Genomic DNA, 109281 nt, shown 5'->3' with positions numbered 1-109281 from the left:
AATGCTGCTTTGGACGCCCCGACTGCTGTGTAATTTCAGATGCAAATTCTGCAGAGTAGTTCTGATTTGAATGCCCCGAACGCTGTGTAATTACAGGTGGAAATTCTGCAGAGTAATGCTGCTTTGAACGCCCCGACTGCTGTGTAATTTCAGATGCAAATTCTGCAGAGTAGTTCTGATTTGAATGCCCCGAACGCTGTGTAATTACAGGTGGAAATTCTGCAGAGTAATGCTGCTTTGAACGCCCCGACTGCTGTGTAATTTCAGATGCAAATTCTGCAGAGTAGTTCTGATTTACATTCGATGCTGTATTTTGTTTTTTCACATGGTTAATGTTCGTACCGGCTTTTGTTTTGTTACAGTTATTATTCATTATGTTTCCACCTTTACGGTTATTTTGTCATCATGTTTTTTTCTCCACATATTGACTATCTTGACCGTATTGGCTAAAAATTATTCTTGAAAATTTAAACAAGCAATGAGCGGCCTCCATCGACAATAATGGTCTGGCCCCGAATCATAAATGCCCCTGGTGAAATTAAAAACAATACCGTCTGCACAATATCATCCATTTCGACAATTCGACCCGCCGGTGTATTTTGTTTGGCATCTTCTAAAATATCGTCACGGTTCGGAAAATGCATCAGCGCTTCCGTATCAATGGCACCACCAGATACAGCATTGACTACAATATTTTGTTGCGAAAGTTCAACCGATAAATAACGTGTCAACGCTTCGACCGCTGCTTTTGACACCCCAACCGCTGTGTAATTTTTCAAATAACGGATCGCACCAAGTGAGCTGATGCTGACAATTGAACCACCACCGCTTTTTCCCATCATCTTTGCGGCTTCTTTTGCACAAAATAAAAGCGCTTTACTGTTAATATCCATCGTCCAGTCCCAATGTTTTTCTTCCAGTTCCATAATTGGACGTTGAACACCTGATGCTGCGTTATTAATAAATATGTCCAAACGGCCAAATTCCTGCTCGATCGTTTCAAACATTCCTTTGATTTTCTCGACATCGCCGACATTCGCTTTAATGACTAAGGCACGACGGCCCAGCGCTTCAATTTCTTTCGCTGTTTCTTCTGCCGCCGTTTTACTTCGCGCATAATTGACGACAATATCATAGCCTTGTTTTGCCAGTGCAATCGCAATTGCTTTGCCAATGCCACGGCTGGATCCCGTTACTAGTGCTGTTTTCATCATCCCTGTCCTTTCACATACTTCCATATTTTTTGATGTGATACTGAAAAAGCAAATGATTCCACTTCTTCTTCTTTAACGAACTTCGACCGTTTTTTTTCAACTTCGCCTTCAATAATCCCTGTATACACATCAATATTCCACGTTAAATGGGAAAACACATGTGTAATTTCCGTGGCTTTCTCCGTATTCACTTTCGCTTTCACACCATACTCCGTTTCTATAAATGATTCGAGTATACGTCGTGGGTTCGTTCCAGCTGGCAATTCCATGTTCGGAAATTGCCACAAATTAGCGAGAAGTCCTGACTCCGGTCGTTTTTCGATTAATATACGACCATCGTTTGTCGTCAAAACGACCGCTCCCATGTGAACTTTTTTATCTGATTTCTTTTTCGTTTTAACTGGCAGTTCTCGTTGCACACCTTCTTCAAATGCCTGGCAATGGTTTTGTACCGGGCATAAGAGACAGGACGGCGATGTCGGTGTACAAATAATCGCACCCAGTTCCATTAATGCTTGGTTGAATGAAGATGGATTTTCTTTGTACATTAACTCTTCAACAGCACGCTCAAAAATTTTACGTGTTGATGGTTTCGCAATATCATCCCAAATGGTGAGCAGTCTTGAGATGACACGCATAACATTGCCGTCCACTGCCGGCTCCGGAAGTCCGTAGGCAATGCTTAGAACAGCCCCTCCTGTATAAGGGCCAACACCTTTTAATGATAAAAAGTCTTCTTTCTTTTCCGGCACAATGCCACCATAGCTCTCAGCTACTTCTTTTACCGCAGACTGCAAATTGCGAACACGGGAATAATAACCGAGACCTTCCCATGCTTTCATGACATCTTCTTCATCTGCTCCGGCAAGTGCATCGATTGTCGGAAACTGTTCCATAAACCGGTTAAAATATGGAATGACTGTATCAACCCGAGTTTGCTGCAACATAATTTCAGATACCCATATCTTATATGGGTCGCGTTCATGCCGCCATGGAAGATCTCGTTTCTCTGCTTCATACCAATTGACGAGATCTTGTTGAAATTTGGTAATATTCATCTTTTGTATTGCACGGTTTTCTGACATATTGAATGTCCCTCGCTTTTCGACATGTTACAATAGACTAACAATTGGGAATAACATGTGTATACATTTTTTCAGAGTAAAGGAGGCTGCCTTTTTGGATACAGGTACTCATATCGTCATGGGTTTTGCGCTCTGTGGAATTGCCACGCTTGACCCGATCGTCACTGCTGATCCCGCCACAAAGTATGCAGTCATGACAGCAGCAGTTATTGGGTCACAGGCACCTGACATAGATACACTTTTAAAACTTCGTAATAATGCCGTTTACATTCGCAATCACCGCGGTGCGACACATTCTGTTCCCGCTGTGGTGCTCTGGCCGCTTTTAATTACTGGTGTATTGTTTTTCATTTTTCCAGACGTCAATGTACTTCACTTATGGCTCTGGTCACAAATTGCCGTCTTTTTACACGTGTTTGTGGATATTTTTAATGCGTACGGAACACAGGCACTTAGACCATTTTCACCACGTTGGGTCGCGCTCGGAGTCATTAACACATTTGACCCATTCATTTTTACGATGCATATAATCGGCTTGTTCTTATGGGCATTCGGTCTTCATCCCGGCTACACGTTTATGGTCATTTATGCGATCTTAATCGGTTATTATATTTTACGCTTTCAAATGCAAAGCGCCGTTCGGAATGCAGTGCGCCGTCTTATTCCAGATGCGGAGGAAATTATTATTGCACCGACGATCCGCTTTAACCAATGGCGTATTGCTGTTAAATCGCTTGAACACTTTTATGTTGCTCGAGGCTACCGCCGTTCCGTAACCATTCTCGACAAATATAAGCGGGTTCCAGTGCCCGAATCGGTTTTATTTGAAGCAGCAAAAAAGGATGCCAATCTCGACGCATTTCTTCACTTTTCACCTGTTTATCGGTGGGAAGTCGCCGAATATAACGACTGTTATGAGGTGAAGTTTATCGATCTACGCTATCGGAACAACGGCTATTATCCGTTCGTTGCCATCGTACAGCTCGACTTTGACTATAAAATTATCGGTTCTTATACCGGCTGGATTTTCAGTGAAGAAAAACTTCGTAAAAAGCTCACATTTCCACAATTCGATCAAAATTAATATGTCACGTCGCCTGAACCATCAAGCAGATGCTTATATTTTGGATTGCGCGCTACAAACTCATGTAGCTTAGGACCGTAATTGTCGATCCACTGCGTGACGACTTTTTCGGTCGCTTCTTTCCCTTTATAATCATAACCCGCCTTCGCATACGTCGTCTCAAAGTCTTCCCAAAGAAGTTCGACCCATGTGCGGGCACGGGCAGCAGACAAACGGCTGTTTGTATCAAGCAGCCGCTCTGTTAATTTTCGAAATATTTCTTCCATGTATAATTCACTCCTTTTATTTATTTAATAATGAAATCGGGATGCCTTCTTCTTTTCCATCGCCACTCATGCGGTAACCCCATGCAAAGACACCATTCATATATTCCACTTTAAAATACTGACCTGGATCCGTTTTTAATTCATACAGTTTGCCCGGCTTAAATTCATCAGGATTCAACAAATACGCCTGCGCCATTGTCGCACGCCGTTCATAAACGGCGAACTCATTCACAATGCCCAATTGCTCTGCCTTTCGTGCTTTTTCTCTTAAACGCGCAATTTCTTGTTTTAATTCAACTTCTACCATTTCGCTATATCGTTTTTCATTTTCCATCTAAATAACTTCCTTTCTAAATCCAGATAACATTATTCTTCTTGCAGCTTTTCAATCGCTTGATCAATCGCCGAAAAATCAAAGCCTTTTCGGTATAAAGCCATCTTCATTTTTTGTTTGTACTCTGATGGCTTATATGATTGATAGCGGCGGTGGGCTTTTTCCGCCTGATGCATAAGCGCTTCCATTTCTTGCTCCTCATCCGGCGAAGTCGCGAATGCCGCTTGTTTCATAATCGAAGTAGAATACCCTTTCGTCATCACTTGTTCTTCAGCCTTTTTCTTTTGCAAAAAAGCCGAGTCTCTTTTATATTTTTTTAGCTGTTTTTCATAAAGCTTCGTCGCTTTTTCAATTTGTTCTTCTTCTGTAAACTGTTCCATTGCATTTGATGCTATTTCTTCATTGATCCCTTTCTCTTTCAATTCACGCCGAATGAGATAAGGACCTTTATCAGTCGTTTGAATTTGCGTTTTAACAAAAGCGTCCGCAAACTGTTCATCATTCAGATAACTCATTAAGCGAAGACGCGATAAAATTTCTTCAGCCGCATCCTGCTCCACTTCTTTTCTCTTCAAATAATCGAGTACTTCTTTTTCGGAGCGCATGCGGATCGATAAATAGTTAATGGCGGCATTCAATCCTTTTCGAACACCATCACGAATTTGAATTTCTTCAACTTCTGCTTTCGTTATTTCGCTTCCTTTTCGAAGATTAAATTCCATTAACACTGCTTCGTCGATACTAAACGCATAATCTCCATCAACTTCTATATTATAGCGGTCTGTCCGTTTTTGCTGAACAGATATTTTCGTGATTTTAGGCATATATACTCCCCCCAGCACATTTGTTTTGTTTGTTTCCTTCTGAATCAGGTAATATAAGAATATAAGAAACGGAGGGTTCATAATGAAAGCAGCTATTGCAGGCGGCACGGGATTCATCGGCAAAAAATTGACTGCAGAACTCATTCAAAATGGATACGATGTTTATATTTTAACGCGAAACACGGACAATAAGAAAGAAAGAGACCACATTCATTACGTAAGATGGCTGTCAGATGGTGCTGAACCTGAAAATGAGCTGCATGGGATTGACATATTTATTAACCTCGCCGGTGAATCACTTAACAGCGGTCGCTGGACAGATGAACGAAAAAAACGCATTTTGGATAGCCGAATGATATCGACGAGAGAAATTATCCGTATTATGACGTCATTGCCAAAAAAACCAGCCGTCCTCATCAATGCAAGCGCAATCGGCATTTATCCGATTGCCGATACTGAAACATTTAAAGAAACATCACCTGCCTTAGGGCAAGGGTTTCTAGCGCATACCGTTAATATGTGGGAAGAAGAAGCGATTCAAGCAGACAAAGCTGGTATCCGTACCGTTTTAACAAGATTCGGCATCATTTTAGGGACAGAAGATGGTGCACTACCAAGAATGGCCATGCCTTATAAGCTCTTTGTAGGTGGAAAAATCGGGACTGGTCACCAATGGATGTCATGGATTCATGTAAATGACGTCGTCCGTGCTATTCGTTTTGCTGGAGAAAATGAGTCCTTGCAAGGACCACTTAATGTGACCGCTCCAAATCCAGTCCATATGAACGACCTCGGCAAAACACTCGCGAAAGTGCTTAGCCGGCCACACTGGTTATTCATTCCTGCTCTAGCACTAAAAGCAGGACTCGGCGAAATGAGTACCTTGATTTTAGACGGTCAAAAAGTACTGCCAGAAAAATTGTTGCAATCAGGCTTTCAATTTAAATTCCCACTCGTTAGGGGAGCGCTCGATGATCTTTACAAAGGAAGCGTACATAAATAGATCCTCATATTGCCTTCAATAGACGATAAAGAACTGTTTCAGCGACTTATGAAACAGTTCTTTTTAATTTGAAACTATAGTTAAACCTTCATTCTTCCTGTGCACAAATAACTTCCGAATTTTGTGGATAATGTGGACAGAAATCAGAATAGCTATTATATTAATGACAGTTTTCGTCAAAATTGTGGATATTCTTATGCATAACCTGTGGATAAGCCTGTTAGTTGTGGGGAAAACTCAGAAAATTCACACCATTGTTATCCACATTTTTCCTATTCACTGCTTTTCATAAATTAATATTAGACTGCTGGGCTGACGATCTTAATATCAATACCCGCAAGAATGAAAAAGGTTAATCACGTGAATCATTATTTCCTTTTTAACGTGACAACTGCTTCAACGTGAGCCGTCTGCGGGAACATGTCAACTGGTTGAATGCATTCAATTTTATATACGCTGCCGAGTTCCGCAAGATCTTTGGCGAGTGTAGACGGGTTACAAGAGACATAAATAAATGTTTTTGGCTTCACATCTTTAATCGTTTGAATAAGTTTACGATCAAGGCCTGTTCGCGGTGGATCCGTCACTAACACATCCGGCACCCAGCCTTGCTGCTTCCACTTTGGCAGCCACTTTTCGGCCGGACCGGTTTCGTACGTTGCTTTCACTCCATACTTTTTCGCATTCGCACGGGCATCTACAATCGACTCGGCTATCGTATCCATACCACGCACTTCCGATGCCTCCCGACCGATCCAGAGACCGATTGTCCCCGAACCACAATACGCATCCGCAATTTTATCCGTCTTAGAAACATTCGCTGCTTTTTTCACTTCGTCATACAGTTTGACAGTTTGTACTGGGTTGAGCTGGAAAAAGGCACGAGCTGATAAGTCGTATTCAAACTCACCTAATTTTTCAGCAATCGTATCGCTTCCGGCAATCGTTTTTGTGACGTCACCGAAGACAAGATGTGTATTACCCGGGTTCACGTTATGTACAACGGACTTCACTGCCGACGTACGCTTCATTAATTCTTCTGCAAAAAGAACAGCTTTCGGGAATGTTTTATCTCCTGTGACAATTGCTGCCTGTACGTCGCCTGTTTCAATTCCAGCCCGCACAACGATCGTTTTTACACCTTGTTTTTGTTTTACGCTGTAGACCGGAATCGATAAATCGTTCATAAGCTGTTTAGCCATTTGAATCGTTTCATCAATGACATTGTGTTGAACGATACATTTCGGAATATCAACGAGTTTGTTCGAATTCGGACTGTATAAACCCGCAATCACTTTTCCTTTATGAACACCTGTTTGAAACTGAGCTTTATTGCGGTAACGCCACGGATCATTCATCCCGATCGTATCGTTTATTTTCAAATCGGCAATATTCAATGATGTGTACCGCTCAAATGCCTGTACAAGAATCGCTTTCTTTTCATCAAGCTGTGCGCTGTAATCAAGATGCTGCAATTGACAGCCGCCGCACTGATCATAGACCGGACAAGGAGGCGTGACGCGATGTGCCGATTTTTTACGCAGCTTTTTAATACGTGCTTCTGTAAACTTTGGCATGACTTTTGTCGCTTCTGCAGTAATTTCTTCGCCTGGCAAAGCTCCCGGTACGAAAATGGCTTTTCGTTTAAAATAGCCGACGCCTTCTCCGTTAATGCCAAGACGTTTTATTGTAAGCGGGAACGTTTGCCCCGTTTTCATTTCTGTTTGATTATTCATGTTTTTCACCTCTTTGATACTTTATCACAGACGGGGTGCAATCAAAAGAATAGGAAAAAGCCGGTCATCGTGCACCGGCTAGTTCATCAAGTGATCGAAACTTGTATCCCTGTTTCTTTAAATCACGAATAACATCAGGCAATGCTTCCGCATTATCTTTAGACACGCTATGAAGCAATATAACCGCACCGGGATGAATTTGCTTCATGATTTCATCATATGCATACTTTTTTCCTTTTGGCTGATCTGCATACCAATCCACGTAAGCAACTGACCACATGACGTGCGTATACCCTTCTTTTTGCGCCGTTTTCAATACATTTTCAGAAAAAATTCCACGCGGTGGTCGAACGTATTTTGTCTTTTTTTGCTTTGTCATCCGTGCTACTTCTTTTTCGACCAGCTTCAACTCTTCAATCAATGTACTGTTGGGCACTGACGTTAAATCGTAATGATGCCAAGAATGGTTGCCGACGATATGACCTTCTTTTACCATTCGCTTGATTAAATCAGGTGCGCTTTCAACGTAATGGCCTGTTATAAAAAAAGCAGCAGGCACTTTTTCTTTTTTGAGTGTATCCAGAATCGTTTTCGTATGCCCATTTTCATATCCATTATCAAACGTTAAGTAGAGAACTTTTTCATCCGGGCTTCCTTTGTAAAAAGAATCGTATTTCGCCAATATGTCATCCAAGTTTTTTCCGGCCTCTGCCTGCTTCCCATCCATTCCTTTCTGAAATCCCCAGTGAATCGCTTCTGATGATACGACAATAACTGGCAACATAAACATAAATAGGAGAAAGAAAATCATTTGCCGCATTACATCACCACCTTTTTTCTATATGATGCACGGAATAGAGATAGTGAATGCGTGGAAAGTTATCACAGGAAAAGGTATTTGTTCACACCCGTATACAAAAAAGCCCCGGCGCGTAGCCGGGACTTCCATGTTAAGCGAATACGGGTTCTTTAAATTTCGCCAATTTTTCAAGTGAAGATTTATCGACTTCTTCATGAAGACTGTTGCCGTGTGAATCCATTGTGACAACAGCTGTAAATCCTTCAACGCGCAGGTGCCACATCGCTTCTGGAATACCGAAGTTCATTAAGTCGACACCTTCTACGCCTTTAATGCAGTCCGCATAATATTGCGCCGCGCCGCCGATTGCGTTCAAATAAACACCACCGTGCTCGCCAAGTGCTTTCAACGTTTTCGGACCCATGCCCCCTTTGCCAATAACTGCACGGATGCCGAATCGTTTCATAATGTCACCTTGATAAGGCTCTTCACGGATCGACGTTGTCGGGCCTGCTGCTTTCACATGCCACTGTCCTTCTGCGTCTTTCAGCATAACCGGTCCACAATGATAAATCACTTGCCCATTCAAATCAACAGGTGAATCATTTGTGCTTAAATATTTATGTATTGCGTCGCGTCCTGTGTACATCATGCCGTTAATTTTCACGACATCGCCAACTTTAAGATCGCGAATCTGTTCTTCTGTAATCGGTGCCTGTAATGTGACAACACGGCTTTCCGATTTTACTTCCTGCTCTTCTTTTTGTGCTGTATCAAATGATACGTCTTCCCCGTCCTGATAATACCATTCGTTAATTTCACCTGTTTCCGCATTAACGGATACACCGAGACGGCGATACGCCCAGCAGTTATATGCAACAGATACAAAAAAGCTCGCAGGCAGACGGTTCATAACACCCACTTTACAGCCAAGCAAAGTCGTTTCGCCGCCAAATCCCATTGTACCGATGCCAAGCTCATTCGCATGCGTCATCACGTATTCTTCTAGTTTGCGCAAGTCTTCATTTTCATTCACATCATCCACACCGCGGAACAGCTGTGTTTTCGCTAGATCATAGCCTGAGGAACGATCGCCACCGATGCCAACACCTATGAATCCAGCTGAACAGCCTTGCCCCTGTGCCTGATAAACGGAGTGCATAATGCATTTTCGGATACCGTCAAGGTCACGTCCTGCTTTGCCGATTCCTTCAAGTTCGCATGGCAAGCTGTATTGAATGTTTTTGTTTTCACAGCCGCCGCCTTTTAAAATAAGACGTGCATCGATATAATCTTCTTCCCATTGTTCAAACTTAATAACTGGAGTCCCTAGGCCAAGGTTATTCCCACTGTTTGAACCATTTAATGAATCAACCGAGTTTGGACGAAGTTTTCCGTCTTTCGTTGCCTGCTCCATTGCCGCATAAATCGCTTTTTGAATTTGAATCTGGTTTACACCCACCGGTGTTTTAATTTTGAACGTCGGCATGCCCGTATCCTGACAGATTGGTGAAATATTATCATCTGCCATTTTAATATTCGTTGTAATCGTATCCAGACTCATTGCCGCACGCGTGCCTGCATTTTCACGTTCTTTTGCCGCTTTCACCGCACGTCGGACATCTTTTGGAAGATTTGTTGATGTTTCCACAATCAACGTATACATACTTTGCTGTAACTGTTCGTGATTCACTTTAGTTCCTCCTCAAGAATTCTTATGTTTTAAAATGTTAACAATATTTCTATTATATCGCTCCTCCGACACGTTTAAAAGAAAATTCAGCCACCTCTTTTTTCACAAAATCGAAGGCTACGTACGCATTATTCTGTCGCAATGCCTTTATTAGCAAGACTTGTAAGTCATGTAAAAACCTTCATTGCAACTGGATATCATAGTAATAGTGAAGGTGCTATTAAGTGATTGATTTCTGATTACTCAATCACATTTTTAACCACTCATCTTGTTTTCTGACCACTCAATTACATTTTTGACCATTCATACAAAAACGCCTCAAAACCGGACCAGTTTTGAGGCGTTCCTTATTTACCCGCGTATACGGAATTGTTCACATTTCAATTCAATGTCATTGATCATCCCAATTAAGCGGTCAATATCTTCCACTTCCGTTTCTTCTGGATCAATCGAATCCAGCACTTCCATGAAAATATTCAATCGTTTTTTTAAATACACAACTTGTGTTTCTTTATCATTGATAGGCTCCAAATGAGTATCTTCCCTTCTTTTACAACAAGTAAAAACCGATTCCCATGATGAAGTATGCAGCGAGGAGTGTCAACCCCTCAAACCAATTTGTTTCCCCATCATTTGAAATACTGACCGCGAGAAAAACGGCTGTAATCATTGAAACAAGCTCTGGAATCGTAAATAAAAGCGGCATAGGTGTCGGGAATAAAAGTGAAATTAAGACAAGAACTGGTGCTACAAACATTGCGACTTGTAGCGTAGATCCGACCGCAATTTCAACTGCCACATCCATTTTATTTTTCATTGCCATTAAAATCGCCGATGCATGCTCAGCTGCATTTCCGACAATCGCGACGATAATGACCCCAATGAAAAGCTCTGACCAGCCGAACTGTTCCCCGACTGCTGCAAACGTATGGACAAGACTTTCCGCTACGTATGCAACGGCAGCAGTCGCCAAAAGCAAAATACCAATTGCTTTTTTTTTGCCCCACTCTGGCACTTCTTCGTGCGCTGTGCCCGTGTCTCCTTCAAGCGCCGCATACACACCACGATGCGTAACAAGTTTAAAAAATAACCCTGCGAGATATAAAACGATCAGGACTACTGAAATCCCAATACTTAAATTTAATGTTTTTGTTTCATTCATCGTTACTGAAAAAATTTCTGGGATGACAAATGCGACAACAACCGCAAATATAAGCAAGGCTGAATTGTGCCGTGCATCATGTACACTGAACGTCTGTCTCTTAAATTTCAAGCCGCCCAAGAAAAAGGATAACCCGGCAACAAGAAGCAAGTTTCCAAGCACGGAACCAGTCAATGAAGCAAGTACAACTCCGACCAGCCCTGCTTTTAACGCAAAAATAGAAATAATAAGTTCAACCGCATTTCCAAATGTTGCATTTAATAGTCCGCCAATACGCGGTCCGACAACAATTGCTAAACTTTCTGTCGCCCGACCCATGTAGCTCGATAGCGCAATAACTGTTGCACTACAAATAATAAACATGGCGACACTTGGCCAGTGCAGAAGTGACCCCGCAATCGTGAGCGGCACACCGACCACAATCAATGCAGCAAATATTTTCCCCATAATCTCACTCTCCATGAATCAAAGTAAGTAGCCTATCCATCTATCATTACCCACCATTTACTTTTCTTACACAAAAAAACCATTATTTTATCTCGAATGTTTCTTCCACTTCAATCGCTGGGATAACGGATTGGACCATTGAACAGTTTTTCCGTGTTAATGCGAGCGCTTTTTTTACTTTATCTTCTTTCAACCCTGTCCCTTTAATAATGAAATGAACTGAAATTTTTTCTACTCGATCTGCTTTATCAGGATTACGCTTTACGTCTGTTTGAATTGTAATATCCTCGATCTCAATACGCTGCTTTGCAAAAATTTTGCGTAAAACACCACCGCTGCAAACGGCTACAGATGATACTAGCAGCTGGTATGGACGAAACCCGTGCTCCTCGTCTCCTGAAATATCAAGTTTTCCATAAGGGAATTCAGCGGTAAATCCACTTTCTTTCATTTTAAATTCCATATTAAACACTCCTTTTTCATTTTTATTCTATCCAATCGACGCAATTGCGCCAACTAAAATTGCTTGCATCGTATAATTTATATGATATAATCAATTTACATTATAATAATTATAAAGTAAAAATGAATCTATTCTAATTGATATGCCTTATCATTAAAGGTTTTTAATGATAAACGTGTTTTCTGAAGTTGATCTTCATTCTCAATTACAAAAGGAGGAAACAAGATGTCTACTTACACTGAGAATGCTCCGCTTCAAACCAGCCTGTTCGATAAATTGAAACCGCATCTCGAATTAATCGCTGCCCTGTTCAGCGGTGTGCTTATTCTTACCGGCTGGATACTTGATCAAAATGGAGTAGAAGCGATGTCTGTTGTTGCCTATTTATCGGCATTTGTCATTGGCGGTTTTGCAAAAGCAAAAGAAGGCATTGAAGAAACGATTAAAAATAAAGAATTAAATGTGGAAATGCTGATGATTTTAGCAGCGGCTGGTTCCGCTGCAATCGGATACTGGACAGAAGGCGCCATTTTAATTTTTATTTTCGCCGTCAGCGGGGCGCTTGAAACGTATACGTTAAATAAAAGCCAGCGAGAAATATCAGCGTTAATGGATATTCAGCCTGACACAGCGTTGCTCGTCCGTGATGGCATAGAAGAAAAAGTGCATGTGTCTGAATTGACACGCGGTGATATGATCGTCGTCAAGCCGGGTGAACGTGTACCGGCAGATGGTGTCCTAACTAAAGGACATACGACGATTGATGAAACTGCAATTACCGGTGAGTCGATTCCAGTATCAAAAGAAGCAGGCACTGATGTGTTTGCCGGTACAGTGAATATGACCGGTTCTGTTTACATTGAAGTAACAAAAAGGTCTGATGAAACGTTATTTCAAAAAATTATTGATCTCGTTCAATCGGCGCAAAGTGAAAAATCACCTTCCCAGCAGTTCATTGAAAAATTTGAAGGCACATATGTAAAAGTGGTATTGATTGTGGTCGCTGTCATGATGTTTCTTCCCCATTTCTTTCTTGGCTGGAGCTGGACAGAGACATTTTACCGAGCGATGGTACTGCTTGTTGTCGCATCACCATGTGCACTCGTCGCATCGATTATGCCGGCGACATTGTCGGCTATTTCTAGCGGTGCCCGCAGCGGGATTCTATTTAAAGGCGGAGCCCATCTGGAGAATCTGAGTCATGTAAAAGCGATTGCGTTTGATAAAACAGGTACATTAACACGTGGTAAACCGGAAGTAACAGACATTATCATCCGCAAAGGATTAAACCATGATTCTTTATTGAAAGTGTCCGCTTCCATCGAAAGCCGGTCAAATCATCCGCTTGCTCGCGCTGTCGTTCGTTACGTGCAAAATGAACAGATTCCATTTTCTCCTCCTGATCATCTTGAAGACGTCGCCGGATGGGGAGTAAAAGGCACGATTGATCAAAAAGAATGGAAAATCGGGAAAGCAGCTTTTGTCGGAAAAGAAGAAGCTGATGCATTCGCAAACGGTGCGTCATTAGCGTTTGCTGAGGATGGTAAAACGACGATTTTTGTAGCCGATCATGAGGGTATAGCGGCTGTCATTGCACTAAAAGATATCATTCGTGATGAAACGAAGCAGGCGCTGAAAATATTGCAGGATGAAGGTATTTTCACCATTATGTTAACCGGGGATAGCGAAAAAACAGCAAAAGCGATCGCTGCTGAAACAGCACTTGGCTCTTATATTGCCCAATGTTTACCGGAGCATAAAGTAAATCATGTGAAAAACTTGCTTGAAAAATACGGTACGGTTGCAATGGTTGGTGACGGAATCAACGATGCGCCAGCACTGGCAACAGCATCTGTCGGGATTGCGATGGGTGAAGGATCTGACGTGGCGCTTGAGACAGCTGATGTTGTCTTAATGAAAAATGATTTACCGAAAATTGCCGAAGCTATTAAGCTATCCCGCAAAATGCAACGAATTGTGAAACAAAATGTGATCTTCTCTATTTCAGTAATCTCGTTATTAATCATCTCAAACTTCTTTCAAGTGCTTGATTTGCCATTCGGCGTTCTTGGACATGAAGGCAGCACAATCCTCGTTATTTTAAATGGCCTGCGCCTTTTAAAACGAACATAAAAAAAACCCCGTTTGAGCTTCTCGCTCAAGCGGGTTTTTATTTTAGACCATTCCTCGTTTTTGATCGTTGCGCAGCGCATTAATTTCACCACCGACTAAAATGATCATCGCCGATAAATACAGCCAGATCATTAAGATAATGACGCCCCCAATACTTCCATATGTAGCAGAGTAATTACCAAAATTGTTGACATAAAATGAAAAGCCAAGCGATACAATAATCCAACCGAGTGCAGCAAATATTGCTCCTGGAAAAACAGTCACGCATTTTACCTTTAAGTTCGGGGACAAGTAATAAAGACCGACAAACACAAAGAATAAGACAATAGGAGGGGACAAGAACCTGATCCATGTCCAGATGATGACAAACTGCTCACCCATACCAAGAAATTCAAACGCGAATGCGCCAATTTGCTGACCGAACACGAGCAAAATAAGCATCACCGCAATAATAAAAATAAACGCGAATGTGAGCAAAATAGACAAGCCACGTGCGTGATAAAACGCGCGTGTTTCCTTCACGTCATACGCATAGTTCAGCCCTTTAATAACGGCATTCATCGCATTGGAAGCGGACCAAATAGTCCCGAGAATACCGACAGACAACAGGCCGCCATTTTGATAAGTTGTCACTTCTTGAATCGTATCTTGAATCATACTCAATGAATCCGCTGGAGCAAAATCTTTAATAATATTAAAGATTTCATCCGGATCAATCGGCAAGTACCCAAGCAGCGTCACCATAAAGAGCAGGAGCGGGAATATGGAGAGCAGAAAAAAATACGCCATTTGTGCTCCAACGCCCGGCACATCAGATACTTTAATTCTCCTTACTAAATGCTTAAAGAAGATCCGAAGTTCTGTTTTTTTCTCTGTATGTTCTGCCAAAACTGCTTCCCTCCGATATTATGACGGCGATTGCTCGCTGTCAGCAGAAGCCGCCGGATTTTGTCCTTGCGGTAGAAAGGTTGTTTTTGTTTCATTGACAAGCTCTTTCACTTCCGGTGTCAATTCTTTCAAATTATCCACTTTATCTTTAATAAATGCCACATCTTCATTAATTTTTTGAGCTGTTGTCGTTGCACGGTCGATCAACTCCCGTGATGATGCCGTTAACTGCTCCGGATCTTTCGCAAGCGCAACTAAATACTGTGCCCACGAAGACATTTCATTACGCGTATTCCGGTCTAGAAGTGCGATGACACCTCCGACTGCTGCGCCTACTGCTACACTGACAAAAAATTTACTTTTTCCCATTAAATATTCATCCTTTCTTTATCTCAATACAACATGTATTCGGCTGATACAATCTATTTTCCTTTTTACTGTTGAAGCTTTTCCCCTTTTGTTGAAATTCGAAACACAAAGTCATCGAAATTAATTTTTATTTAAAGTGTATCTATTTTTTCAGAATAGTCTATCTAATGAGGTGGATTTTTATGGATCATGATGGATTATTAGAACTACTTAGAAGCATCAGCTCATTTATCTGGGGACCGCCGCTTTTAATTTTTATTGTTGGTACAGGAATTTATCTCACTTTTCGGATTGGTTTTCTTCAAATTCGTCTTCTTCCATATTCATTGAAGCTTGCGTTTAGTAAAAATCAGGACAAGAATTCTGAAGGCGATATTTCACACTTTCAAGCGTTAATGACTGCACTTGCAGCGACAATTGGAACCGGAAATATCGTCGGTGTCGCGACAGCTATCTTAATCGGTGGTCCGGGCGCATTGTTCTGGATGTGGATAAGCGCATTTTTTGGGATGGCAACGAAATATGCGGAAGCTGTTCTTGCTGTTAAATACCGTGTGCAGGACGAAGATGGCGAAATGTCCGGGGGACCGATGTATTATCTCGAACGTGGTCTCAATCAAAAATGGCTTGGTGTCTTGTTCGCTTTATTCGGTGCCATTGCCGCTTTTGGAATCGGAAACCTTGTGCAGGCAAACTCGGTTGCGAGTGTTGTGAAATCTACATTTGACGTACCTACCTGGATTACAGGTATTGTCTTAACAATCTTCAGTGCACTTGTACTGCTTGGCGGCATTAAAAGCATTGGACGCGTTGCAGCCTTTTTCGTCCCATTCATGGCTGCATTTTATGTGATTGCCGGTTTGATCGTGTTGTTCATAAATATGACAGAAATTCCTGCTGCTATAGTACTTATTTTGACAGATGCGTTTACTGGAGAAGCAGTGGCTGGCGGCGCGATCGGTACTGTCATTCGTTACGGTGTCGCACGTGGTGTATTCTCAAATGAAGCCGGGCTCGGTTCTGCTTCCATTGCGGCGGCAGCTGCAAAAACGGATATGCCAGCCCGCCAGGCACTCGTTTCGATGACACAAGTCTTTATTGATACGATCGTCCTCTGTTCAATTACAGGACTGACAATTGTCCTTGCTGGTCAGTACGATTCCGGACTTGAAGGAAGCGAACTCACAACAGCTTCATTTAATATATTCCTTGGCTCTGCCGGTTCATATATCGTAGCCATTGGACTCTTGTTCTTCGCTTCAGCGACGATTATCGGCTGGTCATATTATGGAGAAAAGTGTTTCACTTACTTATTCAGTAAAGAAATCGTAAAGTATTATCGGATCGTGTTCGTTCTCGCTGTATTCATTGGTGCTGTGACAAGCCTTGATCTTGTCTGGACGTTCTCAGATATTATGAATGGTTTAATGGCTTTACCAAATTTAATTGGTCTTCTCGGACTATCGGGTGTTGTCGTTGCTGAAACACGTCAAATTCTCAAAAAGATTCAAAAAGAAAAACGCGCTGCTTAATAAAAAACGCGCTATATTTGCTAGGGGCTTTTTATCTTATTGACAAGATAAAAAAATCATGGAATGATTATAAAAAATGAAAAAGGTGACATAACAGTGGACTTAAGTGTAAAGTCAACAGAAAACATTCAGTATATGGTCAATGAAATTACAAAAAAACTCCGTATGGTCAATACTGGCGCGATCAGCGCGGAACACTTTATCAGTTCTTCTTATGAAGATTTAAAAGATATTTATGAACTCGTCGCTCGTAAAAATTCATTCAGCCCGAATGAAATGCAAGCGATCGCCGAAGAACTTGGCAATTTACGTAAATAAAAAACAAAGGAGCTGTCCCTAGTCAATGATCACCGACTAGGGACAGCTCCTTCTCCTCTTTTCTTTATTATTCAGCTAGTAATTTAAGTGATTCACGGTTAAATGCTGGAATGTCATCTGGCGTGCGGCTTGTCACCAGCTGATTCTGACATACAACGACTTCTTTTCAACGTTTGCTTTTGTTTTACAGTTTAAAGTTTACCCGCCTTCTTTTTCTTTAAACAAAAAAGGACAGCGCGAAATGTCGCTCTGTCATTCTGTTGCTTCCGGTACAGATTGATCTGTCTGTCCTTGAGGCAATATTAAAATTTCGACACGCCGGTTTTGCGCACGTCCCGATATGGAATCGTTTGAAGCGATCGGCTGATATTCGCCATATCCTTTCGCGCTAAAAAGGCGTGGGTCCAGTTTCTCATTTTTTAAAATCTCTTTCATAAAGTTTACGGCACGCATGGCGCTAAGTTCCCAGTTTGAATCGAACATAGCTGTTTTAATTGGTACATTATCTGTATGTCCGCTAATAATGATGCTGCGCGGAATGTCCATGACGAGCAGTTCTGAAATTTCCTGCGCACTGACAATCTGTTCTGGTTGAATTTCTGCTGCGCCTGAATTAAAAAGCACGTTATCGCGAATACGCAGCAGCAGCCCTTCCCCATTTAATGCAGTCTCCACTTTATCTTGCAGATTATTTTCATTAATATATTGTGTCATTTTCTCTTGCATTTCAATCAATTCTTCGCGATCTTCTTTTTCAAGCCCGTTTAGTTGCTGGCGCTCCGTTTCCACTTCTGACATGGAATCATTCTCTATCGGACTTTCGTAATCAAGTACGCCGCTTCCACCTTGCAGCTCATTATTGAAGGCAGACGAAATAGCCTGGAATTTTTGAGCATCAATGGAGCTGCTCGCGAATAGGACGACAAAAAGAGCCAGAAGAAGCGTTAATAAATCAGAATACGGGAGAAGCCAGGATTCATCAATATGGTCGTCATGTTTTTTCTTTTTACGTTTCACCATATCCATCTTCTCCTCCTGATGAGTTCAATAATTTTTTCTTCTCATCCGCCGGCAAATAAGAAGCAAGTTTTTGCTCCAGAACACGTGGTGCTTCTCCTTCAAGAATCGACAAAATACCTTCAATCATTATTTCTTTTACTTTTGCTTCTAGTATTGATTTTCGTTTTAATTTATTTGAAAATGGGTGCCAGAACACGTAACCTGTAAAAATCCCTAGCAAAGTGGCCACGAAAGCCGCTGAAATGGCATGCCCGAGTGCCACGGTATCGCTCATATTTCCAAGTGCAGAAATCAATCCTACTACAGCGCCGAGTACACCGAGTGTTGGGGCATACATTCCTGCTTGTGAAAAAATAGCTGCGCCTGCAAGGTGACGGTCTTCCATGGCAGCTATTTCTTCACTGAGGACGTCACGAATATAGTCCGCGCTTTGTCCATCAACAGCTAAACTAAGCCCATTTTTCAAAAAATCATCGTCAATTTCGTTCATTTTTGATTCCAGTGAAAGAAGTCCTTCTTTACGTGCAAGTTCCGCCCACCCTGTAAATAGATAAATGACTTCCTGTATAGTCATCAGTTTTTGTTCTTTAAACAAAATACCAAATAGTTTCGGTACTCTCTTTAACTCTGATCCAGGAAACGCAATGGTTACCGCGGCGATAGTCCCTAAAATAATAATCAAAATAGCTGCCGGGTTAATAAGTACTAGAGGACTTACCCCTTTCATAAACATTCCGACACCTACTGCAACAAGCCCTAATAGGACTCCCACGAGCGATGCTTTATCCATACTTTATCTCCATCCTATTTCTATCAGTCTATTTCTCGACTATATTTAACCATTATTCTACACGTTCTTGACGAAAAAGAGAATGCTCTACGAATGAAATTCATACTTTTATGTCAAAATATAAACTTAACAAAATCCTATTCATCATTTTACATTCTTCTGTTAAAATGAAATAACTATACCGAACGAGGCCAATTTACCTATGATAACTTTACCGGAATTTTATGAATATGACATCGTTGCTCTATCAATCTTGATTGCCGTCATCGGGTCCTATGTAACATTAACGATGAATGAACGAATCGTTCATTCAATCATCCGTGGGAGAACGAATATATGGCTCATAACAGCCGCACTATCCATGGGATTGACCATTTGGACATTGCATTTTGTCAGCATGATGGCTTTTTCAATTCCGATTCAGTACAACATCTCTTTAACGATTATATCGATGATTCCCGCTATTTTAGCAGCATACGCTGCTTTTTATATCCTTTATAAAACAAGTAGACGCTGGTGGACTTTCAGCGCTGCTTCAATTACTATCAGTTTCGGTAGTGTCTTAATGCACTATATAGGCATGATGTCTATCATAATCGATAGTGATATAATCTATAATCCCTTTTATCGTTTTTTAGCGATATCCACTGCCATTGCGGCCTCATATGCGGCGATTCGTTTCTTTTATTATTTTACCCAGAAGCGCGATGTTCGACTAAAAATCATCGCATCACTTTTAATGGGCACCGCACTCAGCGGCATGCACTACATAGGCATGTATTCGGCTGATTTTTATGTACCAGAAGGATTTGTCATCCCGGAGCAAAATCAATCTTCGTCAGATATGTTAGTTGTGCTTATTTTATTGCCTGCTATTATGATTTTCCTGTTTATTACAATCCTTTCTTTTCTGGACCGGAGAACAGCGATGCAACTCGCCTATACAGATGATTTAACAAACCTGCCTAACCGGCGCAGCCTTGAACGATTTGTTCATGCACGGACAACGCCGTTAAATTTGCCGATTGCCGTAGTCATTATCGATATTGACAATTTTAAATGGATAAATGAAACCTATGGATATGAGAGTGGCAATAAGCTAATTATTGAATTTGCATCAAGATTTAAAAAAGCAATAACGGAAAATAGCATTGCAGCCCGTATTGAAGGAAATAAATTTGCCGTTGCTATTCCTGGCACGTTCAGTCATCAAGAAATCCGTACTTTGTTAACAAAACAATTTAACTCGTATCTGAAGTCATTTCATGCATTTGGTGAACCTACCCCTATCACGTTTTCAGCCGGAGTCGCACTGGCACCGGAACACGGGTCTAGTTGCAATATTTTAATCTTAAACGCTGAGCGGGCTCTTCATCACGTGAAGAATAACGGTAAAAACGAGATTGTTGTGTATAATTCTAATTTCCATAATCAGGACATGGAACGGCACATTGCTATGAGTTTTCGAAGTGCACTTGAAAATGGAGAATTTTATTTATGCTACCAGCCAAAATTCAATCTTCATACTGGAAAAATTGACTCCGCTGAAGTGCTAGTCCGCTGGGAAAGCCCAGTGCACGGCTTCGTTTCACCCTCGAAATTCATTCCAATCGCTGAGAAAAATGGCTTTATTTTTGATTTAACAAATTGGATTTTAAACGAAGCATGTCGTCAGATGAAAATATGGCAATGTGATCATCATCTAATTGAACGTATTGCTGTTAATATATCGGCACCGATGTTTTTATCAGACCGTCTAATTGAAATTGTCAAGCACACATTGCAGACACATAATCTTAACGCTAGACATCTCGAACTAGAAATCACCGAAACATCAATTATGCAACAGTTTGATAATGCGCTCAATGTTATTGATGCTTTGAAAAAAGAAGGCGTTTCTATTTCACTCGATGATTTCGGGACCGGCGTCTCCTCTCTGACATATTTAAAAATGCTGCCCATTCATATATTAAAAATCGACAAATCATTTATCGACGATGTACATACCTCTTATGAAGATAAAGCACTTGTGAAAATGATCATCCAACTTGCCAAATTGTTTGGTCTCACTATCATTGCAGAAGGTGTCGAAAAGGAAGAACAGCTGAACGTTTTGAAAGAGCTTGGCTGCGATTTTATACAAGGCTATTTTATTAGCAGACCCGAACGAGCGGAAGTACTCGATGCGCGCTACGAACAAAAAGAATACAGATCATAAAACAAAAAAGCGGGGAATCCCTATAAGATCCCCCGCTTTTTATTTTACGCCTCCAAAGCCAGTGCCGGTCCGAAAAATTCGTATTTTATATTGTTTTTGCTGAAGCCTAGCGCTGTCAAATGACTGACGACCGCACGCATAAATGAAATCGGTCCGCATATGTAGCATACGCTGTTTGATTCAATGACCTGCTGTAAAAAGTCTCGGCTTACATACCCCGTAATGTCGCACACTTCCGATTCATCTTTTTTCGCTTCATAGGCAATGTACATTTTTCCATCGTTTAACTTTTCAACGAGCGCTGCTGCTTCTTCGCCAAATGCATGTGCATCTTTATTACGCGCTGCATGAACGAATACTGTTTTGCGATTTGGCTCATTTTCTGCAATTGAGCCAAGCATCGCCATCATCGGAGTAATCCCAACACCGCCTGAAATTAATGCGACTGGCTGCTCTCCTTTTTCTAAATAGAAATCGCCAGCAGGTGCGCTTGCTTCTATCGTATCTCCCACATTTAATCGATCGTGAAGGTAATTTGATACTTTTCCCTGTGGATTATGATCTGCTTCCCGTTTGACAGAAATGCGGAAAGAATCGCTTCCCGGTGCTTGAGACAAACTATATTGACGGTTCAATAAATGTTTTTGGCCAGGAATTGATAAACGGACTGTAATGTACTGCCCTGGCAAATACCATGGAACAGATACGCCATCTTTTGCTTTTAAATAAAAAGATGTAATAAGTGAACTTTCCGTTACTTTCTTTTCAACGATAAATTCTTTAAAATCTTCCCATCCACCTGACTTCTCGGCTGCTTCTACATACATTTCTTTTTCAATATCAATAAACACTTGCGCGATCACGCCATACGCTTCGCCCCATGCACCGATGATTTCATCTGTTGCTGCATCACCAAGCACTCCTTTAATCGCTTTTAATAAATATTCACCAACGATTGGATAATGTTCTGGTTTCACGGTCAAACTGCGATGCTTTTGGGCAATTTGCTTCACTGTCGGAAGAAGCACTTCAAGCTGATCGATATACTGAGCTGCTGCGTATACTGTATTTGCAAGAGCTGTCTGCTGACGGCCTTGTGATTGATTTGCATGGTTAAAAATATTTAATAGTTCAGGGTGTGCTTCAAACATTGTTTTATAAAAATAAGTTGTAATGTCAACACCATGTGTTTCTAAAATAGGAGCAGTTGATTTGACGATGTCAATTGTTTTTTGTGATAGCACGATAGTTCCCTCCGATTCATCTTTTAAAGATGTATTTTATTTATATCTTATTTATACTGGAACAACACAAAAAAAGCAATATATTAAATACATCTTTTAAAAATTGTTCACAATTGCACTCGATCGTTACCCGTGACATAATAAATAGATAGGATAGGTGAGAATATGAAATTAACATTATATACAGACTACTCGCTGCGTGTTTTAATTTATCTTGGTTCGTATAATGAAGATAAGTTGTCCAATATAAAAGATATTGCCGAAGCCTACAATATTTCTAAAAACCACTTAATGAAAGTGATTCATGAACTCGGCAAACTTGGCTACATTGAAACGCTGCGCGGGCGCAACGGCGGCATCCGGCTGGCGATGAAGCCAGCAAAAATCAACATCGGTGCTGTCGTCCGGAAAACGGAAGATGATTTTCACATTGTGGAATGCTTTTCCGAAGAAAAAAACAGCTGTGTTATCACTCCTGTCTGTGGGCTGAAACACGTTTTATTTGAAGCGTTGCAGGCGTATCTTGCGGTGCTAGACCGCTATACGCTCGCCGACTTAATAACGAATAAAGACATGCTCCGCACACTATTGAACCCTGACGCGTCATTCAAACAATGATGCGTTCTTTTTGTTACAATGAAATCACTACCTAATATAAAGGAGAATTTCACATGACTACTTTTCATGAACAGCTTGAAAAATATGCACAACTATCCGTAACAACCGGCGTCAATGTACAACCCGGTCAATCACTTGTTGTACGTGCGACACTCGATGCCGCTGAACTGGTCCGTCTTATCGTTCAAAAAGCATATGAAGCGGGCGCAAAACACGTATATGTTGACTGGAGTGACGACACCGTTTCCCGTTTAAAGTATACTCTTGCTCCTGATGAGGCATTTAATGAATTCCCGGCGTGGAATAAGCTAATGATGGAAACACTCGCTGAAGAAGGCGCTGCTTTTATGTCTATTATTTCTTCAAGTCCTGATTTATTGAAAGACGTTGATTCAAAGCGGATTGCTGCATATCAAAAAACAGCTGGTACCGCGATGAAAAAATACCGTGAATACATTCAATCTGACAAAGTGAGTTGGACAGTCGTTGCTGCTCCGTCAAAAGAATGGGCAGATAAAGTATTTGCTGATCTGCCTGAAGAAAAGCGTATTCCCGCCCTATGGGAAGCCATTTTCAAATCGGTTCGCGCTGATCATGCGGATCCGGTACAGTCATGGAAGGAACATGACGCCCGTCTTTGTGAAAAAGTCGCCGTATTAAATGAAAAGCATTTCAAAACGCTTCACTACACTGCACCAGGAACAGATTTAACGATTGATCTGCCTGATAATCATTTATGGGTCGGTGCCGGTAGTATCAGTGAACAGGGTCATTCATTTATGGCTAACATGCCGACAGAAGAAGTGTTTACCGTACCGATTAAAACAGGCGTAAACGGGTATGTAAAAGCGACGAAACCGCTTAGCTACGCTGGAAATATTATTAATGGATTTACGGTTACGTTTGAAAAAGGACGCATTGTCAATGTGACAGCAGACGAAGGGGAAGATGTTTTACGGCAGCTTATTGAAACAGATGAGGGCGCTCATTATTTAGGCGAAGTCGCACTCGTTCCGCACGATTCCCCTATTTCGAACGCCGGTATTTTATTCTTTAATACATTATTTGATGAAAATGCATCGAATCATTTGGCAATCGGCAGCTCATACGCGTTTTGTATTGAAGGCGGCAAAGCAATGGCACAGGAAGAACTAGAGAAAAACGGCCTTAATACAAGTATTACACATGTTGATTTCATGATCGGTTCTGCTGATATGAATATCGATGGCATTAAGCAAGATGGCTCACGTGAACCCGTTTTCCGCAATGGAAACTGGGCATGAATTAAGAAAGGACTTTATTTATAGACGTTTTCAGCTCCTTAATTCTTTATTGGTCACAGAAATTGTCACATTTCCTTAGCTTCAAACAATTTATCTAATTCATCAGCCACGTGTTTCTGCATACTAGGTAGCACGTGGCTGGCTATATTTATTTAGCGTAATTTGAATAGAGGTGTGTCCAACCCTCTCTGATATAACCTTTACATTTACGTTCTGCTTAATTAACATCGTTACATGTGTATGTCTCAAATCGTGAAAGCGAATTGGAGGCAATCCTATATGAGTCTTGCTTAAGCTTATGTGCAATGACAATCTTTCTCTCCTTTTTCAATTGTTCTATCAACAATTCAAGAATATGAATAGAACGTACACCGGCACTGGTTTTAGCCCCAACTTTGAACTGCTTTGAGGTCATAAATTTGTCTGATATAAAGGATTTTTTCTTCAAAACCAATGTCTTTCCATCGCAAACCTAATATCTCACCTTTTCTCATACCTGTTAATACTGCAATTAAATAGACCGTATAAAATCTATGTTTCTTTGAATATGTCATGAAGTGTTCAACCTGCTCAGTATCCCAAACGGTTATCTCGTCATTACTTCTTTTTGGTAAAGGAACATGGATTTGAAAGTAGCAATCACAAGAGAATACTCTTGGAAATCCCCAAGAAGTTATTTCTATATAATTATATAGTGAATAAATATAAGTAACCTGCTGATTTTTATCTTTTTCGAACACCTCAAAAATGATTAGCAACCATTCTACATACCCTCTAAAACGTCACCAGACGCTCCAAATTCGCTTTTAAAGTGCTTTATATTTTTCTAATAGGAGGTCCTTTCGTATGCACAATCACCTTATAGTGAGTTTAGTGATTGTCTTGAATGGATATGCTAATGAGTGTTGCATAGCAATTGACTGCCAACACTGACTTTATTAAGATGGGTGAGTGACAATAACGTCGAGGTGAGCGTATGAGCGAATGGATCACAGTAGTAGAAATGAGTGAAAAAACAAATATCCCCCAAGAAACATTGAAAAGATACATGTCAATGCATAAGCATTTATTAAGAATGAAGAAAGAACACGGAACCTATCAACTACACGAAGATTGCTATGACGTATTAACTAAAATTTGCGAGTTGTATAAGCAGGGCAAAACGAATAAAGACGTGGACAAGTTACTAACTTCATCTAGTATCCCAATGACCGTTGATGTTGTGAGCGAATCGGGTGAGATAGTAAGTGCTGATATGAGCGAAGTTGTTTCAAATATTAAAGCGGCACTCAAAGAACAGAAGCAAGCATCTGCCAAACAAAAGGATTTTAACGAAATTCTTTTAAATTTGCTTGAAACACAATCCGAAAAATTCGATGCTCAACGCAAATACATTAAAGATAGTGTAAATCGTAGAGACGAACAACTCATGGCATCGTTACGTGCAAGTCAAGAAGCAAAGAAATCATTACTTTCTACTCAAACGAGTGAGAAAGAAGAAAAGAAAAAATCATGGTTTAAAAGGATTTTCAAATAAAAGGTAGGTGATTTTGTGGGAATAAAGGGAGCGGCAAAAACAAGTAGAAAGAAAAAAATAGAGGAATTGAACATAACAGACTTTAAACTGCTACCTTCTGCTAAACCTCCGCTTTTTCACGGATACACAGTAAGAAAAACTGTTACAGACCACCTTTGGAGAAAGAAAATTCGTCCTTTGATATTAGAACAGCAAGGAAAAAAGTGTTCTATTTGTGGCTGGACACCTGAAAATGATACAGAAATAAGACATCTTCACTTGCATGAAATAGAGGAATACGATTTTTTAAATAAGATTTGCAATTTGATTGATATACAACTCATTTGCAAAAAGTGTCATTCATTCCAGCATATCATACGGACTGAATTAGTTTCGACAAAGGAACAATGGGAAGATTTGATGCAGCACTTCATAAAAGTAAATGAATGTTCTCCTGAAATTGTGGATGATTTTGATGTAATTATAGCGAAAGCATTACAATCAGAAGGATACAAGCGGGAATTTTTAGAGTTTTCCTCATTGGATGAAATAATTGAGTTAGGACAAAAACCAGTTCGTTTTACCATTGATCCTCATATTCCTTACGCCCAAGAATTGGTAAAACAAGTAGAAAAAAAGGGATTACTGTACGAGTCTAAATCATAAAGATGACTCACATTATTTCCAACAATAATTCTCTTGCCGCCTTTCAAGAGAGGTAGCATGAAGAGTTTTTATGTACGATTCTGTTAACTCTATGGTTGTAGTACCTCGATTGCATATATATAAACACTTTCAGGATTACTTGCCACTTTAATCCCTATTTCCTTTTTTATTAATTCATCCGCTACTTTCCCAATACCGCTAGCTATTTTCACAACTTCGTATCGATCTGGTCCAACAGGCATATACAAACTCCCCACTCGTTCTGATGTTTGATACGTCACTCCAAATCTCATTTTCGTCATGTCCCTTCTTTTTATGTTGAACAATTTTATCAACTCCTTTTTCTTGTTATTGACTAAAAGGAGATGCATTATTCTTTAAGACAAGTCATTGTATATCGCAAAAATCAAATAAGCCTTCCTTTATGTTTAAGGAAAGCCGATTGTAAGGGAACTGTATTTACTGTTTAGGTTGATTTTACTGTTATTTATCTGGTCACACAGTGGTCACAACAACTAGAGTAAAACGCCCTTAATACAAGCATTACACATGTTGATTTCATGATCGATTCTGCCAATATGATATCGATGGCATTAAGCAAGATGGCTCACGTGAACTCGTTTTCCGCAATGGAAACTGGGCATGAATTAAGAAAGGACACCAGCTAATTAAATACCGGTGTCCTTTCTTAATTAAAAGCTGAATTCATTTAGGCGATTGTAATATTTAATTAAAAAATCATAAAATAATTTTTCAGATGGCGGCAACGGTCTTGCTTTTGTAATAATCACCCCCACTGTTCTCGTCACGCGCGGCACACTGATTGGGATACTCACCGTACCCATCGGTGTATGATCAATAAGCAGTGTTTCCGGAAGCAGACTCACACCAAGCCCTGCTTCCACAAGCCCTTTAATCGTATAAACGTCATCGCTTTCAAATGCAACTGCCGGCTCAAAATTCACTTGACGGCACGCATCAATGACGAGAGCACGCATATCATAACCGGTACGGAACAGAACGAACTGGTCATCCATTAAATCACGCAAATTGAGTGATTCCTGTTTCGACAGGCGATGATGCGTCGGAATAAGCGCACGCATATGTTCCGAGAAAAAGATGTGTGTTTCAATTTCCGGTGACGGTTCTGGAACGGGCGAAACGAATGCCAGATCAATTTCTCCTTTTTGAACAAGTTCCCGCAGTTCACGGTTTGATCCTTGATTAAAATCAAATCCGACATCCAAATATTGACTGCGAAACGCTGAAATCACACGAGGTAACGTTTTCGTTGCCAACGAGTTCGGAAAACCGAGCCGAATTTTGCCCGCTTCCGGATTTAAATAATCATTAACCGCCTGCACCGCTTTATCCATCGCATCCATCGCCGTTTCAACATACTGCAAAAAAATCTTACCCGCATGCGTCAGGCGAACACTTCTCCCTTCACGTAAAAACAGTTCTACGCCAAGTTCATCTTCTAATTTTGCGATTTGCCGGCTGACAGCAGATTGAGCGACATGAAGGCGATGGGCCGCTTCTGTGACATGTTCTTCTTTTGCAACTTCCATAAAATATTTAATTTGGCGCATCTCCATATTTGCTTCCCTCCTCCAATCCATCTCATTATGAGATTGAAAACTCGTTAATAATATATTGATTGTATCATTTATCATCTTTACAATAAATATTAACAGAGAAAACGATTTAAATCCTGGAGGTGTACGACATGAATCTTTACGGTTATCCAGAAAAACAAGGCTTATACAATCCTTCTAATGAACACGATGCATGCGGCATCGGTTTTATTGCCAATATAAAAGGGCGTCCTTCCCACAAAATTGTCCAGGATGGTATTCATATGCTTTGCCGTCTTGAGCATCGCGGCGGTAACTTGAATGGAACAACGGGTGATGGTGCGGGAATTATGCTGCAAATTTGCGATAATTTTTTCCGCAAAGAATGTGAAATACTGAACATTAATTTACCTGCTCCTTTCCATTATGCAGTGGGTATGTTCTTTTTGCCCAAAAATAAAAAACAGCGCGAACACATTCAATTGGAGACTGAACTCATTCTTCACGAAGAAGGATTAAAACTGCTCGGATGGCGCGATGTTCCCGTTAACCAAGAAGCGGCGGGACCGGAAGCACTGGCAATCGCTCCTTATGTCATGCAATTGTTTGTTGAAAAAAGCAAAAAGCACGAAACAGAAAAAGAATTTGAACGCGCGCTATATATTATGAGAAAACGAATTGAAAATGAAGTTAGGAACAACTCCGATGTTAAAGGTTCATTTTACATTCCAAGCCTCTCAACAAGAACGATTATTTATAAAGGAATGTTAACACCCGAGCAAATCGATCAATATTACATTGACCTCTCTAAAGAAGACTACCAATCTGCTTTCTCGCTCGTACACTCTCGCTTCAGTACAAATACATTCCCGAGCTGGGAACGCGCGCATCCATACCGCTACTTAATCCACAACGGCGAAATTAATACAAACCGCGGCAATGTTAGCTGGATGCAGTCACGCGAGAAAGCTGGTTACTCAAAACATTTCGGCCATCAATACGAACAGCTTTTGCCGGTTATCGATACGAACGGAAGCGACTCTGCTATGCTCGATAACGCAATTGAATTTTTAACATTGTCTGGACGCTCCCTTCCCCATGCGGCGATGATGTTAATTCCAGAACCTTGGGACCGCGATCCTCACATCGTCGATCCGAAACTTGCCTTCTACGAATATCATAGCTGCTTAATGGAACCTTGGGACGGTCCAACATCGATCTCATTTACAGACGGCCGCCAAATCGGGACTATCTTAGACCGAAATGGATTGCGCCCCGCACGTTATTATGTAACGGATGATGATCATATTATTTACTCTTCTGAAGTGGGTACAATCGAAGTCGATGAAAAACGAATCGTGAAGAAAGAAACGGTCAGTGCCGGTGAGATGCTACTTGTCGATTTAGAAAAAGGCCGGATCGTATCTGACGCGGAAATTAAACAGGAAATTACGACAGCTGAACCTTACCGTGAATGGCTAAATGAAAATTTAATACACATTTCAGATTTGGAAGAAAGAGCCGGATTACAGGAAGTGTATAGCGAGGATGAAATTCTGAATCTTCAAAAAATATTTGGTTATACGTATGATGAATTAACAAAACAAATCGCACCGATGGCAGTTGAAAAAACAGATCCAATTGGTTCAATGGGCTATGATGCGCCGCTTGCTGTTTTATCTGAACGACCGCAGCTATTATACAACTACTTCAAGCAACTGTTCGCGCAAGTAACGAACCCGCCAATTGATGCAATTCGCGAAAATAATGTAGTCTCTGCGATGACTCTCCTCGGCGATGAAGGAAATATTCTGGCTCCGTCAGCACGAAACAGCCGCCGTATACGACTAGAAACGCCGATTCTTAGTGAAAAAGAATGGAATAAAATTGCCTTTAACAAAGAAATTGCTTTCAAAACAGCAACACTGTCCCTTCTTTTCAATATTAAAGAACAAAAAGCACTTTCACAGACGATGGCTCGCTTATTCATCGAAGCAGATGCAGCAATCGATAACGGCGCATCAATCATTATTTTGTCAGACCGCGGTGTAACAAATAAAAAAGCAGCAATACCGGCATTGCTTGCTATAAGCGGCCTACACCAACATTTAATTCAAACAGGACGCCGCACAAATGTAAGCATCGTACTAGATACAGGGGAAGCACGCGACGTTCATCAATTTTGCTGCTTGATCGGCTACGGGGCTGATGCCATTTATCCATATTTAGGGATTGCGTCGATCCGTGCAATGATTACAGACGGAACGATTACCTACCTTTCCACTGAGGAAGCAGAGAAAAATTATTGCTATGCAGCAACGAGCGGCATCATTAAAGTCATGGCAAAAATGGGCATCTCGACCGTACAAAGTTACCGCGGCTCCCAAATTTTCGAAGCGGTCGGTATCGGTCATGATGTCATCGAAACATATTTTACCGGCACAACGACAGCGCTTGGCGGCATTACACTAGATGTTATTTTAAAGGAAACACTTGCCCGTCATCACGATGCATATGGCAAAAGTGAATTTAACGATCCGACGCTCGATTCAAGTGGTGAATTCCAGTGGAGACGCACCGGTGAAAAACATGCGTTCAATCCGAAAACAATTCATATGCTTCAGCACGCAGCAAGAACGAACAATTATGAGTTGTATAAAGAATTTTCCGAAATGGCTAACGAAGAAAATATTATGTTCCTTCGCGGTCTATTGGACCTTGATTTCACAGCTCGGCCATCCATTCCGCTGGAAGAAGTTGAACCGCTCGAAGATATCTTCAAACGGTTCAAATCTGGTGCAATGTCATACGGTTCAATCAGTAAAGAAGCGCATGAATCACTTGCGATTGCATTAAACCGGCTTGGCGGCAAAAGTAATAGTGGTGAAGGTGGCGAAGATCCAGTCCGCTACCATCCGGATGAAAATGGTGATATGAGAAGCAGTGCCATCAAGCAGGTCGCATCAGGTCGATTTGGTGTCACAAGCGAATATTTAAATACAGCAAATGAAATTCAAATTAAAATGGCGCAAGGAGCGAAACCGGGTGAAGGCGGTCACCTTCCAGGTAAAAAAGTGTATCCGTGGATTGCGGAAACACGTGGTTCAACGCCTGGAGTAGGCTTGATCTCTCCTCCTCCTCACCATGACATTTATTCGATTGAAGATTTAGCACAGCTTATATACGACTTAAAAAATGCCAATCAAGAAGCGCGCATTAACGTTAAGCTCGTCGCGAAATCCGGTGTCGGGACAATTGCTGCTGGTGTAGCGAAAGGGTTAGCCGATGTTATTCTCATCAGCGGTTACGAAGGCGGAACGGGTGCATCACCGAAAACAAGTATTAAACATGCCGGTATCCCGTGGGAAATTGGCCTAGCTGAAACACACCAAACGCTTCTTATGAACGGTTTGCGTGAAAAGGTAACGCTCGAAACAGACGGGAAATTAATGAATGGCCGCGATGTCGTCATCGCAGCGTTACTCGGTGCAGAAGAGTTCGGCTTTGCGACAGCACCGCTCGTCATTCTCGGCTGCGTGATGATGCGCGTCTGCCATATGGATACATGTCCGGTTGGTGTAGCGACACAAAATCCAGAGCTTCGCAAAAAGTTCATGGGCGAGCCGGAACACGTCGTCAACTATTTAACATTTGTTGGGCGTGAAATGCGCGAAATTATGGCGGAACTCGGTTTCCGAACAATTAATGAAATGATTGGGCAAAAACAAGTACTGAAGCCGCATGCACGCAAAGAATCGCACTGGAAAGCAAAATACCTGGACCTGTTCCCTCTTTTATATATGACGCCGCTCAAAACGGGTCAAAAACAGTTCAAAACGAAAGATCAAGACTATAAATTAGAGCGTACAATGGACCGCCAACTTCTATTAGAGGCGATCCGACCTGCTCTTGAAAATAAACAAGTCGTATGTGGTGAATTTGACATTATCAATACAGACCGTGCTGCGGGTACGATTACGGGCTCTGCCGTCACGAATGCGTACGGCGCAGAAGGTCTTCCAGACAACACTGTTCAATTCACATTTAATGGCTCTGCTGGTCAAAGCTTTGGTGCTTTTCTTCCTAAGGGATTGACGTTCACTGTAAATGGCGACGCGAATGATTATTTTGGTAAAGGCTTATCAGGCGGCCGCTTAATCGTCCGTCCTCATCGTGATCTGAACCTTGTACCGCATGAACAGGCGATTTGCGGAAATGTAAACTTATACGGAGCAACAAATGGGGAAGCCTTTATTAACGGCCGTGCCGGCACACGTTTTGCTGTCCGGAACAGCGGCGCGAATATCGTCGTTGAAGGGATTACCGATCATGGATGTGAGTACATGACTGGTGGGCGCGTTGTCATTCTCGGCGAAACAGGCCGTAACTTTGCGGCCGGTATGTCAGGTGGTATTGCCTACTTATATGCACCAAACCGCGAGAAGCAAGAACGTTTGATTAATCGTGAAATGGTCTTAACAGAGTCACTCGAAAATGCACAGGAAGAAGCAGCAGTAAAGGCGTTAATTGCAAGCCATGTCCAGTGGACAGGAAGCCCGCTTGCCACTTCGATTTTAGAAAATTGGGAATCAGAAAAAAAACACTTTATCCGTGTGATCCCTCACGAATATAAAGACATGATGAAAGCCATTTCTTATTTTGAAGAACAAGGTTTACAGCAATCTGAAGCAAAATACGCAGCATTTTCGGAGAAAAAAGTGCCTGTTATTGAAAATGTGTAAGAAAGGAGAATGACTCAATGGGGAAAGCAACTGGCTTTATCGAATATGACCGTAAAACCGCTCCAGGACGGAATCCCGTCGAGCGCGTCAAAGATTGGAAAGAATATACGACAGTCCTTCCCGAAAAAGAATTAAGCATTCAAGGAGCCCGCTGCATGGACTGCGGGACTCCCTTCTGCCATACAGGACAGATGATTGGAGGAACGCCGTCTGGCTGCCCGCTTTACAACCTCATTCCAGAATGGAACGACCTTGTCTACCGCGGACGATGGAAAGAGGCGCTTGACCGTCTCGTGAAAACAAATAACTTCCCCGAATTCACGGGCCGCGTTTGTCCGGCTCCTTGTGAAGGGTCTTGTACAGTCGCGATCAACGACCCGGCTGTTGCGATTAAATCGATTGAAAAAGCGATTATCGACAAAGGGTTTGAAGAAGGATGGATCGTGCCAAACCCGCCAAAACGCCGCACAGGAAAACACGTTGCCGTTGTTGGTTCAGGCCCTGCAGGACTGGCAGCTGCAGACCAATTAAACAAAGCGGGTCATCTTGTCACAGTTTTTGAACGTGATGACCGTATCGGTGGTCTCTTAATGTACGGAATTCCTTCCATGAAACTTGAAAAAGAAGCAGTCGAACGCCGCGTAAATTTATTGAAAAACGAAGGCATTGAATTTGTTGTGAATACAACGATTGGCAAAGATATTACAAAAGAACAGTTAAAAGAAGAATATGATGCGGTCATTTTATGTGCTGGTGCACAGACACACCGCGACATCGTAATCGAGGGGCGCGAAGCTGACGGCATTTACCTCGCAATGGAATATTTGACGAAAAGCATTAAAGGGCTTCTTGATCAAACGGATGAAAATATCATTTCTGCAGAAGGCAAAAACGTCATCGTTATCGGCGGCGGTGATACAGGTGCCGATTGTGTTGCGACGGCGATTCGTCAAGGAGCGAAAAGTGTCGTTCAGTTCGGTAAACATGAACGTCAGACTGTCGCCCGTAAAGGAAACAACCCATGGCCACAGTACCCGAATACATTCACGCTTGATTATGCGTATGCAGAAGCAGCGGCTGTATACGGCGAAGATCCACGTGAATACTTAATCTCAACGAAGAAATTCGTTGCAGATGAACATGGTAAATTAAAAGAGCTTCATACTGTCCACATGGAAAAAACATACCTTGAAGACGGCAGCTACACAATGACTGAAATTCAAGGCAGCGAACAAGTATGGCCTGTGGAGCTTGTGCTAATCGCAATCGGTTTCAGCGGAACTGATATGCCGCTAGCGAATCACTTTGGTGTCGATACGACAGCCCGTAATACAGTACTTGCGAAATACGGAAAATATAACACGAACGAAGAAGGCATTTTTGCTGCCGGCGATATGCGCCGTGGACAAAGTCTCGTTGTATGGGCGATCCACGAAGGACGCGAAGCAGCACGTGAAACAGATCGTTTCTTAATGGGTGAAACAAAACTACCTTGATTTAAATGGGCTGCCCCCGCTTCCTTATTTTTGAGCGGGGTATTTTTAGTTTAGTCACCTGTACTTTCCGACCATTTCGCCTACTTTCTGACCATTCCATAAAAAAGACCAGCAATATGCTAATCTCTTCGTAAAAAGTGCAAAAATGTTTCAGCTGTTTTTGTCATAAACGGTGCATCCCGGATAATCGCATAAAAATTCCGCTCATAATAAAGGCTGCCCCCGCCGACGATTTTCAATTTTTCGAGTTCCAGTTCATTGCGAATCGTCCACTCCGATAAAAGGGCGACGCCAAGCCCAGCTTCCACTGCTTCTTTAATGATTTGTGTACTGCCGAATTCTAAAATTTTTGCCGGTTGAATGCCGTTTTTCTCCGCAAACCATTCAAATGCTTCTCGCGTACCCGATCCTTGCTCACGTACAATCCATGTTTCTTCATTTAGATGGACACGCTTTTCAACATGTTCTTTTTTTCCTTTAATAACAAACATACGATCAGTGGCAATTTTTTCAGCGACTAACTTACTAGACGAAATGGTTCCTTCAACGACACCAAGATCAATTTCATCGCGAATGACTTTTTCAGCAATTTCATGCGTATTGCCGATGGATATAAAAGGGTCAACGGATGGAAATTTTTCTAAAAAGTCAGCAACAATATGTGGCAAAATATACTCACCGAATGAATAACTTGCCCCAACTGCAAGCTTTCCTTTCACTTCACCAGCCAAATCTTCTACTGCCTGCTTCATCTTCTCATTCAGTGTAGAAATCTCGCCTCCATAGTAGGCAACAAGGCTACCTGCTTTTGTCAGACGAATCTTTTTATTCGTTCGGTCAATAAGCTTTATACCTAGTTCATCTTCCAGCGATTTTACATACTGACTGACTGCTGGTTGCGTAATAAACAGCTCTTCCGCTGCCCGTGAAAAGTTCATATGTTTGACTACAGTTAAAAATACTTTTAGTTTTTGCTCCATTTTCGCCCACCATCATAAGTGATTACTTATCAATTAAATAATTATCATTAATTATCTTTTCTATCTTTTTTATTTTAACATGAAATGAAGAGAAAAGGGGCGAGTTATAATGAAAGAAGCTGTATTATCTATACAGATACCGAAACAAAAAGAACTTGTGAATGGAATTGCGTTCACGACCCTGATCACCGGTATATCTTTCGCCGCAGCGAATATACCAGTCATCGGATATGCAAGCCCACTAGCACTTTCGATCTTACTTGCAGTATTGTATCGGAATGCAATCGGGTATCCAGAACAATGGCGTGCAGGCATCACATTTACCGGGAAAACGATTTTACGATTTGCTATTATTTTATATGGCATCCGATTAAATGTTGTCGTCGTTGCCTCCGAGGGACTCCCTTTGCTATTTCAAGCGGCTTTATCTGTTGTATTTGCGTCAGTAGCCATGGTCATTACCGGACGCTGGCTGAACATTGAACCGAAACTTGCTCTGTTACTCGGAGCCGGTACGGGCATTTGCGGCGCAGCGGCTATTGCAGCAGCAGCACCGATAATCGCTGCTAAAGAAGAAGATACAGCATTGTCTGTCGGCATGATCGCATTTCTTGGCACCATTTTCGCGCTCTTATATCCAGTGATATCGCCTATCATTGGTTTAACGGCTAAACAGTACGGTCTCTGGTCAGGCTTTACACTTCATGAAATTGCTCACGCGGCACTTGCTGGCGCAGCAGGCGGTACTGATGCCATGGCAGCAGCGCTTTTATCCAAATTAAGCCGTGTTCTGCTATTGTTCCCGTTTTGTCTCATTCTTTTATTTTTCGTCAAAAAGAAAAACGGCACGCAGCAAAGCGCACCATTTCCTTATTTTTTAATTGGGTTTTTAATCGTTTCCGCGCTCGGTACAATTGGAACAGAAAAAGGATTTTTATCTACTGATAAAACAGACCTTATTGCATCTGGAGGTACTTTTTTAATGGGGATGGCAATGTGTGCACTTGGCATGTCTGTTGATTTGCGCCAGATAAAAACACGCGCTGTTAAACCGCTTGTCGCTCTAATCATCGTCTCTATTTTATTAAGCATTCTTATCCTTTTTTGCATATAAAAAAAGCATTCAGCGCCCTTCTATGGCGGCTGAATGCTTGAATATTTAATAGGATCAGCCATTCTCCAATAACGGCTGAAGTTAAGTACTGTATAGCGTCCAGTCATTCTCCAATAACGACTGAACAAGGTTTTTTATTTTTTCATTAAACTATATAAAACAGCTTTTTGTGCATGCATCCGATTTTCAGCCTGCTGGAATACAACAGACGAATCGCCATCCATCACACCTGCAGATACTTCTTCACCGCGATGTGCTGGCAGACAATGCATAAATTTACATCCTTCGTTCGCCTCCGCAAACAATGTTTCATTTACTTGGTACGGTCCAAATGCTTTCAAACGCAGCGCAGTCTCTTCTTCCTGTCCCATACTTGTCCAGACGTCCGTATAGATGAAATCAGCACCTTTGACAGCGAGAACCGGATCTTCTGTAAATTCAAGTACTGCACCTGTTTGCGCTGCAATTTCTTTTGACTTTTGAATGATATCCGCATCCGCTTCGTACCCTTTCGGAGCCGATAACGTAAAGTCCATTCCCATCATAACCGCACCAATCATCAATGAATGCGCTACGTTGTTGCCATCGCCAATATAGACCATTTTATAGCCTTTAAATCCGCCTTTAAATTCATATACAGTGAGTAAGTCAGCAAGTGCCTGGCACGGATGATACAAGTCTGTCAGTCCGTTAATAACCGGGATTGATGCAGCATCTGCGAGCATTTCAATACGGTCATGTCCGTGTGTACGAATCATAATGCCATCAAGATAACCAGAAAGCACTTTTCCTGTATCTTCAATCGTTTCACCACGTCCAACTTGCAAGTTATCTGAGCTTAAAAACATGCCGTGGCCGCCTAATTGAAGCATTGCTGCCTCAAACGAAACACGCGTTCTCGTTGAATGCTTTTCGAAAATCATCCCTAAAATTTGTCCTTTTAGGGCATCCGTATAGTTTTCTTTCTTTTTCTTCATATCATGAGCAAGCAAAACGAGCGCCTGCACTTCTTCAATACTGAAGTCGAGCAGCTTGAGCATATCTCTGCCCCGCATATTCTGCTCCTTGATTTGTTCCATCGTCATCATGAAAGTCACCCCGACGTGTCGTCACCTTTTATCTATACTTATATTTATACACTATAAAGAATTAAAATACAACCTTTTCTCATTAATTTTTTCTCGCTTAATCATTTCTTTCATCGAATAAGCCAATAGTCTGATCTTGATCATGACAAAATTTAAGTTTTGGTAACAGAAGCTTCCCTTTTTGTTGAAAGGACAACCTTTATCTTTGTCATACCTGTAACATTGCAAGGTTCATCTTTTCGTCCCATGTACACCCGTTCTTTTTCTTATTTATAATGAGCCCAGGCAAAAAAACGCCGTTTGGAGGAATGGATTATATGTTAGGTCAAGTAGAAATTGGAATCGACCTGGGAACAGCGAACTTGCTCGTTTACAGTAAAGATAAAGGGATTATTTTAAATGAACCATCCGTTGTTGCCATTGATGTGAACACGAAAAAAGTGCTTGCAGTCGGCACAGATGCAAAAGAAATGATTGGGAAAACACCGGGACGAATTACTGCCGTACGTCCAATGAAAGATGGTGTCATTGCTGACTTTGACATCACGTCCGAAATGTTAAAAGAATTAATGAAAAAAGCAGGCAAGGCAGCCGGTTTTTCGATTCGTAAGCCGACCGTCGTCGTCTGCACACCGTCTGGCGCTACAAGTGTTGAACGGCGCGCTATTCAAGATGCAATTAAATCAAGCGGTGCAAAAACCGTTCATTTAATTGAAGAGCCGATTGCCGCAGCAATCGGAGCTGACCTGCCTGTAGAAGAACCGATCGCCAACTTAATCGTCGATATTGGCGGCGGTACGACAGAAGTTGCCATCATTTCATACGGCGGTGTTGTCTCGTGTAATTCAATTCGTCTTGCCGGTGATAAGTTAGATGAGGATATCGTTCAATATATTCGTAAAGCATACAATCTGTTAATTGGTGAAAGAACAGCTGAAAATGTCAAAATAAAGATCGGCTATGCGCCAATCAAACATACTGAAGTGAAAATGGATGTGCGCGGACGCGACCTCGTCACAGGACTACCGAAAACAGTTCCCGTCAGCTCTTATGAAATTCAAAAAGCACTTCGCGAATCGTTGCTGTCCATTTTAGAAACAATCCGCGTCACACTTGAATCGTCTCCTCCTGAATTAAGCGGCGATATTGTTGACCGCGGCGTCGTACTTAGCGGCGGCGGTGCTTTGCTAAATGGTCTTCAAGAATGGCTTTCACAAGAAATTATCGTCCCTGTTCATCTTGCACCGAATCCACTTGAATCGGTGGCAATCGGTACCGGTCGCTCCCTTCACGTATTGAAAAAATTACAAAAAGTTACATCCTAAGTTAATAAAAGCAGCCTGACATGTTTTATGAATCAAACATGTCAGGCTGCTTTTTATCTGTATGCCGCTCGCTTCGGTTTCCATTGCGGCAGCATAATGGCTATTAAGATAATCAATATGCCTACGGTTTGAACAGTTGTAGCCTGTTCTCCGACGAACAGCCACGCTGCAACAACGGCAGCCGGCAGTTCTGCCGCGCCACATATCGTTGCTGTTCCTGATCCAATTTGTGGCGTACCCGCTGCAAAAAACAGCACTGGAAGAACAGCTCCAAAAAGTCCACTCAACAGTCCATATTGCCACAGTCCGCCTGTAAATGTCCCATCAATCAGAAAAGACGGGGAATTCATTATCAAAATAACAATTAAGCCCCCAATTGACATGAACAGACTCCGCTGTACAGCCGGCACACCTTTTCCTGAGCGACCGCTGAGGAATATAAATAGCGCAAAGGTTAATCCGCTTAATAATCCGCATAAAACACCAACGGGATGAGAAAACCATTCGATGGCCTCACCGGACCCAGACCGTGCAGCTAAAAGTGTTCCAGTCCAGATCAAAACAACCGATATCACTGTGCTGCCTTTTGGTAACGTACGCATATGAATAGATTCAATAACAATGCCCATCCAAACAAATTGAAAAAGCAGAATGACTGCAGCAGATGCAGACAAATCTGCGATCGAAATCGCATAAAATAAGCCGGTTACACTTAATAGAACTCCCGTACTCAGCAATTCTCCCCACTGTTTGATTGACATGTTTCTTTTGGGCATAAACAGCCATGCTGCAGCTAAAAAAAGCACGCCTGTTAAATACTGCGCGCTAACAATGTCTGAGGAACTGTAACCTGCATTTGAAGCCATTTTTATGATCGGTCCATGCACCCCATAACTGCAGGCACCTAACAATACTAAAAAGGAATAACCGAATCTTTTCATCCCCACTTCTCTCTCCTCTATCTCAGGTTTTTCTGTAGGCAAGTATACCTCTGAGTTTGCTGGCCCGTAAATACATTTTCCTTTTTACAGTTGACAAAAATGAGCATCACTCATATAGTTAGTTACATAAGTAATTAACCAATTAACAAGATAAGGGGGGGGATCCATTGAGTGCAAAACTGGACGATTCAAAACCGATTTTCATTCAAATTGCTGAAGAGCTGGAAAGTGGCATTTTAGACAATACATTTCCGGAAGGTAGCCGCGTTCCATCCACGAATGAATTTGCAGCGCATTATCAAATCAATCCGGCAACGGCCGCCAAAGGCATTAATCGGCTCGTTGATGAAGGCATTTTATTTAAAAAAAGGGGGATTGGCATGTTTGTATCAGACGGAGCAAAAGAGCAAGTAGCCGGAAAACGGAAAACACAGTTTTATGAGACCTACATCGTACCGCTTATCAATGAAGCAACCAAGCTGGATATTTCCCAGGAAGAACTTGAATCGATGATTAAAAAAGGAGGACACTCGTCATGAACGTTCAATTCGATAACGTGAGGAAAAAATTCGGATCACAGACAGCATTAAACAGCCTATCTTTCACAATGAACGGACCCAAAATTGTTGGACTGCTCGGTCGAAACGGAGCCGGTAAAACAACGGCACTTAATATGATGGCCGGCTGCATTTTTCCGGATAATGGATCAATCGTTGTAAATGGATCATCACCATTCGCACAGCCAAACAATGTCTGTCTGATCAATGAAAGCGGAAATTTCAAAAAAGATTTTGCGATTAGAGAAACATTAAAGTCTGCATCCCTCTTTTATCCAAATTGGGATCAAAAGCGGGCAGAAGAACTCCTTGAACTCTTTCATTTAAAAAAATCCAAAAAAGTAAAAAGCTTGTCCAAAGGAATGGAGTCGGGGCTCGGCATTACGGTTGGACTGGCCAGCTATTCACCAGTGACGATTTTCGATGAACCATACATCGGACTCGATGCCGCCGCGCGCAGCCGTTTTTATGATTTATTAATAGAAGAATACGAACGCCAGCCACGTCTGTTCATCCTCTCTACCCATCTCATTGATGAAGCAGCAAAATTATTTGAAGATGTGTTTATCATTCATAAGGGGGCCCTTCTTCTTCATCAAGACGTGGAAACATTACGTTCGATGAGCTTTTCGATTACCGGGACGAAAAAAGATGTGACAGAATACTTGAATGGAAAAGCACCCATCCATCGTAAAGAATTTGCCGGACGCATAACAGCTTACGTATATGGTTCTGAATGGAACCGCCATGAAGCGGAACTGTACCGTCTTGACACAGATTCAATTCCGATTCAAGAGCTAATGGTTCACTTAACCGATTCTCGCACAGGAGGTAAAAAATGATGAACAATATAAAAGCGGTTATTCACTACGAATGGACTGGAACGAAAAAAGCAGCCAGTGTGTTTTGGATCATTCTCGGCAGCACCGTGCTGCTTTCCATTATCTCTGCTTATTCGTTTACCGACGGCGAAGTGTATATGGGCGGCACATCGATTGCGTTATTCGCTTATTTGACGATTACCGGATTTATTGCCGTAAAAGACAGCATGTCGTACTGTATACAACGCGGCGCCACCCGCAATCAGTTTTTAGCCGGTATCGGGCTTTCGTTTCTCGTTACTTCGATTATAATGGCAGTTATTCACACGATTTTAGTGGAATTGGCCATCCTGGTGACAAAAGACCTTTTGAATTTGAAAACCGTTCACTTTTTCAGATTATCAGATTTACTGTCAACATCCCCTTCTTTTTTGACCGCAACGGTTGTTGACATGTTACTCTCTTTCTTTTGTCTCGCCACAGCATTTTTAATCGGAGCAATCTTCTTTCGATTCGGCAAAACGATTGGTCTTTCGTTTTTAGCTTTTTGTGGTCTGATATTGATGAACGCTTCTATTCAAACAAAAATCGGATCATTTCTTTTCAGTGATTCTAGCAATGCCATCTTGATGGATTTTGTTATCTTGTTTTTCCTTGGCGTTATTTGTTTTTTTATTACTTGGCTGATCATTCGAAAAACGTCGATTCACCCGTCTATACAGTGAAAATTGTTCTTGACTGAACCGATACGACACGATATGATAATTTTAATTATTCATATAATTTAATAGCCTATTCTTATCAAGAGAAGCTGAGGGTACTGGCCCACGGACGCTTCAGCAACCAGCCGAGACAGGTCAGGTGCTAAATCCAGCAGACTACTAAATTTAAGTCTGGAAGATGAGAAGGAACGGACAACACATACATGTTGAAAAGCCTTCTTGCATTTAGGAAGGCTTTTTTCAGTTCAAATATAGAGAGGACGTTTACAATATGACATTACTTGACAGGCTCAAAACAGACGTGCTTACCGCTGATGGAGCGATGGGCACGCTTTTATATTCACATGGCATTGACTTTTGCTATGAAGAATTAAATACAGAAAAGCCCGAAATCATTGAAAAAATTCATAAAGACTACATTGCAGCAGGTGCTGATGTTATTCAAACGAATACGTATGGGGCCAATGCGATTAAGCTTGCCCGTTATGGCATTGAAAACCGATCACGTGAATTGAATGCAGCGGCGATCGAGATTGCCAAAAAGGCTGCTGCACCAGGTGGACAGTTCGTTCTCGGTACAATCGGAGGTATTCGCGGGATCCGCAAAAGCACCGCAACAAATGCAGAAATTATCGCCTCGGTCCGTGAACAAGCAGAAAGTCTTCTCTCTGGTGACCCTGATGGTATTTTATTTGAAACATATTACGATTTTGAAGAATTGTCTGAATCTGTAAAGGTTTTACGCGAAATGAGTGATGTTCCAATTATTGCTCAAGTTTCCATGCATGAGCCTGGTGTTTTGCAAAATGGATTATCCTTAAATGAGGCATTGCACCGTCTTGAAGGAATTGGCGCTGATGTTGTTGGCGTTAACTGTCGTCTCGGCCCTTTCCATACGATTCAAGCGTTTGAAGGCGTAACACTGCCTGAAAAAGCATTCCTATCCGCGTCTCCCAATGCAAGTCTTCTTGATGTGGAAGACGGCCGGATCGTTTATGAATCAGAAGCGGATTATTTTGGCCGTGCTGCCGTCCTTTTAAGAAACGAAGGCGTCCGGTTAATTGGCGGATGCTGCGGTACGACGCCGAAACATATAGAAGCAGCCAAAAAACGGCTGGTCGGTCTTCCTCCTTTAACGGAGAAAAAGGTAAAAACGAAAAAACCGATTGTCATTCAAGAAGCAAAGCCTAGCACAGATGTATCGATTTGTGAAAAAGCGAAAACGGAGCGAACTGTGATCGTTGAACTTGATACACCAAAAACATTGCTCACAGAAAAATTCATTGAAGGTGCGAATAAATTGTATGACGCAGGTGTTGATGCCGTCACAATGGCAGACAACTCGCTTGCTTCTCCACGGATCAGCAATATGGCGATGGGTGCAACATTAAAATTACAACATGATGTCCGCTCACTTGTCCATATTACGTGCCGTGACCACAATTTAATCGGTCTGCAGTCTCATTTAATGGGGCTTGACGCGCTCGGTCTTCATGACGTGCTTGCGATTACGGGGGATCCAACAAAAATAGGCGACTTCCCAGGTGCGACAGATGTCTATGACGTATCAAGCCCTGAACTCATTCAGCTTATTAAACAGTTGAATGATGGGATTTCATTTTCTGGTAAACCGCTCAAAAAGAAAGCTAATTTTTCCGTTGCGGCGGCGTTCAATCCAAACGTCCGTGTTCTTGAAAGAGCCGTGACAAGATTGGAGAAAAAAATTGAATGCGGTGCGGATTATTTTATTACACAGCCTGTATTTACGAAAGAAAAAATTGTTGACGTATATGAAGCCACAAAACATTTATCAACACCTATATTCATCGGAATTATGCCATTAACAAGTATGCGCAATGCGGAATTTCTGCACCATGAAGTGCCCGGTATTAAATTATCAGATGAGACACTTGAGAGAATGCGTGCATGCGGTGATGATCAAGAGCGTGCTGCCAAAGAAGGTATACAGATTGCGAAAGAACTGCTTGATACAGCAACACAAATTTTTAACGGAATATACATTATTACGCCGTTTTTACGTTATGATATGTCTATGGAATTAATTCATTATATAAATGAACTGGATGCACTAAAAGAGAGAGGGATTGTTCATGCAGACTCATCAAATTGAGAAAGAACTTCAAAAGAGAATACTCCTGATTGATGGAGCAATGGGAACAATGCTGCAAAACGCCAATTTAACGCCGGAAGATTTCGGTGGGGAAGAATACGATGGCTGTAACGAGAACTTGAATTTAACAAAACCGGAAGTGCTTGAACGTATTCACCGTGAATACTTAGAAGCGGGTGCAGATATTATTGCAACAAATACATTTGGCGGAACGCCTGTCGTACTAAATGAATACGATCTTGGCGATAAAGCGTATGAAATTAACTTACGTGCTGTTGAAATTGCCCGCAAGGTCGTCGATGAATTTTCGACACCAGAATGGCCGCGATTCGTTGCCGGTGCCATTGGACCAACGACGAAGACGTTGTCCGTTACAGGAGGCATTACATTTGACGAACTCGTCGATAACTTTGAATTACAGGCGAAAGCACTTATTGAAGGCGGTTCTGACCTGATTTTAATGGAAACAAGTCAAGATATGCTGAATGTAAAAGCAGGCACTCTTGGGATTAGACGGGCGTTTGACGCAGCCGGAAAAGAATTGCCAGTCATGATTTCTGGCACAATTGAGCCGATGGGCACAACACTTGCCGGACAAAATATTGAAGCGTTCTACATTTCAATTGAACATATTAAACCTTTGTCAGTTGGATTGAACTGTGCGACAGGTCCAGAGTTTATGACCGACCACATCCGTTCTCTCTCTGATCTGGCAACAAGCTATGTAAGTTGTTACCCGAATGCCGGTCTTCCGGATGAAGAAGGTAATTATCACGAATCACCTGAATCGTTATCCAAAAAGCTCGGAGCATTTGCCGATAAAGGCTGGTTAAATATTGTGGGCGGCTGCTGCGGCACGACACCGGAACATATTCGTGTCATGCGCGAAGTAGTAAAAGATAAAGCGCCGCGTACAACTCCTGAGAATCCTCATGGCCACGCCGTTTCCGGTATTGAGCCGCTTTTATATGATGATTCCATGCGTCCTCTTTTCATCGGTGAACGTACGAATGTGATCGGTTCACGTAAATTTAAACGGTTGATTGTGGAAGGCAAATTTGAAGAAGCAGCTGAAATTGCCCGCGCACAAGTAAAAGGCGGCGCACACGTTATTGATATTTGTCTCGCAAACCCGGACCGTGAAGAACTAGAAGATATGACTAATTTTATGAAAGAAGTCGTCAAAAAGGTAAAAGTACCGCTTGTCATTGACTCAACGGACGAGAAAGTCATTGAAGAATCCTTAAAGTTTTCGCAGGGGAAAGCCATTATTAACTCCATTAACTTAGAAGATGGTGAAGAACGGTTCGATGCTGTTATGCCGCTTGTAAAACAGTACGGGGCAGCCGTTGTTGTCGGCACAATCGATGAAGTTGGGATGGCGGTTACGCGCGAAAGGAAACTTGAAATTGCTATTCGTTCACATGACTTGCTCGTTCATAAATGGGGACTTGCACCGGAAGATATCATTTTCGATCCGCTCGTCTTCCCTGTCGGCACTGGTGATGAGCAATATATCGGTTCTGCTGTTGAAACGATTGAAGGCATTCGCCTTATTAAAGAAAAACTGCCGAATTGTTTAACCGTTCTCGGAGTCAGTAACGTCTCATTCGGCCTTCCTCCTGTCGGCCGTGAAGTATTGAATGCTGTGTATTTGTACCACTGTACGCAGGCTGGACTTGACTATGCAATCGTCAACACGGAAAAATTGGAGCGTTACGCATCAATTCCAGAAGCAGAAATCAAAATGGCGAACGACTTGTTGTTTACAACGACGGATGACACGCTCGCTGACTTTACTAACTTTTACCGTGGTAGGAAAAAAGAAGTAAAAGAAGCGGATCTTCCAAAAACGGTGCCGGAGCGCTTAAGCTACTATGTTGTCGAAGGAACGAAAGAAGGCCTTCTTCCCGATCTTGAAGCAGCACGTGATCTATATGACGAACCACTCGATATTATTAATGGGCCGCTCATGAAAGGGATGGCTGAAGTTGGCCGGCTGTTCAATGACAACCAGCTAATCGTTGCTGAAGTGCTGCAGAGCGCCGAAGTGATGAAAGCGTCAGTTTCTTACCTTGAGCAGTTTATGGAGAAAAAAGAAGACGATTCCGGTAAAGGAAAAGTGATTCTCGCTACTGTCAAAGGCGACGTGCATGATATCGGGAAAAACTTGGTTGATATTATTTTGAGCAACAACGGTTTCAAAGTCATTGATGTCGGCATTAAAGTAACACCGGCAAAATTAATTGAAGTCATCAGGAAAGAAAAACCAGATATGGTCGGATTGTCTGGATTGCTCGTTAAATCAGCCCAGCAAATGGTCATCACTGCACAAGATTTTAAAGATGCTGATATTAACGTGCCTATTCTCGTTGGCGGCGCTGCATTGTCACGGCGATTCACAGAAACGAAAATTTCCCCTCAATATGAAGGTCCCGTTCTTTATGCAAAAGATGCGATGGATGGTCTTGACATTGCAAATCGTCTGCAAAATGATGAACAAAAAGTGGTACTTCTTCAGGATCTGGAAGTTAAAAAAGAAAAACGGAAAGAAATTGAAGCGTACCGTGATGAGCGGAAAGAGCAGGCTGTCGCTGTGGCACCGAAACCGGTCAAAACGGTTCGTGAAGATGCTCCTGTTCTCGTGCCGCGTGATACACGCCGCCGTGTTTTGCCGGATTACTCTATCGCCCATTTAAAGCCATATGTGAATATGCAGACATTGATCGGCCATCATCTCGGCATGAAAGGGAATGTGAAAAATTTGTTAGCTGAGCAAAATGAAAAAGCGATCCAGCTTCACGAAACGGTAACAGGCTTCTTAAATGACGGCGGGTTGAAAACGGCTGCTGTCTATCAATTCTTCCCTGCTCAGTCCCAAGGGGATGATGTTATCATTTACGATCCAGCCGATTCGAAAACGGAAATTGAGCGATTTACATTCCCGCGTCAAATGAAAGAACCATTTCTCTGTCTCGCTGATTATTTAAAACCTGTTGAAAGCGGCGAAATGGATTACGTCGGATTCTTCGTTGTAACTGCTGGCTTCGGTGTTCGTAATGCAGCAATGAAGCTTCGCGATGAAGGTAAATTCCTCGATAGCCATGCGCTCCAGTCAACCGCACTGGAACTGGCTGAAGGTTTTGCAGAGCGTATTCATCAGGAAATGCGTGACCAATGGGGCTTCCCTGATCCAATCGATTTCACAATGCGAGATCGTTTCGCGGCGAAGTATCAGGGACAGCGTTTCTCATTTGGCTACCCTGCCTGTCCGAACCTTGAAGACCAAGAAAAATTGTTCGGCTTGTTGAAACCAGAAGAAGTCGGTGTCAACTTGACAGAAGGCTACATGATGGAACCAGAAGCATCGGTATCAGCGATTGTCTTCGCGCACCCGGATGCACGCTATTTCAACGTATAATAAAAAGAATCCCGCCGTGAGCACTCACGGCGGGATTCTTATCTTAAAAGCAGAACACCGGAGAAACTTCAGCCAATTCCCGCCATCATCTGTTACTTTTTCCTTTCAAAAAACAAAATGAATGCCGGCAGTAAGAGTCCTCGCACAAAAAAGGTATCAAGCAATATCCCTACTGCGACAATAAATCCGAAAACAAATAATATTTCAATCGGCTGCGTCATTAACACAGCGAATGTCGCGGCTAAAATAATACCCGCGGATGAAATAACACCGCCTGTTTTCGCCACCGCAATTTCAACTGCTTTCTTCAATGGATGTTTCTCGCGTTCTTCCATGTAACGTGAAACAAGAATGATATTGTAGTCAACCCCAAGCGCCACTAAAAATACGAATGAATAAAGTGGAACACGAGTGCTAATTGCCCCGATACCGAATAGAAGATCCACTAAAAACAATCCGAGACCTAGTGCTGATAAAAACGACAGCACAATCGTCCCGACCATATAAAGCGGCATTTTCCATGAGCGTGTGAGCACAATAAGCATCACGAACAACAGCACAATTTCAATTGATACGATCACTAGTAAATCACGGTTGTTCAATTCGCGATCATCCAGTTTTTCTGCCGTTTCACCAGCGAAATATAAATCTCCCTCTCCACCAGCTACTTCCAATATCTCCGCTTCATTCGCACGTAAATCGGCTAGCGTATCGAGGGATGCTGCATCGTACGGATTCGTTTCAAACGCAATGGTTATCTCATGCGCATCTCCGGCCCCAGTAGACGCCACAAGCTTCGCTGATTGCACGCCGTCCTGCTGTGTTAAAACATCCGTGACGACATCTGCATTACCCGTTCCTTCGACAATAACAGTCGTCGGTGACAAATCCCCCACTGAAAATTTCTCGTCAATTATGTTATATCCAATAAGGGACGGCATATCATCAGGAAATGATTTTAGCGTATCAAATTCATATTTTACGTTGAATACATTTAACGATGAGATCATTAAAAACAATAGGACAATACCGCCTGACAATGCCGGCTTATTCGTTACAAAACGGGCAATACGGTGCCAAAGACCGTTTTCCTTCTCCGTTTCCACTCCAACTTTCGGTACTTTCGGCCAGAATGATCCTCGGCCAAACAATGTAAATAAGGCTGGCACAAGTGTAATAGATGCAATCATAATGACACCCATTGCGGTCGCAAATAACGGCGCGAAACTTTGATAATCACGGATGGCCGCGAAAAAGAGCATAAGCATAGCTGCAAGTACAGTTCCACCTGAGAAAAAAACAGGCTCTCCTGTTTCACGCATTGCATACTTCATCGCGTCATACTTGCTTTCGTGATGCTTCAGCTCTTCTCTAAAACGAGCTAGCACAAACAATGAATAATCTGTTACTGCCGCAAATAATAAAATAGTCATAATTGATAAAGACTGGCTACTCATTTCAAGTCCAGCTGCTCCGTAAAGCCCAAGAATCCGATCTGTCACCGCATACACAAAACCAGAGGCTAAAAGGGGAATAACAGCTAATAGCGGGGAACGATAAATGATGATCAAGAGGATTAGAATAAGACCGACCGTTGATAATATTAGCACAACATCCGCACGTGAAAATAAAGCAGTTGTATCCGTCGCAATACCTGCAGGTCCTGTAATATACACCTCTTGACCGGATTCTTGAATCGCAATCGATGTCATCGCATCAATACGCGGTTCAAAATCACTGCTGTCGAATCCTTCTTGAAAAACAAAAGGGATAGCTGCCGCAGAACCATCTTCTGATAAAAATTCAGCCTGTGTAGGCGGCGGGAGCTGGGCAAATGGCACCGTACTTGTTAGTCCATCCACTTCTTTTTCAATCGCAGTGAGTGCCTTTGAAATGCCTTCCGCCTCTACCTTCCCTTCTTCACTATTAAAGACAATAATCGCAGGAACTCCACCGTCATCAGGGAAATACTCTTCTACTTTTTTTGCCGCTTCAATCGATGCTGCATCTTTCGGCAAAGAATCGAATGAATTGGACTTGTAATCATTCGCACTCGGAGCCAATATGCTTAGCAGCACAATAGCGATAAGCCAGAACGCTAAAACAATCCATGTCCCTTTTTTCGTTGCGACCCAATCTGTTAATGGCCAGAATGTTTTTTTCATTATAGTCTCCCCCCTAAAAAATAAGATCTATCTCCATTTAAATTCATTTTAGACACTTGTGTCAAATTAAAATTGTAAAAAAAGGAGCATCAATATGCTCCGCTTCCCTCATACCATAATGTAAATAAATAGTCCGCCCACTCATGAGGCGGCAGCTGCAATGTATTTGGCGTGTTAATAAGCTGAAAAAACAGTCCCGCCATTACCGAAATAGGCAAATCTGATCGAATTGTACCCTGTTTCTGCGCTCGATCGAACAATAAATCAAGCTGTCCGCGCAAATGCTTGAGCATCGCCAGCACTTCCCCGACATTTTGCTCCGCTTTTTTTGACTGTGATACATCAATTTTACGCGCATCCCCGAGAAAATAATGAAGATCAGCCTCTTCCATGTATACGCGAAGCAGCTGCTTCAGTGCTTCAATTGGATCCGTTTCATCTACGTATCCCGCCTTTATAAGTGCCCGCACCATTGCCCTCTTCATACAGGCTGCGGCTATTTCTTCTTTATTCGCATAATATTGATAAATTGTACTGCGCGCGCCCGGCAAATGACTGGCTAACAGCTTTAAATGGAAGCCGCTATAACCGTGTTGAATAATGAGCATTTCCGCCTTATCAAGCAGCTCTTCTTCTGTAAAGGCTCTTTTTCTTCCCATCACGAGCTCTCCTTTTCACATTATTATTATTTTAGTGTATCACGAGCGGCAATCACCATTTCATATAGTCAGTATAGACATTTTGATTATCCATCCTTCTTTTTCAAAACTTTTATTTTGCCTGCTCTTGCAATACATGACAATTTCTGTTATTCTAAAAAAGAATTATTTTTGTTCGTTACGATAACTTTCCGTTTGGATGATTTGAGCAAGGATAGTAACACGATATGTGCATGGCGCACGAGGAGGAAATACACATGGAACAAGGTAAAGTAAAATGGTTTAATGCAGAAAAAGGTTTTGGTTTCATCGAACGCGAAGCAGGAGACGACGTATTCGTTCATTTCTCTGCTATTCAAGGTGAAGGCTACAAATCATTAGACGAAGGTCAAGCAGTGACTTTCGAAGTTGAAGATGGCCAACGTGGACCACAAGCAACTAACGTACAAAAAGCATAATTTAAACTAACATATATTTACAGACTCTCACATGAGAGTCTTTTTTTATTTCTTTGATAATAATAAGAACCCCCCTACTCAATAATTGAATAGGGGGGTAACATGAAAGCAAGTATAGATAATGGTATAATCAGTATAGCATATCCACTTCATAATTCCTAATTTTTCTCATTTCCCCTGTTCCTTATACACCCATTTTTCTACGTGAATTACTTACCTTTTTTGTTTGCTGACTTTTCATTTTTTTCGTTGTTTGTGCTGCGTGTCCTAATTGCTTGCCACCTGCTGCCTGCGCTTTTTTCTCTTCAAGCTTTTGCTTCATCGCTTCTTGCAGCGTCATTTTCTTCTTCGGTGTTTCCGTTTGGTTCGTTTGATTCGATTCAGTCATATTAAATCCTCCTAGGCATATTTTTGATGAATACAGTATAACAATGATTATCGACTGTTTCCATATACAAATCATGATTCATCACCCTTGCATCTATACGACTCTAGTATGGTACACTTTTATTAGTATATAACCTTTTCCGGTATTGGAGTGAATATCACGTTGGAAACGAAGAAATCATTGTCTATTTTATTTGCCGTCATGTTTCTCGTCATGGTCGGCTTTGGCATTATCATTCCCGTTTTGCCATTTTACGCTGAGAATATCGGTGCTTCTCCTGCACAGCTTGGCCTTCTCATGGCAGCATACTCCGTCATGCAGCTTTTATTTGCACCTATGTGGGGACGTCTATCCGATCGAATCGGGCGAAAATCGCTTATTCTGATCGGTATTTTTGGACTTGCCATTTCATTTTTCTTAATGGCGGTTTCTTCTGCACTTTGGATGCTGTTTGCAGCAAGAATAATCGGGGGCTTTTTATCTTCTGCAAATATGCCAGCCGTTATGGCGTATGTGGCGGACATCACGACGCCAGAAGACCGCGGAAAAGGAATGGGCGTCATCGGTGCAGCAATCGGGCTCGGGTTTATTTTCGGACCGGCGATCGGCGGTATTTTTTCAAAATCAAGTTTATCTGTTCCTTTTTATCTTGCGGGTGCATCCTCCATTTTAACATTTTTAATCGTTTTGTTTTTCTTAAAGGAATCACTGCCTATTGAAAAAAGAGGACAGCAAAGTACGAAAAAAACATCGCTAATGCAAGCATTTAGCGGACCCATTTCGATTCTTTTTTTCCTTCAATTATTTGTTTCTCTCTCTCTGGCCGGCTTAGAAGCGACGTTTGCGTATTACGCAGCACAAAAAGCGGAGATAGGGATCGTTGAACTCGGCTACATTTTCATGATTATGGGCCTTGCTGGTGCAATCGTGCAAGGTGGTTTAGTCGGCAGGCTGACGAAGAAGTATGGCGAAGGGCTTACGATTCAACTCGGCATCCTTATTTCAGCTATTGGATTCGGACTTATTTTATTCGTCAATAGCTTTGCGACTGCCGCTATTTTCCTAACTATCTTTGGCATCGGAAACGGCTTCATCCGCCCAAGCGTATCAGCGTTAATTACAAAAGTTTCAACTAATGGACACGGCAGTGCAACCGGGATGCTCTCTTCTTTCGATTCACTCGGAAGAATTATCGGGCCTCCTTTAGGCGGCTGGCTCTTCTCACTCGCCATCGGCTTGCCTTATATACTCGGCATCCTCTTATCCATCGCCGCTTTTGGCATGTACCGTTTCTATATGATACAAGCAAAATAGGGGTGTTCCAAAAGTCAGTGATCACTGACTTTTGGAACACCTCCTACTAATTTTAGTATGTGAGTAAGTGCAGCAAACGCAATTATTAAAAAGGCGACGAGCACTTTTCTAGATCCGAACTTATCTGCAAGCTGTCCTCCAATGATTGCTCCAACAACCGCACCGATATTCAGTGTCACAAGGAACATTAAACTTAATCCGCACATGACTAATAGATACTAAAAAAAGTCGATTCCTTAACGTACAGGAAATCGACTTTTCTTATCTATCCTTGTTCAACTAAAGCCCCGTTATCTTAAGAAGCAATAGAGTATTACCTTTTTAATTATCATAAACAGTTTCGATTCAGGCTAATTTTTGCATTTTTCAACAATCCAAGTGCAAGACCTAACATCAATCCAATTCCAGTAACAATAAAGAACAATAAACCGATCTCCTCTTTTAAAACAACCATCTGCAAAATAACACCCAACAATGCACCCAATGTTAAACCAATAAACATGAACGCAGCATAATATAAACCGATTGCTTCCTCAACATTTGGTTCGAAATGATGCAACCATTTGGCGTTACTATCCAACAATGGATTTTCTGGGTTTTCGACGGCAAAAGTTCCTTTTGCCTTTTCAAAAGCATCGGTCTCGGATATACCACCTTCTACAACCAAATCCTGAATATAGTCGGTCATATAGCTTATTAAATCTTCCTGCGCTTCTTGGTTCTTTTGCGATGTCCATTTAAATTTGGCTGCAGTCTTCTTCGCTTCTCCTAATGTTTTATTAGCATGTAGGACAAGTTTTTCAAAGTACGTTAGTTCCTCATTATCTGTTGCGTTTAACTCTGTATTTTTCTTTACAAATTGATTAATTTTTTTTTCTGTATCCCTACTTAAAGTCATGTTATTCAACTCCTTCTAAAAATTGATCTATTAATTGTTTCATGAACAGCCATTCCACTTTTTTATGGCTAAGGTACGCTCGTCCAGCATTCGTGAGATGATAATATTTCCTCCTCGCAGCTGCACTCCCTTCTTGCCAATAGCTTATAACATACCCATTTTTCTCAAGACGTTTAAATGAGAGATATAACGTCCCTTCTTTTATTTCGAATGAATTCTGACTTTGTTTCTTAACTTCTCTGCTCAAATCATAGCCATACATATCATTATGGTAAAGCAAGCTTAATATAATTGTATCGATATATCCTCGTAATATTTCCTTATCAACTTTCAAGTATTGCCCTCCTTTACCTATACATTATTTTATTAGGTATAAATAGAATATAGACCATTTATACCTAATAAAGTAATATATATTTTAAAGAAAGGTATAAGAAAATTAATTTCTTTACCTATGTCTATGTTGAGTTATTGCTTAACTAAACTGCCCCTTTAGTTGAACAAGAACAGTTTCGGTGCTTTATTTGGACCAACTGTTCATACTTCAAATCCTGCCTATATTAGCACCAAAACTCATTCCCAATAAGAAAGTACTAAAATTAGAGTACTTGTACCTTATTGGGAATAAGTGCTTAACGTACAAAATTTCCATTTCGTTGGCTGGCCCCATACTGGAAACACTCCATTATAGTTCAGTGTGATGGGTGGATGAGAATGATTTAAAATCCGTTGCAGCTTTGCTACATCCCGAACTAGCCGTTTCAATAGAAAAACCTCGATCATAAGAATGACCAAGGTTGTGTATTTTATGCAGATATATTTTAACCTGAATGTTCTATCACTTTTTCATTCTGGTCTAAAAATCAAAATCGGCTGTTTTCCATCTTCTCCATCATCCAGTCTGTCTTGATCCAAAATTCCTTGATACGATTCCTGCTCATAAATTCTACTCAACAACATCGCATTCAAAAAGCTACGAACAACTTCAATATTACGCTGCTCTTTCGGGAAAACGTCCATGCGAGTCTTCAGCAACCTGCCGATCTCGTCTAAAACAGAAAGGTATCCTTTTTGGCTAGCTTCTGGGTCGTCATTGTATTCAGTTTCGAAATCCATGTTCCCTATCAACATTTTGATCGCACTAACTTGAGCATCCAGTCCCTCAATAACATCCTTATCGCCTGTCATTAATAAATGAATGTCGATGAATGGATCAACGAAAAGGTGTGTGCTTCTGTTTGAGACTGTGTTTTCTGCTGACATGAATGTTCTCCCCTTTCTTCTATCATTTTTATTGTAACAAGGGATGAATATTAATATTGTAAATTTTTGGTTAAGTTTGCATTGCTGCCTTTGAGTAGGACGACGAATACAAGGTGTTAATGTTAATCTGCATCGTTGTGAAAGTAACCTATGTGCAAAGCTGAGTTCTTTATAGCTGCCTTGGCTATTGAGAACAAGGAAATAAAAGTGAATTAGTCAACGAAGCCTTGCGAAGAGTGTTCAAGACAAGGGGCTGCTCTAATTTATCGGGTCGTAAAATGACTCCTTTTAATGAATAACTTAGTTGAAGTTGAAGGAGCAGTACATAATGATAGCAGCAACAGAATAGAATACTGTATTAATTGAAAGCTGTTAGGGGGAAATAATATTAATAGACTTTTTACTTTAGTAGCAGTAATCGGTGCAATTGCCCTTATTTACTTTGGTTTCTTTAACATTGATTGAAAGCTGTTGTTTCTTCAACTAACAGGTGCTTAAGTTCAATAAGTGACTGAACAGAAGAGATAAAAGAGTCCATAAAGCAGGATAAAATTGAGATTTTATTCACACACAGAACACACGCAAAAACCCTGTTTATTGAGAAGGTTTTAATCGTGCCGCTAAGACATTTGCACGTATAAGAAATGAAACTGATTGCAAGGATAAAGGTGCATATACTGCTTTTCAGAAAGCACTTTGATCATTTGGTCATTAATACGCCCTCCATTTGAACAAGTGATTATTCTAAAATCAACGTGATATGTTGGTGCTCTTGAATAATTTCAATTATCTTATCAAATATGGTGGGACCTTCATTTCTTTTAGCTTGATTGATTTCTTTCATTACGACTATTTTATTGCTTGGATAGCAATGTTGAAGTATTTCATTAAGTTTAATAATTGTTTCTTTATACCCTAAATCACTCTTAGATTTGGTTGAATTTTCCCAAATAATTGTACATTTTTCTTCAAAACCTATATCGCCATAGCCACCATACAAAATATCATTAAAAGCATCAAGATTTCCATCTCACTCATATCTTCCAGAGAGGACGACATTCGAAAATTCCTTACAAAGACTTTTAAAATCGAAAAAATTATTACCGTCTAAGACAAAAACTTTGTCCATTTTAAATACCTCCAAGCTAATTGATGTGTCAAAAGAGAAACGTTTCTCATGCAAACTCTGTTCCTAAAATAAGGTATAGTCAGCTCACCAAACTCCCTATTCCCTGTTCACATAGCTTCTTGCTGATGTGGAAGGTGAAAATCTAACTTTGTATGTTCCCTCCAGTTCCTTTTTTACTTTTTCAGTTAATTTCATTCCCTGTTTATTACGCTCTTCTTCAAGTTCGATTCCATTAGGCAGCAGCTCATCTTGATCCCAGTCAATCCATTCGCCATATCTTGCCATCCAATTCCAAAGTTCCTCTTTTAATTCCTCTGAAATCGGAGCTTCGTCTATATCAAGGTTGCAACCACATTTATTACACCATATAGGGTCACCCCCCATATCTCCCTCAATTTTTAATTCGTCGGTTACGTTTTGTTCACACAAACATTCCATTGTATTTTAACCCCTTCAAATCCGAATTTTTTATTCTATATTCCATTGTTTTAGCAAAGTCTCTCACCGACTGAATAAGAAATTCTACAATGTTTATTGAACCCATAATGTTATTTGACTTTATCAATCAACTCTTTTACCTTTTCCTTCGTATTTAATGCAGCATCATTAGTGCCTAATACAAATGCTCGTCCATGAAGGGTAGTGTCCGTTAAAGATTCTCCAATACTTAAGTCGAAAATAGGATATTGTGATTGTTCTTTACCCATTAATGTCTCTTCTTCAATTATTTCAAATTTAATATCTGAGGTAGAGTTGGTAATGAAAAATTTCTCTTCACCTAGTTTCCAACCTATATCATTTAGCATTTCAGCCAGTTCATCAATGGAATGAATAATATCAATCTGGAAATAATTCCACTTTTCATTATCTTTCAAGTCGTCTGTTTCATTTGCAAGAGTATGAATGACTTTAAGTGGATAGCGATTGTAACTATTCCAAAAGTCAGATAAGGTTTTACGATATTCGCCGTCTATAAAATACATACTTAATGGTTTTATTTCACATCCACAGAACCAAAAATCCAACTGGTTATCTTCCCACGCAGTTTCGTCATCAATTTTCACCATTTAATTCACCACTTTCTTTGATACGTTTTAATTTACCACGTACTCAATCTTAGTCCAGCTCACACTTTTGTCCATTTCATACGTTTTTGATGATTTTTTGTAATTTACAAGTAGTTTCTTGTCGCTAATCCAATTAATTTTGAACTCTTGATCCGAGACGAATGTATTTCCCGATTTATTTGGAAGTTCATCATCCTTATCAATGATAGATAATTGCCACGATACGCCCGTTGTTGCTCCACAATCTCTATTGAAAATATGAGCCACTTTTTTACCGTTTGGAGAAGAAACTTCTTGAACAATTTCATTCCCACACATATCTCCAAATAATAAATCCAATATATATCTCCCTGCCATAAATAAAACGATGATAACGACTGTCGCTATAAAAAAAGGTTTTAATTTCTTTTTCATTTGGACTATCCATTCTTTAAATTTTATCGGTTTCTCATAACCATCCTATCAGAAATACAGGCTTGTTTGTTCAAGGGAAAATTCCAGTCTTCAAATTCCCTATATTCCACTAATCTACCCCTTTAATTTAACAAGAAAATCAACAATATTCTTTAACAGAGCCTAAAATTAAATAAAGTTTTCCAATAAATAAGAGATACCTCCATCTGGAGATACCTCTTTTTAACGCATAATGCTGTTGGTCACATCCTGCTATTTTCTGAATCATTTGATCACATTTTCGATCACGTTCTTTTTGATTTCCGCCGTTTTACTGGTCACATTTCAGCCAATTTCGTGTGACCAAGCTCGTATTTCCGCCAATCATCGATTATCTACCGTTTCGGGATATAGATCATGGTTCATCATACGGTAATCTGCCATCTTCTCATACTTCGTCCCTGGACGCCCGTAATTCGTATACGGGTCAATGGATATGCCGCCACGCGGTGTGAATTTTCCCCATACTTCAATATAGCGGGGATTCATCAGTTCCACGAGGTCGTTTAAAATAATGTTCATGCAGTCCTCATGAAAATCGCCGTGGTTGCGGAAACTGAATAAATAGAGCTTTAACGCTTTGCTTTCAACCATTTTCACATCGGGAATGTAACTAATGTAAATCGTCGCGAAATCAGGCTGCCCTGTCATTGGACAAAGCGATGTAAATTCCGGACAGTTAAACTTCACGAAATAATCACGGTTTTGGTGCTTATTATCAAATGTCTCAAGGACAGATGGGTCATAGTCAAATACATATTTTGTGCCCTGGTTGCCAAGCAGTGTAATGTCTTTCAATTCGTCTTCTCTTCGTCCAGCCATGCCAGAATCCTCCTTCAAAAAAGCCCATTTCTTTTCATTATAGCAGACATCATTTACAATGAGATAAAGGAGCGGCAATAATGTACATGATATCATCATACGCGGAATTTTCAGACGTTCTTTCATCAAACGAAGCGATTTTACTTTATATATCCAGTCCCAGCTGTTCGGTGTGCCATGCCCTTCTGCCTCAAGTTGAATCATTAATAACTGAATTCTCGGCTGTTACAATGATCCGTGCAGATACAGCAGCAACACCTGAGATAGCTGGTCAATTGACGGTTTTCTCCGCACCAGCCATCATCTTCTTTATCCATGGAAAAGAATTGTTCCGTATGGCGCGTTTTGTCCCGATTGAAACGCTAAAAGAAAACATCACAAATGCACTAAAAATGATTTGACAAAAAATTATGAAATGGTTCACAATAATAATAACAGGTCGAAAGGAGAAAGCATTCGTGACATTATTAAAAGACATTTTATCGTTTAACGAAACGTTTGTAGAAAACAAAGAGTTTGAAAAATTTACAACAACGAAATTTCCAAATAAGCGCGTCGTCATTTTAACGTGCATGGATACACGCCTTGTTGAGCTTGTCACAGAAGCGATGAATTTTAAAAACGGTGATGTGAAAATTGTCCGTAACGCCGGGGCCATCGTCAATCATCCATTTGGTTCCATTATGCGCAGCCTGCTCGTTGCTGTCTATCAGCTACAGGCAGATGAAGTGTTAATCATCGGTCACCACGACTGCGGCATGAGCTCTCTTTCAAGCAGTGCGATGTTCGAGGCAATGAGCGCGCGCGGTGTTCAACAGGAAGTAATCGATACGCTTCGTCATGCCGGTATTGATGTCGATCAGTGGCTCGAAGGTTTCAGTAGCGTAGAAGAAAGTGTAACCCATAGCGTAAACATGGTAAAATCTCATCCGCTTATGGTTGCAGACATTCCCGTACACGGCCTTGTCATTGACCCGACTACAGGCAAACTAGACCTCGTTATCGATGGATATGAAAAAGAAGCGGTCCTCTAAAGGCCGCTTCTTTTTCATTACTCTTCCAATTTCACTTTTTTGTTTTTACACTTGTCGATTCCAGTGGCGATGTTCAGCGAGCGCGTTCAAAAATGTATCCGCAAAATCTTTTGACGGACTCGCTTCTGTCATAACACCCGTATCGGCAGGCAAATCTGCAATCAAATCTATTCCATCATGCGAAGCACCGACTGTTTTAAAGTGGCCGAATGCTTCATTAATAAAATAAACAGCCTCTTTCTTCGCTTTCATGTCTGTACTCAAACCACCTGCTGCATACACTGCATCAAATAATACGGAATCCGCCGTCAAGAATGTGTGTGACACTTCCATTTCCGTACCATCATCCCCTTTGACAAAGCCTTGCTTATCGCTGACGATCTCTGGACGCGTACCCGCTTTTTCAAATTCCTTCATGATTTTGCTAACATCTTTTCCATTAAAACCGTTGCCCGCAAGAACGGCAAGCTGCCTGTGGCATTTCATTATGCGGCTCGGGCTTGACCGCGTGAATAAGATCCGGGAACTTAATCTCGTCCTGGATGAAAAAAACGGGCATATTGTTTCCAACTAAGTCATAATTTCCTTCTTCCGTGTAAAATTTCGTCGCGAAACCACGCACATCACGCACCGTTTCAGCAGAACCGCGTGATCCAGCCACTGTCGAAAAACGCACAAAAACGGGTGTTTTGACAGATGGATCCTGTAAGAATCCTGCCTTTGTATATTCTTTCATTGATTCATATAATTCAAAATAACCATGCGCCGCGTATCCGCGTGCATGAACGACACGCTCTGGAATACGCTCGTGGTCGAAATGGGTCATTTTTTCTCTAAAGTGGAAATCCTCCATTAACGTTGGGCCACGGTCACCTGCTTTGGAACCAATTCGACATCATTCTAATTTACATATATGAACCTTAAATTGTGTACGTTCTTTCCTTGAATACATCTCTTTTTTTAGAAATAAACCTCAATTTTCGACTAATTCAGACCATTTGCTCAATTTATTGAATCATTATTTATGCGGATGTATAGAACATTTAATGATGCTAAAATAAAGTTGAATTTATCCTTAGGAGGTGGATTATGGAAAAGAAGAGATTAGTACTTTTTTTTACGGCTTTACTCATTTTTATTTTTTTGGAGGAGAGACATTCTTCTGCAGAATCAGACATTATTCAAATTGGCGTAGACAGTGCAAATGTACGCAGTGAGCCTGCTATGACAGCGAGTGTCATCAGCAGCGCAAAACGAAACGAGCAATTCCAAGTGCTGAAGGAAAAATATGATTGGTATCAAATTCAACTCTCTGATGGGAAAAAAGGGTGGGTAGCAAGTTATATCGTCACAAAAGGTGCCAGCGATTCACCAGCATCCGATAGTCTAGCGTCATCCAGTCAAACTGGCACCATTACAGCGGATCATGTAAATATAAGGGATACCCCTTCCTTATCGGCTTCTATTATCGGAAAAGTAAACAACGGTGATCAAGTTAGTATCACATCCACCACGAATGGATGGGTTCAGATTCTTTATCAAAATGAAACGGCATGGGTAAGCAGCCAATTTGTTCATACACAGTCATCACAAAGTACAGCATCAACAGGTGATTTTGTCGTTATTCTAAATGAAGGTACAAATATTCGGACAAGCCCATCCACGTCTTCATCTGTTATTGCACAAGGATCACCGGGAGAACGTTATCCACTTACAAGACGAGAAGGCGAATGGTACAAAATCAGCTTAGTAAATGGAAACGAGGCGTATGTCGCCAGCTGGATAGTTTCTTCTTCCAATGATACAAATTCAGCAACAAGGGATTCGAACAGTCTAAATGGAAAAGTAATCGTTCTTGACCCTGGACATGGCGGAATAGACGATGGGACAACAGGCGTACAAGGAACAATTGAAAAAAATATAACGTTACAAACAGCTGAACGTTTGGCTAAAAAACTTCAACAAGATGGGGCCACCGTTGTGATGACGAGATCGACCGATACATACGTTCCGCTTCCATCTCGTACAAATCATGCCCATTATCACGATGCTGATGCGTTTATTAGCATTCATTACGACGGGTCTCATGAAAAAAGTGCAGCTGGCTTTACAACGTATTACTACCATCAAAATCAGAAACAGCTCGCAAACAGTATTAATAATGGATTGGCTAACTCCATTTCTTCCAAAAACCGTGGCATGCGGCATGGCGACTATTTCGTTTTACGCGAAAACAATCAGCCAGCTATTTTGCTTGAACTTGGCTATTTAACAAACACATATGAAGAATCATTGATTGTAACGGAATCCTATCAACAACTTGCCGCAAACGGCATTTATAATGGATTACTTTCTTATTTCTCCAGCTAAAAAACAGTTCCGGAAGCATCGCTTTCGGAACTGTTTTAATGGTTAATAAATCAACTTCACCATTTCATCTAGTGTTACCTGACCAAAATAGTGCTTCATTTCAAGCGACTGCAGTGCCTTTTCGATCGCTTCTTTTTCATGTTTAGCCTCTTTAAGTGCTGTTTCAACTTCATGTACATCACCCGCTCCGAAAAAGTCACCGTAAATGTGTACATGCTCAATCAAGCCTTTTTTCACATTTAAACGAACATCAATTAAGCCTATCGGGAAGCGATGTGAACGCTGAATATTAAATACGGGTGATTTTCCATAATTCCAATCCCAGTTTTGATACCGATCTTTTGAAATGGAATGGATCGTCTGCCAGTCATTATCGGTCAATTTGTATTCTTTAATATTTTCTTCTCCTTCAAAAATATTCGTCAGCACAAACTGACGAAATTCCTCAATCGTCATTTTTTTTTATAACAAATCAGATATGTTCGCTACACGACTCCGAATGGATTTAATCCCTTTTGATTCAATTTTGTCTTTGCGTACCTTAGCCAAATTCATATACGGATCTGTAATTCCTTGATTATCAATAAACAACATAATGAATGCCTCCATTTAACCGTTTTATTTACTGTAGCATGTTTAGACTTTTTTATCCGGATCATGGATTAGTGTAAATAAAATTTGCAGGAAATCCTGCAAAAGGATATTCTTACAACGCCACATAGAAGCCGCCGCATCTTAAAGCAATTTTCCCGGCAGACACATTAAATGATTCCCGGGGAAATATGTACCGTATGAAATCAGCCTTTCATCGACAAGCAATGTCTTCCTGCAAGGCCATCAAATTCGAGTTGAAGTGTCTTCGAGCAACTTTCCCCGCTTTGATGTGAACTTGAACACAGGCCGTACGATGATCAACAGCAGCGATACAAAAATAGCGACACAGACGATTTATCACGATAATCAACACCCTTCGTACATTGTGCTGTTCGTGATTCCTTAATATGCAATTTTAAACAACAAACAAAAAATGCCTGACTCTTTGAACACTTGAGTCAGGCATTTTCGTTAAGCAGTTTTAGTAAGTTTATCGTCAACAACGTTCTCCTCCTTCACTTCACAACTGGAGTCTCTTTCCGCTTCCATGTCGCACACATCGTAGTTTCCGATAGAAAATGATCCGCCTTCATCTAACATCCGGGCTTTATCTAGCTTCTCCATAAGCACATCTTCAGGCTTACGACGGACAATGACAGCTTTCACGATAATCCCTCCCTTTACCTTTTCTATACCCTTTTTTCAACTTTGTATTCTTCTTTTCAAAAAAAGCCTGACGTCATTGTCAGGCTCTGTCATTAATTCTTTTTCCATTCTTTCAATTCAAGACGGCGTACTTTATGAGTAACAACGGGGTCATTCTCGGCAAGTGTTTGTGCTTCCTCGTAGGAATCTGCGACATATACTACAAGCCCTCCTGAATTATCACCAAACGGGCCTCGTGCATACACCTTTCCTTCTTCCTCTAGTTTCTCTAAATACTCAATATGAAGCGGACGTACTTCTTTATTTTTCTCCGGGTCTAACATATGTAACAACGCAGCGTAATAAGCCATTTGTTCTCCTCCATGTCATGTCATGTATTCATACACTGTCTATTTTATCAAATATTCTTAAATGTTTCGATTCTCCATTCATTTCCCTGACTTCTTATGATTCAAAACAAGTTGAACATGAACATATAAAATCATTTTTCATCTCAACACATTACTTTCGTTTCAAACAAAAGGACTTCTAGTTGTACTATAATAGACATAAATTACATTTAGCAGGTGTACATACATGGACATTAAGCATTTGCAATATTTTATTGAAGTGACGAACTTTAACAGCTTTTCAAAAGCAGCGGAGCATTTGTTTATTACCCAGCCAACGATCAGCAAAATGATTAAAAATTTAGAGGCGGAACTCGGTGTTGAACTGTTTGACCGATCCCGCAAAAAAATTGTGTTGACCGATGCAGGACGTATTTTGCTCGAGCAGGCTAAACTAGTTGATCAAGCATTTCACAATTTAGAAACAGAGCTGGATAACCTGCTGGAACTGAAAACAGGTCATATTCGGATCGGCCTCCCGCCTGTTTTTGATGCGCATTTTTTCTTAAAAATTATCGGTGCCTTCCATAAAGTTTATCCAGGTATTACATTTCAGCTCTTAGAAGATGGTTCTAAAAAGATTGAAGAGGATGTTGAAAACAATGATCTTGATGTAGGAGTTATCGTGATGCCAACGAAAAATGAAGTGTTCGAACATTTTTCCTTTATGGAAGAAGATTTAATGCTAATCCTTCCTCGTTCTCATCCATTAGCAAACAAAACAGAAATCCATTTGTCTGAACTCGCAGCTGAATCCTTTATTTTATTTAACAAAGATTTCGTTTTAAATGACCGGATTGTTTCTTCCTGCAATCTGGCTGGCTTTCATCCACACGTTATTTCCGAAAGCTCCCAGTGGTCGTTCATTGAAGAAATGGTCGCCTCCGAACTTGGCATTTCTTTATTACCAGAAAGCATTTGCCGTCATCTGCATGATCATGTTCGGGCTGTTAAAGTAGTCAATCCTTCGATTAATTGGAACTTGGCGATTATTTGGCGGAGAAATCAATACCTTTCGTATGCGGCCAAAGAATGGCTCCAATTTACGAAAGCACAATTTTCAAAAACGAATCTAAACAGATAGATTCGTTTTTTCATACTTACTATTCATATTTGGAAGCATTTACATAGAGAAAAGCTATACTGATAATGAAAAAGAACCATTTTACTTCCTTTTAATGTCGAAGTACACTTGTAACAGATTCCACTACAGGAGGAAGCGACACACATGAATGCCACAAAACAGGCTATTAAAACGAGAGAAAGCCGCATTGTACATGCAGACCAAGTATTGTCATGCGATTTAAATAATTATCAAACACTATTTGGCGGCGTCCTCATGAAAAAAATCGACAGTGTCGCGAGCCTATCCGCACGACGCCACGCGCGTGTAAAAGAATGCGTGACTGCATCAACTGATTCCATCGATTTTCTTGATGCGATTCATGAAAGTGATTCACTTTGCCTGGAATCATTCGTCACCTATACAGGCCGCACATCAATGGAGATCTTTTGCAAAGTGATTGCGGAAGACTTCATTACAGGAAACCGGCGCATTGCTGCAACTGCTTTTCTAACGTTTGTCGCACTCGATGAAAATAAGCGCCCTGTTGAAGTGCCTGGCGTCATTCCAGAAACAGAAGAAGAAAAATTCCTATATAATTCGGCAAAAGACCGTGCCGAAATGCGTAAGCTGAGAAGAACGAAGAGTAAAGAACTTGCGGAATATATGACCTTGAAAAAACCGTGGGACCGATAAAAGGAGGTATAGAAAATGATTGCTACTTTATGTAGTCTTGACGAGTTAAGAAAGGCAAAAAAAGCATTGGATCATCTCGAACATACTTACCCGGTCCTTTTTGAAAAAATAGTACATGTGATGAATTTAACGCGTGCTCTTCAAATAAAATATCAGTATATGGGCTGCTTGCTTATGGATCAAGACTCGTCCAACTGCCTGCCTAATCTATCCCAAGGATCTGTCCTTCGTTTATATATAAAAGAAGTGAAAACATTGAAAATGGATGCAGATATATACGTGTTAAAACAACTATTTACAACGTTTAAAGATATAGGCTACGCGAAAATCAGCCTGCTCGCACTCGGTAACACACCTGAATCATTAGTTGGCTCTTCAAGCGTAAAATAAACACGTTGACTAAAAATACACCTTAAAAGCTCTTGCTTTCGAGGTGTATTTTTATTTATCTTCCTAATGGTCGATTAATCCGTTTGATTCGTTTCTACATGCATACATCCATTCATCTTCACTTCAGTTTTATTCTGACACCTAATTGTGTACAATAATAATACATTAGTTTAACGATCTTCTTTTTTCTATAAGTACTTGTTATTAATTTTGAAAGACCTTATTAAAAGACGATTGGGAGAATCTAAATGACAAATATGAATAGACGAATTGAAAAAGATTTTTTAGGAGAAAAAGAAGTACCTGCTGATGCCTACTATGGAATTCAAACATTGCGCGCAGTTGAAAATTTTCCGATTACAGGCTACCGTATCCATGCAGAGTTAATTAAAGCAATGGCAATTGTCAAAAAAGCAGCAGCTATTGCCAACAGAAAGGTTGATCGCCTCCCTCCTCATTTGGAAAAAGCCATCGTTCAAGCGGCTGAAGAAATTATTGATGGTCAGTGGCATGACCAATTCATTGTTGACCCTATACAAGGCGGAGCTGGCACGTCCATTAATATGAATGCAAATGAGGTTATCGCAAATCGCGCCTTGGAAATACTCGGCAGAAAAAAAGGGGACTATGCTTTTTTGAGCCCGAATACACATGTCAACATGGCACAATCAACAAACGATGCTTTTCCAACCGCTATTCATATTGCAACACTTGCTCTTTCAAAAAAATTACTATCAACCATGGAATACATGCATCAAACTTTTAAGGAGAAGGCGAACGAATTTGATCATGTTATCAAAATGGGCCGCACTCACTTACAGGATGCCGTTCCAATCCGGCTCGGACAAGAATTTGAAGCATACTGCCGTGTTATCGAGCGGGATATAAAACGCATTACTCAATCACGGCAGCACTTATATGATGTAAATATGGGCGCAACAGCTGTTGGAACAGGTTTAAATGCGGACCCTCAATACATTTTAGCCGTTGTCAAACAGTTAGAGATGATCAGTGGTTTCCCACTCCTTGCAGCGGAAAATCTAGTGGATGCAACGCAAAACACAGACGTCTACACAGAAGTATCCGCGTCGTTAAAAGTATGCATGATGAATATGTCCAAAATCGCAACCGATCTTAGATTAATGGCCTCTGGTCCACGTGCAGGGTTAAATGAACTTAACTTACCAGCCCGACAACCAGGTTCTTCTATAATGCCAGGAAAAGTGAACCCCGTAATGGCTGAAGTCATTAATCAAATTGCCTTTCAAGTAATCGGGAACGACAACACCATCTGCCTTGCATCAGAAGCCGGTCAGCTTGAATTAAATGTAATGGAACCTGTTCTCGTTTTCAATCTGCTTCAGTCAATTAGTATTATGAACAATGGATTCGACGTTTTTACTAATTACTGCGTTTCGGGTATAAAAGCAAATGAAGAGCAAATGAAACATTATGTAGAAACGAGTGTCGGGACGATTACAGCCATTAACCCACATATCGGCTATGAAACAGCAGCAAAAATTGCCCGTGAAGCTATAATCTCAGGGAAGTCTGTCCGAGAGCTTTGCAAGCAATATAGTATTTTGTCTGAAGAAGATTTAAATCAAATTTTAGATCCTTATGAAATGACCAACCCAGGTATATCTGGAGCATCTTTATTAGATAAGTAAATATATGACTATTCGTTTAGCAGTTAATGACTGGCTTCTCGAATAGTCTTTTTCCTTTTTAATCTCAATGATCCTCATCGTGCAGCTATTCACACACTTCCACCAGGCTTCATGATCTCACATCTCCTACTCCATATTTTTTATATGTTGTGTCGATATAAGTTGATCAACGAGTTTTTCAGCTGTTTTCCGATACATATTGCTCATATGAACGAGCGATAGAATATGCAAAATGTGTTCAAGTTCATTTGTATCCGCTTTAATTTCATTCATGCGGCTCATCGCATCTTCTTTAAAATGAGTGACATTGTTTGCGGCAATATCGAGATAACTTTTGTAAAATGAATCAATATCGATTTCATCAATATTTTCATTTACACCTTCAAGTGTCGTTTTAATATCGCTAATTGATAGTGTGCCTTTCAGCTGGTAGATGAAACTGATTAATAATAAATGCTCTTTAGAATACTTTTTTTGTTTAATCGGGAAAAGCAGCTTTCCTTTCGCATAGTTGTTAATCATCGTTTTCGTTAGCACTTTTTCGTCTTCATTGCGGGTTGATTGATTAAATGTATGTTCAAATAATTGAATGACTTGGTCCATGTATAGATCAATGTTTGGTATATCATCCGGTGTGAGCTGGTTTTCGAGATGCAGTTCATTCAAAATGTCTATTAAATTCCCCATAGTAACACCTTCTTTTTTATCATAATTATATTGTCTTTATTATAGGTGAATATTGATATAGTGTAAAACTTGACTATGTAATGTTACAACTATATTATAATATGTAGTATAAAAAACTATATATCGTTTTGGAGGTATTTTGAATGACTGTTTTTATTCGAGAACCGATTAATGCACTTACCCATTTAGCTGGCGCCATTTTATCAGTCGCAGCACTGATTGCAATGGTTATCAAAGCAGCGTTCACTATTGAATCAGCGGCCGCTATTACAGCTGTTACAATTTTCGGCGTCAGTTTAATTCTTTTATACTCAGCATCCGCTGCCTATCATTCTGTTATTGCAAGAGATACCGTCATTGCCTTTTTCAGACGGCTTGATCATTCCATGATCTTTATTTTAATTGCCGGTTCCTATACACCTTTTTGTTTAATCAGTTTGAATAATACGACCGGATGGACGCTGTTTTGCATCGTTTCAGCCATTGCGGTGTTCGGCGTTATCTTTAAAATGGTCTGGTTTAACTGTCCGAGGTGGTTGTCAACAGCTCTCTACATTGTCATGGGCTGGATGGCGATTTTCATATTCTCTCCGCTCGCATCAAATATGGAATCAGCTGGACTCGTGCTGCTTGTAGTGGGCGGCGTTCTGTACACAATCGGCGGCATCATTTACGGATTAAAACCGAAGTGGCTGCAGTTCAAACAAATGGGCTTTCACGAAATCTTTCACATCTTCATCCTGCTTGGCAGTCTTGCTCACTTTTTAAGTGTTTATGTATACGTGTTATGATAGGGAATTAGTGCAAAAAGATCAGTCTTCTCGTGTTTAAGAAGACTGATCTTTCATTTATATATGACACCTACAAATTATGTTAAGACATAATCAGCTAGTACTCTTTGCACTTCATAAATATTTAAACTTTTATTAAACTGTTTCTTAATCGGTACCGTATCACCTGTAATCCAAATTTGCAGCTCTGCATCCAGATCAAAACTTCCCGCCGTTTCAACACTAAAGCGGGTAATACTTTTATATGGCAAAGACTGAATTTCCACTTTCTTTCCTGTCATCCCCTGCTTATCAACTAAGATCAGCCGTCGGTTCGTGAAAATAAATAGATCTCGAATCAGTTTGTACGATTTTTCTACCTTTTCATTTGTTGCCAGAACCTCTCCGAATTCCTTTTTCATATCTTCATTATCAACTTCTGAAGCATTCCCCATCAATCCATCCAAAAACCCCACTTCATCCACTCCTTCATTATTTTTCTTAATTATATGATGGTTATTCCAATTTTAATATTTATGATTTATTCAAGCGGAAAACCTATTGAAAGATACGCTCAGACGGCAAATAAGCTCACCTCCAAATCGTTGACTTGGAGGTGAGCTTTGCTTATTAATTCGTTTTTTCTTTTGATAAATATTCCTGCTCAAGCTCTGTCACAATCTGATCGATCTGTTGGCCTTGTCCACTTAAGACTGCTGCTAGAAACGATCCTTCCACGAGAGGAACGTCGACGAAGCGAATGGTATGCTTTCCGGTATACAATTCGAGAGCCAATTCCGCATTCATCGTTGCCGATCCGATATCTGTCAAAATCAATGCATCATCGGAAATTTGAGAAAAAGCTTGCTCGATTCGCGAGACTTCTGTCCCGATTTTTCCACCTTCTAATCCGGCCGCGACCAGAATCTCAATAGATGGTACCATCTCAGCCAGCAATTCCTTTAAACCTGTTGCGAGCTTTTCACTATGCGAGACGAGAATCAGATTAATCATGAAGCACCTCCACGATGTTCTTTAAGAGGATCGAACTCGATAAGGCTCCTGGATCTTGAACACCCTTTGTCGCTTCTCCAAAGTAGGAAGCACGCCCTTTTGTTGCCACGAGATCCTTCGTATCCACTAACGCTTGATCAATCACTTCTTCTAAAGTCGAATCAGCTTGAAGGGATGCAGTAAATGGTTCCCAAATATCAACCATCGTTTTCTGACCGGCTTGTGATTTCCCACGACTCTTGATGCCTTCTGTTGCTTCTTTAAAACCAGCAAACAGATCCTCTCCCTCTACCGACTTCATCCCGCTCCATTTTGTCGCGAACTTTACGAATGCTGTTCCATACAAAGGACCCGAAGCACCACCGACCGTCTTAATGAGCGTCATTCCAACTAGTTTTGACAATTCTCCAAGATCTGCAAGAGAATTCTGTACCTCGAGCTCCTTTTTAACACCTTGAAAACCACGAGACATATTAATTCCGTGATCACCGTCTCCAATTTCTCGGTCTAAGTCGGTCAGTTCATCCTTTTGTTGTTCAATTGCGTCCGCTGTCGCAAGCAAGGCTGTGCGTAATGCTTCTACTGTTAATTTCATCTATTCCACCTCACACTAAAAATCCGATTGCCTTTGACGAGGCATCTAAATATTGAAGTAATTCCTCATCAACAGGGAGTAACGTGATGGAGAATCCATGCATTTCAAGTGCCGTCATGTAATTTCCTACATAAGGACGGACAATTTCATATCCTTTTTGCTCGAGTAGTTCACTTACATATTTATAAGTCAGATACAGCTCAGAGACCGGCGTCCCACCCATACCGTTTACCATGACAGCAACGCGCTTATCCGTCACCTCAGCTGTCAAATGCTCAACTAGCTGAGCTGCGATGTCTTTGACAGGAGCAACCGCTTTTCGTTCAACGCCTTTCTCCCCGTGGATCCCAATCCCGATCCACATCTCATCGTCAGACAGTTCAAAACCCGGCTTTCCACTTTCCGGCATATAACAAGGAGAAAGCGCCATTCCCATTGAACGGACCCGGCTGATGACTTTATCCGCTACTTGCTTCACCTCATCCAGTGATTTTCCAGAAGCAGCTGCTGCTCCAGCAATCTTATGGACGAAAACCGTGCCAGCGACACCTCGACGATCTTCTTCGTTCTTAATCGAGATATCGTCATTCACCACCACTGTATCGACCTGAATTCCTTCTAATTCGGCCAAATCTTTCGCCATGTCGAAATTCATGACGTCGCCCGAGTAATTCTTAACGACTAGGAGTACACCTGCACCTCCATCTGCTGCTTTGATTCCTTCGAGCACCATGTCCGGTGTTGGTGAGGTGAATACTTCCCCGCAGACAGCCGCATCAAGCATTCCGTCTCCAATATAGCCAGCGTGTGCAGGTTCATGCCCGCTACCTCCACCTGAAACGAGGCCTACCTTACCGGCGATGGCTCCACCTTTTCGTTTAACGACGTTTAATCCTTCTACCTTTTCGTACTGATTTGGGTGAGCTAGTACGAGTCCTTCTACTATATCCGACACAAATCGATTCGCATCTTGCATTAGCTTATCCATCTCTATCTCCTCTTCCTCTTAATATTATAATAATTCGACAAAACCAGCATGAAGTCCTGCGCTATTTATTTAAGAATGAACTGGCTTTTTTATTGTCCGAGCTGCTCAATATTCATTCGGAGGTCTTGAAGTTCTTGAATCGTTTGTAGTAATTCCGTATTTTTAAATATAGCGGCCGGATCAACAACTCCATTTTCAAGTTTGACTAGTGCATCACTTATGCCCGTTTCAAGCTGGACACTGTAATCAAGCACTTTGCCATGAATACCTTCTGCGACAGCAGGCACTTCTATTTCCTGTATAAAATCGATATCCTGCTGCATGCTTTCAAACTGTGTCTGCACGTCTCCGACAATGTTCGGGTTAGATGCAGCACTTTCTAGCAGCGCCGGCACATCGGTTGCGAATTGCTGTGTTTCATTTAAAAAGTCGGTCATATCGGTTGCGTATGTCAATGTATTGTTTGCTTCGTCAAGTAGACTGCATCCACTAAGAAGAATAATAACAGCAGATAGTCCGATTGCTGCGGTCCATTTCATCATCATTGGTTTCCCCCATTCAGTTTTATACCTGATATACGTCCAAATGAATTAAATGGATTCATTTTTATTTTTTGTTCCTCTATTTCACACAAAAAAACCTGCGTAATTGGCAGGTTTCAATAAAGGGAAATCACACCATTTTGTTCCAATTGAGCATTCACATGATACGCCGCAACAGCAAATGTATGTACGCGGCTGCCAATCTGAATGGTCGTGTCTTCAAACACCGTATTCATTTTAATAATACCGTTTTCCGGCACATGAATACGCGTTTTTGATCCTGCTTCCGAGCCTACTTCATCAATCGTTACGTTATGTCCCGCGACAATTTCACCCCCTCTGCACACGCCGCGAATAAACACATCATTACCTGTGCGGACACGGCAATGGTAAATTCCCTGTCCGCTTACGACTAAATCGCCGCTTGAATATAGAGAACTATTAATGGCATAAGGAACGGTCAACTGACAGCTAGGTTCAACAGGAATGCTATACAGTTCATACAACTGGCGCAGCTCGTCTGTTAACTCTTTAATCGCCGCTACTTTATTGATCTGCTCTTTTGAAAGCGCGATAAACATGCTGTGCAGCCGCGCTGAACTTGTCATCCATTCTTTTTCAAGAATCGGCTGATGTTCATTAACATTCTTCACAAACCGGAGCAAAATCCCACGAAAATCTGTATATTTACGTTCAAGCAATAACCGGATCACATAATGAAGCTCTCCCACTTGAAGCGCATTTTCCTTTTCACGACGTACCATTATGAGCTGTTTAATCGCCAGCATCATATGATCCAAATAGTACAAAATTTCTTTCGCCTGCGCGACGAGTTCATCGATGACGATATTTGATTTACCCGCGCTGATCGTTGAAGAAAACACATTGCTTTTAACTGTCACAGAATGTCCCGATTCAAGATGTGCTTTCGATACCGTTCCTTTTACAAATATGTTTCCGCCTGATTCAACCGTCATTGATTCCTGCACATTTCCTAGCACGCGCACATCTCCTTGAAAATGAATGTTACCCGAATCGAGGTCTACATCTTTCGAATGAACAAGTTCTTCCATAACATCTGCCTTAAACAGCATCCCGCGCCACTCCAATTTCGGTCTCCCGTCTTTTAGAGCAATGATCTTCTTATCTGTCACAATCACATTTTTACCGAGGCGGACCGTCACATCTTTCACCGCTTTCGGTAAAATTGGTTTCCCGAGCAAATCGGTTCCCGCCATCCCTGGCACCGATGAAATGACTTCTGCGATCATTTCGCCTTCTTCCACATTGACAAATATATTTTTCTCACGGTAATCAACCTTTTCTACTTCATTCCATGACATCTCATCCGGCTCACGGACGAGCACGTGAACATCCCCATTTAACCCTTCTGTCGGATATGTTCCTTTTGCAATAATGTAATCCTTTGAGCTCGGGTTTCGACACGCATCGATAATCGTATGCCGTAATATGCCATGCGTTACATTCAACTCCTGCAGTCGCTTCATCACTTTCTTCACTTCTATATCATTTGACTCCAGCACTTCCTCTTCCGCTTCAATCCGGAGCGTCAACGCCGGCTGCATATCATTCAAATACCGATTAATCCGCTTGCCGGGCTCGTATGAAAGAACCGCCAGCATATCCTGTTCAATAAGCTGGATGTCCATCTTTGACGCAGACACTTCATCGGTTACATGCACTAAAATATTATCAAGCGGCGTCACAGTTGTCCGCTCTTCAATTTGCCGCCCATTGACAATCACCCGCACGTTATCTGCTGGCTCAATAAACGGATAACGATCCCCCTCCGAATGCACGAGGACACGCCCATTTTGTACATACACACAAGGCCCTTCCTTTTTCAAAAGGACCTGTTCATCTGTATTAGACTGATCCCGCTTCAAATGCTGTTCATCTTCTCGATCATCGAGAGGCAAATCAATCGATTCATCTATATTAAACGGTTTCTTCTGTTCCATTTCTATTAAAGGGACAGCCTTTTTGATTACAAGCACTTCTGCGGGACGTTTTCTTAACCCGAACAAACTTTTAGCAGGGCTTGACAGCACAGTTACATTGACCTCATTGATCGTAGCGCCGAGAAGTGCCAATGCCTTATTCACCGCGGCCTCAATTGTTTCTCCTTTAGTTTGAATGGATGGTTCCACCTCATTCACTCCTTTTGCAAAGACTTCCCATTCTTCATTAACAGCTACAATGATCCCTTCTTTATTTACGATCACAACATGATCACGAAATGAATTTAATACGGACTGAACATCAAAACCCCCTCTCTCCACACTATCCGACAATATACTACATTAACCAACAATAGTACCATTACTATATTACTATTATATATCAAAAAGGGGAACACTGTTTTGATTACTCATCTTCCTTCTTATCCTTTTTATCGGACAATAAAAAGCCTCCGACAGTATTCTGTCGAAGACTCCATTTTATATCGTACACCAGTAAACGACTCCCGCTGCCTGTTCCACTGCTTTCATCGCCACTTCCTTTACGGCAATGATAAAACACGTCGCCGGGCCGGATGATTTTTCTAAATCCAATTCGCATGTAAGAGGTCTCTCCGCTAATTGTTCCAATTCATAGCGAATTCCTTTTGATCCAACTGGTACAACCGATTCAACACCTGACATAGAATTGATTTTTTTAAAAACAGCTAGAGAAGCAACATCATCTGGATTTTCCAACACTTCTGAACCGACGAGCGGTTTACCGATAACACCGTACCGAACCGCATTCCGGTCAAATTGATCGATATTCCGTACATGCCTGCCTATGATGACGACACCTGTTGCGGATTGATTCATGACAAAATTTGACTCGGTACTGCCAGTCAATTCAAGCGTATAGCCAATTTCTACTGCCGCCTGTTTAATACCGTCGCATAATAACGGCCACGCATCGTCCCCAGAAAAATTATGAATGATCGCCGCAAACGGTTCGCCGCCGGCTGCGACGCACTCCATTAGTGCAACACGCGCAGAAAAATAACCAACGGTCTCATATGGAACACGAACGAGATCATTCCGCTTACCACCGATAGCCCCGCTATTGTCCGCGGCGATGATCAGCCCATTCGTTTGAATGACATCACGCATTCAGACGGCCAAACCGCTTTTCAAATGCCAGCACAATGCGGGGAATTAATATCGCTGCGATCATCGTATTAAAAATCGCCGCCATCGTAATGCCCGGCACTGCTCCAATATAGAACGGCATCCCCATAAGCAAAATAAACGGAGCCGGTAAAACAAATCCATTCAAAAGGATGAATGTCACAATCGCCGCCCATTTTCGAACGGCCACATACAATTGACCGAACAGCCACACAATCGCCGCCATTTCAATGGCAATAAGCAAATGAAGCGGCCCCATTGGAAGGCCGCCGATTAACGCCGAGACGAGATGACCAAATGCACCGACTAAAGCTCCGGCGACAGGGCCAAGTAAAACCGCCGCGACTAATGCGGGAAACGAATCAAGCGCCACGCTCGAAATCGGTGCTGGCACTTTGATCATCCCACCAACAACTGATAAGGCAACAAACAGAGCGAGCCAGCTTATTTTTTTCGCATTCATTCTTTTTCTTCCTTCCTCTTGCCTCCGCGGAACACTTTCGCACTGCGCACATATTCCACATCTTTCACGCCTTCTCGGAAATTAATGACGCGGGCAATCGCAAAGAAATAATCAGACAGCCGGTTCAAATACTTAAGCGTCACCGGATGAATATCGTCTTCCTGACGCATTAAGCCCACTACAAGCCGCTCTGCCCGTCGCGTAACCGTACGTGCCAAATGAGTCACCGCTGATCCTTTTGAACCGCCCGGTAAAATAAACCGCTCTAATTCCGGCGCCTCCGTGATATACACATCGATTTTCTTTTCCATCTCATCAATCGATTCTTGCTGCAACTTAAATCCACGCTTTCCGTTTACTGTCGCAAGGTCGCCGCCGCAGTCAAACAGCTCATGCTGAATCGTTTCCAGATCTGCTAAAATGTCTTTAAATTTTGCCGGATCAAGCTCCGTTATGGCCATACCCACAACTGAATTCAGTTCATCAACTGTCCCGTATGCTTCCACGCGCAAATTATCTTTTCCGACGCGCCCACCAATAATACTCGTTTCGCCTTTATCACCTGTTCTTGTATACAATCTCATCTTTTTTCCCCCTTTATCATTTCGGCAATGCCGTACCAAACCGTGTCTACCCGGCTTGACGCCGCTGCTGCATCCTGAAAACACCATCCTGTTGCATCACGCCAGTGTCGATCAAAAGCATTCATCGGCACAATACCTTTCATCATATCCGTCCCAATTAACACAACATCTCGTTTTTCTTTTTTCCAATGATCAAGATCCTTTTTAAACATTGCGCGCGCTTCAAACGCAGTCTCCGCTTTTTCAAGAAGCATTCTGACATATCGTTCGATGCCTTCTAATACAACGATATCTTCTGTAAAATCAGGCACTTGCTTTTCTTCATAAAACGAATGCCATTGATGATCTACTTTATCTAACCTATAATACTCTTTTACCCATTGTTTTTTTCCATTGAAGGCACCGCCTGTAACGAGATGCATCGCTCACCCCTCCTCATCGCGGAAAGAGAACCGGATAATTCATATCCTTGTCCGTTATCCGACGTCCAGTCCGAAAATGACTTTTCTTCCGGCGCAAACACCGAAAGTAAATGACGAATGACACCACCATGCGTCACGATCGCCGTCCGATGAATATTCTGCTCCGCCATTTCCGTAAGAACCTGCTGAAATTCCTCTTCAACCCGCTCCGCAAATGCAACATATGAATCTCCACCTGGCACTTGAATCGTATAATCGTTGAGCCAGTCTCGATAAACCGGAATATGTTTCAGCTCCGCGTGCGTCTTGTTCTCCCATTCTCCGAAATGGAATTCTCTGAACCCCTTTTTTTGATTCGGAGTCTGACTCCAAAAAGCACTAGCTGTCTGCACACATCTCGTCAAATCACTGGATACGATCCAGTCATAGTCAGGTACTTGCATTCCACGTAATGCCATTAATCCTTCCTCTGTCACACTCACATCGGTCCATCCGCAAAATTGTTTATTTACATTTGCGTATGTCACACCGTGGCGAAACAGACCGATAACCACACGATCATCCATAACAAGAGTTCCGCTCCTTCCTGTGCGGCACCGAGCAAATCACCCGTCACACCACCAAATTCTTTTTGCATGCCTCTCTTAATCAAGACGAAATACAATCCCGAACAGCCAAGCATTATCCAGAATAACGGAGACATACTATAAATGCTTCCTGCGGCTATTATAAAAGCCGCATATATATATGGAAGCGACTTCGAATGACCTTTTCGGAAAAAATATGCAAGTCCTTCTTCTTTTGCAGGTGGCACGTATTGTAAAAACAAACCTGTCAATAGCTGTGCCAAAAATGGAATGAGCAGTACGAACATCGCATTGCCACTCCCTGCTGCAACCGTTTCATAAATGAATAAAAACTTTGCCGATAATAGCAGAACAAGCGCGAGAACACCGAATGCACCAGCGCGTGGATCGTTTAAAATGGTCAGTCGACGATCTTTGTCGCGAAACGAAAAATGCGCATCTGCCCAGTCCATCCAGCCGTCAAGATGAAGGCCTCCTGTAAATGCGATCGGCAAAAGCCAGACGATAAATGCCACAGCCAGTGCTGAAAACGGGAGGTTCCATTCAAGAATCACCCAGAATGCGCCGGCATAAAGAATGCCTTTCGCAAGACCAAGCACCGGAAACAAGTGAAGTACTGCCCGCAGTTCCGCTTTCTCCATCGGCAGCGTTTTATGAAGAGGCAGTACCGAAAAAAATTGAATAATAATGCCAGCTGCATATAAATAGGCTTTCATAAGGGGAGGCCATCCAAAATGGCTTCAAACATTGGCCAGTCAAGATGACGATCAAGATGTTCAGCAATCACATCATACGTTTGATCTCTATTCATATCCAGCGGCGCGCGTTCTGTCAATCCTTTTGCTCGGCGGATCTGATTTAGCCAGTCTGCCCGAAATAGATCATTATAAAATAAATGGTGCAAATACGTGCCGCTCACTTTCCCGTCCGTTGATCTATAGCCTTCTTCATAATCTGTGCACACCATAAACGGTTCGCCGCATACCTTCGTTTCACCAAAATGAATTTCATAGCCGGATAGCGGGATGCCGCGTGCTATTCCTTCTGTTCGAACGACTGTTTTTTCACTTTTAAAAATCGTATGAGCCGGAATGATCCCCATGCCATATGCTACCGAACCCGTTTCACCTGTATCAGTGCCGTCCGGATCAGAAAGTGTTTGGCCCATCAATTGAAATCCGCCGCACAGTCCGATAACAACACCACCCCCCTTTGCAAAAGAAACAATTCTCTCATCAAGACCCGTTTCTTTTAGAAAGGCAAGATCAGCGAATGCACTTTTCGTCCCCGGAATAATAACAGCATCCGGCGATCCGAACGAATGAGCTGACTGTACCCAGCGTACATTCACATCGTCTTCAAATGCAAACGGTTCAATATCGCTTCCATTTGAAATGTACGGCAGACGGATGACAGCGATATCAATTGCTGCGCTATTCCGTCTTATATCCCGGATCGACAATGAATCTTCGCCATCAAGCGTATGCCCCGGCAAAAACGGCAGCACCGCCAGCACTGGAATGCCGGTGTACTTTTCAAGCCACGTTTTCCCGTCTTCAAAGAAGCGTGCATCGCCGTGAAACCGGTTAACGATAATCCCTTTTACACGTGCACGTTCATGTTCTTCTAACAACGTAAGTGTGCCAACGATTGATGCAAACAGTCCGCCACGGTCAATATCGGCGGTCAGTATTACCGGGACATCAGCCAGTTCCGCCATTTTCATATTAACGACTTCCCGTTTTTTCAAATTCATCTCAACCGGGCTTCCGGCACCTTCAATGACGACTATATCGCCGAGTTCACTTACTTCCTGCAGCCCCTGCTTGATCGCCGCAATCGCCCGGTCGTAATAATCCGTCCGGTACGCCATCCCCGACATGACTTCGAGCCTTTCACCGAACAAGACAATTTCAGATGCTCCATTTCCCGACGGCTTTAACAAGAGTGGATTCATGCACGGCTTCGCTTCCAAGCCTGCTGCTTCTGCCTGAAGTCCTTGTGCCCGGCCAATTTCCTTTCCGTCCGCCGTTACATATGAATTGTTTGATACATTTTGTGGTTTAAACGGCACCGGCCTGTAACCTTTTTGGATAAGAAGACGACAAAGCGCTGTCGCAATAAAACTTTTCCCTGCATCCGACGACGTTCCTTGAATCATGACACCGCGCACGTCACCACCCCTTTCTTCACAACAGGAATGCCATGTTCGACAAGCACTGCCAGATCACTTTCTTTCACAATCTTCTGGTGAATCATCCCAAGCATTTTCATATAATCAGCCGTTAAATCGGTCGCCGGCGTTTCATACGACAGCTCATTCGAAACGACTACGACCGTTTTGGCTCTTTTATGAATGTTAAGAATGCCATCCGTAATCCTGACGCCCGCTTCAAACGCTGCTTTATCTTCCCGAAAATATTCACCGGCAAGAAGCGTCGTTACGCAGTCAATGAGCACCGTATCTTTCGGTTCAATAGGAATGTCCCCAATATCAACAGACTGTTCAATCGTTGACCACGTGTAACCGGAATTTGCCCGACGCTCGCGGTGATGAAAAATGCGTTCATCCATTTCTGCATCCGTCCTAGACCCACAAGCAACGTACAATAGACGCCCTTCTGGATGAATGTGACGAATCGCAATCTGTTCGGAAATGCCGCTTTTTCCGCTCCGGACACCGCCAGAAATAAAGATTAACATTTGTTCCTCCATTCTATGAGCGCATCGATCAGCCGGTTATTATCCTGCTCTTTTTTCACGGCGGCTCTAAGCCACTTTCCGTTTAATCCGTAGAAGTTTTCTGTATGCCGAAGAACGATACCGTGTTCCATTAAAAAGTGAAGAAGCGGTTTTTGATCATCCAGCTCTGGATCTTTTAACAAATAAAAGTTAACGGAAGAGGGCAAGACGAGATAACCGATCCTTTCGAGCTGTTCTTTCATTCTATTTCGTTCACCGTCAATCATTGTCCTTGTTTTAGAAGCATGGTGATGATCACGGGCAATGGATTCCGCTACCTGCAGAGCGATCGCATTGACATTCCAATGCGGACGATAGTTTTTCAACTGACGGATAATCGTTTCAGAAGCAATGACATAGCCTATACGTAGACCCGCGATCGCATACATTTTTGTTAATGAGTGCATAACAGCAAGATGCGAGAATTCATTCACGTATTTCGCAAGCGAATCGTCGCTTGCAAAATCGTAAAATGCTTCATCTATAACGATCATAGCATTTGACTGTCTCGTTTTTTCAAGTAGCGAGAGAATGTCCTTCTCATGAAAAGACTGGCCTGTCGGGTTGTTCGGTGTACATAAAAATAATACAGCGGCATCAACTGCTTTTTCGATGAGTTCATTGACTGGCAACTGCCAATTGTCAATAGATATGGGGACGAATTCAATCGGACATTTGTAAGCCTCACACGCGTCTTCATATTCAGAGAAAGCCGGTGTACAGATGACCGCTTTTTGGCCGGCTGCGTGCCGAGCAATGAAATGAATAATTTCTGCTGCACCATTTCCGAGTAAAATCTGGTCATGTGAGACGGTGAATTGTTCTGCGATGGCCGCGACAGCTTTTTGTCCTGTCGGGTCTGGGTAGTCTTCGATTGTATGTAAAAGAGCTGGCCATTTTTCTTTTAGCCAGCTCGGCGGACCGAACGGATTTGTATTCACACTAAAGTCAAGAACATTCCCCGGTTCAGCAACGCCTGATGCTTTATATAAATGGGACGGATTCGCTCCGTGCGATGGCAAATTCATAAATAAACACTCCTGCTAGAAACATAGCCACGAATAAGTATGTGGCCCGTTCCATTAATGTAGCGGCTTCCAAAATGTGTTCAGCACGGCGCTCATGGATTGCTTCTCCCATTCGGGCGCGATCTGAGACGATGCCTTTGTACGTATTTAAGCCGCCTAGTTCAATTTGTAAAAGGCCGGCCACCGCGGCTTCACACCAGCCGCTGTTTGGCGACGGATGTTTTTTCGCATCGCGCACGACTATATGCCAGGCGCAGCGGCGAATGTCTGCCCGTTTGTCTGCTGCGACAACGAGCAAAAAAGCCGTCAGCCGGGCGGGAATATAGTTAACGATATCATCAAAACGTGCCGCCGCTTTACCGAATTGTTCATATGTATCATTCCGGTAGCCGACCATTGAGTCACACGTGTTGACTGCTCTATATAAAAGCGCCGCCGGTCCACCACCGATCATCGCCCAAAATAATGGGGCGATGACACCATCTGACGTATTTTCGGCAATCGTTTCAACTGCACCGCGTGTGATTTCACCTTCATCGAGGGTATCCGTATCACGCCCGACAATCCACGACAGTTTACGGCGTGCTTCGTTCATATCTCCATCCATAAGTGGCCTATAAACGTCCATACCTGCTTCTTTTAAACTGCGCGGGGCAATCGAGGCCCAGATCATGATAGCTTCGATCATGATCTGGGCGCCTGGATGTACCCGTGATGCGACATATAAGAGAGCCATCGAAGCGCTTGCCGTGACGACAAGAACGACGATGAGCATCGCGATTCCTTTTTCAAAGCGGTATGCGCCTTTGTTCCATTTTATATCTAGCAGCGTAATTAAATGCCCGAACCATTTAACCGGATGGGGGGCATTTTTTGGATCACCGATCAGACGATCAAGAATAAGTGCAGCAATGATGGCCAGAGCATGGATTATCATAGCATTGCCTTTCTGCGGCTGCTTTTTTCCAGTGCTTCTGTTACGCTTTTATACACTGCACAGCCGATCGCAATGCCAAGCGGTGTGATCGATCCAGCAAATTGCTGGTACGCGCCTCGCTGTGTAGCAGCAATCAGCATACTGTCGGTTGATGTACCGGTTGCGATTGTGCCAGTTTCGGGATCACGAACGCCCGCATCGGCAAGTGCTTTCGCCTTCGCTTCGGTCGCGGTCATGAGCCCTTGCACAAAAGCTTCTTCAGATAGCTTACCGTTCGCAAATACCCAAATATTGATTGTGCCAGGTTTGTTCTTTTCTTTCCAGCTTGCACGCGGCCTCGTAACATCTACGGCATTGCCGACACCTGCTGTAGCGACGACGAATACGGATACGTCATCCCGAACTTCGCGTCGATACGCCGCATCATCCATTTTCACCGCTGTCATCATGCCGACCGTTTCATTTAAGTCAAAACCGCGTTCATGAAAATAATTCGCTGCTTCTTCTTCAAAGTTATCCATATTGTAGTTTTTATCGACGTGCCGATTTACAAACGCACTGCGCCATCCCCAACCAGCTCCAATGACGCCGGATGATAATGTTTTTAATGGCACGGGCGGATGGATCGAAATGTAGTCACTGTGCCACTCCAATAATTCTTCTCCAATTTCAACCGGTTGCACGTTCGACGGCGCAGGCAGCAAACTCATTTGCGGCTTTGGCACTTCCGGATGCGGCTGTTTTTGCACATCCGTATTGTACACGTCATGAATGTGCTGTTCTTTCATAATGTCAGCTGCTGTACCTATTGTATGCACCGCACCGTTTTTCATCAGTAAAAGCCTATCACAGTAAAGCGACGCAAGGTTTAAATCATGAAAAATCGAAATGACAGTGAGTCCATTCGATGTCATTTGTTTTAATAAATCAAGCAAGTCTTTTTGAAACGATAAATCGAGATGATTGGTTGGTTCATCAAGCAGTAATATTTCCGGTTCCTGTGCCAGCGCCTGCGCAAGAAAGACGCGCTGCCTTTCGCCGCCGGACAATGCAGAAAGCTGTTTGTCTGCAAATAAAGACGTTCCCGTTTGATTCATCGCTTCCTGCACAGCCGTTTCATCTTCATCGGTCCACGATTTAAAAAATCCGGTTTGATGCGCATATCGGCCGAGCGATACCGTTTCTTTCACTGTATAGGCATACTGGCTCGACGTGATTTGCGGAAGCACCGCAACGACGCGCGCCAATTCTTTCGGTGCATAAGTTGAAAGCGGCTTTTCTTTCACAACAATCGTGCCGGATGCCGTTTTTATTAACCCACTGATCATATTCAGCAAGGTTGTTTTCCCGCTCCCGTTCGGCCCAAGAATGCCGAACAGTTCTCCCTGTTTAACAGAAAAGGATACGCCGCGGACAATAAGCCCGCTTCCGTATCCTCCTGAAAGCTCGTTCACTTGCAACATCACGCGACGCCTCCTTTTCGTTTTTTGTTTAGTAAAATAAGTGCAAATACCGGTGCCCCGATCAGTGACGTAATGACGCCAATCGGAAGCTCAGTCGGTGAAATAATCGTACGAGCGGTTAAATCAGCCATGATTAAAAATCCTGCACCGGTAATCATTGAAAGTGGCAGCAGGTGCCGGTGATCAGGCCCGATAAGAATACGGACAAAATGTGGAACGACAAGACCGACAAAACCGATCGTGCCAGACACTGCAACTGCCGCACCTGTTAAGACGGAACCCGCAATAAGAACCATCATTTTTTTTCGCTGAACATTCACACCGAGATATTTCGCTTTTTCTTCGCCAAATGACATCGCATTTAATTCTGGTGCCATATACATGAGAAGCAGCGCGCCGCCGATAAAAAATGGTGTCATAAGCTGCACATACGGCCACCCGCGCATTGAAACACTGCCAAGTAGCCAGTTGATAATCTGCCGCAGCTCTTCGCCAGTGAGCGCAATCATCAATGAAATAAACGAACCAAAAAACGAGCTGAAAATAATGCCTGTTAAAATAATCGTTTCAAGCTTCATTGACCGCTCAATCGTCTGCGCAAACAAAAGCACACAAAAGATCGTTAAAATAGCTGCTGCCACACTGACAACCGGCAGCGTAAATCCGCCGAGAAATGGAATCGAGACATGAAAAAACAGCACAAGCACCGCACCAACTGATGCCCCAGAAGAAACACCAAGTGTATACGGATCAGCCAGCGGATTACGGAGCAATCCTTGAAAAGCGGCTCCCGCAATCGCCAGTGAAGCCCCAATTAAACCAGCAAGCACCACACGAGGGAACCGGATTTTCCAGACGATATTGTCAATGGATGCGTCCATTGACAGCCCCGTTCCGAATAAATGATGCGCTAAAATCGCAGCAATGTGTCGAAACGGGACATGTATCGTTCCAACTGCCGTTCCTATAAAGATGGCTCCAATGAGAAACAACAATGCAAAAGCGTACGCCGTTTTTTTATTGGGCAAAAACGTCCGGGTAGACCGCTTCCGCAATAGATTCAGCTCCTTCTGCAAGACGAGGGCCTGTCCGGCTCGTAATATCCGCATTCACTTCAATGACTTCTTTATTTTTCACTGCATTCACGTTATCCCAGCCTTCGCGCGTCAACACGCCATCAACCGCGTTTTCCACATAAGAGCCGTAATTCAGTAAAATAACATCTGGATTTTTTTCAATTACCGCTTCTTCCGTTACTTGCGGCCATCCTTCTTGATCTGCCATTGTGTTTTCAACGTTGATCAGCTCAAAAATTTCATTTAGATATGTGCCTTTTCCCGCTGTATAAAGTGTTGGATCAACTTCAAAAAAGACACTTTTCACGTCTTCTTCTTTAATAGAAGCGGCTTTTTCTTCAAGCGCCGCAAAATCCGCTTTTAATTCTTTTACTTCCGTTTCAGCTTCTGCTGCTGTCCCGGTTGCTTCTCCAATTAATTCAAACGAATTGTACATTTCAGCGATGCTATCCGCGTTATTAATGACAAGGACATCGATGCCTGCCTCGCGAAGCTGCTGAACACCTGTTTCAGAAGCGGCACCGGCAGAATCATGCGCCAAAACAAGATCCGGCTCAAGGCTAATAATTTTTTCGACGTTAAACTCCATGCCGCCGACTTTTTCTTTCGTTTGTACATCTTCCGGATATGTATCATTATCCGATACACCAACGATTTCTTCACCAAGACCTAATTCGTACACGATCTCCGTATTGCTTGGTGCTAATGTGACAATGCGTTTTGGTGCCGCTTCAATTTCGACTTCATTACCGTCCGCCCCTGTTACTATAACAGGAAATCCAGCTGTTTCTTCTGTCTTTGTTTCCGTATTTTCTTTAGTAGGTGCCTCTTCTTCCGCACCGCAGCCTGCAAGCAATGCCGCTGATATTCCTAATGCCAGCCATGATTTTTTCATCAATAATTCCCCCTTTTTTCGGAAAATAAAAAACACCTCTACGTGATAGAGGTGTATGAAAGACAGTCAGACCCGTCCGTCACACCACCTATCCGCGCAGGTTGTCGGTGCATCGTTCCAAGGCAGGTCTCCTGGCTCATAGTCATCGTAAAAAACGTCTTCCCGTGTGTTTACACAGTGACATCGTGTCTTTTACTCCCATTTACAGTGGCGGGGACCGCGCTGGAATTTCACCAGCTTCCCTTTTAAGAAACCGCTATTCGCAGCTTCACCCAGATACGTTCATATGTATGTTTTCCGTCATGTTTCATTATACATGAAAAAAGAGAAAGGTTATTTTTTCAGAAAATTCAGCTTTATATAAAAATTATATGTTTATTATCTATGAAAAAGTGGAACATGTTTAGTAACGATAAAGAATGGAGGCGTTTATAGTGGGTCCCTTAACAGTAATTATTCTTTTTCTGATTATTATGGTCGTTGGATTCTTTTTCGTTTATTTTCTCCGTGACTCATTTGATTTCAGTGACTCGAACCGGATTGATAAATTTCCGGACAATAATGACAGCTATTTCAACCAAGATTCATCATATGAACAAAAATTGTAATGTGACCGCCTGTCTATTATGGACAGGTTTTTTTATTTGAAAGGAACAGAACATACTCTTAAAATTATTTTCCTATCCTGTTTCTACATCCAATATTATGGGAAAAGAAAAGAAAACAAATTTTTTGCAGGGGGAAACAGGATGAAACAAGTCATTGGGTTATTTGACAGTGAAATTGACGTCATTCGTAAAATAGAAGATTTGAAAGTGGAAGGTTTCGATCCGGCGCAAATGACAGTTCTTACGAAAGATGCGGATATTTATTTGACGATTCAAAACCGGACAAAAGCAAGCGTCGAAACAGCCGGTCCATCGATGAAAGAGAAAATAAAATCGATGTTTTTACGGGAAAAACCGGTGAAAGATTCATTAATTAAATTTGGGTTATCTGAAGAAGACGCAGAGAACTATCACAGGGAGTTCGCAAAAGAAAAAGTGCTGCTCGTCATAGACGAACAGCCTCCCGGTACCGTATAAATAATGCTTTTACGGCCGCCCCTTCTGCACCTGGAAATGTTGTATTTCCGAGTGCAGACAACGGCACAATTTCTTGAATAGAATTCGTGACAAATGCTTCATCAGCTGCATAAACATCTTCCGGATGGTACAATCCTTCTTCTACATTCATACCGGCTTCCCGCGCTATTTTCATGACAAATCGCCGTGTCACACCGGCCAGGATACCAGTCTCACGCGCTGGTGTATATAGCGTGTTTTGTTGCGTCCAAAAAATATTCGACACAACCCCTTCTGCTATATAACCGTTTTCCGTCAAAAATATCCCTTCAACTTTAGGATCATTTCCAACCTCACGCTTACCAAACATATTATTTAAATAATGATGCGACTTCAGACGATAACGGCCTTCTGGACTGTTCCGGCGCAGTGTTAACCATTCACCTTTTTTTTCAGCAAGAGATTCTGTCCCAGTAAGTGGTTTTTGAAAGACGATCATATTCGGATTTCGATAGGGCGTTGTCTGTAACCCAACTTCACCGTCACCCGCTGAAACGTTCAATCGAATATAAGCATTTTCCCATCCATTGGCGTCAAAAAGCATCGATAATATTTTTTCAACATTGCTTCGATTCAATTGCAGATCAATATTTAATTCCGTCAAGCTTTCATTCAGCCGGATAAGATGTTCATCCAATAAAAACGGTCTGCCATTATATGTACGGAACGTTTCAAAAACACCGATTCCGTATAAAAAGCCGTGATCATACGGAGAAATACGGACATCTTCGTTTTTAATGATTTCCCCATTTACGTACGTGTACATAACGCGCCTCCATATGTGGATATGAAATTTTGCAGCATCTCTTTCCCGCATTCGGTCATGATTGATTCGGGGTGAAACTGAACGGCTTCAACGGCAAATTCTTTATGACGGATCGCCATAATTTCACCTTCTTCCGTCCATGCAGATACGTCGAAGCAATCCGGTAACGTTTCTTTTTTGACTATGAGCGAATGATAGCGCGTCGCCCGAAATGGGTTTGGTAAATTTTTAAATACTGTTTGGCCGTCATGAAAAACGGGAGACGTTTTCCCGTGCATAAGCCGTTCCGCGCGAATGACATCACCGCCGAACGCCTGCGCAATCGACTGCTGACCAAGACAAACGCCAAACAACGGAATCTTGCCGGCGAATTTCTCAACCGCTTCCATGCTGATGCCCGCCTCGTCTGGCGTGCATGGTCCAGGAGATATCATAACAAAATCCGGATTCATGCCGGCAATTTGATCGGTTGTCACTTCATCATTGCGACGCACGACGAGTTCATGGCCAAGTTCACCGAGATATTGTACAAGATTGTATGTAAATGAATCGTAATTATCGATCATGAAAATCATTGTGCATCCTCCGCTAGTTCCATCGCTTTTAACATTGCCGCTGCTTTTTTAAGCGACTCTTTATACTCGTATTCCGGTTTAGAATCAATGACAATGCCGGCTCCTGCCTGCACATAGCCATATCCGTTTGCCGCAAGCATCGTCCGGATGACAATATTCAGCTCCATATCGCCGTTATAGCCAATCCAGCCGATCGATCCTGTGTAAATACCCCGTTGCACTGGTTCAAGCTCTTCAATAATTTCCATCGTCCTCACTTTAGGTGCACCGGTAATCGTGCCACCAGGGAAGACTGCGTCGATGACATCCGCATTCGTTTTACCTTCAGCGAGTTCGCCGCGCACGTTTGAGACGATGTGCATCACATGTGAGTATTTTTCAATGACCATAAATTCATTTACTTCAACCGTGCCATACCGGGACACACGGCCGAGATCATTTCGCTCTAAATCGACAAGCATCACATGTTCCGCCCGCTCTTTTTCATTGTTGATCAGTTCTGCTGCAAGCTGCTCATCTTCCATATCATCTTTTCCGCGAGAGCGTGTTCCAGCAATTGGGCGTGTCGAGAGCTTAGTACCATTTTTTTTCACGAGCAATTCCGGCGATCCTGACACAATTTGAAAATCAGGTGTTTGAATGTACGCCATATACGGCGATGGATTCAATTCACGCAGCTTTGCATAAACGGCAAGCGGCGGCACATCGAGTGCTTTCGACCGGCGCACTGATAAATTGACTTGGAATACATCTCCTGCCGCAATGTATTCACGCACTTGCTCAACAGCATGTTTAAACAGCTCTTCTGGAAACGATACGTCCGTACTGCCTTTCGATTTAGCTTGCGACCAATTATTGGTTGGTTCAGCCAAATCAAGCCAACTAGCGAATAATTCATCCAGTCCCTCATCCGTTTCACCCATTTTCATGACAAATAATTCGTTCGTTTCATGATCGAATGCCGCCCATTCATCAAACAGCAAAAACTGTACATCGGGAAGGTCAATGTCTTGCTTCGCTACCCTAGGGAGCACTTCAATGAACCGGACATAATCGTAACTGATCCAGCCCACCGCACCGCCTTGAAAGTCTGGGAGATCATCCCGTTTCGATATGTTTCGCTCGTTTAAAAGCTGGATCAACATATGAAGCGGGTTCCCTTTAAACAGCTTCTCTTGCCCTTTTTCTTGCAAAAGAAGTCCTTCAGTTGTAGACGTCGCAATAGCCGATGGCTTCATTCCTGCAAAGCTATAGCGTCCTCCGCGTCCGCTTTCAAGCAAGGCATGATGCGGTTCATTTTTCGTCAGTACTGTATATTGAGTGAAAAATTGATCTTTATTGTAGGTTGTTTTACGGTAAAAAATGTTCACGTGGTGCCACCTTTCACAATGTTCTACATTCATCATAATACGGGCGGCACTTGTTTGGGAATGGTTATTTTACAGCAATGAAGCGGTTAACAATAACAGGAAATTCAGCTATCATGAGTTCCGTCCAACCATTTAAAACAGCTTCACGCGCGTTCTGAGCCGTCAGCTGCTGAAATAAAATCGTCGTAAAGCCGACCGCTTTCAAACGCTCCCAGTAGCCTGGGAGTGTTTCCGCGTATGGAAAGTCGGAAGCGGGTGGAAGTGAGCTTGCTTCGGCGAAATCGACGACGAAACGGCCGCCTACCTTGAGCACATCGTATGCCTGTGCCGTCCACTGTGCTCCTTCTGCATATCCGTGAATCGACAGCGGAGCCGCGACTGTATCAAATTCATTTTGCTTTATTTGTGAAAAGATAGCTACGGGCAGGACAATCGCACCGGCATCTGAACATCGCGCCGTTAATGTTTCTGAGCCGCCGATAACCATGATTCGCTCTCCTTGTTGCGGTTGAATAGTATTGTATAAATTGCCTAATGTGATTTTCAACTCTTTTTCCTGTTTTATTTTTTCTGCGACTGCTATGGCAAGCCCTCCCTTTTAAAATATAAAAATCCCTCTTCCTGAGAATATGGAAGAGGGATTCGTCTATGTATTCCTCTTATCTCTCAGCCGTAACTGCAAGATTTAGCACCGTGCCTAAAAATAGGTCGGTTGCCGGGTGTCATCGGGCTTGTCCCTCCACCTGCTCTTGATAAGATGTATTAAATTGTCCGTTTATTATGTAAGATGGATTATGGCACGTTTCATTTTCTCTGTCAACCATGATACAATTTTCAAAAAGAAGCGGAGGCTAGGGAAATGAAAATAGCTTGTTTACAGATAGACATCGCCTTTGGTAATCCAGATTTGAATTATAAACGCGCGGCAGACTATTTGAAAAAAGCACATGAAGCAGGGTGTGAACTCGCGGTCTTGCCCGAGTTATGGACGACTGGTTACGACTTAACGCGGCTTGATGAGATCGCTGATACCGGTGCTTCGCGGACAAAAGCATTTTTGTCTGATGCAGCGAAAAAATATAGAATGCATATCGTTGGCGGTTCGATTGCAAATGACACGGATGACGGCGTGAAAAACACGATGATCATTGTGAATCATCACGGTGAGGTCGTAAAAGAGTATAGCAAATTGCATTTGTTCCGTTTGATGAACGAAGAAAAGTATTTGGCTGCGGGTGATACGGACGGACTGTTTGAATTGGACGGCGAAAAAATGGCCGGATTTATTTGCTATGACATTCGGTTCCCAGAGTGGTTCCGAAAGCACGTCTTAAATGGCGCACGTGTGTTGTTTGTACCGGCAGAGTGGCCCCTCGCTCGTGTCGATCATTGGCGCACATTGTTAATTGCCCGAGCAATTGAAAACCAGGCGTATGTCGTTGCGTGCAACCGTGTAGGCTCTGATCCAGATAATCAATTCGCCGGACATTCGATCATTGTTGGGCCGTGGGGCGAAGTGATTGCAGAAGCAGGTAAAGAGGAAGAAATGCTGATTGGTGAAATTGACTTTGATGCGATTGACGAAATTCGGAGCCGCATTCCGGTATTCGAAGACAGACTCGAGTCATTTTATTAATTGTTGAGCGCCCCGATCAGTGTCGGTGGCGCTTTTCTTATTGAATGATGATCACCCATACCGATTTCTGACCATTCATCTCATTTCATGACCACCCATATCGATAGATCAAAGGCTATAAACGCGACGTCTGTCGCAACACCTTTGTTAGTACATCCTGTACGTCAAAAAACCTATCCATCAGCTATGGACAGGTTTTCGGGTCTTACCCTTTCATTTCCACTCGTACGGCGTCTCCTGATAGACATAGTAGTTAAGCCAGTTGTAGTAGAGCAAATGCGCGTGCGAGCGCCATTTGTTTAGTGGGCGTTTTGATGCGTCGTTATCTGGAAAGTAGTTTTCTGGCATCGCGATATCGATACCTTTGGCACAGTCTCTCTCATATTCTTCTGCGAGCGTAGTCGCGTCATACTCCAAATGGCCAGTGATCATAATGTTTCGTGCGTCTTTTGACATCATGAGAAGCGGTCCGGCTTCCGGTGACGATGCGAGCAAAACCAAGTCTTCATTTGCTTCGATCGCTTCCTGACTCACATCTGTATAACGCGATACCGGCGAATAAAACTCGTCGTCAAAACCGCGTAACAATTTAATAGTCGGGTCAGTAATCGTATGTTTATATATACCAGAACATTTACCCGGTAGTTCATATTTATCAATGCCGTAATGATGATACAACGCTGCCTGGGCACCCCAGCAAATATGCAATGTCGATGTGACATTTGTTTTTGCCCAATTCATAATATCCTGTAATTCCGGCCAATAGTTAACCTTTTCAAAATCCATCAGCTCAACCGGTGCGCCTGTAATAATCAGTCCATCGTAGCGGCGGCTTTTCACTTCTTCTAGTGTCGTATAAAATTGCTCAAGATGTGATTTGCTTACGTTTTTTGACTCATATGTCGCTGTATATAAAAACGAAACATTTACTTGCAGCGGTGTATTGCCGAGCAATCGCAGCAAATGAGCTTCCGTTTTTTCTTTTTCCGGCATTAAGTTCAAAATAAGGATATTGAGCGGGCGGATATCCTGCATCCGAGCACGATCCGCGTCCATAATGAAAATATTCTCTTTTTCAAGAACCTCACGTGCCGGTAGCTGATATGGTATGTTAATTGGCATTTAGTTTCCCCCCTGGTTTACATTTTCATTAAATATAAGCGAAGACACCTGTTCATTGGAAATACACATTTGGATAACACGAAGACTAAAAGTACGACGTTAATCGTACTGCCTTCATAACTCACATCGCGAGGTCCTCGAACCAAGAGCGTCCTTAGCTAGACATTATAATAATTATAGGCACCTTTCCCGAAAAAAAACAACCGTTCCTAATTATTATTTTTTGATAATAATTAGGAACGGTTTTTGCTCATTATAATTTTAAATTTTTCAAAGCATCGGCAAGTGCTGTGTTAATCGGTTCATCCTTTTGCTGCTTTTTCAAGTATTGATTCACATCACGTTTGTTTGCTGCATTTCCGCTTTTTTGCTTACCCTTTTCAAACGCCTACAGTTTTTCTCGATAGCCGCGCTTACAGAAGAATAGCTTTCCTTCCCCTTCGCCGCGCATTTCCATCTTTTTATGACAATTCGGGCAGCGAGCATTCGTCAAACGGGCCAATTGCTTCCGATAACCGCATTCGCGATCCTAGCGTACAAGCCGTTTGCCGACAACCTCACAAACATCTCCTTTGCATAGTCTGACAATTCATCATCAAATACATTTCTTCTGTCTTTCACGACTAATACAAGGTGAAAATAAAATAAGAATACTGAGTGATTATTACTATCTAATTTCATTGATAAAACAACCTTTACTTATTATAAGACTGCTTATATCAAAACAAAAAATAAAAGACAAATATGTCTGCTAAATAGCAAGCATCTTCACATTTACCAACTTAAAACTATGGTATATTAGACGGTACATAGTCAGTAAAGGAGTTCGAAGAAATGGCAAAAAGTGTAGTAATCGCCGAGAAACCCTCAGTTGCACGCGATATTGCAAATGTATTGAAGTGTACGAAAAAAGGAAATGGATTTTTAGAGGGTGATAAATACATCGTTACGTGGGCATTAGGACATTTAGTTACGCTGGCAGATCCAGAGGCTTACGATAATAAATACAAAACATGGAATTTAGAAGATCTTCCAATGCTTCCAGAACGCATGAAATTAGTTGTAATGAAGCAAACTGGAAAACAATTTAATTCCGTTAAAAGTCAGCTCGTTCGAAGTGATGTTAACGAAATAATTGTGGCTACTGATGCAGGGAGAGAGGGAGAATTAGTCGCACGCTGGATTATTGAAAAAGCAAAAATAAATAAACCGATTAAGCGTTTATGGATTTCATCTGTAACTGATAAAGCAATAAAAGACGGCTTCGCAAACCTGAAACCTGGAAAAGCCTACGACAATTTATATTCATCGGCCGTGGCACGATCTGAAGCAGACTGGTATATCGGATTAAATGCAACACGTGCTCTAACAACACGTTTTAACGCGCAGTTAAACTGTGGACGTGTGCAGACACCAACAGTTGCGATTATTGCCCAACGTGAAGAAGAAATTAAGCATTTCAAAGCACAGACTTATTATGGCATTGAAGCACAGACATCAGAGAATTTAAAGCTGACATGGCAAGACGCAAAAGGCAATAGCCGTAGTTTCGAAAAAGAAAAAATCGATACCATTGTAAAAAAGCTTGGAAATCTTGATGCAGTAGTTACAGAAATTGATAAAAAGAAGAAAAAATCATTTGCACCTAGCCTTTATGATTTAACAGAGCTACAACGTGATGCGAATAAGATTTTTGGCTACTCAGCAAAAGAAACGTTAAATATTATGCAAAAACTGTATGAGCAGCACAAAGTATTAACATACCCTCGCACAGATTCACGCTATATCTCTTCAGACATCGTAGGAACGCTTTCAGAGCGTCTTAAAGCTTGCGGAGCTGGAGAATATCGTTCTTTGACTAACAAGATCTTAAGCAAGCCTATAAAAGCTTCTAAATCATTTGTCGATGACAGTAAAGTGTCAGATCACCACGCTATTATCCCAACAGAAGATTATGTGAATTTTTCAGCTTTTACAGATAAAGAGCGAAAAATTTATGACTTAGTAGTTAAACGGTTTTTAGCTGTGTTACTCCCAGCGTTTGAATATGAACAATTAACACTTCGTGCGAAAATCGGTAATGAGAACTTTGTTGCTAGAGGGAAAACCATTTTATCGAATGGTTGGAAAGAAGCATACGAAAATCGATTTGAGGATGACGACACAGAAAATGACTTGAAAGAACAAATTTTACCTAGCATCGAACAAGGCGATAAATTAGATGTAAAATTAATTATGCAAACCTCAGGTCAAACAAAGCCTCCTGCACGCTTTAATGAGGCGACATTACTTTCGGCAATGGAAAACCCTACAAAGTACATGGACACACAGAACAAACAGCTTGCAGCAACGTTAAAATCAACCGGTGGATTGGGTACTGTGGCAACGCGTGCTGACATTATTGAAAAGTTATTCAACTCGTTCTTAATTGAAAAACGTGGTAAAGATATTCATATTACGTCAAAAGGGCGTCAGCTACTTGATCTAGTTCCAGAAGAATTAAAATCCCCTATGTTAACAGCTGAATGGGAGCAAAAGCTTGAAGCTATTGCAAATGGAAAACTGAAAAAAGAAGTATTTATTTCCGAAATGAAAAATTATACAAAAAAAATCGTTGCTGACATTAAAGCGAGTGATAAGAAATACAAACATGACAATATTTCAACGAAATCTTGTCCGGACTGTGGAAAACCAATGCTTGAAGTAAACGGAAAAAAAGGCAAAATGCTTGTATGCCAAGATCGTGAATGTGGTCACCGCAAAAATGTCGCACGCATCACAAACGCTCGCTGCCCTCAATGCAAAAAGAAAATGGAACTTCGCGGTGAAGGTGCAGGTCAAATTTTCGCATGTAAATGTGGATATCGCGAGAAATTATCTGCCTTTGAAGCAAGACGTAAGAAAGAATCTGGCGGAAAAGTGGATAAACGTTCTGTGCAGAAATATTTAAAACAACAAGAGAAACAAGAAGAGCCTTTAAACAATGCACTAGCAGAAGCATTAAAAGGATTGAAATTTGATTAATTAAAATTAACCCCTTCGAATTAATAACATTCAAGGGGTTAATTGCTTTTAGTTATTAGTGGCAGCTAGCGCCTTTGATTGCTGCTGGACGTGGAAGATCCAACGCTGGATTTCCATCATAGAAACCATGCGGTTTCAACATGAATCCGATATAATGAGTTGGCATTACTGGCCAGTCTTCAGGACGTACAATATGATGAACGGCCATATTATACCAAACAACAATATCTTCATTTTCAATATTGCGGTTCTCTTTTACCCAATGATTTAGCGTATTTTCGCCTTTACCTTGGTTCGGGTATTTCCCAGAAGCATACATTTGATTACGATCAAATTTTGTAACGTGTAAATGTTTTTTAATAAATCCTGCACGTTTCACGATACTTGATTCATCATGTAAGAAAATTCTTGCATTTTCACCAGGTACAAGTTCAAAACCTACTGGCTCACCTACAAAGTTTTTCTTGTTAGGGTTAATGATCTTCCATGCTCTTGCTGTTTCTTGATTCATGTTACGTTGCGCTTCTAGTTCCGTTTGGAATGTTGTTACTTCCGGATAGAAAGCATTTAATTGTTTATTAGTTGCAAAATCAGGTTTTGATGCTACCGTGTTCAATTCTTGAACAGAGTTCTGTTGTCCGTCGATATTTACATCAATACGGTAGTTAAAGATATGTTGGTGGATTGGTGCGCCAATTTGTGGTGCAACCAATGATCCGTACTTCGGATTTTGGCCTTCTTCAAGCACACTAACATTCAAGATACCTGTTAATTTTGCTTCATGTTCAATTTTACCATCTGTATAGAAGTACCAGAAGAATCCGTAGTCATAGTTCGCTACTGTCGTGAAGAATGAAATTACTAAACGACGTGAACGGCGTACTTCTACATCATCTGTTCTCCAATCCGTATGTTTCCATGCAATTCCGTAATCTTCTTCATGAAGACAAATCGCATTTTTAATTCTATGAATATCACCATTACCTGTTGCCATAACGGCATCGAAGTAGTCGATATGACCGACACAGTCACAACCGCGCTCCAATGAGTTAGCTAATTGGCCGATTCCGTATTCACCAGCATCAAACGCACATTGCCAGTCATGAGCCGGATCTGTATCTCCGTAAGGAACAACCATTTCAGATAAAGCCGCACGGTATAGGATTGGGCGTTTTACCCCTTTATCATGATAATCTACTGTGTTAAGAACAAGACCTTCGCGTGCTGTGTAACCAATTCGAATATCCCATTTTTGCCATTTAATGTTATGTCCATTAATTTCATAGCTTGGGCCTTCTGGTTGTGTGATTTCTAACGGTTTTAAATCTGTCCGTACTTGGATATCTTTAGATTGCTCTGGTTTATATGGTGCAGCTGTTGGCGCAATCGGTCTTACTCCGTAGTCCTCAATGCGTACAATTTTCATTGTGCTTAAATCGACAACAGGCAGTAGACCTGAAAGTGGATATGCATACGCATTATCGCCTTCAAATTTTCTAACGAAGCATAGTGCCTTTGCAAGACGTTTTCCTTCATCTTCTTCAATACCGAAGTAACCAACAGACCAAGGATCGACCATAACTAGGCTTGGATCTGTAATGCCACGTTTTGCAAGCGCTTTATGGAAGTCAGGATGGTTTTTCACTGTTTCTTCAAGTTCAGAATACTCTTCAAAAAGGAATGAAGGTTGAACGCCTGGGATATGTGTCCATGAAACAACTTTTTCATTAGTAAGAGAGATAACAACTTCATACGTTTGGCTATCTGACGTATCTAAAACGATCATGAAAGCTTCACGTACAATATGGTCTCCTTCTTTGTAATTTAACACAACTGATTTTTCAGGCTCATACAAACCAACTTGCTCAAAACGAGCTGCATCCGTTAGTCCTTTTTCTTTTCTTGCAATTGCAACTGCTTTCGTAATTTCATCTGCTGTAAGCGGCTCTAATGGATGACCCACTTGCTTCAATGTTTCTTGAGTGCTCATGTAATATCCTCCCTTTTACTATAATTATAAAAAACGGCACAATGCTGAATTTTCAAATGACTTTAAGGTTCAATTCATTGGCACTACAACAGTTTAAACAACCCTGAAAAATTTATACAAAAAAAAAGCCGAGAAAAGTCCATGGCTTTTGCTATTTTCTAACCTAGCCATTCTTTCCAAAATCAAGTGAAGTTCATCCATCAACTATTTGGATTTGCTGCTTAAGACCAGATTCTACTAAGAAACTTTTCGCCTTTTTATATTTCTCCAATTATTTGTACTAGAACCTTAAATAGTATCACAGCTCCAATTAGCCAAATAAGAACATAAAAAGCATCATCAAAGACAATTCTATCTATTTTTATTTATGTACAATAAAAAAACTAGAGATATTATTGTTAAATCAAGGACAGAAAGGTTTTTAGGATTTAAGAGCACTAATTTTCATCGAGATAAGTCGCAGTCTGTTACGATGACGATCGTGCTCACGTCTTTTCTTGTCAACTGTGCTTTCACTGCATGGAATTGCTTGCTCGTCTGACGGATCACGACCGTTTTTAATTGGGATGGCATAAGCGGGAAGTAGCGATATTCTACGTTTTATACTGATCTCCGTAGCCGTCCGGATCCGCGTGCTTCACAAGATGCCCAAGTGCCCACGTAACAATATATTGATTTCCTTCTAAAAACCCCATTCCCTTTTTTGCTGCATCCGAGGACTCGGGCAATGTCGCGGGCAACAGATGGCTTTTCTGCCAGTATAACTGTTTTACTCATTCGAACAATCCTTTCTGCTTGCTGCTTTCGTTTATTATACGATACGTCACTTTGTTATCCTGAAATAACATCACGAAAAAGGACAAGTGTTATAACATAGATTAAAACGGGAAGTGAAGTACAAAGAAAAGGATTTATTGAGATTATTTGTAGTATGATTTACACAACAGGAACGGGGGGTTTCTTATGATTGCACAAAAGCGGGGGGATATTCCGTATTTACTCGGTCTTATTTTTTTCATTACAGCTATCGTTTATTTTTTCGCATCGAACTGGCCAGAATTTGACCGTCCGATGAAAATTGGCTTAAGTCTTGCTGTATTGCTGTTTTGTGCCGGTGCAGCACTCGTTTACAGACGAAGCAAAACATTTCCTTACCTTGGCAACTGGTGGTTGTTTTTATCAGTCATTGCGTTTGCTGTGGCCGTCGCGCTCGTCGGACAAATGTACAATTCACATGCAGATTCGTATGTACTTTTCATCGTTACACTCATACCGACCATCATTTTAGCGTTGCTTACACGCTATCGTCCGCTTTACTGGCTGTCTTTCTTATTATTTGAATTGACACTATGGATGAAATTGTACCCAACCGGAACGTTTGTGACGTATACAACAGGCGAGCAGCTCCTTTTGTATAGCGGATTGATCGCTCTGCATATTGGAATTTATTTTTTCTGGTTGAAAATGCACGAACAAAAGTTGTCTTTTTTATCACTCATTGTGTCGCAATACTGTGCACTTTATTTACTCATTCCACATTCCATTTATGACTTATTTACAGATGATGTGGAATACACCTTTATATTTATGCTGCTTCACGTACTATACATTGCGTTTATCATTTTTTTCTGGAAATCCTTTATGAAAGTACGTAAGCATCACCCGTTTGAACTTGCGGTCCATCTGTTATTTTTCGGCCTCTATGTCGTGTGGAACGTCTTTTATATATGGTTCAGCATTATGGGAGAATACATTTTTTACGCAGGGCTCCCAATGTTATTTATCCTGTTCGCCTTCAGCATTTTCGTTTTAAGAAAACTAAAAACATCTTCTGAAACGAGCGACCGGAAATGGAGTCGCTATACCATATCGCTATTAACCGGCGTTCTCGCATTTATTGGGACAATTATTGCTGTTTCGTCACTTAGTTCCTTTATTGCACTCATCTTTGGTTTCAGTGGAGACATGTCAAACAGCTTTCTCTTTCTTTCTGTTCTTTGTATCGGTTCAGGGCTTGCCGTTCGAAAAGATTCTTGGCTTGTTGTTCGGATGACATTGCAAATTACTGGACTTGTCTTCGCTTTCTTGTTTGTTAGATTTACATCGGGGACAACGTGGCCGGCATTTTTAATCGTAGTACCGTTTATCGTATTAACAATTCTTTTATTTAAGAAAAAAGAAGCCATTTTGTACTATCTCGCCGCTAACAGTGCCCTTTTATACGGGATATTCCAGTTGCTTATGGTAAATGGAGTAGACTTTTCAGTAAGCACGTGGGTTTTATTCGCCGCTGGTGTTTTGAATGCCTGTTTGTTTTTTATCTTAAAAGAGCAGCCGGTCGGACTTGCCGCTTTCTGGCTATCGATCACATTTATGCTTTACTCTTTAACAGAAGAAGGCTGGGACTCATTATTGCTTCATCTCGTCTTTCTGGCGTATATTTGCTGGCATTTATTCCGTCCAATTCTTGAAACGAGATTTTACCGGTGGGCAGCCTGGGCGGCATTTATCGGTTTCATCATCTGGAAATATTACGAATACGCATGGCTTCTTCTCCACAAATCACTTACATTCTTTCTTATTAGCGTAATCTTTTTTGCCATCTGGTATGTGTGGGGACGAAAGCATACCGTAGCTGTTGAAGTGCAGAAATGGAGTATCGGCGCATTTGTGGCTGTTATCGCTATTCAATCTGGTTTCTTATTATTCACTGCTTGGCAAAAAGAGCAGCTCCTTCAAAATGGGGAAATAGTCGCACTTGAACTTGCACCGATTGATCCACGTTCGATGCTTCAGGGAGATTATGTACAATTGAACTATGAAATCCAGACAAACTATCGTGAACATTACTATGAGGATACGTCTACTCTCCCAGATGGAAAAGTAAATGTTTTGCTGGAGAAATCAGCCGAAACGATTGATTATAACGGTAAAATCATTCCCGTCTATACAGCATCGAGCTTTGCACATGCCGGAACAGGAGAGGGATTGAAGATGAAAGGAAAAGCCCGTGCTGGAACGTTGACACTCGGTATTGAGCATTTCTTTATCCCCGAAAACTCGGGTGCCGAATGGGAAGAAAAAACACATGCGATTGTCCGTGTTGCTGAAAATGGCGATGCGATTTTAGAAACGTTAGAATAATGGCTTTATACTCTTTTAAAAGTAAACAATGCACTCTCTCGAAAACCGTTGATTAAATATTCTAAAGTGCTCACAGATGATGGTTACGTCTGTGGGCTTTTTTCATTGTCAAAATTTTCACATATCCTGTATCTTTCTTCCCTGTTTTTATGGTATAACTGTAAAATGATAACGTTTTCAACAAGGAGGATTCACATGAGAAAAACAGTCACATGGCAGCTTGGAACAATTATTATTGGCATTATTATTACGATGCTTCTTATTACATCTGTCGCTACATATAAAACGGCATACGATAAGTTATATGAAGCAGCAGGTATTGAAGCGTATGGATGTGCCAATATTACAACCGGTTTAATCGCACCGGAAGACATAGAATCCATTTTATCTGGTGATCGAAAAGCGATGAATAAGGTCGGCTTACAGCTAAATTGGACGACAGAACATAAATCCATATTCGAGACACAATATATTGTCGATTTTGATGGAAAACTGCTAGCACTCGATGATCATTTACGTAAAAAAGGCTTCGAACCGGGCGATTCTTTTTATATTGATCAGGAAGCGATCGATATGTTAGTTGAAATGGGCCACCCGACATACTCAGAAATTTACGAATATGATGGCATGGATCGCTTATCCGGCTATGCTCCGATCTATTTGAATAATGAAATTGTCGCGGTCAGCGTCATTGATTTTGATGCTTCGATTGTAGCCGATCGGACATGGGGTGTAGTGAAAGATGGTATTTTAATCAGTTTAATTCCGATGATTTTGGCGTCCATTGTGACGATTATACTTATCCGTCGCAAAACAAAGCCGATTTCAGCGCTCATTACACAGGCAAAAGAAATTGCAGATGGCAATTTGTCAGTTGAAAACACACATAATAAAAGCAACGATGAAATTGGCGATCTTGCCCGCACATTAAACTTAATGGCCGCTAATTTGAAACATATGATTGGTACGCTGAAAACAACATCCGATCAATTAACACGCAACTCATTTGAAACAGCCGAATCTTTGAATGAAATGAAAGTATCTGTTCAGCAAGTATCTTCTAACATGGGTGAAGTCGCATCCTCTATTTCGGACGGCACGATGAACGCTGAACAATCTACCTATATTTTAGATGAGCTTGCAAGCTTAATTCAAACCGCGAAACAAAAAGCAGATACGAGTGTTGATAACTCGAAAAAGACGATAGCGACTGCAGAAGAAGGCCGCAGCCGTGTGGATGACATTAGCCGTGATATGAACAAAATTAGAACGTCTTCCATCGAAACCGGACAGACCATTCAACAATTGAACGAATCTACTGCGAAAATTAATCGTATCGCTGGCACAATTGCTGGTATTGCCGGACAAACAAATTTGCTTGCGCTGAACGCCTCTATCGAAGCGGCCCGCGCTGGTGATCATGGAAAAGGATTTGCCGTTGTCGCAGAAGAAGTACGCAAGCTTGCGGAACAATCGAACGAAGAAGTATTACAAGTTGAAAAATTAGTCAAAGATATTACGGGCAACATTCAGCACGTCGTCGTGTCTATGAACGAAAGCACTAACCTCGTTGAAGAAGGTAACAAAACGGTTCAATTTACATCTCAGTCGCTTACAGATATTCTGACAGCCGTCTCAAACACAGCTGAAGAAATTAGCGAAGTGTCCACTTTGACCAATGAAGAAGCAGCCAAATCGGACCGCATCGTTGAATTGATTACACACCTAGCCGAATCGATTCGTGAAATTGAAGTAACGACTGTTAATGTATCAGCTGCTGCCCAACAAACCTCTTCAGCTATTGAAGAAGTCGCCGATCGCTCGACCGAAATGAGTAAAGTGGCTCGGGAACTGAATGAGATTGTCGGACAATTTAACGTTTAATACCGCTTTATGGCGGTTTCTCATATTTAATTATTAGCATTATCCACATATAGGAACGCTATGTTGCCGTCCTAATAAAAAAGAGCCACGAAACATCGCGGCTCTTTTTCGTTTATTCATTTACCAGTTGTTCTTCCGGTTTTGCTTTCACTTTTTTCGCTTCAATAGCATGAATGTGGTGGCCGTCGGCGTCGCGGATAATAAATTCATATCCGTCCTGCTCAATCGAATCACCGAGCTTCACATCAATGTTTTCTGTGAGCGCCCAGCCGCCTAACGTATCGACTTCTTCATCCGACAAATGAGTACCAAGCAAGTCATTTACTTCTGAAATTAATACACGTGCATTCAGGAGATAATGTTTTTCTCCCAGTTTTTGTATTTCTGGCTTTTCATCCGCATCAAATTCATCGCGAATTTCACCCACAATTTCTTCTAAAATATCTTCAACGGTTACAAGTCCTGACGTACCGCCATATTCATCCATTAAAACTGCCATATGAATGCGCTCTTTTTGCATTTTTAACAGCAAATCATGAATCGGAATCGTTTCAATCACACGAATGACCGGCTTTACAAACTCTTCAAGCGGCCGACTCCGATCGCTGTCACGGTTTAAATAATATGATAGTAGTTCTTTCATGTTGACCATACCGAGAATGTTATCTTTATCACCATCATCGACTGGATAACGCGTATATTTTTCAATCTGAATGATCGATGTAATTTCATCCCATGTTAAATCTTTTGACAATGTGATCATATCCGTACGTGGTACCATAATTTCTTTAGCCACACGCTCGTCAAATTCAAAAATACGATCGACATATTTATATTCAGACTGATTAATTTCACCACTTTTAAAACTTTCCGACAAAATGATGCGCAGCTCTTCTTCAGAGTGTGCCATTTCGTGTTCAGACGCCTGTTTCAAGCCAAAAAGACCGACTAAGCCACGAGCTGAACCGTTCAACAATTTAATGACTGGGTACATGATTTTATCAAAAACAATGATGATCGGCGAGAATGTTAATGTGACCCATTCCGCTTTTTGAATCGCGACTGTTTTCGGTGCCAGTTCCCCGACAACAACGTGTAAAAACGTCACAAGGGAAAAGGCGATAAAAAATGATAAAACACTTGAAACAGATGATGCGAGTTCAAACCGTTCAAACACCGGATGCAAAATTTTCTCGATGGTCGGTTCCCCGAGCCACCCGAGTCCGAGTGCTGTAATCGTGATACCAAGCTGACAGGCGGACAAGTATTCATCTAGGTTTGATGTTACTTTTTGTGCTGCAATTGCCCGCTTGTTCCCTTCTTCAACGAGCTGATTAATACGCGACGGACGCACGCGGATGATGGCAAATTCCGTTGCAACGAAAAAGCCGGTCAGCACGATGAGCAGGGCAAATAACAATATATTGACTAATATCAAAATGTGGAAAAAACAGACAAGCTGTTTTTTCCCCTCACCTCCCGGGGTAAAAAATAACTTGTATTTCTATACCCGTATTTTTATTTATCATAACAAACTCTTGACATCTTTTTAAAGTGATTCATCTTCTTTCTTAATAATATGCATTCCATCAAGTGCATTCGCATAATGAACAGCGTGTTTCAGTGTTGCAAAACACTTTAAATCTTTTAAATAAATGCCTTTTGACGCCATTTCCATACCGAGTTCCGGAGAAATACCTGCAACCATCGGTACCGCACCGATTAATTGGATGGATTGCGTCAATTTTTCAAGTGTACTTAGAATAAGGGAGTCCATCGCATTAATACCCGTGACATCTAAAATAAGCATTTTTGCTTTATGATCCACAATAGCTTGCAATACTTTTTCAATTAAGTCATCGGACCGTTCTTGATCAAACCGGCCCATAATCGGTGTAACGAGAATACCGTCCAGAACGGGAATAACAGGTGAAGACAATTCACGAATCATCGTTTTCAGTTCTATCGTCCGATTTTCCACCATCGCTTCCAGCTGCACAATCGTCTGCTGCTCCTGCGACTGAATGTACTCACGAATGTTTTCATTCGGTGTCACTGGAGACGGGAACAGTTCGATTTCTTTATACGAACCGGCTTCAGATATAGTATAATCGGTAATTTTATACCACATTGTCTCTCCAAACAGCCCCGTAAAGATACCCGCCCAATGACCACCGATAAAGGTGCCAGGCTCTTGCTTTCCCTGTGCTTGAACGACTTTACTTTCCCAATCATTACGAATGGATAGTGTAGCACGCCGTTCTTCTAAACAGAGGCTTTTGTACTCCATTGCTCCCCAACCCGTAGCGGTGTAAACATTAGGCAACGATTCAAGCACTTCTCGCATACTCTTACCGTCCTTTGCATAGAAGCTGCTCATAATTTTCCCTGACCGGTAACCTGCTGTCTCAAGTACTACCCGGACAGATTCGACACCTGTCACTTCTTCAATCGTGTCGATGAACGTTTTTAGTTCTGACTTTGTCCAAAATAAAACAACGTCCTCATCATCAAATTGAAATAGACCCTCGTCTAAATTCCAATGGAAATTGGTGTTCTCTATTTTCTTGTTATATGCCCGTTCTTTCAAAAGAATCCCTCCTGATTTTCCTTATAAAACCTATTTTACATTGACTACTCGCCGTTCACCAGTTTTCCTCCGCTTTTTTAAGCAAAATGATATAATAATAAGAAAAAGAACGCGAGGTTTTTGACAACAATGAGTATTTTATCAGTAAGCCGCTTAAGCCATGGTTTCGGCGACCGTGTAATTTTTAATGATGTTTCTTTCCGCCTATTAAAGGGTGAACATATCGGCCTTATCGGCGCGAATGGTGAAGGCAAATCAACGTTTATGAACATTATTACCGGCGAATTGCAGCCGGATGAAGGTAAAGTTGAATGGTCGAAAAATGTCCGTGTCGGCTATCTTGATCAGCATGCAGTATTAATGCAAGGCATGACAGTTCGCGACGTGCTCCGGACGGCGTTTCAATATTTGTTTGATATCGAAACGGAAATGAATGAACTGTTTGGGAAAATGGGAGATGTTTCACCAGAAGAACTGGAGACATTGCTTGAAGAAACGGGTACGATGCAAGACATTCTTACAAATAATGACTTTTACATTATCGATGCAAAAATTGAAGAAACAGCGCGTGGTCTCGGTCTCGATGACATTGGCCTTGATCGTGATGTTCATGACTTGAGCGGTGGACAGCGGACGAAAGTATTGCTCGCAAAGTTACTCCTTGAAAAGCCGGACATTTTACTTTTGGATGAGCCGACAAACTATTTGGACGAACAGCACATTGTATGGCTGAAGCGTTACTTACAAGAATATGAAAATGCCTTTGTGCTCATTTCGCACGATGTTCCATTTTTAAATAGTGTCGTCAATTTAATTTATCATATGGAAAATCAAGAACTGAATCGCTACGCCAGTACGTATGATGAATTTTTGAGAGTACATGAAATGAAAAAACAACAACTTGAAGCAGCATTTAAAAAGCAACAGCAGGAAATTGCCGGCTTAAAAGATTTCGTTGCCCGTAATAAAGCGCGTGCTTCAACGAGTAATATGGCGATGTCCCGCCAGAAAAAACTTGATAAAATGGATGTTATTGAATTGGCGTCTGAACGCCCGAAACCGGAATTCCGTTTTAAAGAAGGACGGACACCAAGTAAACTTATTTTTGAAGCACGCGACCTTGTGATTGGATATGATGAGCCACTTTCTAGCCCACTGAACTTGCGCATGGATCGCGGACAAAAAATTGCTCTAACCGGTGCAAATGGGATCGGGAAAACGACGCTTCTGAAAAGTCTGCTCGGTGAAATCACCCCGGTTTCTGGCCAAGTAGAACGCGGTGAAAACCTTTTGATCGGCTACTTCCAGCAAGAAATTAAAACGAGTAACAACAACACATGTATTGAAGAAATGTGGACCGAATTCCCATCATTTACGCAATATGAAATTCGTTCATCACTTGCTAAATGTGGATTAACGACGAAACATATTGAAAGTAAAGTTGCTGTGTTAAGCGGCGGTGAAAAAGCAAAAGTTCGTCTGTGTAAATTAATTAATCAGGAGTCCAACGTTCTCGTTCTCGATGAGCCGACCAATCACCTTGACGTCGATGCAAAAGAAGAGTTGAAGCGAGCGCTGAAGGCCTTTAAAGGAAGCATCCTCCTTATTTCACATGAACCTGAATTTTATCAAGACATTGTGACAGACATTTGGAACGGCGAATCATGGACGACGAAGGTATTTTGATGATGAAAAAACGGTATGCATTGTCGTGGAGCGGCGGCAAAGACTGCACGATGGCGCTTCACTTGTTAAGAAATCAGGGTATAGATGTTGTCTGTCTCATCACGACAGCACCGATTGAAACAGGCCGCACATTCGGACATGATGAAAAAATGGAATTGATCGAAGCACAAAGTAAGTCACTTAATATCCCGGTTCACTTTATTCGATGCCGATACAATCATTATACAGATGATTTTATTGCTGATTTGAAACGGTTGAAAGATAAATTTACGCTTGTTGGCATCGCGTTTGGTGATATTTATCTCGATGGTCATATTGAATGGGGAGAAAAAACGGCAGCAGCAGCCGGTGTTAAATCCATATTTCCACTCCAAAGCAAAAAATCAGAAAGTGCACGGATGCTGGAGCGATTTATAGATACTGGCTATAAAGCAATGATCATTCGTGTGCGGCGCGATATGATGGATGCTACGTTTCTTGGCCGAGTGTTAGATGAGTCATTCGCAGAGGATATTTTAAAAACGGATTGCTGTCCATTGGGCGAAAATGGCGAGTTTCATACATTTGTGTATGACGGTCCTCTTTTTAAAACACCGATCGCTCTAAAAACAGGCGATGTAATCGAATTCGATACATCATTCCGTCTTGACATAGAGTTGTTGAAAAGCAACAAGATGCAGTAAAGTTTCATTTATTGTACAATAAATGGGATTTAAAAAGCGTTTACGTCATAAACGCTTTAAGGAGGTGGAAGAATGGTAAATGTGACTGGTTTGCCACAATCTGCAGCGTCTCATGCAAAGCCTGATATTGGAAAGGCGATACTTTGCATGGGGTGAACGTTTATCTAAAATCGCCCAAATAAGCATAGATCATTTCTAATATCATTGGCTTTGCACCTTATTTTCATTTTCAACAAAAATAAGGGGCTGGCAGAAATGAAATATGTAAAAGCAACGACTGTTTTACCCGAACAGCTGATAGCAGAAATTCAAAAGTATGTTCAAGGTGAAACGATTTATATTCCTAAGCCTAAAACAGCTTATCAAAAATGGGGTACACGTTCTGGCGAAAGAAAGTTCATTGACGACCGAAATAAAGCCATTAAAAAGGACTTTAAAAGCGGTACGACGATGAATCAATTAGCTGAAGACCATTTCCTCTCAGTCGAAACAATCAAAAAAATTGTGTATTCTAAATAAAGAGAAACAAAAATGACCGCACTGATGATCTTGTAAATAGATGATCAGTGTTTTTTTATGTAGATTTTGTTTCTTAATCATCTTCTCCATATCGCAATATTTATTCATCTGTTAAAGTAAAAAAAGTAACTGAGCAATATGATTGGGAGTGATTAAAATAGATCCTTTTATAAGATGTGACCAGTATAACTTTATTAAAGCTCAAACAAAGATTTTAATTAACGGACACGCGAGCGGCAACGATATAGATGTTCTGAAAGCACTCAAATCGCTCGCTGAAGAAAAAGTATACCATTTGTTTGAGGACACGACCGATGAGCAAGAACAATTAATAGCCTCCATTGTGACAATTAAAGAAAAAGCGGATGCTGAAACGTTTCTGCTACAATTAAAACCGTATGTGATTCCGTTTAAAGCCGTAACAGAACAATCGATAAAAAAATTATTCCCAAAAGCAAAAAAATTAAAGGTTCCTGTATTAGAAGACAAGGAACGGAAAGAAATTTCTTATTTGGGTTGGCATGACAATGGCTCCAATAAACAATACATTGTCGCTCCGCATCACATGAAGCTTATCGGACTGTATGGCACCTTTACCCGTTCAAACCTAAAAGGAATTTGTGCGCTGTGCAATGGTCATGAAGAAGTCGGTATGTTTATGTCAGAAGCAAAAGTATCTGGAAATGGTACTTTTATTAACAGAGGGAACTATATTTGTCTGGATAGTCAAAAATGCAATCAAAACATCATCACGTTGGATAAATTACATGATTTTATGATACGACTAAGTAAATAATAAACAAGGAACGTGCTAAAGCTAGCACGTTCCTTGTTTATTTTGCAGGGACAGCTTTCCCTTTATAAAATTCATATTTTTCAAGTTCAATGCCGATTTGTCTGGCAATTTTCTTCAATTCTTTTTCCTGAAACTCACTCGTAATAAGTGTGATAATCGTTCCGTCTCCTCCCGCACGTCCCGTTCGTCCGGAGCGGTGCGTATATTCACGCGAATTGTGCGGCGCTTCAAAATGCAAAACGTGAGTGAGCCCTTTCACATCGAGTCCGCGAGCCGCGACATCTGTCGCAAATAATAGTGGTGCTTTGCCATTTCGGAATTCACGAATTGCTTTGACACGCTCTTCTTTTCTAAGTTCACTGTGCAGTACGCCATTTTTCACGCCTTTATACGCAAGCTTTTCTGACATCACATTGACGTCTGTAATGTCTTTAATGAACGCAAGTATCCGCTCCGGTTCAAACGTGCGCATCACTTTTTCAATCATTTGCTGTTTTTCTTTCCACTCACATGTGAAATACAAATGGCGGACATTTCCTTCTTCCGGCAAACTTTCTTTTGAAATTTTCACCATTTCCGGATCGTTCATGACTTCTTTCGCTTTTTTCTCTGCCGCCGCTGGCAATGTCGCAGAGAACAGAGCAAGCTGACGGTCTTTCAGCGATGCTTTAATAATGGATTGAACTGGGTCGGCTAGCGCAGTTGTGAAAAGTTCATCTCCCTCATCTAATACAATAAGTTTGACTTCATGCATTTTGAGTTTTTTCATTTGGATGAGTTCAAGTAATCGACCCGGTGTCCCACATACGATATGGGGCGGTTTTTTTAATCGATCAGTCTGACGCTTAATGTTCGCCCCGCCGATCATGCCAGCTGACGTGATCACTCCCCCGCCAAATGTGCGGATTTCTTCTTGAATTTGCATGATCAGTTCCCGTGATGACGCCATGACGACCGCCTGGACTTGTTGGCGTTTCGGATCAATTTTGTTTAGCATTGGCAATACATACGCAAGTGTCTTTCCTGTTCCTGTAGGTGATTCCGCGATTACATCGTGTCCTTCAAGCAGCAATGGAATCGCTTCTTCCTGCACTGGCATTGACTGCTTAAACTCCGCTTTTTGCCATGCTTCCTGCAAAAATGGCTGTAATGATGATAAAAATGTTGGTTGATTTGACATAAAGGCTCCTTCTCGTTTTTTTCATTATCCATTGTTTTCACATGTTTAACAATGACAAATTAAGGTTAGTATAAAGATTATGATTCCTTTTGAGGTGAAAAAATTGGAGAAAAAACGTGATCAAGGAAAAATGGATAACCCT

General features: G+C 41.7%; 110 protein-coding genes, 7 pseudogenes and 3 riboswitches (1 of these 120 running past the window's edge). Of the genes and pseudogenes, 42 read left to right on the top strand and 75 right to left on the bottom strand.

Annotated elements, in window-relative coordinates; genetic code table 11:
• From A3M5_RS23390 to mutY, 3 genes are all read right to left on the bottom strand, one after another.
• Positions 1–373, bottom strand: a 373-nt coding sequence (locus tag A3M5_RS23390) for a gamma-type small acid-soluble spore protein (RefSeq protein ID WP_018395681.1), incomplete at its 3' end; no start/stop codon positions are given.
• 94 nt (positions 374–467) lie between these two features.
• Complete coding sequence (fabL, locus tag A3M5_RS0120670) at positions 468–1214, bottom strand: enoyl-[acyl-carrier-protein] reductase FabL (protein ID WP_034298791.1); 747 nt, start codon at positions 1212–1214, stop codon at positions 468–470.
• Positions 1211–2299, bottom strand: coding sequence for an A/G-specific adenine glycosylase (gene mutY, locus A3M5_RS0120665; RefSeq protein ID WP_018395679.1), 1089 nt, complete (start codon positions 2297–2299; stop codon positions 1211–1213). Before mutY ends, fabL begins: the two co-directional genes overlap by 4 nt.
• A 94-nt stretch (positions 2300–2393) precedes the next feature.
• Here mutY and A3M5_RS0120660 point away from each other — a divergent pair, with 94 nt between their 5' ends.
• On the top strand, positions 2394–3383 hold the full coding sequence (locus A3M5_RS0120660) for a metal-dependent hydrolase (RefSeq protein WP_018395678.1): 990 nt from the start codon (positions 2394–2396) through the stop codon (positions 3381–3383).
• On the opposite strand, the gene A3M5_RS0120655 is transcribed toward A3M5_RS0120660, so the two are convergent.
• Genes A3M5_RS0120655 through recX form a run of 3 tightly spaced genes read right to left on the bottom strand, consistent with a single transcriptional unit; the run spans position 3380 to position 4807 of the window.
• Complete coding sequence (locus tag A3M5_RS0120655; protein WP_018395677.1) at positions 3380–3649, bottom strand: YfhJ family protein; 270 nt, start codon at positions 3647–3649, stop codon at positions 3380–3382. The two genes, A3M5_RS0120660 and A3M5_RS0120655, sit on opposite strands and share 4 nt — an antisense overlap.
• Before the next feature lie 16 nt (positions 3650–3665).
• Positions 3666–3983: a YfhH family protein gene (locus tag A3M5_RS0120650; protein WP_018395676.1), complete on the bottom strand. Its 318-nt coding sequence runs from the start codon at positions 3981–3983 to the stop codon at positions 3666–3668.
• Positions 3984–4015: 32 nt separating this feature from the next.
• Complete coding sequence (recX, locus tag A3M5_RS0120645) at positions 4016–4807, bottom strand: recombination regulator RecX (protein WP_018395675.1); 792 nt, start codon at positions 4805–4807, stop codon at positions 4016–4018.
• 82 nt (positions 4808–4889) lie between these two features.
• Here recX and A3M5_RS0120640 point away from each other — a divergent pair, with 82 nt between their 5' ends.
• A complete protein-coding gene (locus A3M5_RS0120640; protein ID WP_018395674.1) occupies positions 4890–5810 on the top strand; it encodes a TIGR01777 family oxidoreductase in 921 nt (306 codons plus the stop codon).
• 368 nt (positions 5811–6178) lie between these two features.
• Here the strand turns inward: A3M5_RS0120640 and rlmD are convergent, their stop codons facing one another.
• The 6 genes from rlmD to A3M5_RS0120610 form a co-directional block, all read right to left on the bottom strand.
• Complete coding sequence (gene rlmD, locus A3M5_RS0120635; protein ID WP_018395673.1) at positions 6179–7546, bottom strand: 23S rRNA (uracil(1939)-C(5))-methyltransferase RlmD; 1368 nt, start codon at positions 7544–7546, stop codon at positions 6179–6181.
• Between the two features lie 64 nt (positions 7547–7610).
• Entirely contained in the window at positions 7611–8366 is a 756-nt protein-coding gene (pdaA, locus tag A3M5_RS0120630) for a delta-lactam-biosynthetic de-N-acetylase (RefSeq protein ID WP_018395672.1), read from the bottom strand.
• Positions 8367–8496: 130 nt separating this feature from the next.
• Complete coding sequence (locus A3M5_RS0120625) at positions 8497–10011, bottom strand: fumarate hydratase (protein WP_196803598.1); 1515 nt, start codon at positions 10009–10011, stop codon at positions 8497–8499.
• Positions 10012–10389: 378 nt separating this feature from the next.
• On the bottom strand, positions 10390–10569 hold the full coding sequence (locus A3M5_RS0120620) for an SE1561 family protein (protein WP_018395670.1): 180 nt from the start codon (positions 10567–10569) through the stop codon (positions 10390–10392).
• Positions 10570–10588: 19 nt separating this feature from the next.
• Positions 10589–11647 carry a calcium/proton exchanger gene (gene cax / locus A3M5_RS0120615; protein WP_018395669.1) on the bottom strand — a complete coding sequence of 353 codons (1059 nt, stop codon included), beginning with the start codon at positions 11645–11647 and terminating at the stop codon, positions 10589–10591.
• Positions 11648–11729: 82 nt separating this feature from the next.
• A complete protein-coding gene (locus A3M5_RS0120610) occupies positions 11730–12110 on the bottom strand; it encodes an OsmC family protein (protein WP_018395668.1) in 381 nt (126 codons plus the stop codon).
• Positions 12111–12335: 225 nt separating this feature from the next.
• On the opposite strand from A3M5_RS0120610, the gene A3M5_RS0120605 reads away from it, so the two are divergent.
• A complete protein-coding gene (locus tag A3M5_RS0120605) occupies positions 12336–14243 on the top strand; it encodes a heavy metal translocating P-type ATPase (protein ID WP_018395667.1) in 1908 nt (635 codons plus the stop codon).
• Between the two features lie 42 nt (positions 14244–14285).
• Here the strand turns inward: A3M5_RS0120605 and A3M5_RS0120600 are convergent, their stop codons facing one another.
• A complete protein-coding gene (locus A3M5_RS0120600) occupies positions 14286–15131 on the bottom strand; it encodes a YihY/virulence factor BrkB family protein (RefSeq protein ID WP_018395666.1) in 846 nt (281 codons plus the stop codon).
• Between the two features lie 18 nt (positions 15132–15149).
• A complete protein-coding gene (locus A3M5_RS0120595; protein ID WP_018395665.1) occupies positions 15150–15500 on the bottom strand; it encodes a hypothetical protein in 351 nt (116 codons plus the stop codon).
• Positions 15501–15682: 182 nt separating this feature from the next.
• Between A3M5_RS0120595 and A3M5_RS0120590 the strand changes: the two genes are divergently transcribed.
• Together A3M5_RS0120590 and A3M5_RS0120585 are read left to right on the top strand one after the other, a co-directional pair.
• Positions 15683–17032: an alanine/glycine:cation symporter family protein gene (locus A3M5_RS0120590; RefSeq protein WP_018395664.1), complete on the top strand. Its 1350-nt coding sequence runs from the start codon at positions 15683–15685 to the stop codon at positions 17030–17032.
• Between the two features lie 96 nt (positions 17033–17128).
• Positions 17129–17350 (top strand): DUF1128 domain-containing protein, encoded by a 222-nt coding sequence (locus tag A3M5_RS0120585; protein WP_018395663.1) that lies wholly within the window; start codon positions 17129–17131, stop codon positions 17348–17350.
• Between the two features lie 67 nt (positions 17351–17417).
• On the opposite strand, the pseudogene A3M5_RS24990 reads toward A3M5_RS0120585, so the two are convergent.
• From A3M5_RS24990 to motA, 3 genes and pseudogenes are all read right to left on the bottom strand, one after another.
• Positions 17418–17516, bottom strand: a pseudogene (locus A3M5_RS24990) (protease); the annotation flags it as partial.
• 86 nt (positions 17517–17602) lie between these two features.
• Positions 17603–18370 (bottom strand): flagellar motor protein MotB, encoded by a 768-nt coding sequence (motB, locus tag A3M5_RS0120580; RefSeq protein WP_034299652.1) that lies wholly within the window; start codon positions 18368–18370, stop codon positions 17603–17605.
• Entirely contained in the window at positions 18357–19160 is an 804-nt protein-coding gene (gene motA / locus A3M5_RS0120575; protein ID WP_018395661.1) for a flagellar motor stator protein MotA, read from the bottom strand. Before motA ends, motB begins: the two co-directional genes overlap by 14 nt.
• A 202-nt stretch (positions 19161–19362) precedes the next feature.
• Between motA and A3M5_RS0120570 the strand changes: the two genes are divergently transcribed.
• Positions 19363–21378: a putative bifunctional diguanylate cyclase/phosphodiesterase gene (locus tag A3M5_RS0120570; RefSeq protein WP_018395660.1), complete on the top strand. Its 2016-nt coding sequence runs from the start codon at positions 19363–19365 to the stop codon at positions 21376–21378.
• Between the two features lie 44 nt (positions 21379–21422).
• On the opposite strand, the gene hmpA is transcribed toward A3M5_RS0120570, so the two are convergent.
• A complete protein-coding gene (gene hmpA, locus A3M5_RS0120565; RefSeq protein ID WP_018395659.1) occupies positions 21423–22622 on the bottom strand; it encodes an NO-inducible flavohemoprotein in 1200 nt (399 codons plus the stop codon).
• 165 nt (positions 22623–22787) lie between these two features.
• On the opposite strand from hmpA, the gene A3M5_RS0120560 reads away from it, so the two are divergent.
• Together A3M5_RS0120560 and A3M5_RS0120555 are read left to right on the top strand one after the other, a co-directional pair.
• Positions 22788–23240 (top strand): Rrf2 family transcriptional regulator, encoded by a 453-nt coding sequence (locus tag A3M5_RS0120560; protein WP_018395658.1) that lies wholly within the window; start codon positions 22788–22790, stop codon positions 23238–23240.
• 53 nt (positions 23241–23293) lie between these two features.
• Positions 23294–24523 carry an aminopeptidase gene (locus A3M5_RS0120555; protein ID WP_018395657.1) on the top strand — a complete coding sequence of 410 codons (1230 nt, stop codon included), beginning with the start codon at positions 23294–23296 and terminating at the stop codon, positions 24521–24523.
• 123 nt (positions 24524–24646) lie between these two features.
• Here A3M5_RS0120555 and A3M5_RS26280 read toward each other — a convergent pair whose 3' ends face one another.
• Positions 24647–24751, bottom strand: coding sequence for a hypothetical protein (locus A3M5_RS26280; protein ID WP_231373300.1), 105 nt, complete (start codon positions 24749–24751; stop codon positions 24647–24649).
• A 155-nt stretch (positions 24752–24906) separates the two neighbouring features.
• The gene (locus tag A3M5_RS26275; RefSeq protein WP_018395656.1) at positions 24907–25281 is read right to left on the bottom strand and encodes a tyrosine-type recombinase/integrase; all 375 of its coding nucleotides are present in this window, start codon (positions 25279–25281) and stop codon (positions 24907–24909) included.
• 218 nt (positions 25282–25499) lie between these two features.
• On the opposite strand from A3M5_RS26275, the gene A3M5_RS0120545 reads away from it, so the two are divergent.
• Both A3M5_RS0120545 and A3M5_RS0120540 read left to right on the top strand, forming a co-directional pair.
• Positions 25500–26060: a DUF3967 domain-containing protein gene (locus A3M5_RS0120545; RefSeq protein ID WP_018395655.1), complete on the top strand. Its 561-nt coding sequence runs from the start codon at positions 25500–25502 to the stop codon at positions 26058–26060.
• A 15-nt stretch (positions 26061–26075) separates the two neighbouring features.
• On the top strand, positions 26076–26705 hold the full coding sequence (locus A3M5_RS0120540; RefSeq protein ID WP_018395654.1) for a hypothetical protein: 630 nt from the start codon (positions 26076–26078) through the stop codon (positions 26703–26705).
• Between the two features lie 89 nt (positions 26706–26794).
• Here the strand turns inward: A3M5_RS0120540 and A3M5_RS0120535 are convergent, their stop codons facing one another.
• On the bottom strand, positions 26795–26998 hold the full coding sequence (locus tag A3M5_RS0120535; protein ID WP_155894743.1) for a hypothetical protein: 204 nt from the start codon (positions 26996–26998) through the stop codon (positions 26795–26797).
• Positions 26999–27229: 231 nt separating this feature from the next.
• Here A3M5_RS0120535 and A3M5_RS26270 point away from each other — a divergent pair.
• Positions 27230–27351, top strand: a pseudogene (locus A3M5_RS26270) (aminopeptidase); the annotation flags it as partial.
• A 46-nt stretch (positions 27352–27397) separates the two neighbouring features.
• Here A3M5_RS26270 and gltC read toward each other — a convergent pair.
• Positions 27398–28303 carry a glutamate biosynthesis transcriptional regulator GltC gene (gene gltC, locus A3M5_RS0120530; protein ID WP_018395652.1) on the bottom strand — a complete coding sequence of 302 codons (906 nt, stop codon included), beginning with the start codon at positions 28301–28303 and terminating at the stop codon, positions 27398–27400.
• Between the two features lie 131 nt (positions 28304–28434).
• Between gltC and gltB the strand changes: the two genes are divergently transcribed.
• On the top strand, positions 28435–33024 hold the full coding sequence (gltB, locus tag A3M5_RS0120525; RefSeq protein WP_018395651.1) for a glutamate synthase large subunit: 4590 nt from the start codon (positions 28435–28437) through the stop codon (positions 33022–33024).
• A 17-nt stretch (positions 33025–33041) separates the two neighbouring features.
• On the top strand, positions 33042–34520 hold the full coding sequence (locus A3M5_RS0120520; protein WP_018395650.1) for a glutamate synthase subunit beta: 1479 nt from the start codon (positions 33042–33044) through the stop codon (positions 34518–34520).
• Between the two features lie 119 nt (positions 34521–34639).
• Here the strand turns inward: A3M5_RS0120520 and A3M5_RS0120515 are convergent, their stop codons facing one another.
• Positions 34640–35500, bottom strand: coding sequence for a LysR substrate-binding domain-containing protein (locus A3M5_RS0120515; protein ID WP_018395649.1), 861 nt, complete (start codon positions 35498–35500; stop codon positions 34640–34642).
• A gap of 109 nt (positions 35501–35609) precedes the next feature.
• On the opposite strand from A3M5_RS0120515, the gene A3M5_RS0120510 reads away from it, so the two are divergent.
• On the top strand, positions 35610–36614 hold the full coding sequence (locus A3M5_RS0120510; protein WP_018395648.1) for a YeiH family protein: 1005 nt from the start codon (positions 35610–35612) through the stop codon (positions 36612–36614).
• A gap of 134 nt (positions 36615–36748) precedes the next feature.
• Here A3M5_RS0120510 and argF read toward each other — a convergent pair whose 3' ends face one another.
• The gene (gene argF / locus A3M5_RS0120505) at positions 36749–37702 is read right to left on the bottom strand and encodes an ornithine carbamoyltransferase (protein WP_018395647.1); all 954 of its coding nucleotides are present in this window, start codon (positions 37700–37702) and stop codon (positions 36749–36751) included.
• Positions 37703–38019: 317 nt separating this feature from the next.
• On the opposite strand from argF, the gene mreBH reads away from it, so the two are divergent.
• Positions 38020–39027, top strand: a complete 1008-nt coding sequence (mreBH, locus tag A3M5_RS0120500; protein ID WP_018395646.1) for a rod-share determining protein MreBH — start codon at positions 38020–38022, stop codon at positions 39025–39027.
• A 53-nt stretch (positions 39028–39080) separates the two neighbouring features.
• On the opposite strand, the gene A3M5_RS0120495 is transcribed toward mreBH, so the two are convergent.
• Positions 39081–39968 (bottom strand): EamA family transporter, encoded by an 888-nt coding sequence (locus A3M5_RS0120495; protein ID WP_018395645.1) that lies wholly within the window; start codon positions 39966–39968, stop codon positions 39081–39083.
• A 167-nt stretch (positions 39969–40135) separates the two neighbouring features.
• Between A3M5_RS0120495 and A3M5_RS0120490 the strand changes: the two genes are divergently transcribed.
• The 5 genes from A3M5_RS0120490 (at position 40136) to metH (ending at position 47620) form a co-directional block, all read left to right on the top strand.
• Complete coding sequence (locus A3M5_RS0120490; protein ID WP_018395644.1) at positions 40136–40507, top strand: GntR family transcriptional regulator; 372 nt, start codon at positions 40136–40138, stop codon at positions 40505–40507.
• Positions 40504–41367 carry an ATP-binding cassette domain-containing protein gene (locus A3M5_RS0120485; RefSeq protein WP_018395643.1) on the top strand — a complete coding sequence of 288 codons (864 nt, stop codon included), beginning with the start codon at positions 40504–40506 and terminating at the stop codon, positions 41365–41367. The genes A3M5_RS0120490 and A3M5_RS0120485 overlap by 4 nt, the downstream gene beginning before the upstream one ends.
• The gene (locus tag A3M5_RS0120480) at positions 41364–42071 is read left to right on the top strand and encodes a hypothetical protein (RefSeq protein ID WP_018395642.1); all 708 of its coding nucleotides are present in this window, start codon (positions 41364–41366) and stop codon (positions 42069–42071) included. The genes A3M5_RS0120485 and A3M5_RS0120480 overlap by 4 nt, the downstream gene beginning before the upstream one ends.
• 70 nt (positions 42072–42141) lie before the next feature.
• A riboswitch (SAM riboswitch) is annotated at positions 42142–42253 on the top strand.
• 86 nt (positions 42254–42339) lie between these two features.
• Positions 42340–44199, top strand: a complete 1860-nt coding sequence (locus A3M5_RS0120475; protein ID WP_018395641.1) for a bifunctional homocysteine S-methyltransferase/methylenetetrahydrofolate reductase — start codon at positions 42340–42342, stop codon at positions 44197–44199.
• Positions 44180–47620 (top strand): methionine synthase, encoded by a 3441-nt coding sequence (gene metH, locus A3M5_RS0120470; protein ID WP_018395640.1) that lies wholly within the window; start codon positions 44180–44182, stop codon positions 47618–47620. The genes A3M5_RS0120475 and metH overlap by 20 nt, the downstream gene beginning before the upstream one ends.
• Positions 47621–47712: 92 nt before the next feature.
• On the opposite strand, the gene A3M5_RS0120465 is transcribed toward metH, so the two are convergent.
• Positions 47713–49785 carry an MMPL family transporter gene (locus tag A3M5_RS0120465; RefSeq protein ID WP_018395639.1) on the bottom strand — a complete coding sequence of 691 codons (2073 nt, stop codon included), beginning with the start codon at positions 49783–49785 and terminating at the stop codon, positions 47713–47715.
• An 89-nt stretch (positions 49786–49874) separates the two neighbouring features.
• Positions 49875–50444, bottom strand: a complete 570-nt coding sequence (locus A3M5_RS0120460; RefSeq protein WP_018395638.1) for a TetR/AcrR family transcriptional regulator — start codon at positions 50442–50444, stop codon at positions 49875–49877.
• A 257-nt stretch (positions 50445–50701) separates the two neighbouring features.
• Here A3M5_RS0120460 and A3M5_RS0120455 point away from each other — a divergent pair, with 257 nt between their 5' ends.
• Positions 50702–50902 (top strand): cold-shock protein, encoded by a 201-nt coding sequence (locus A3M5_RS0120455; RefSeq protein WP_018395637.1) that lies wholly within the window; start codon positions 50702–50704, stop codon positions 50900–50902.
• A 184-nt stretch (positions 50903–51086) separates the two neighbouring features.
• Here the strand turns inward: A3M5_RS0120455 and A3M5_RS0120450 are convergent, their stop codons facing one another.
• Entirely contained in the window at positions 51087–51290 is a 204-nt protein-coding gene (locus A3M5_RS0120450; protein ID WP_018395636.1) for a hypothetical protein, read from the bottom strand.
• A 162-nt stretch (positions 51291–51452) separates the two neighbouring features.
• Here A3M5_RS0120450 and A3M5_RS0120445 point away from each other — a divergent pair, with 162 nt between their 5' ends.
• Complete coding sequence (locus tag A3M5_RS0120445) at positions 51453–52604, top strand: tetracycline resistance MFS efflux pump (RefSeq protein ID WP_018395635.1); 1152 nt, start codon at positions 51453–51455, stop codon at positions 52602–52604.
• Between the two features lie 14 nt (positions 52605–52618).
• On the opposite strand, the gene A3M5_RS24975 is transcribed toward A3M5_RS0120445, so the two are convergent.
• The 9 genes from A3M5_RS24975 to queF all read right to left on the bottom strand — a co-directional run bounded on the left by A3M5_RS24975 (position 52619) and on the right by queF (position 58236).
• Complete coding sequence (locus A3M5_RS24975) at positions 52619–52792, bottom strand: hypothetical protein (RefSeq protein ID WP_018395634.1); 174 nt, start codon at positions 52790–52792, stop codon at positions 52619–52621.
• 140 nt (positions 52793–52932) lie between these two features.
• Complete coding sequence (locus tag A3M5_RS0120435) at positions 52933–53502, bottom strand: hypothetical protein (protein WP_018395633.1); 570 nt, start codon at positions 53500–53502, stop codon at positions 52933–52935.
• 1 nt (position 53503) lies between these two features.
• The gene (locus tag A3M5_RS0120430) at positions 53504–53836 is read right to left on the bottom strand and encodes a PadR family transcriptional regulator (protein ID WP_018395632.1); all 333 of its coding nucleotides are present in this window, start codon (positions 53834–53836) and stop codon (positions 53504–53506) included.
• A gap of 512 nt (positions 53837–54348) precedes the next feature.
• A complete protein-coding gene (locus tag A3M5_RS0120425; protein WP_018395631.1) occupies positions 54349–54765 on the bottom strand; it encodes a hypothetical protein in 417 nt (138 codons plus the stop codon).
• Positions 54766–55504: 739 nt separating this feature from the next.
• On the bottom strand, positions 55505–55765 hold the full coding sequence (locus tag A3M5_RS0120420) for a hypothetical protein (protein WP_018395630.1): 261 nt from the start codon (positions 55763–55765) through the stop codon (positions 55505–55507).
• Between the two features lie 225 nt (positions 55766–55990).
• Entirely contained in the window at positions 55991–56332 is a 342-nt protein-coding gene (locus A3M5_RS0120410; protein ID WP_018395628.1) for an immunity protein CdiI family protein, read from the bottom strand.
• Between the two features lie 110 nt (positions 56333–56442).
• Positions 56443–56961 (bottom strand): hypothetical protein, encoded by a 519-nt coding sequence (locus tag A3M5_RS0120405; RefSeq protein ID WP_018395627.1) that lies wholly within the window; start codon positions 56959–56961, stop codon positions 56443–56445.
• A gap of 27 nt (positions 56962–56988) precedes the next feature.
• The gene (locus A3M5_RS0120400) at positions 56989–57375 is read right to left on the bottom strand and encodes a DUF5412 family protein (protein WP_018395626.1); all 387 of its coding nucleotides are present in this window, start codon (positions 57373–57375) and stop codon (positions 56989–56991) included.
• A 363-nt stretch (positions 57376–57738) separates the two neighbouring features.
• Positions 57739–58236: a preQ(1) synthase gene (gene queF, locus A3M5_RS0120395; RefSeq protein WP_018395625.1), complete on the bottom strand. Its 498-nt coding sequence runs from the start codon at positions 58234–58236 to the stop codon at positions 57739–57741.
• An 80-nt stretch (positions 58237–58316) separates the two neighbouring features.
• Between queF and A3M5_RS0120390 the strand changes: the two genes are divergently transcribed.
• Positions 58317–58637: a thioredoxin family protein gene (locus A3M5_RS0120390; protein WP_018395624.1), complete on the top strand. Its 321-nt coding sequence runs from the start codon at positions 58317–58319 to the stop codon at positions 58635–58637.
• 57 nt (positions 58638–58694) lie between these two features.
• Positions 58695–59270 (top strand): beta-class carbonic anhydrase, encoded by a 576-nt coding sequence (locus A3M5_RS0120385; protein WP_018395623.1) that lies wholly within the window; start codon positions 58695–58697, stop codon positions 59268–59270.
• A 45-nt stretch (positions 59271–59315) separates the two neighbouring features.
• Here the strand turns inward: A3M5_RS0120385 and A3M5_RS26265 are convergent, their stop codons facing one another.
• The gene (locus tag A3M5_RS26265) at positions 59316–59687 is read right to left on the bottom strand and encodes a type 1 glutamine amidotransferase family protein (protein WP_018395622.1); all 372 of its coding nucleotides are present in this window, start codon (positions 59685–59687) and stop codon (positions 59316–59318) included.
• A gap of 49 nt (positions 59688–59736) precedes the next feature.
• A pseudogene (locus A3M5_RS26260) lies at positions 59737–60150 on the bottom strand (catalase); the annotation flags it as partial.
• Between the two features lie 209 nt (positions 60151–60359).
• Between A3M5_RS26260 and A3M5_RS0120370 the strand changes: the two are divergent.
• A complete protein-coding gene (locus A3M5_RS0120370) occupies positions 60360–61640 on the top strand; it encodes an N-acetylmuramoyl-L-alanine amidase family protein (RefSeq protein WP_018395620.1) in 1281 nt (426 codons plus the stop codon).
• Between the two features lie 42 nt (positions 61641–61682).
• Here the strand turns inward: A3M5_RS0120370 and A3M5_RS23375 are convergent, their stop codons facing one another.
• A complete protein-coding gene (locus tag A3M5_RS23375; protein ID WP_018395619.1) occupies positions 61683–62069 on the bottom strand; it encodes a lipoate protein ligase C-terminal domain-containing protein in 387 nt (128 codons plus the stop codon).
• 33 nt (positions 62070–62102) lie between these two features.
• The gene (locus A3M5_RS26710) at positions 62103–62234 is read right to left on the bottom strand and encodes a hypothetical protein (protein ID WP_018395618.1); all 132 of its coding nucleotides are present in this window, start codon (positions 62232–62234) and stop codon (positions 62103–62105) included.
• Between the two features lie 181 nt (positions 62235–62415).
• Between A3M5_RS26710 and A3M5_RS24965 the strand changes: the two are divergent.
• Positions 62416–62640: pseudogene (locus tag A3M5_RS24965) on the top strand (CocE/NonD family hydrolase C-terminal non-catalytic domain-containing protein); the annotation flags it as partial.
• A gap of 65 nt (positions 62641–62705) precedes the next feature.
• Here the strand turns inward: A3M5_RS24965 and A3M5_RS0120360 are convergent.
• Positions 62706–62900, bottom strand: coding sequence for a hypothetical protein (locus tag A3M5_RS0120360; protein ID WP_018395617.1), 195 nt, complete (start codon positions 62898–62900; stop codon positions 62706–62708).
• Between the two features lie 92 nt (positions 62901–62992).
• Positions 62993–63250, bottom strand: a complete 258-nt coding sequence (locus tag A3M5_RS0120355; RefSeq protein ID WP_018395616.1) for a YciI family protein — start codon at positions 63248–63250, stop codon at positions 62993–62995.
• A 226-nt stretch (positions 63251–63476) separates the two neighbouring features.
• Here A3M5_RS0120355 and cidR point away from each other — a divergent pair, with 226 nt between their 5' ends.
• From cidR to aspA, 4 genes are all read left to right on the top strand, one after another.
• Positions 63477–64373: a cidABC operon transcriptional activator CidR gene (gene cidR, locus A3M5_RS0120350; RefSeq protein WP_018395615.1), complete on the top strand. Its 897-nt coding sequence runs from the start codon at positions 63477–63479 to the stop codon at positions 64371–64373.
• Between the two features lie 144 nt (positions 64374–64517).
• Complete coding sequence (locus A3M5_RS0120345; protein WP_018395614.1) at positions 64518–65048, top strand: acyl-CoA thioesterase; 531 nt, start codon at positions 64518–64520, stop codon at positions 65046–65048.
• A gap of 15 nt (positions 65049–65063) precedes the next feature.
• Positions 65064–65438, top strand: a complete 375-nt coding sequence (locus tag A3M5_RS0120340) for a hypothetical protein (RefSeq protein WP_018395613.1) — start codon at positions 65064–65066, stop codon at positions 65436–65438.
• A 248-nt stretch (positions 65439–65686) separates the two neighbouring features.
• Positions 65687–67108 (top strand): aspartate ammonia-lyase, encoded by a 1422-nt coding sequence (gene aspA / locus A3M5_RS0120335; protein WP_018395612.1) that lies wholly within the window; start codon positions 65687–65689, stop codon positions 67106–67108.
• A 126-nt stretch (positions 67109–67234) separates the two neighbouring features.
• Here aspA and A3M5_RS0120330 read toward each other — a convergent pair whose 3' ends face one another.
• Positions 67235–67795, bottom strand: coding sequence for a DUF1836 domain-containing protein (locus tag A3M5_RS0120330; protein WP_018395611.1), 561 nt, complete (start codon positions 67793–67795; stop codon positions 67235–67237).
• Between the two features lie 143 nt (positions 67796–67938).
• Here A3M5_RS0120330 and trhA point away from each other — a divergent pair, with 143 nt between their 5' ends.
• Positions 67939–68586: a PAQR family membrane homeostasis protein TrhA gene (gene trhA, locus A3M5_RS0120325; RefSeq protein ID WP_018395610.1), complete on the top strand. Its 648-nt coding sequence runs from the start codon at positions 67939–67941 to the stop codon at positions 68584–68586.
• A gap of 77 nt (positions 68587–68663) precedes the next feature.
• On the opposite strand, the gene A3M5_RS0120320 is transcribed toward trhA, so the two are convergent.
• The 19 genes from A3M5_RS0120320 to A3M5_RS0120230 all read right to left on the bottom strand — a co-directional run bounded on the left by A3M5_RS0120320 (position 68664) and on the right by A3M5_RS0120230 (position 85050).
• Positions 68664–69041, bottom strand: coding sequence for a PH domain-containing protein (locus A3M5_RS0120320; protein WP_018395609.1), 378 nt, complete (start codon positions 69039–69041; stop codon positions 68664–68666).
• A gap of 154 nt (positions 69042–69195) precedes the next feature.
• Positions 69196–69579, bottom strand: coding sequence for a dihydroxyacetone kinase phosphoryl donor subunit DhaM (dhaM, locus tag A3M5_RS0120315; RefSeq protein WP_018395608.1), 384 nt, complete (start codon positions 69577–69579; stop codon positions 69196–69198).
• Positions 69572–70174: a dihydroxyacetone kinase subunit DhaL gene (dhaL, locus tag A3M5_RS0120310; protein WP_018395607.1), complete on the bottom strand. Its 603-nt coding sequence runs from the start codon at positions 70172–70174 to the stop codon at positions 69572–69574. The genes dhaM and dhaL overlap by 8 nt, the downstream gene beginning before the upstream one ends.
• A 10-nt stretch (positions 70175–70184) precedes the next feature.
• Entirely contained in the window at positions 70185–71162 is a 978-nt protein-coding gene (gene dhaK, locus A3M5_RS0120305) for a dihydroxyacetone kinase subunit DhaK (protein WP_018395606.1), read from the bottom strand.
• Between the two features lie 89 nt (positions 71163–71251).
• Entirely contained in the window at positions 71252–71707 is a 456-nt protein-coding gene (locus A3M5_RS0120300) for a DUF6376 family protein (protein ID WP_018395605.1), read from the bottom strand.
• A gap of 113 nt (positions 71708–71820) precedes the next feature.
• Positions 71821–73950 (bottom strand): FapA family protein, encoded by a 2130-nt coding sequence (locus tag A3M5_RS0120295; RefSeq protein ID WP_231373251.1) that lies wholly within the window; start codon positions 73948–73950, stop codon positions 71821–71823.
• A gap of 216 nt (positions 73951–74166) precedes the next feature.
• Positions 74167–74835 (bottom strand): hypothetical protein, encoded by a 669-nt coding sequence (locus tag A3M5_RS0120290; protein ID WP_018395603.1) that lies wholly within the window; start codon positions 74833–74835, stop codon positions 74167–74169.
• Positions 74828–75316 (bottom strand): ECF transporter S component, encoded by a 489-nt coding sequence (locus A3M5_RS0120285; protein ID WP_018395602.1) that lies wholly within the window; start codon positions 75314–75316, stop codon positions 74828–74830. The genes A3M5_RS0120290 and A3M5_RS0120285 overlap by 8 nt, the downstream gene beginning before the upstream one ends.
• Entirely contained in the window at positions 75313–75900 is a 588-nt protein-coding gene (locus A3M5_RS0120280) for a cob(I)yrinic acid a,c-diamide adenosyltransferase (protein ID WP_018395601.1), read from the bottom strand. Before A3M5_RS0120280 ends, A3M5_RS0120285 begins: the two co-directional genes overlap by 4 nt.
• Positions 75897–76322, bottom strand: coding sequence for a bifunctional adenosylcobinamide kinase/adenosylcobinamide-phosphate guanylyltransferase (locus A3M5_RS0120275; protein ID WP_018395600.1), 426 nt, complete (start codon positions 76320–76322; stop codon positions 75897–75899). The genes A3M5_RS0120280 and A3M5_RS0120275 overlap by 4 nt, the downstream gene beginning before the upstream one ends.
• A complete protein-coding gene (locus tag A3M5_RS0120270; RefSeq protein ID WP_018395599.1) occupies positions 76274–76888 on the bottom strand; it encodes a histidine phosphatase family protein in 615 nt (204 codons plus the stop codon). The genes A3M5_RS0120275 and A3M5_RS0120270 overlap by 49 nt, the downstream gene beginning before the upstream one ends.
• The gene (locus A3M5_RS0120265) at positions 76846–77625 is read right to left on the bottom strand and encodes an adenosylcobinamide-GDP ribazoletransferase (RefSeq protein ID WP_018395598.1); all 780 of its coding nucleotides are present in this window, start codon (positions 77623–77625) and stop codon (positions 76846–76848) included. The genes A3M5_RS0120270 and A3M5_RS0120265 overlap by 43 nt, the downstream gene beginning before the upstream one ends.
• Positions 77622–79082, bottom strand: coding sequence for a cobyric acid synthase (locus A3M5_RS0120260; protein WP_018395597.1), 1461 nt, complete (start codon positions 79080–79082; stop codon positions 77622–77624). Before A3M5_RS0120260 ends, A3M5_RS0120265 begins: the two co-directional genes overlap by 4 nt.
• Positions 79067–79612 (bottom strand): bifunctional adenosylcobinamide kinase/adenosylcobinamide-phosphate guanylyltransferase, encoded by a 546-nt coding sequence (locus tag A3M5_RS0120255; RefSeq protein ID WP_018395596.1) that lies wholly within the window; start codon positions 79610–79612, stop codon positions 79067–79069. The genes A3M5_RS0120260 and A3M5_RS0120255 overlap by 16 nt, the downstream gene beginning before the upstream one ends.
• Positions 79606–80679, bottom strand: a complete 1074-nt coding sequence (gene cobD, locus A3M5_RS0120250; RefSeq protein ID WP_018395595.1) for a threonine-phosphate decarboxylase CobD — start codon at positions 80677–80679, stop codon at positions 79606–79608. Before cobD ends, A3M5_RS0120255 begins: the two co-directional genes overlap by 7 nt.
• Positions 80636–81616 (bottom strand): adenosylcobinamide-phosphate synthase CbiB, encoded by a 981-nt coding sequence (gene cbiB / locus A3M5_RS0120245; protein ID WP_018395594.1) that lies wholly within the window; start codon positions 81614–81616, stop codon positions 80636–80638. Before cbiB ends, cobD begins: the two co-directional genes overlap by 44 nt.
• Positions 81613–83079, bottom strand: coding sequence for an adenosylcobinamide amidohydrolase (locus A3M5_RS0120240; protein ID WP_018395593.1), 1467 nt, complete (start codon positions 83077–83079; stop codon positions 81613–81615). Before A3M5_RS0120240 ends, cbiB begins: the two co-directional genes overlap by 4 nt.
• Positions 83079–84134: a FecCD family ABC transporter permease gene (locus tag A3M5_RS0120235; RefSeq protein WP_018395592.1), complete on the bottom strand. Its 1056-nt coding sequence runs from the start codon at positions 84132–84134 to the stop codon at positions 83079–83081. The genes A3M5_RS0120240 and A3M5_RS0120235 overlap by 1 nt, the downstream gene beginning before the upstream one ends.
• A complete protein-coding gene (locus tag A3M5_RS0120230; protein ID WP_018395591.1) occupies positions 84097–85050 on the bottom strand; it encodes an ABC transporter substrate-binding protein in 954 nt (317 codons plus the stop codon). The genes A3M5_RS0120235 and A3M5_RS0120230 overlap by 38 nt, the downstream gene beginning before the upstream one ends.
• A 104-nt stretch (positions 85051–85154) precedes the next feature.
• A riboswitch (cobalamin riboswitch) is annotated at positions 85155–85341 on the bottom strand.
• Positions 85342–85484: 143 nt separating this feature from the next.
• On the opposite strand from A3M5_RS0120230, the gene A3M5_RS25595 reads away from it, so the two are divergent.
• Positions 85485–85658, top strand: coding sequence for a hypothetical protein (locus tag A3M5_RS25595; protein ID WP_018395590.1), 174 nt, complete (start codon positions 85485–85487; stop codon positions 85656–85658).
• A gap of 141 nt (positions 85659–85799) precedes the next feature.
• The gene (locus A3M5_RS0120220; RefSeq protein ID WP_018395589.1) at positions 85800–86135 is read left to right on the top strand and encodes a YflT domain-containing protein; all 336 of its coding nucleotides are present in this window, start codon (positions 85800–85802) and stop codon (positions 86133–86135) included.
• Here A3M5_RS0120220 and pabC read toward each other — a convergent pair.
• The 4 genes from pabC to A3M5_RS0120200 all read right to left on the bottom strand — a co-directional run bounded on the left by pabC (position 86104) and on the right by A3M5_RS0120200 (position 89372).
• On the bottom strand, positions 86104–86940 hold the full coding sequence (gene pabC / locus A3M5_RS0120215) for an aminodeoxychorismate lyase (protein ID WP_018395588.1): 837 nt from the start codon (positions 86938–86940) through the stop codon (positions 86104–86106). The genes A3M5_RS0120220 and pabC overlap by 32 nt on opposite strands.
• Positions 86925–87515 (bottom strand): aminodeoxychorismate/anthranilate synthase component II, encoded by a 591-nt coding sequence (gene pabA / locus A3M5_RS0120210; RefSeq protein ID WP_018395587.1) that lies wholly within the window; start codon positions 87513–87515, stop codon positions 86925–86927. The genes pabC and pabA overlap by 16 nt, the downstream gene beginning before the upstream one ends.
• A complete protein-coding gene (locus A3M5_RS0120205; RefSeq protein ID WP_018395586.1) occupies positions 87512–88885 on the bottom strand; it encodes an anthranilate synthase component I family protein in 1374 nt (457 codons plus the stop codon). The genes pabA and A3M5_RS0120205 overlap by 4 nt, the downstream gene beginning before the upstream one ends.
• A 64-nt stretch (positions 88886–88949) precedes the next feature.
• On the bottom strand, positions 88950–89372 hold the full coding sequence (locus A3M5_RS0120200) for a hypothetical protein (RefSeq protein WP_018395585.1): 423 nt from the start codon (positions 89370–89372) through the stop codon (positions 88950–88952).
• Positions 89373–89541: 169 nt separating this feature from the next.
• Positions 89542–89644: riboswitch (SAM riboswitch) on the bottom strand.
• A 100-nt stretch (positions 89645–89744) separates the two neighbouring features.
• Between A3M5_RS0120200 and A3M5_RS0120195 the strand changes: the two genes are divergently transcribed.
• Positions 89745–90521 (top strand): carbon-nitrogen family hydrolase, encoded by a 777-nt coding sequence (locus A3M5_RS0120195; protein ID WP_018395584.1) that lies wholly within the window; start codon positions 89745–89747, stop codon positions 90519–90521.
• Between the two features lie 213 nt (positions 90522–90734).
• Here A3M5_RS0120195 and metA read toward each other — a convergent pair whose 3' ends face one another.
• From metA to A3M5_RS23370, 3 genes and pseudogenes are all read right to left on the bottom strand, one after another.
• Positions 90735–91643 (bottom strand): homoserine O-acetyltransferase MetA, encoded by a 909-nt coding sequence (gene metA, locus A3M5_RS0120190; RefSeq protein WP_018395583.1) that lies wholly within the window; start codon positions 91641–91643, stop codon positions 90735–90737.
• Positions 91644–91896: 253 nt separating this feature from the next.
• Positions 91897–92172 (bottom strand): annotated as a pseudogene (locus A3M5_RS26255) (DNA topoisomerase III); the annotation flags it as partial.
• Between the two features lie 14 nt (positions 92173–92186).
• Positions 92187–92324: pseudogene (locus A3M5_RS23370) on the bottom strand (transposase); the annotation flags it as partial.
• Positions 92325–92477: 153 nt separating this feature from the next.
• Between A3M5_RS23370 and A3M5_RS0120180 the strand changes: the two are divergent.
• Positions 92478–94667, top strand: coding sequence for a DNA topoisomerase III (locus A3M5_RS0120180; RefSeq protein ID WP_018395581.1), 2190 nt, complete (start codon positions 92478–92480; stop codon positions 94665–94667).
• Positions 94668–94722: 55 nt separating this feature from the next.
• Here A3M5_RS0120180 and A3M5_RS0120175 read toward each other — a convergent pair whose 3' ends face one another.
• Both A3M5_RS0120175 and A3M5_RS26250 read right to left on the bottom strand, forming a co-directional pair.
• Positions 94723–96657 carry a primary-amine oxidase gene (locus A3M5_RS0120175; RefSeq protein WP_018395580.1) on the bottom strand — a complete coding sequence of 645 codons (1935 nt, stop codon included), beginning with the start codon at positions 96655–96657 and terminating at the stop codon, positions 94723–94725.
• Positions 96658–97119: 462 nt separating this feature from the next.
• Positions 97120–97434, bottom strand: a pseudogene (locus A3M5_RS26250) (toprim domain-containing protein); the annotation flags it as partial.
• 186 nt (positions 97435–97620) lie between these two features.
• Here A3M5_RS26250 and A3M5_RS0120165 point away from each other — a divergent pair.
• Both A3M5_RS0120165 and A3M5_RS0120160 read left to right on the top strand, forming a co-directional pair.
• Positions 97621–99801 carry a GDYXXLXY domain-containing protein gene (locus tag A3M5_RS0120165; RefSeq protein WP_018395579.1) on the top strand — a complete coding sequence of 727 codons (2181 nt, stop codon included), beginning with the start codon at positions 97621–97623 and terminating at the stop codon, positions 99799–99801.
• A gap of 195 nt (positions 99802–99996) precedes the next feature.
• Positions 99997–101685, top strand: coding sequence for a methyl-accepting chemotaxis protein (locus A3M5_RS0120160; RefSeq protein WP_018395578.1), 1689 nt, complete (start codon positions 99997–99999; stop codon positions 101683–101685).
• Between the two features lie 112 nt (positions 101686–101797).
• Here A3M5_RS0120160 and A3M5_RS0120155 read toward each other — a convergent pair whose 3' ends face one another.
• Positions 101798–103123, bottom strand: a complete 1326-nt coding sequence (locus tag A3M5_RS0120155) for a hemolysin family protein (protein ID WP_018395577.1) — start codon at positions 103121–103123, stop codon at positions 101798–101800.
• Between the two features lie 111 nt (positions 103124–103234).
• Positions 103235–104275 carry an STAS domain-containing protein gene (locus tag A3M5_RS23365; protein WP_018395576.1) on the bottom strand — a complete coding sequence of 347 codons (1041 nt, stop codon included), beginning with the start codon at positions 104273–104275 and terminating at the stop codon, positions 103235–103237.
• 129 nt (positions 104276–104404) lie between these two features.
• Between A3M5_RS23365 and A3M5_RS0120145 the strand changes: the two genes are divergently transcribed.
• The 4 genes from A3M5_RS0120145 to A3M5_RS0120125 all read left to right on the top strand — a co-directional run bounded on the left by A3M5_RS0120145 (position 104405) and on the right by A3M5_RS0120125 (position 107959).
• A complete protein-coding gene (locus tag A3M5_RS0120145) occupies positions 104405–105961 on the top strand; it encodes an ABC-F family ATP-binding cassette domain-containing protein (protein WP_018395575.1) in 1557 nt (518 codons plus the stop codon).
• A complete protein-coding gene (locus A3M5_RS0120140) occupies positions 105961–106644 on the top strand; it encodes a Dph6-related ATP pyrophosphatase (protein WP_332455477.1) in 684 nt (227 codons plus the stop codon). The genes A3M5_RS0120145 and A3M5_RS0120140 overlap by 1 nt, the downstream gene beginning before the upstream one ends.
• Before the next feature lie 255 nt (positions 106645–106899).
• Positions 106900–107163 (top strand): CD3324 family protein, encoded by a 264-nt coding sequence (locus tag A3M5_RS0120130; protein WP_018395573.1) that lies wholly within the window; start codon positions 106900–106902, stop codon positions 107161–107163.
• A gap of 157 nt (positions 107164–107320) precedes the next feature.
• Positions 107321–107959: a FusB/FusC family EF-G-binding protein gene (locus A3M5_RS0120125; RefSeq protein ID WP_026221848.1), complete on the top strand. Its 639-nt coding sequence runs from the start codon at positions 107321–107323 to the stop codon at positions 107957–107959.
• Between the two features lie 37 nt (positions 107960–107996).
• Here the strand turns inward: A3M5_RS0120125 and A3M5_RS0120120 are convergent, their stop codons facing one another.
• Positions 107997–109139 (bottom strand): DEAD/DEAH box helicase, encoded by a 1143-nt coding sequence (locus A3M5_RS0120120; RefSeq protein ID WP_018395571.1) that lies wholly within the window; start codon positions 109137–109139, stop codon positions 107997–107999.
• 94 nt (positions 109140–109233) lie between these two features.
• Here A3M5_RS0120120 and A3M5_RS0120115 point away from each other — a divergent pair, with 94 nt between their 5' ends.
• Positions 109234–109281: the 5' end (the start) of a YczO family protein gene (locus tag A3M5_RS0120115; RefSeq protein ID WP_332455483.1), read on the top strand. The gene runs 162 nt beyond the window's last position; only the first 48 of its 210 coding nucleotides appear in the window; its start codon is at positions 109234–109236; its stop codon lies beyond the right edge, outside the window.

It is taken from the genome of Bacillus sp. 37MA (assembly GCF_000372765.1).
Classification (GTDB): Bacteria; Bacillota; Bacilli; order Bacillales; family Domibacillaceae; genus Domibacillus; species Domibacillus aminovorans.
Note: the sequence above shows the minus strand (reverse complement) of the source record. Positions and strands in the feature narration are given on the sequence as shown.

Excerpts from the sequence above, each read along its gene's own strand:
- fabL (WP_034298791.1), bottom strand. The coding sequence starts at position 1,214 with ATGATGAAAACAGCACTAGTAACGGGATCCAGCCGTGGCATTGGCAAA.
- mutY (WP_018395679.1), bottom strand. The coding sequence starts at position 2,299 with ATGTCAGAAAACCGTGCAATACAAAAGATGAATATTACCAAATTTCAA.
- A3M5_RS0120655 (WP_018395677.1), bottom strand. The coding sequence starts at position 3,649 with ATGGAAGAAATATTTCGAAAATTAACAGAGCGGCTGCTTGATACAAAC.
- A3M5_RS0120650 (WP_018395676.1), bottom strand. The coding sequence starts at position 3,983 with ATGGAAAATGAAAAACGATATAGCGAAATGGTAGAAGTTGAATTAAAA.
- recX (WP_018395675.1), bottom strand. The coding sequence starts at position 4,807 with ATGCCTAAAATCACGAAAATATCTGTTCAGCAAAAACGGACAGACCGC.
- A3M5_RS0120640 (WP_018395674.1), top strand. The coding sequence starts at position 4,890 with ATGAAAGCAGCTATTGCAGGCGGCACGGGATTCATCGGCAAAAAATTG.
- rlmD (WP_018395673.1), bottom strand. The coding sequence starts at position 7,546 with ATGAATAATCAAACAGAAATGAAAACGGGGCAAACGTTCCCGCTTACA.
- pdaA (WP_018395672.1), bottom strand. The coding sequence starts at position 8,366 with ATGCGGCAAATGATTTTCTTTCTCCTATTTATGTTTATGTTGCCAGTT.
- A3M5_RS0120625 (WP_196803598.1), bottom strand. The coding sequence starts at position 10,011 with ATGTATACGTTGATTGTGGAAACATCAACAAATCTTCCAAAAGATGTC.
- cax (WP_018395669.1), bottom strand. The coding sequence starts at position 11,647 with ATGGGGAAAATATTTGCTGCATTGATTGTGGTCGGTGTGCCGCTCACG.
- A3M5_RS0120610 (WP_018395668.1), bottom strand. The coding sequence starts at position 12,110 with ATGGAATTTAAAATGAAAGAAAGTGGATTTACCGCTGAATTCCCTTAT.
- A3M5_RS0120605 (WP_018395667.1), top strand. The coding sequence starts at position 12,336 with ATGTCTACTTACACTGAGAATGCTCCGCTTCAAACCAGCCTGTTCGAT.
- A3M5_RS0120595 (WP_018395665.1), bottom strand. The coding sequence starts at position 15,500 with ATGGGAAAAAGTAAATTTTTTGTCAGTGTAGCAGTAGGCGCAGCAGTC.
- A3M5_RS0120590 (WP_018395664.1), top strand. The coding sequence starts at position 15,683 with ATGGATCATGATGGATTATTAGAACTACTTAGAAGCATCAGCTCATTT.
- motB (WP_034299652.1), bottom strand. The coding sequence starts at position 18,370 with ATGGTGAAACGTAAAAAGAAAAAACATGACGACCATATTGATGAATCC.
- motA (WP_018395661.1), bottom strand. The coding sequence starts at position 19,160 with ATGGATAAAGCATCGCTCGTGGGAGTCCTATTAGGGCTTGTTGCAGTA.
- A3M5_RS0120570 (WP_018395660.1), top strand. The coding sequence starts at position 19,363 with ATGATAACTTTACCGGAATTTTATGAATATGACATCGTTGCTCTATCA.
- A3M5_RS0120560 (WP_018395658.1), top strand. The coding sequence starts at position 22,788 with ATGAAATTAACATTATATACAGACTACTCGCTGCGTGTTTTAATTTAT.
- A3M5_RS0120555 (WP_018395657.1), top strand. The coding sequence starts at position 23,294 with ATGACTACTTTTCATGAACAGCTTGAAAAATATGCACAACTATCCGTA.
- A3M5_RS26280 (WP_231373300.1), bottom strand. The coding sequence starts at position 24,751 with ATGTTAATTAAGCAGAACGTAAATGTAAAGGTTATATCAGAGAGGGTT.
- A3M5_RS0120545 (WP_018395655.1), top strand. The coding sequence starts at position 25,500 with ATGAGCGAATGGATCACAGTAGTAGAAATGAGTGAAAAAACAAATATC.
- A3M5_RS0120535 (WP_155894743.1), bottom strand. The coding sequence starts at position 26,998 with ATGAGATTTGGAGTGACGTATCAAACATCAGAACGAGTGGGGAGTTTG.
- gltC (WP_018395652.1), bottom strand. The coding sequence starts at position 28,303 with ATGGAGATGCGCCAAATTAAATATTTTATGGAAGTTGCAAAAGAAGAA.
- gltB (WP_018395651.1), top strand. The coding sequence starts at position 28,435 with ATGAATCTTTACGGTTATCCAGAAAAACAAGGCTTATACAATCCTTCT.
- A3M5_RS0120520 (WP_018395650.1), top strand. The coding sequence starts at position 33,042 with ATGGGGAAAGCAACTGGCTTTATCGAATATGACCGTAAAACCGCTCCA.
- A3M5_RS0120515 (WP_018395649.1), bottom strand. The coding sequence starts at position 35,500 with ATGGAGCAAAAACTAAAAGTATTTTTAACTGTAGTCAAACATATGAAC.
- A3M5_RS0120510 (WP_018395648.1), top strand. The coding sequence starts at position 35,610 with ATGAAAGAAGCTGTATTATCTATACAGATACCGAAACAAAAAGAACTT.
- argF (WP_018395647.1), bottom strand. The coding sequence starts at position 37,702 with ATGATGACGATGGAACAAATCAAGGAGCAGAATATGCGGGGCAGAGAT.
- mreBH (WP_018395646.1), top strand. The coding sequence starts at position 38,020 with ATGTTAGGTCAAGTAGAAATTGGAATCGACCTGGGAACAGCGAACTTG.
- A3M5_RS0120495 (WP_018395645.1), bottom strand. The coding sequence starts at position 39,968 with ATGAAAAGATTCGGTTATTCCTTTTTAGTATTGTTAGGTGCCTGCAGT.
- A3M5_RS0120485 (WP_018395643.1), top strand. The coding sequence starts at position 40,504 with ATGAACGTTCAATTCGATAACGTGAGGAAAAAATTCGGATCACAGACA.
- A3M5_RS0120480 (WP_018395642.1), top strand. The coding sequence starts at position 41,364 with ATGATGAACAATATAAAAGCGGTTATTCACTACGAATGGACTGGAACG.
- A3M5_RS0120475 (WP_018395641.1), top strand. The coding sequence starts at position 42,340 with ATGACATTACTTGACAGGCTCAAAACAGACGTGCTTACCGCTGATGGA.
- metH (WP_018395640.1), top strand. The coding sequence starts at position 44,180 with ATGCAGACTCATCAAATTGAGAAAGAACTTCAAAAGAGAATACTCCTG.
- A3M5_RS0120465 (WP_018395639.1), bottom strand. The coding sequence starts at position 49,785 with ATGAAAAAAACATTCTGGCCATTAACAGATTGGGTCGCAACGAAAAAA.
- A3M5_RS0120460 (WP_018395638.1), bottom strand. The coding sequence starts at position 50,444 with ATGGGAAGAAAAAGAGCCTTTACAGAAGAAGAGCTGCTTGATAAGGCG.
- A3M5_RS0120455 (WP_018395637.1), top strand. The coding sequence starts at position 50,702 with ATGGAACAAGGTAAAGTAAAATGGTTTAATGCAGAAAAAGGTTTTGGT.
- A3M5_RS0120450 (WP_018395636.1), bottom strand. The coding sequence starts at position 51,290 with ATGACTGAATCGAATCAAACGAACCAAACGGAAACACCGAAGAAGAAA.
- A3M5_RS24975 (WP_018395634.1), bottom strand. The coding sequence starts at position 52,792 with ATGTTCCTTGTGACACTGAATATCGGTGCGGTTGTTGGAGCAATCATT.
- A3M5_RS0120435 (WP_018395633.1), bottom strand. The coding sequence starts at position 53,502 with ATGACTTTAAGTAGGGATACAGAAAAAAAAATTAATCAATTTGTAAAG.
- A3M5_RS0120425 (WP_018395631.1), bottom strand. The coding sequence starts at position 54,765 with ATGTCAGCAGAAAACACAGTCTCAAACAGAAGCACACACCTTTTCGTT.
- A3M5_RS0120410 (WP_018395628.1), bottom strand. The coding sequence starts at position 56,332 with ATGGAATGTTTGTGTGAACAAAACGTAACCGACGAATTAAAAATTGAG.
- A3M5_RS0120405 (WP_018395627.1), bottom strand. The coding sequence starts at position 56,961 with ATGGTGAAAATTGATGACGAAACTGCGTGGGAAGATAACCAGTTGGAT.
- A3M5_RS0120400 (WP_018395626.1), bottom strand. The coding sequence starts at position 57,375 with ATGAAAAAGAAATTAAAACCTTTTTTTATAGCGACAGTCGTTATCATC.
- queF (WP_018395625.1), bottom strand. The coding sequence starts at position 58,236 with ATGGCTGGACGAAGAGAAGACGAATTGAAAGACATTACACTGCTTGGC.
- A3M5_RS0120390 (WP_018395624.1), top strand. The coding sequence starts at position 58,317 with ATGTACATGATATCATCATACGCGGAATTTTCAGACGTTCTTTCATCA.
- A3M5_RS26265 (WP_018395622.1), bottom strand. The coding sequence starts at position 59,687 with ATGAAGGAATTTGAAAAAGCGGGTACGCGTCCAGAGATCGTCAGCGAT.
- A3M5_RS0120370 (WP_018395620.1), top strand. The coding sequence starts at position 60,360 with ATGGAAAAGAAGAGATTAGTACTTTTTTTTACGGCTTTACTCATTTTT.
- A3M5_RS26710 (WP_018395618.1), bottom strand. The coding sequence starts at position 62,234 with ATGTTGTTTATTGATAATCAAGGAATTACAGATCCGTATATGAATTTG.
- A3M5_RS0120355 (WP_018395616.1), bottom strand. The coding sequence starts at position 63,250 with ATGGCTTATTACGCTGCGTTGTTACATATGTTAGACCCGGAGAAAAAT.
- cidR (WP_018395615.1), top strand. The coding sequence starts at position 63,477 with ATGGACATTAAGCATTTGCAATATTTTATTGAAGTGACGAACTTTAAC.
- A3M5_RS0120345 (WP_018395614.1), top strand. The coding sequence starts at position 64,518 with ATGAATGCCACAAAACAGGCTATTAAAACGAGAGAAAGCCGCATTGTA.
- A3M5_RS0120340 (WP_018395613.1), top strand. The coding sequence starts at position 65,064 with ATGATTGCTACTTTATGTAGTCTTGACGAGTTAAGAAAGGCAAAAAAA.
- aspA (WP_018395612.1), top strand. The coding sequence starts at position 65,687 with ATGACAAATATGAATAGACGAATTGAAAAAGATTTTTTAGGAGAAAAA.
- A3M5_RS0120330 (WP_018395611.1), bottom strand. The coding sequence starts at position 67,795 with ATGGGGAATTTAATAGACATTTTGAATGAACTGCATCTCGAAAACCAG.
- trhA (WP_018395610.1), top strand. The coding sequence starts at position 67,939 with ATGACTGTTTTTATTCGAGAACCGATTAATGCACTTACCCATTTAGCT.
- dhaM (WP_018395608.1), bottom strand. The coding sequence starts at position 69,579 with ATGATTAATCTGATTCTCGTCTCGCATAGTGAAAAGCTCGCAACAGGT.
- dhaL (WP_018395607.1), bottom strand. The coding sequence starts at position 70,174 with ATGAAATTAACAGTAGAAGCATTACGCACAGCCTTGCTTGCGACAGCG.
- dhaK (WP_018395606.1), bottom strand. The coding sequence starts at position 71,162 with ATGGATAAGCTAATGCAAGATGCGAATCGATTTGTGTCGGATATAGTA.
- A3M5_RS0120300 (WP_018395605.1), bottom strand. The coding sequence starts at position 71,707 with ATGATGATGAAATGGACCGCAGCAATCGGACTATCTGCTGTTATTATT.
- A3M5_RS0120290 (WP_018395603.1), bottom strand. The coding sequence starts at position 74,835 with ATGCGTGATGTCATTCAAACGAATGGGCTGATCATCGCCGCGGACAAT.
- A3M5_RS0120285 (WP_018395602.1), bottom strand. The coding sequence starts at position 75,316 with ATGAATGCGAAAAAAATAAGCTGGCTCGCTCTGTTTGTTGCCTTATCA.
- A3M5_RS0120280 (WP_018395601.1), bottom strand. The coding sequence starts at position 75,900 with ATGAGATTGTATACAAGAACAGGTGATAAAGGCGAAACGAGTATTATT.
- A3M5_RS0120275 (WP_018395600.1), bottom strand. The coding sequence starts at position 76,322 with ATGCATCTCGTTACAGGCGGTGCCTTCAATGGAAAAAAACAATGGGTA.
- A3M5_RS0120270 (WP_018395599.1), bottom strand. The coding sequence starts at position 76,888 with ATGGATGATCGTGTGGTTATCGGTCTGTTTCGCCACGGTGTGACATAC.
- A3M5_RS0120265 (WP_018395598.1), bottom strand. The coding sequence starts at position 77,625 with ATGAAAGCCTATTTATATGCAGCTGGCATTATTATTCAATTTTTTTCG.
- A3M5_RS0120255 (WP_018395596.1), bottom strand. The coding sequence starts at position 79,612 with ATGTTAATCTTTATTTCTGGCGGTGTCCGGAGCGGAAAAAGCGGCATT.
- cobD (WP_018395595.1), bottom strand. The coding sequence starts at position 80,679 with ATGAATTTGCCATCGCACGGAGCGAATCCGTCCCATTTATATAAAGCA.
- cbiB (WP_018395594.1), bottom strand. The coding sequence starts at position 81,616 with ATGATAATCCATGCTCTGGCCATCATTGCTGCACTTATTCTTGATCGT.
- A3M5_RS0120240 (WP_018395593.1), bottom strand. The coding sequence starts at position 83,079 with ATGTTGCAAGTGAACGAGCTTTCAGGAGGATACGGAAGCGGGCTTATT.
- A3M5_RS0120230 (WP_018395591.1), bottom strand. The coding sequence starts at position 85,050 with ATGAAAAAATCATGGCTGGCATTAGGAATATCAGCGGCATTGCTTGCA.
- A3M5_RS0120220 (WP_018395589.1), top strand. The coding sequence starts at position 85,800 with ATGAAACAAGTCATTGGGTTATTTGACAGTGAAATTGACGTCATTCGT.
- pabC (WP_018395588.1), bottom strand. The coding sequence starts at position 86,940 with ATGTACACGTACGTAAATGGGGAAATCATTAAAAACGAAGATGTCCGT.
- pabA (WP_018395587.1), bottom strand. The coding sequence starts at position 87,515 with ATGATTTTCATGATCGATAATTACGATTCATTTACATACAATCTTGTA.
- A3M5_RS0120200 (WP_018395585.1), bottom strand. The coding sequence starts at position 89,372 with ATGGTTATCGGCGGCTCAGAAACATTAACGGCGCGATGTTCAGATGCC.
- A3M5_RS0120195 (WP_018395584.1), top strand. The coding sequence starts at position 89,745 with ATGAAAATAGCTTGTTTACAGATAGACATCGCCTTTGGTAATCCAGAT.
- metA (WP_018395583.1), bottom strand. The coding sequence starts at position 91,643 with ATGCCAATTAACATACCATATCAGCTACCGGCACGTGAGGTTCTTGAA.
- A3M5_RS0120180 (WP_018395581.1), top strand. The coding sequence starts at position 92,478 with ATGGCAAAAAGTGTAGTAATCGCCGAGAAACCCTCAGTTGCACGCGAT.
- A3M5_RS0120175 (WP_018395580.1), bottom strand. The coding sequence starts at position 96,657 with ATGAGCACTCAAGAAACATTGAAGCAAGTGGGTCATCCATTAGAGCCG.
- A3M5_RS0120165 (WP_018395579.1), top strand. The coding sequence starts at position 97,621 with ATGATTGCACAAAAGCGGGGGGATATTCCGTATTTACTCGGTCTTATT.
- A3M5_RS0120160 (WP_018395578.1), top strand. The coding sequence starts at position 99,997 with ATGAGAAAAACAGTCACATGGCAGCTTGGAACAATTATTATTGGCATT.
- A3M5_RS0120145 (WP_018395575.1), top strand. The coding sequence starts at position 104,405 with ATGAGTATTTTATCAGTAAGCCGCTTAAGCCATGGTTTCGGCGACCGT.
- A3M5_RS0120140 (WP_332455477.1), top strand. The coding sequence starts at position 105,961 with ATGATGAAAAAACGGTATGCATTGTCGTGGAGCGGCGGCAAAGACTGC.
- A3M5_RS0120130 (WP_018395573.1), top strand. The coding sequence starts at position 106,900 with ATGAAATATGTAAAAGCAACGACTGTTTTACCCGAACAGCTGATAGCA.
- A3M5_RS0120120 (WP_018395571.1), bottom strand. The coding sequence starts at position 109,139 with ATGTCAAATCAACCAACATTTTTATCATCATTACAGCCATTTTTGCAG.